Below are 110,434 nucleotides of genomic sequence, written 5' to 3' on the forward strand. Positions count from 1 at the left end.
CCTCGCCGCGTACGTCTACGCTTCGGTCACGACCGACGGCAACGAGTTCGACGAGGGGTTCGACTTCGTGCTGTTCCTGGCCGACGTGTTCACCGCGTCGGCGCTCGTCCCGGACGCGCCGTTCGTCTCGTGACCGGGTCGCGGCGCGCCGCGACCCGGTCACGGGTGCGTTCCCCGGCGAGCGCGACCGGATACCACCCTCTTAAAACGATTCGCTCCGTAGCCCCGTCCACATGAGCGGACGAAACGAGAGGGGAAGTCCGTACGCCCCCCACACCGACGCCGAGACCGAAGCGATGCTATCGGCCGTCGGCGTCGGGGGCGTCGACGACCTCTTCGACATCCCGGAGTCGGTCGCGTTCGACGGCGAGTTCGGCATCGAGTCGAGAGGCGAACGCGAGGCCGAGCGCCACGTCGGGAGCCTGCTGGCGCGCAACGACGACCACACGGAGTTCCTCGGCCGCGGCCACTACGCCCACTACGTCCCGTCGCTGGTCGACCACATCTCCCAGCGCTCGGAGTTCCTGACCTCCTACACCCAGTACCAGCCCGAGATCACGCAGGGGTTCCTGCAGGCGCTGTTCGAGTACCAGTCGATGCTCGTGGAGCTGACGGGGCTCGAAATAGTCAACGCCTCGATGTACGACCACGCGACCGCGCTCGCGGAGGCGGCCCTGCTCGCGGCGCGCGTGCGAGCGGTCGACGGCGACCGGGTGTTGGTGCCCGAGTACCTCCTCGACCGACGCCGGGACGTGCTGGAGAACTACACCGACGGCGCGGGCCTCTCGGTCGAGACCTACGGCACCGACGACGCCAACGTCGACCCCGACGCGCTCGCCGACGCCATCGACGACGAGGTCGCGATGGTGTACGCCGAGAGCCCGACCACGCGCGGCACCGTCGAGGAGCACCTCGACGCGGTCGGCGACCTCGCCGACGACCACGGCGCGCTGTTCTGCCTCGGGTCGGACCCGGTCGCGCTCTCGGTACTCCAGGAACCCGCGTCGGTCGGTGCCGACGTGGTGGTGGGCGACGCCGCCGCGCTCGGCCTGCCGACGGCGTACGGCATGGGACTCGGGCTGTTCGCCTGCCGGGAGGACTTCGTCCGACAGGTACCCGGACGATTGGTGGGGGCCAGCGAAGACGACGCCGAACGCCGCGCGTACACCCTCACCCTCCAGACCCGCGAACAGCACATCCGCCGCGAGCGCGCGACGAGCAACATCTGCACGAATCAGGCGTGGGTCGCGCTCCGGACCGCCATCCACGCGGCCTACCTCGGTCCCGGCGGCCTCGTGGACCTCGCCAACGACTGCGTGGGACTCGCGGCCGACCTCGCCGACCGCCTCGATTCCATCACGGGCGTTCGGGCTCCGGTCCACGACCGCCACCACTTCCGGGAGTTCGTGGCCCACACAGACCAGCCAGCCCGAGCGGTCGCCGAGGACCTCGAAGCCGAGGGGTTCGCGGTCCACGCGGTCGGCGAACACGAGGTGCAGGTCTGCATCACGGACGCGAACGAGCACGCCGCCGACGAGTTCGTCGCGGCGTTCGAGGAGGTGGCCTGAATGAAGTACGATCAAGCCCGCTGGACCCACGACGCCGACGGCGACCGCGACTCGACCGACGACCAATACGAACCGCTCCTCTCGGAGAAGAACACCGAGGAGGTCGCGGTCGACTCGGCCCTGCCCGAGGACCTCACGCGCGACAGCATCGAACTCCCCGACCTCTCGGAGCCCGAGCTCGCGCGCCACTACACCCGACTCAGCCAGATGAACTACGGCGTGGACTCGGGACCGTACCCCCTCGGGAGCTGTACGATGAAGTACAACCCCAAGTTCACCGAGGACGTGGCCGCGCTCCCGAGCGCGGCGGTCCACCCCGACCGCTCGGACCGGAGCGTTCAGGGCACCCTCGCGCTGATGGCTGGCCTGCAGGACTACCTCGCTCGAATCGGCGGGATGGACGCGGTGAGCCTCCAGCCCCCCGCGGGCGCGGCCGGAGAGTTCACCGGCATCCTCGTCGCGAAGGCGTTCCACGAGGCCAACGGCGAGGGCGAGACGCGCGACGAGATCATCGTCCCCGACAGCGCCCACGGCACCAACTTCGCCAGCGCCGCGCTCGCGGGCTACGAGGTGGTCGAACTCCCCTCGGGCGAGGACGGCCGCGTCGATCTGGAGGCCCTCGAAGCGGCCGCGAGCGACCGGACCGCCCTCTTCATGCTCACCAACCCCAACACGCTCGGACTGTTCGAGCGCGACATCGAGGAGGTCGCCGACATCGTCCACGACGCGGGCGGCCTGCTCTATTACGACGGCGCGAACCTCAACGCCCTGCTCGGGCAGGCCCGGCCGGGCGACATGGGCTTCGACATCATGCACTACAACGTCCACAAGACGTTCGCCACGCCCCACGGCGGCGGCGGCCCCGGGGCCGGACCGGTCGGCGTGGTCTCGGACCTCGCGGAGTTCCTGCCCGCACCGCGAGTCCGCGAAGTCGAGGCGAGCGACGGCGAGAAGGGCTACGAGCGCTTCGACCCCGAGAACAGCGTCGGGAAGGTCCACGGCTTCGAGGGCAACTGGCTCGTCCTCGTGAAGACCTACGCCTACATCGCGCGCCTCGGCGACGAGGGACTCCGTGACGCCTCCGCGAAGGCGGTGTTGAACGCCAACTACCTGGCCTCCCAGATAGGCTACGACATCCCGTTCGGCCCGTTCCACCACGAGTTCGTCGCCAGCGCGGGCGACCAGGACGCCGCCGACGTCGCCAAGCGGATGCTCGACTACGGCGTCCACCCGCCGACGACCAAGTGGCCCGAGATCGTCCCGGAGGCGCTGATGACCGAGCCGACCGAAATCGAGAGCAAGGAGACGCTCGACCAGCTCGCCGACGCCTTCGACGCGGTCGCCGACGAGGACGACGAGACGCTCGAAGCCGCGCCGAACCGGACCACCGCCCGGCGCATCGACCAGACCAGCGCCGCGCGCAACCTCCGGCTGTCGTGGCAGGCGCTCGACGCCGAGGACTGATTCGCGCCGCCGGAGCCTACGTATCGGAAAATTTATTATTCGCTCGCGCGTCGGCTACCGGTCCATGCGCGAACTTCCCCTCGACGACCTCCCGAAGCACTCGCCGTGGTCCGCCCGCCTGCTCGGACTCGACGACTGGGACGGTGAGAGCTACGGCGGCACCGGCGTCTCGTGGTACGACGGGGCCTACGGGGGCCTGCTCGAACTCGCGAGCGAGAACCCCGAGTTCGACTTCCGCGATGTGAAGCGCTCGGCTCACCACCACACGCAGGAGAGCCCGGTCGCCATCTCCGAGCGAGAGTCGCTCTACCTCGCCGACATCGACGAGAAACTGGACCGTCAGGAGGCCGCGCTCGTCGCCGCCTTCGACGGTGTGTTATCCGGTGAGGAGACGGTGGTCGCGCTCGGATGCGGGTGGGGACACGAACTCGGCGTCCTCGCCGACGCCTACCCCGACTGCGAGTTCGTCGGTGGTGAACCCTCCGAGAACGGCGTGGCGCTGGCCCGCGAACTGTTCGGCGACCGCGACCGGATTCGGGTCGAACCCTTCGACTTCCGCGAGGACTCGTGGGAGATACTCGACTGCGACGACTTCGGAGTCGCCGACTCCGAAGTCGTCGTCTTCACGCAGGGGTCGCTGACCGCGCTCCCGAGCGCCCGCGAGGTCGTCACCGAGACGCTGGTCGACCACCTCGACCGGGTTCGGGAGGGCGTCCACCTCGAACATGTGTTCGAACTCAATCCGGAGGACACCCTCCTCGGGCAACTCCGGCGGAGCTACATCCGCGAGCGGGGGTACAACGACGACCTGCTCGCGTCGCTGCGGGACGCCGACGCCATCGACGTGACCGAGACGACCTACGACGTGGTCGGCGGGAACCCGCTCCACCCGCTCTCGGAAGTGCACTGGCGACCGGCCTGAGCCACCGACGGAGAAGTTTTCGGCCATTTCAGGGCTCGAACCTCTCGACCAGCGTCTGCTCTCGATAGTCGGGCTCTGCGCCCGCGCAGGAAGAATTTAGTATATCGTTATGGGATTTATGAGTCCGGGGCGAGTCGGTCGATCCGTCTCGGTCGCGCCTCTCGCGGGGAGATCGACCGCGAAAATCGGTTGGTCGTTCCGTTCTCGGCGGTGTCGGCTTCGGTTCGTCAGAGTCCGACGACGCAGGGGCGTTCGAGCGCGAACGAGCGCCGCGACATCGCGAGACGGCGAGTTCGAATCGGCCGGAATCGAAATCGAGTCGGTCCGCGGAACGGGAATACCCGTAGTCGACTCCGCGACGGAAGTCGGTGGGTCTCCCGATTCGGGCGTTCCGGTCGCTCAGTTCGAACGACGTTCCGGTCGGTCGCCCCCGATTCGCGCCGGAAACCCCCCGGGGTAGCGTCGCCGGTTCGCCCTTCCGGAGGTCTCGCGGCCGAGCGCTCGGGGATCGGCTCGCGACGGTCGAGAATCGCCAGACGCCGGTCGCGTCGCTACCGGTTGCAGGTGTCCGTCGAGGAGAACGCGACGTCGAGGTCAGGCCTCGACCGAGGAGTCTATGTCGCCGTCGATTCGGACGAGTCGGTAGCCGCACTCGGGACAGCCCCACTTGGTCTTCTCGCCGAGGTGGAGGGTCGTGCTGGCGGTGCGGTAGAACGTCCGCTCGGTCCCGCACTCGGGACACTCGTGTTCGAGTTCCTGACTCATGTCTACGCCTCGGGTCGCGGTGAAGTTGAAGATACTGGTTTCGGGTCCCGCCGACCAGTGGGGCGGCCAGCGCGTGCATCGTCGTCGTTTGCGCGTGAGTCGAACCGCGTCGGTTCGACTCACGCGCAGTTCGACCCGGAGATTTCGTCCTCCGTTTCTCCGTCCCGCGAACCACGAACGAGGACGTTCGAGTTCGGAAGTGGGGTCGCGAGTCGTTCCGAGGGGCGTTCGGTCCGACGACGATTGGCGGTAGATACCGCGCCGACCCGACCGACGCCGGGCGGCGGCCGTGTGGGGTCTTCCCGGCCAATTCCGAACAGATAAACTCCATATCGATATACTAATTTCCCCTCGTCGGGGTGGACTCCGGGGACGCCAGTTACTTGCGACGTGGGCCCGTAGCGGGTCGTATGTCCGTCATCCTCTACTCGCTCGACGGCTGTCCGTACTGCGAGAAGGTCGAGCAAGCGCTCGACGAGAACGGCGTCGAGTACGAGACCCGGTGGGTCGAGGCGCTTCACTCCGAGCGCGACGAGGTCAAGCGCGTCAGCAACCAGCGGAGCGTCCCGGTGCTCGTCCACGAGGAGGCCGGGGTGACGATGGGAGAGAGCGACAACATCGTCGAGTACGTCGAGACCTCGCTTTCGTGAGTCCCGTCGTTCGGGGCGGGAATTAAGAGGCGTCGGCCGGTAGCCCTCGGCATGAAAATCTACACCGGCCGCGGCGACGAGGGACAGACCGACCTGCGCGACATGTCGCGGGTCTCGAAGGCCAGTCCCCGCATCGAGGCCTACGGCACCGTCGACGAACTCAACGCGCTCGTGGGTCGGATTCGGCCCTGCGGTCACGGCGACATCGACGACCACCTCCGGGAGACGCAGAACCTCCTCCATGTGGTGCAGGCCGACTTCTCGAACCCCGAGCCCGACGAGGACGACCCCGTGGTCCGCGAGGACCACATCGAGGAGGTCGAGGAGTGGATCGACTCCTACGACGACGAACTCGACCCGCTCGAATCGTTCATCCTGCCGAGCGGGAGCAAGCCCGGGGCCGACCTCCACCACGCCCGCACCGTCTGTCGGCGCGCCGAGCGCCGGGCGGTCGCGCTCGCGAGCGAGGAGGACGTGAACGAGGTCGCGGTGAAGTACTTGAATCGCCTCTCGGACGCGCTATTCGTCTTCGCGCGCGTGGTGAACCAGCGCGAGGGCGTCGTCGAGGAGTCGCCGACGTACTGAGGACCGATACGTTAATCCTCCCCCGGTGGCTTGGTACGTGTAAGCATGCGGATACGCGAGTGGCAGGACATCGTCGAGGACGTGGTGGAGACCGACACCGACCCCGACGACTGGCGCGCGGTCGGCGGCACCAGAGCGGGCGGCGTCGGCGAGGACCTCTATCTGGGTCATCCGCACGCTGGCGTGTACCTGCTCAAGACCTACGCCAAGAACCCCTACGAGGTCAAGGGGGTCGGCGCGCGGGTCGCGCGAAAACTCGACGACGAGATCGGGTCGTTCCTCCCCGAGGAGGAGACGGGCGGGCGCTTCGCGGTCCAGAGCCCGCCGGAGGACGAGGACGACGCCGAGCGGAAGGCCCGCCACGTCGAGGAGGTCGTCAAGGCTCACGCCGACGCGCCGACCACGCCCAACGACTTCTTCGACGACCTGATGGACGCCCTCGACAGTCCGGCGTTCGGTCCCATGGAGTTCGACCGGTACGACCGGCCCGACCCCGCCGACGAACTCTCCGCGCGGTTCGACGAGGCCGAGGAACTGCTGAACGCCGAACTCGACGACCTCGTCGACGAGGACGACGTGGGCCGCGGGTTCCACTGAGCCGCCGACCGGGCACGGCGTGCCCGGTCGGCGGCAGTCGAGCCCTTACTCGGTCGCCAGCCATCCGGAATCTCGTCGGTCGCCAGCCATCCGGAATCTCGTCGGTCGCCAGCCATCCGGAATCTCGTCGTCGGTACTCCGGAATCTCGTCGGTCGCCAGCGTTCCGCTGGCGACCGACGAGTAGGCTTAAGCGGGTCGGCGGTCATCGATTTTCCATGAATCCCACCGAGACCGTCGAGGACTACTACGGCGCGCTCCGGCGGGGCGACCCCCTCCCGCCCTACTTCGTCGAGCGCGAGGACGTAGTGAAGTTCGGCGTCGGCGAGCGACTCGCGGGCTACGACGCGGTCGCAGAGGGGCTTCGCGACCAGACTCGGACCACCCGCGACTGGCGGGTCGAGAGCCGCAATCTTCGAACGACCGCCCGCGAGTCGGTGGCGTGGTTCACCGACGACGTGGGGCTTGCGTGGACGCCGGACGACGGCGAGCGGCGGTCGTTCGACACCCGCTGGAGCGGCGCGCTGGAGTCCGACGGCGGCGACTGGCGCTTCGCGCAGATGCATGTGAGCGCGCCCCGTGAGGTCTGACGATGGTCGGGACTCGACGTGAGGAGGTCTGAGGATGGTCGCGCCACCGAACGACGAGGACAAGCGCGCGGCCGTCGCCCGGCTCAAACTCGGCGGTGTGCTACTGGTCGGCGTGTCGGCCGGGCTCATCGCGGTGTCCGGCGACGGGTCGCCCGTCGAGATCGGAGTCGCGGTGGTCGTGGGGCTCGCGGTCGGTGCAGCGCTTCTGCTGTACCTGAGTGCGGTTATGTGAGTCGCGGCCACGGGGGCGCGTGCGCTACGGTCGCACTCGCGCGAGCCACCGCGACGGCTCGTCGAGTTCGGCGTCTGTCGGGAGGTTCTCCGGGCGGTCCCAGACCGCGCTCGCGCCCTCGATGCCGCGCTCGGCCGCAACCGCGTCGAAGAACGCCTTGCCGCGCTCGTACTGACGGCGCTTCAGCCCGAGGCCGAGCAGTCGCCGCAGGAGTTTCGACAGGGGGTTCTGACCCCGGCGACGGGCCTCCATCTTCTCGCGGAGGTCGGCGTACTCGTCGTCGAACGCGCCGTCCATCAGGAGTTCGGCGTAGCCCTCGACCGCGGTCATGGCGGCGTCGAGGTCGCTGAACGCCTCGCGGTCGAGATGACCGTGCGCCAGCGCCTCGATGCCCTCCTCCATCCGGGATTCGAGGTGCTCGGAGAGCCACGGGGCCGCGCCGAACTCAGCAGCGTGGGTCACCTCGTGGAACGCTATCCACCGCCGGAAGCGGTCGTAGTCCACGTCGAGCTGGTCGGCGATGCGCCGGATGTTCGGCCGGACGAAGTAGAGGGCGTGGTCGTCGCCCTCCGCGAGCAGGAGCGGGTCGTACTGCCCGAGGACGTTCTTCGCGAGGACCGACAGCATCAGCGACATCGTCCCGGTGTTGATGGTGCGGGCGACCCCCGGCAGGACCGTGGGGCCGTGTTCCTCGATGGGTTCCATCACGCGCCGGAAGGTGTCGATGTTGGCGTCGATCCAGTGGTGGCGGTTCTGGACCTCGACGGTTCGGGGCACGTCGAACTCCGTCCCCGAGACCTCGCGGACCCGAGCGCGGGCGTCGCGGACGTCCGACGCGTAGCCCGCTCGTTCGGATTCGGAGAGTTCGATGGAACCGGGGTCGGTCGCCGCCTTCGCGGATTCGGCGACCGCGTTCCAGTCGATGGGACCGTCACCCGACGATTCGGCGATGGCCCGAACGCTACGATAGAGATTCACGCCTTCGAGTTGTGTCCGTTCGGACAAAATCCTTCCGCCGATTCGGGTGGGCGAGTCATCGGCGATTCGGGTCGTCTGCTGGGGGGCACACACCACCGTCGCGTTTGTAAGCGGAGATGTGGGGGTGGTGGGGTTCGTCGAGTCGCTCGCCGGGGCGAAAATGGGTCTCGTTCGGAGGACACCGGCATCGCGGATGTAAGTGTTCGCGGAACGAAGTGACGAGACTCCATTTAGATATTCATGGATAAAGCTGATATACGGCCCGATATACCGACTTTTACATTCGCGAAGGTGGTGTGTGTTCAGTATCTAGCTAGGAATATCGTTACAGTCGAGACGACACCGTGAGTGTGTGGAACTTATAACGCACCGATAACGGAAGGTAACCGAACCGACTCTGCCCTTCGGGAGACACCCGTCCTTCTCTTACAAACGCGACCCGGGTGTGTCTGTCCGTCTCACTCCACTGCACTACGTCGGATTCTGTTTCGAGACATCGAATTCCGCTCCGGGACATCGAATTCCATTCCGAAACATCGAATTCGTCGCTCCGCTTTTCAAACGCGACCCCGGTGTCTCCCTTCGCTCGAACCGACCGCGACGTGCCCTCTCACTCGGAACCCCACTGTACTCGTTACATCCGCGACCGTGGTGTCTGCGTCTTCTCGCGTCCCTCTCCTTCTCCTCTCCCCCTCCTCTCCTTCTCCTCTCCCCCTCCTCTCCTTCTCCTCTCCCCCTCCTCTCCTTCTCCTCTCCCCCTCCTCTCCTTCTCCTCTCCCCCTCCTCTCCTTCTCCTCTCCCCCTCCTCTCCTTCCCCTCTCCTTCTCCTTCTCTTCCTTTCATCCGACTCCGTCCAACACTCGAACGAACGCCACCACCGACGCTTCCGCGACGAAAACATCCGCGAGGGTACTCCACACGTATCAAAAACCCAGACGCCGCGGAACGCGGTGTTTCACCGCGTTCGACCCCGAGATACATCCGCGACGTTACCCCCTATCTTTATATGCGGCAGTGCGAAGGACGGGCCAACAGATGGCTTCCGACGAGACGGTCGAACGCGACCCCCTCTTCCGCTACGACGAGCCGATATTCGCCGACGAGGACCTGCTTCGCATCTCTCACCTCCCGGGCCCGAACCGCATCGTCGGCCGCGACGAGCACATGCAACGCGTTGCCGAGGCCCTGAACCCCGCGATATTCGGTCAGGAACCGACCCACCTCTTCATCTTCGGGAAGACCGGGACCGGCAAGTCGCTCATCTCCCGGAGCGTCTCCAAGCGCGTCGAGGACGAGGCCAGCCGCGAGGGCGTGGAGGTCAAGACCGCGTTCATCGACTGCGGCGAGCAGACCACCGAGGCGTCGGTCATCAAGACCATCGGCCGGGAACTCAACGACCCCGACGAGACGGGCATCACGGTGCCCCAGCGCGGGCTGGGCACCGGCGACTACTACGACCGCCTGTGGCGCATCATCGACACCTCCAGCGACGTGACCCTCGTCATCCTCGACGAGATCGACATGCTGGAGGACGACGAGGTCCTCCGGAAGCTCTCGCGGGCGGGCGAGAACCGCCGCATCACCGACTCGACCATCGGTATCGTCGGCATCTCGAACAAGATCGACTTCCCCGACGAACTCAACGAGCGCGTCAAGTCGAGCTTCGCCCACGACGAACTCGTCTTCCCGCCCTACGACGCCCACCAGCTGGTCGACATCCTCCAGAACCGCGCCGACGCCTTCAGGGACGGCGTGCTCAGCGACGACGCCATCCCCCTCACCGCCGCGCTCGCGGCACAGGAACACGGCGACGCCCGCAAGGCCATCGACATCCTGCGGAACGCGGGCCGCATCGCGACCAAGCAGGACGACACCGAGGTCACGGAAGAGCACGTCTACGCCGCCAAGGAGAAGACCGAGGCCGACCGCTTCGCGGAACTCATCGAGGGCGCGCCGACGCAGGCGAAGGCCATCCTGCTCGCGCTCACGTTGCTGACCGAGAACCGCCACGCCGACCAGTTCCCGACCCAGCAGATATACAAGCAGTACCAGTCCATCGCCAACGAACTCGACGTGGACCCGCTCTCGGAGCGGCGGGTACAGGAAATCCTGCAGGAGCAGGACTTCCTCAACGTCATCGACTCGGAGACGAAGGGCCGGGGTCGGGGTCGGGGGGTCCACACCATGCACCGCCTGCTGGAGGACCCCGAAATCGTGAAGAAGGTCCTGAACCGGGATTCGCGGATTGCGGATTTGGGGATTTGAATTTGTCTGGGGTGAGGAGTGTAGATGTCGAAGAACAGCAGGACGTCGCAGACGTAGAAAGCCCCTGCTCGCTCGCTACGAAACCCAACCATTAGTACCAAAATCACTTCGAAAGCCCCTGCACGCTCGCGGTCGCTGTGCGGGATATCCGCGGGCGCAGAACTGCGCCCGCGGATAGGGCCACGCACAGACGACCACGGCCTTCGGCCGCGAGCGCGCAGGCCCTTTCAGTCCGGCCAACAGCACCGCACCGCGACTGCAGGCCACGTCCTCCCCAACCGACTGCGGTCCTCGGTCAGTCGCTCCCTCCGGTCGCGCCTTCCCTGCGGTCCTCATCCCTCGCGCGTGTCGGCGCGGCGCAAACCACGCGCCGCGCCAGCACGCGCCGGGCAACTGGTGAGTACCCTCTCGGGTGTTCAGACGCGGCCTCCGAGACCGAAGGGATTTTTCTACCCGCGGCGGCTACGACTCTCCCGTGAACGTACGGGGCGAGGTCGTCGACGCGGGCGAGGTCCGGACCGTCAGCACGCGGTACGGCGAGCGCGACCTCGCCGAGGTCACGGTCCGGGAGGACACCGGGCCGAAGACGGTGACGCTGTGGGGCAAGTGGACCGAGTCGGCCGACCTCCTCGAAGCGGGCATGGAACTGCTCGTGACCGACGTAGAGGAGGGCGAGTACCGGGGCGAGACCACCTACTCGACCGGGAAGGAGTCGTACGTCGTGGTCGAACCCTCGTTCCTCGTGGACGTGACCGACGTGCGCTCGTGGGTCCAGTGTCCCCGGATGTACTACCTCAACAAGCTGTCGGGCGTCCCGCTGGCGTACCCGGTGGTCAAGGGGACCATCGTCCACGAGGTGTTCGGCGACCTGCTCCGCGGGCGCGACCTCGACGAGTCCATCGACGAGCGCGTCGAGGAGGCCGGACTCGAACTCGGCCTGCTCGGCAGAGAACGCGAGGAGGTCGCCGAGGAGGTCCGCCAGAACGCGGCCGCCATCGAGGGGTGGCTCCAGCAGGGCGTGCTCACCGACGAGGACGACTGGCGAAGCGAGCAGACCCTCATCAGCGAGACGTTCGCCATTAAGGGCCGTGCCGACGCCCTCCGGCGCGGGATGCCGGTCGAGCTGAAGACCGGAAAGAACCTCAAGCGCGACCCCAGATTTCAGGACAAGATTCAGGCCGCCTGCTACGCCCTGCTCCTCCAGGAACGCGGGGTGCCCACCGATACCGGGACCCTGCTGTACACCAAGAACTCCGCGCTCGACCGAAGTGAGGAGTCGGGCGACCTCTCGCCCGCCAAGGAGTTCTCGGTCGGCGACGGCCTGCTCGACTTCGTGGTCCGGACCAGAAACGAGATTGCGGCGATGGAGTACGATTCGAGCGTCCCCACGGGCTACGAGGCCGACGCCGTCTGTGAGTACTGTTTCGAGCAGGACACCTGCATGGTGGTCTCGGGCCGACTCGACCAAGAGTCGAAGGCCGGGCAGATCGGTGACCCGATTCCGAAAGAAGAACGCGAGTACTTCGACCGCTTCTACCGACTCGTCGAGGAGGAACGCAAGGCGACCCACGCCGAGTACGCGAAGCTCTGGGAGCAGACGGCCGCCGAGCGCGCCGACGACGACCGCGCGCTCGTCGACTTGGAACCCACAGACCGCCGCCAGCTCGACGGCGGCCGGTGGGAACTCCGCGCCGAGCGCACGGGAGGCGCGGTCTCCAAAATTCGGGAGGGCGACGTGGTGCTCGCCAGCGACGGCGACCCCGTCTCGGGCCACGCCGAACTCGCGCGAGTCGAGCGGTTGGGGGACGAAGTCGTCGTCACCGCCGACGAACCGGTCGACCTCCGGCGACTCGACGTGTATCCCTCGGAACTCTCTGCCGACCGGATGCTGACCGCGCTCCACGACTTCGTGTTGAAGGGCGACCCCCGACGCAAGGACGTGCTGTTCGGGCGCGCCGACCCCGAGTTCGACGACCGCCGCGAGACCTACATCGACAACAACGACGCCCAGAACGACGCGGTCAACCTCGCGGTCAACGCCGAGGACTTCGCGCTGGTCCACGGGCCGCCCGGCACGGGCAAGACCTACACCATCGCCCGTACCATCCGCGCCCTCGTGGAGAACGGCGACCGCGTCCTCCTGTCGGCGTTCACCAACCGCGCGGTCGACAACGCCCTCGAAGCCCTGCGAGAGCAGGGCTTCGAGGACATAGTGCGCGTGGGAACGGAAAGCGGCGTCCGCGAGGACATGCAGGACATCAGGCTGGAGCAGGCGGGCGACCCGGGCGAACGGGTCGCCGAGTTGCGGGACGCGAGCGTGGTCGCCGCGACCACCGCGACCTGCGGGTCGCGAATCATGCGCGAGCAGTCGTTCGACGTGGCGCTTATCGACGAGGCCTCACAGCTCACCGAACCCAACGCGCTGGCGGCCGTGAACCTCGCCGACCGGTTCGTGCTGGTGGGCGACCACGAGCAGTTGCCGCCCGTCGTCCGAACCGAGAACGACCTCGCCACCTCGCTGTTCGAGCGCCTCATCGAGGCCCATCCCGAGGCGGGCGTGATGCTCGACCGCCAGTACCGGATGGCCCAGCGCATCCAGGCGTTCTCCTCCCGGGAGTTCTACGACGGCGCGCTCCGGCCCGCGAGCGGCGAGGTGGCCGCCCAGCGACTCGCCGACCTGCCCGAGGTCGCAGAGACCGACCTCCCCGAGGAACTCCGGGGCGGCGTCTCCTTCATCGACCCTGACGGCCGGGCCGAGGGCAACACCAACCCCGTCGAGGCCGAGTTCGTGGCCGAGGTCGTCGGGGAGTTCCTCGCGGCGGGCCTCGACCCCGCCGAGGTCGGCGTCATCGCGCCGTTCCGCGCGCAGGTCGCCGAGATCAGTCGTCGGGTGCCCGACGGGGTCGCGGTCGACACCGTCGACCGGTTCCAGGGGTCGAGCAAGGAGGTCATCGTGGTGTCGTTCGTCGCCACGGGGGACCTCGAAAGCCCCATCTTCGAGGACTATCGGCGGGTGAACGTGGCGCTCTCGCGAGCGAAGAAGTCGCTGGTGCTGGTGGGCGACGAGGCCGCCCTCCGGAGCGACGACCTCTACGCGCGGATGGTCGAGTGGGCGACCTGACTCCTTCTCGGCCCGGTGACCTGACTCCTTCTCGGCCCGGTGACCTGACTCCTTCTCGGCCCGGTGACCTGACTCCTTCTCGGCCCGGTGACCTGACTCCTTCTCGGCCCGGTGACCCCCTTCTCCGACTCCACCGCACTCATTACCCGGGACGCCGAACGTCCGCGCATGAGAGACGAGGAGGAGATACGCGAGCAGTACGAGTTCCTCAAGGAACACCTCGACGACGAGGACATGCGCCACGAAGGAGTCCGGGAGATGTTCACCTACTACAAGCGAGCGCTGGGATGGGTGCTCGAAGAAGAGTACATCTGACAGAAGGGTACATCTGACAGAATAGTACATCAGACGACACGAATAATTCCGGCGTCTCACTCCTCGAAAAGACCGTTCAGGAAGGTACCGGTACGGCTCTCCGGCGCCGGTAGGCTTAAGTGGTTGGGGCGGTTTGTTGCAAGTGACGCTTCGCTTGGAGGGCCGAAGCGTCAGCGGGGACCAATTCAGGGCGGCAAGCGGTTCGCGGGGCTTTTTCACCCCCGCGTGTTCCGCTTTCCTTTCCATACTTCGTTCCACACTTCACGTTCCCGGAGTCTCGACGCTCGCCCGAGTCCGTCGCCTCGAAAATACGACTGCGCGACCAGAGGACTACTCGATGGACAGCGACGAGTCGGTCCCGCCGCCGTCCCCGTCTCCGCCTTCGTCCCACTCTATCTCGAACTCGACGCTGAGTTCGCCCTGCCCGCCGCTCGCGGGCGTCTCGCGCTCGGCCTTGACCTCGAAGGTCGGTTGGGCGGGCGGCGCGAGCGTCACGGACTGGTCGCCCGCCGACAGCGAGAACTCCTCGCCGGACTCCAGTTTCTCGGCCACGGTCCGGAGGTAGGCGGCGATGTCTTCGCGGGACTGGCTGCGCTCGGTCTCGAACAGCACTTCTTCTGGCATGTGCGGACAGACGCGCGCGACCGACATAAGTTCGCCGCCGCCGTCCCGGGGCAATTACGTGCCCGGAGGCGGAGACGGGGACGAGGGGCCGTTATCTTCTTTTCGGTCGCAGACCTACCTCGTACGTTACCGATGCACGACCTGACAGGATTCCAGCGTGACCTGCTGTACGTCATCGCGGGGCTGGACGAACCGCACGGGCTCGCCATCAAGGACGAGCTGGAATCGTACTACGAGAAGGAGATTCACCACGGACGGCTGTATCCCAACCTCGACACCCTCGTCGACAAGGGGCTGGTCGAGAAGGGCCAGCGCGACCGCCGGACCAACTTCTACACGCTCACCCGCCGGGGGACGCGGGAGATAGAGGCACGCCGCGAGTGGGAGGCCCAGTACGTCGACCTGAGCGTCGAAGCCTGAGACGCGCTCGCCGACCGCGACCGCGCTCGCTGGGGTCCTCGTCAGCCTCGTCGTCAGCGTCGTCAGCGTTGCGACGCGGTACTCTCGTTCGCGGTTCGCCGCTCGCGTCGTTCGAGGAGCGTACCGTCCGAGGCGCGTAGCGCCTCGCTATCCCCGACACCCTGCTGGTCTCCCAGTTCCCGGCGTCCGTTTCGCCTCGTTCGGGGAGGCTCAGGAACCGACGTCGAGCGCGATGCACGGGCCAGCGACGCCGAGTGCGACGGGCGGCCCTGCACGCGTCCGGCCCTGCGCGCGTCCGGCCCTGCACGCGTCCGGCCCTGCCCGCGGGCAGGGCCGGACCGCGACCCGGAGTTCGTCGCCTCTCGCGAGACCGATATCGACCTCGTGAGCACAGGCCCCGGCAACGACAGCTCACGGGTCGGAACTGCCGGACGCCTCGGTCTCGTCGGCCGAGTCGGGCGACGCGGTCGCGTCGCCCGACTCCTCGCCGTCGCTCGGTTCGCGTTCGAATGTACTCGACTCGCGTTCGGATGCGCTCGATGACGAGTCCGGCGCGCCTCCGTCCGTTCCCGCGGGCGAATCCGCGGGCGGGCCCGCGGATTCGCCCGCCGGTTCGGCGTGCTCGAAGAGGTAGGTCGGGTCCACCGCCCACGGCCGGATGGGTTCGCCCGCGACGAGTTCCGGCAGGACGATGCGCACGAAGTGGATGACCAGCACCAGTATCAGCGGGCCGAGGAAGATGCCGTACCACCCGAACAGCAACGGACCGAGGATGTACGCCAGCATCACCATTCCGACGTGGAGGTCCCGGCCCGAGACGTACGGCCGGAGCACGAGGTCCGGGATCGTGTCCACGACGACGAACGAGACCGCGAAGAACAGCGCCGGGAACCACAGGAGTCCGGGGTCGGCGACCCAGGTCTCCGCGAAGAGGTACGCCAGCACGGGGAAGTAGACCAGCTTCATCCCGACCACGGGAATCAGGCTGGCCGCGCCCGCGAGCAGACCGATGAGGGTGGGGTACGGGACCCCGAGCCCCGTCGGCGCGACGAGGTTCACCACGTTGTACGCCGCCGCGCCGATGGTGCCCGTGAACAGCGCGTTCAGGATGTTCCCGAAGAAGACGCTGTTGAAATCGCGGTCGACCGCCCGGACGTAGGCCGCGAACACGCCGCCCGAGTCGGCGAACTGGCGCTGGACGTACCGCGAGAGCCGGTGGTCGTCCCGGAGCAGGTAGAACGCGATGGCGATCATCACGAACAGGTGGAGCAGGCCGATACCGATGATGCCGATGTATTCGAGCGCCGCCATCCCCACGTCCTGAATGAGCTCGGTGTTCGGGTCGTCGAGCAGGTCCTCCGGGCGCTGGGCTATCGTCGACGCGCCGACGTAGGGCTCGATCTGCTCCCAGACGCCGGTGAGGTCGGCCGGGACGGCGTCCATCTCCCGCAACGCGTCGAACGCTCTCGCCAGTTCCTGCAGGCCGATGGCCGCGGTGTACATCACCAGCAGTAACACCGGAAGCGCGAGCGCGAACAGCGAGACGGCCGCCGCCACGCTGGGCGGGCCGATTCGCCTGCGGAGTCGCTGGTACACCGGCCGGGTCGCGTAGTAGAGGAAGATGCCGAACACGAAGGTGCCGACGAACGAGTAGACCACGTAGGCGACCGCGCTGGCGAGCGCCAGCCCGACGGCCCACCAAGCGATGCGCGCGCGGTCGATGTCCCAGTCGTTCATACCCGACTCAGGGGGTCGGTATCGTAAAAATGTTCGGCGCGCGGACATGCCGGGCGACCGACGCGCAAACGCGTCGGTCGCCGCCGACTCCGCCCCGTCGGGACCTATTCCGGCGGTGACTTTTTAACGGAGGGGGGTCCTACCTACGGGAAGTGCAGGGTATCGCCGAGTCCATCGCGTCGGCACCGCTGGACCACGAAGTCGTTCGTATCGCCTTGGCGGGAGCGCTGGGGCTGTTCCTCGGGCTGGAGCGCGAGTGGTCCCACAAGCCCGCCGGAATCCGGACGTTCACGCTCATCACGTTGCTCGGGGCGGTGTTCACCCTGCTCGACCGCGACGTGTTGCTCCTGCTGGGCGGCCTGCTCGTCATCGTGCAGGGCGTCCTGCTCGCGGTACAGGGCCTGACCGACGCCGACGAGGAGGGGCTGTCGCTCACCACGTCGGTGTCGATGCTGGTCGCGTTCAGCGTCGGCGCGCTCGTCATGGAGGGGTTCATCCTCGTCGGGGTCACCGTGGCGGTGCTGTCGTCGATGTTGCTCGTGCTGAAGCGCGAGCTACACAGCCTCGCGTGGGGGCTCTCCCGGGAGGAGCTCCGGTCTGCGGTCGAGTTCGCCATCCTCGCGTTCGTCATCTACCCGCTCCTGCCCGAGGGGGAGTTCGCCTTCGGGGTCGAACCGCGGGTGGTCTGGCTGATGGTGGTCACGGTCGCCGCCATCGGCATCGTCAACTACGCCGTGGTCGAGACCTACGGCGGCCGGGGCATCGCGGTCACGGGCTTCTTCGGCGGCCTCGCCTCCTCGACCGCGGTCGTCGGGACGATGCTCGACCACGTCGGCCAGCGCCCCGAGGCGGCGTCCTACGGGGTGGCCGCCATCCTGCTGGCCGACGCCGCGATGGCGGTCCGGAACCTCGCCATCGCGCTGGCGTTCACGTTCGGGAGCGGCAAGCCCGTCCTCTACGGCGCGATACTGCCCCTCGGGGTGGTCATCCTCGGGAGCGTCGCCATCGCGGCCTACACCGCCGACTGGTCCGAGACGGTCGACATCGACCTCGAAAGCCCGTTCTCGCTGCGGAACGCCCTGAGCTTCGGGGCCATCTTCCTGCTGGTCATCGTGGCGGGCGCGGTGGCCCAACAGCAGTTCGGCTCCACGGGGTTCTACGTGACCGCCCTGCTGTCGGGACTGGTCTCCAGCGCGGGCGTGACCTCCTCGGCGGTCCTGCTCTACATGGGCGGGAATCTCGACCACCAGACCGCGGTGTTCGGCATCCTGCTCGCGACCGCCTCCTCCATCACCGTGAAGGCCGCGCTGACCCTCTCGGCGCCCGACCGGGGGTTCGCCTACCGGGTCGCGGCGTGGAGCGGGGTCCTGCTCGCGGGGTCGGGAGTGGCGGCGGTCCTCGCTACGATGTGAAAGTGTTGCGGAAACCGGAAGGACGTGAGTCGGAGCGAACGAACTATAGGGTGGGTCTCCATATCCCGAGTCATGGACCGAGACACCGCAGAGCCCGCGGTCGAGCGGATGCCCGGCAAACGAGCCAAAGAGTGGTCCGACTACCACCACCAGTTCTCCGCGCCCAGCACCTACGTCTACGACTTCGTCTGGGACGTGACCGAGGACGCCGAGGGGCCGTTCTGCACCGACGTGGACGGCAACGTCCTGATGGACTTCACCAGCCACGTCGCGGCCGCGCCGCTGGGGTACAACAACCCCAAGATAATGGACAAACTCCGTGAGTTCGAGATCACCGACCCGCTCAAGATCGCGGGACAGGACTTCTACGCCGCGGGCGGCTGGCCGCCCGAGGACCCCGAGTTCCCCGGGCCGACCCAGCTGATGGACCGGCTCACCGACCTCACCAGCCACTACGACATGGACACCGTCTTCCTGTCGAACTCCGGCGCGGAGGCGGTCGAGAACGCCATCAAGGTCTGTTACGCCCAAGGCGGCCACCGCGCGTTCAACTTCGACGGCGCGTTCCACGGCCGGACCCTCGGCGCGCTCAGCCTGAATCGCTCGAAGCGCGCCCACCGGAAGGGCTACCCCGAGGTCGGCGGCGTCGTCACGCTCCCGTACCCCTCGACCGAGGAGGAGTACGAGCGCAAGTGGAAGACCGACGGCCCCGGCGGCAACGTCGTCGCCGACAAACTCGACCCCGAGCAGGGCGTCATCGACCCCGAGGAGGTCGCCTACCTCATCATGGAGCCCGTGCAGGGCGAGGGCGGCTACCGGGTCCCCCACGACGGCTTCGTCGACGACGTGGCCGAGGTCCGCGAGGAGTACGACGTGAAGGTCATCAGCGACGAGATTCAGGCCGGACTCGGCCGGACCGGCGAGATGTGGGGCGTCGACCACCTCGACCTCGAACCCGACGTCATCACCTCCGCGAAGGGTCTGCGCGTCGGCGCGACCGTCGCCAACGAGGACATGTTCCCCGACGAGAAGGGACGCCTGTCCTCGACGTGGGGCGCGGGCGACGTGATGAGCGCCCTGCAGGGCGTGCTCACCCTCGACGCCATCGAGGAGTACGACCTGCTCGACAACGCGACCGAGCGCGGCCGACAGCTCCGGGAGCTCCTCGAAGACGCCGACCTCCCGAACGTCGAGGACGTTCGGGGTCGCGGCCTGATGCTCGCGGTCGAGTTCGACACCAAGGACCGCCGCGAGGCGGTCGTCGAGGCGGCGCTCAAGCGCGGCCTGCTGGTGCTGGGCTGTGGCTACAAGACCCTGCGCCTGCTCCCGCCGCTCGACGTGACCGCCCGCGAGATAGACCTCGCGTTCGACGTGTTCGCCTCGGCGGTCGAAGACGTGGCGTAATCGGTTTTTAGACTCTCTCTCCCTGCTTTCGTCCGTGTATCCGCCGCATCGAGAGTGTTCGGTGAGACGAAGCTAGCCACTGTCATCACGCAGAGAACCGGAGGCGATGGAGACGGCCGCTTCTCTGACCGGCAGAAGCTAGCTACTCCCGTCACCTATGAGAGAAGCCCTCGGTCGGCGCTCGCAACCTTCGGTCGCTCGCTCCTTCCCTCGCCCTTCATCCGCCGAGGCTTCCCCGAACCTCCCCACTCGCGGCCTTCCGGCGGAAGGCCGCGAGTGCGTCCTGACCGCGGAGGCCCGGACGATTGTCGGGTTTCGGAGGCCCGGACGAACCACGGGATGCGCCGCGTCTGCGCTCGCGATGCGAGCGCAGACGCACGCGGGGAGGCACGGGGCGCGGTCGCGGTGCCGTGCGGTCGTGGTGCCGTGCGGTCGTGGTGCCGTGCGGTCGTGGTGCCGTGCGGTCGTGGTGCCGTGCGGTCGTGGTGCCGTGCGGTCGCGGTGCCGTGCGGTCGCGGTGCTGTGCGGTCCCAGAGGTGACGGGAGTAGCTAGCCTCCTGTTGCTCTCGTTCGGCCCGGTCGGTCCGGAGACGCTCCGCGTGATGACGGGAGTACCTAGCCTCCTGTTGCTCCGTGGATAGCACTCCAGTTCTCCGCAGTCAGCGTCCCAACCCCCCTGCAGACACCCGGCTCGATACGTCAAGAGCGACCGAAACCCGAGTCGCATGCTCCCAACGTGAGCCTTTAGTCGCCCCGCGCACTTCGAACACGGTATGAGTCAACTCGCGGCACGGGAGCCGGACGTGACGAGCTTCGAGGCCACGGTCGAAGACGCGACCGACGAGTACGTCGTCCTCGACGAGACGTACTTCTACGCCGAGAGCGGCGGCCAGCCCGCAGACCGCGGGACGCTGGGCGGAATCGCGGTCGAGGGGGTCGAGAAGCGCGAGGACGGTGAAATCGTCCACCGACTCGCCGACGACCCGGGGGACGATTCCGATTTCGCCTCAGACTTCGGGGTCGGCGAGACGGTTCGCGCCGAGATAGACGACGACTTCCGGACCTACTGCATGCGCGCTCACACCGCGAGCCACGTCCTCTACGGCGCGGGCCGGAGAGTGCTTGAGGACCTCGGCTACGGCGGATTCGACATCGGCGAGCGGAAGGTCCGGGTCGACTTCACGACCTCGACCGACATCGACGACGCGGTGCTGGCCGAACTGGAGCGGCTCACCAACCGCGCGGTCTGGGACTCCCTGCCCGTCTCGTGGGAGGAGGTTCCCGAGGAGGAAGCCCGCGAGCGCGACGAAATCGCGTTCAACACCAAGACCGAGGAGGGCGTGATGAGCGAGTCGGACACCGTCCGCGTGGTGACCGTCGAGGACTGGGACTGGGCGGCCTGTGGGGGCACCCACGTCCGGAACACCCGCGAAATCGGTCCCGTCACGGTCCTCGACCGCTCGAACCCCGGCGAGGGCCTGACCCGCGTCGAGTTCGCTGTCGGGCCGACCGCCGTCCGCCAGCGCGCTGAGGACGTGCGGGCCGCCCGCGAGGCCGCCAGGGCGCTCGACGTGGGCGTCGCCGACCTCCCCGACGCCGCCCGCCGGGTGGGCGAGGAGGTCGAGCGCCTCGAATCCGACCTCGCCGACGCCAGAGGGGAGGTCCTCGCGGCCAGAATCGCCGACCTCGAAGACGACCCCGTCGAGCGCGACGGCGGCGAGTGGCTGGTCGGGACCGTCTCGGGGTTCGGCCCGAACGAGGTCGCCGACCCCGCGAAGGAACTGGCTGGCGAGACGGCCGACGCCGAGGAGGGAACCTCGTCGAGCGGTACGCCGGAGGCGTACGACGCCGTAGTCCTCTCGGGGCGGGACGGCACGACCTTCGTCGTCGCCGCGACCGCGGGCGACCCCGAGGCGGGCGCGGTGGTCGAGGAAGTGACCGACGCCTTCGGCGGCGGAGGCGGCGGCAGTCCGACCTTCGCACAGGGCGGCGGCCTCGACGCCAGTCCCGAGGAAGTGGTGGCGTTCCTGCGGGAGTAGGAGGGGAGCGGAGGACTCTCAGTCCCCGGAACTGGCGCTCGGACCCAGCGCGATCTCCTCGCGGTACCGCGCCACGATTCCGACGGTCGCGACCGCCGCCAGTAGCGCGACCGCGCCGACGAGTCCGAACGCCTCCGAGTAGCCGGTCGACTCGATGAGCGCGCCGAACAGCGGCGGCGCGACGGTGTTGCCGACCATGATGCCGATGGTGAGCACCGCGAAGTTCCGCCCGATGTCGGTCCGCGTCGAGAGCACGTCGGCAAGCTTGTCGCGGGCGGGCCCGCCCAGACTCCCGGCGCTCCCCGCCAGCACCGCCACCGGGACGGCCAGTAGCGGCGGAACGGTCATCGAGGCCAGCAGCAGGACGGCCAGCCCGACGAGCACGTACGCGCCAGCGAGTATCGGACCGGGGCGGAAGCGGTCGGCCAGCGTCCCGCCGACGAGGATGAGGCCCGCGCCCGCGACGAACATCGCGGTCAGCGTGAGGCTCGCCAAATCCGGCGCGACGCCGTAGCCGTCCTCCAACAGGACCGCGACGTAGGAGGTGATGCCCCAGAACGCGGTCGAGGCGATGAGCGCGACCACGCCCAGCGCGAGTATGGAGGGGGCGCGAGCCAGCGCGCGAAGCTCCGCGAGCGCGCGTTCGATTCGAGAGGACGCGCTCGCCCGGTCGTCGTCCCCGGCGGCCTCGCCGAGGTTCGGCCGGGTCACCTCGTCGTCGACGTGCCGCCAGAGGACGTAGCACGCGGCGACGCCGTAGATCGCGCCGACCGCGGCGATCAGCCCGAAGGCGTGACGCCACGAGGTTCCCGAAAGCGCGGTGACCCCGAGTATCACGACCGGCGGCGCGGCGAATCCCAGGTTCCCGGCGAATCCGTGGACGCTGTAGGCCTGCCCGCGGACGTCCTCGGCGGTCGCGTCCGACAGCAGCGGGAAGTGGGCCGGGTGGTGGCCCGCGATGCCGACCCCGAGGACGACCTGTCCGACGAGGAGCCACTCGAAGGTGGGCGCGAGCGCCAGAATCGCCGCCCCGACCGCGCCGAGCCCGAGACACAGCCCCAGCGTCAGCGTCCGGTCGTAGTTGTCCGAGAGGTAGCCGTAGGGGAGCTGGAGCGCCGTGTTGACGAACGCCTGCAGGCCCATGGCGAACCCGAGCGCCGACAGCCCGACCTCGAAGTCGGCCGCGAGGGTGGTGAGGACGGGCGGAAAGAGCACGAGGTAGAGGTGGTTGATGACGTGCGAGCCGCTGACCAGCCCGACCACGAGGGCGGTCTCGCGGGACGCGTCCGGCAACCGACGGCCCAGATTCATCTACACGTCGATGACGCGGCCGACGAGAAAAGCCTGTTCCAAGCGGAGGCTATGCCCGGTTCGAGCCGGGACCGACCCGGAACAGGCAACTTTTTCCACCTCGCCGCCCGAGGGACCGAACATGAACCTCTCCGACGAGCAACGGGCCATCCGGGACGTGGTCCGGGAGTTCGCAGTCGAGGAGATACGCCCCCGAGCCGAGGAGACCGACCGCGAGGGACGCTTCCCCGAGGACGTGTGGGACGGCCTCGCCGACCTCGACCTGACGGGCATGACCGTCCCCGAGGAGTACGGCGGCCTCGACGTCGAACGGCTCACCTACAGCGTCGTCAACGAGGAGGTCGCCTACGGAATGTTGTCGGTCGCGACCGCCCTGTCGGTCCACTGTCTGGCGACCTCCTGCATCGCGGAGTTCGGCGACGACGACCAGCGCGAACGGTGGCTCCCCGACATGGTCGAGGGCAGGCCGGTCGGCGCGTTCGCGCTCTCGGAACCGCAGGCCGGGTCGAACCCCGCCGAGATGACGACCGAGGCCCGGAGGGAGGGCGACGAGTACGTCATCGACGGCAAGAAGCAGTGGATCACGAACGGCGACCGCGCTGGCGTGGTCGTCCTGTTCGCCAAGACCGACCGCGAGGACCCCCGGTCGGTCACGCAGTTCGTGGTTCCCAAGGACGCCGACGGGCTGGAGGTCGGCAAGAAGGAGGACAAGATGGGCCTCCGGGCCAGCGACACGACCAGCCTCGTCTTCGACGACGTCCGCATCCCCGCCGAAAATCGGCTGACCGAGGAGGGACAGGGTCTCTCGGCGGCGTTCCACATCCTGACAGGCGGGCGGATCGGCATCGCGAGCCAGTCGGTCGGCCTCGCCCAATCGGCGCTCGACGAAGCCGTGGCGTACGCCCACGAGCGCGAGCAGTTCGATAGGCCCATCGCCGACATCCAGACCATCCGCCACAAGGTCGCCGACATGAAGACCCAGTTGGAGGCCGCCCGACTGCTCACCCGCGACGCCGCCCGGCGGGACGACCGGGGCGAGAACGTCGAGATGGCCGCGAGCATGGCGAAGTACTTCGCCAGCGAGGCCGCGGTCGATATCGCCAACGAGGCGGTCCAGATCCACGGCGGCTACGGCTACACCACCGACTTCGACGTCGAACGGCTCTATCGCGACTCGAAGATTCTCCCCATCTACGAGGGCACCTCCGAGATACAGAAGAAGGTCATCGCGCGGAACGTGCTGGAGTGACCCGACGCTCCGGTCTGACCCCTACACTTATCGTTCTCGACTGAAACGGTGGTGAACGAGATGGTGGTCTCCGAGGAGTCGACGCTCGTGGACTTCGACGCCGACGCGGCGCTCGCGGCGGCCCGCGACGCGGGCGAGGGGTCCGTCCACCTCTGCGTCGAGTACACGGTCGAGGAGTTCCGGACGCTGTACGCCGACGAGACGACGGTGGCGCTGTACGCTGGCGACCGCGCGGAGATGGACGCCCACTTCGAGGAGGTCCACTCGTACGTCCACATCGACTTCACGGAGAAGGACCTCTTCGGCGAGATATTCCGCGCCGCGGGGGAGGTCCGGTCGTTCGTCACGTTCATGGAGAACGCCGCGCTCGTCCGGGCCATCGTCGGCCAGCAGGGGCTGTTCCTCTCGGCCGACCCCGACGCCGACGTGACCGGAATCGTCGAGGCCGTCGAGTCGGAGCTGGAGTGACCGACATTCCTTTCTCGTCGCTGACCGTATCGCGAGGCGTGACCCGAGACGACGTAGCCGCGGCCGAATCGGCCGCGGCCGTGGTGTACGACCTCGACGGGACGCTGGTGGACCTCGTGGTCGACTGGGCGGCCGTCGAGCGCAGGCTGGCCGACCTGCTGGAGCGGGAGGGAATCGACGCCGACCCCCTGAGCGCGTGGGAGTTGCTCGACGCCGCCGAGGCGGCCGGAGTCGGCGAGGCGGCCGACGACCTCATCGCGGCGGCCGAGCGCGACGGTGCCCGGGCGTCCGACCGACTCCGCCGTGCCGACGAACTCCTCGCCCGCGAGATTCCGGTGGGCGTCTGCTCGCTCAATCGCGAGGACGCGGTCCGCATCGCGCTCGACGCCCACGACCTCGCGGCCCACGTCGAGAGCGTCGTGGGCCGGGGGACCGTGCCCGAGCGCAAGCCCCATCCCCGGCCCTTGCTCGCGGCCGTCGAGGCGTTGGGCGTCGCGCCCGAGGAGGTGGTGTTCGTCGGCGACTCCGCGCGGGACGAAGAGACCGCCGAGCGCGCCGGGACCCGGTTCGAGTGGGTCTGATCACTCCTCTCGGGCGAAGTTCCCCAGCAGGCGGTCGCCGAACGCCAGCACCAGCAACGCCCCGACCAGATTGAAGACGAGGTCGAGCGCGGTGTCCCGTCTGCTGTAGGGCACGAGCAGGGGTTCGATGCCGAGTCGCCTGCACACCGCGTGGATGGCGTACTCCAGCAGTTCCCAGATGATTCCGCCCACCACGACGAGACCGAGGACGCGCGGGCGCGGGTCGCGCCCGCGCCGCCGCGCCGCGGCGTGGGCAACCCCGCCGAGGATGCTCGCCGACATGGTGTGAGTGACGTGGTCCCACCAGCCCTCGCGGTCGTAGGGGCCGAGCATCCCGACCGCGTGGGCGAGCATCGCGACGCCAGCATAGAGGCGTTGCCACGGCCGGAACTCGACGCCGTACCGGCGCTCGACGAGGCCGGGCAGGTAGGTGACCGCGAGCGTGACGACGGCGTTGACGATAGCGCCGGGGTTCCGCTGGCGAATCCCGGCGACGAACACGCCGACGATGGCGTGTCTGATACCCCGCTCGACCGTCCGCGCCGCCGACGCCCACGCGGTCTCGCGGCGCGCGGTCTCCTCCGTTCGTGTCATGTGCGTTGCTCGACAGTGAGGGGTGCCGGAGGGAAATAGGTTCGTCCCGGTCGTTCGGGGCCGGTCCCGGTCGCTCGGGGCCGGTCGCGAACGCGACCGGCCCCGAGCAGTCGGTCACTGCGCTGGGGGGCGGGCAGTTGCTCGTTCGCGGGGTCGCGCAACCGTGCGCAGTCGGTTCGCCGCGCGAACCGGTCACTCCTGCTCGCGCCGGGCGTAGAGGAACACCGAGACCGCGACCACGAACCACACCAGCGATCCCACACGAATCGCGAACGACACCCGCGACCCCCACGTCGGGAGCGAGACGCCGGTGGCCCACGCGAGCAGGGCGACGACCGGTGCGCCGACCACGATGGTGACGACGAAGGTAGTCTGCATCACCCACCCGTAATCGACGCCCTCGGGGTCGTGGGTCTCGACTGGCTGGGGCACGTCTGGAACGCCGGACGCTCGGGGCTTAAACGTTGCAGTTCGAACCGAATACGTTTAACCGAGTGCCTGTGACTCTCATGGCATGACGACCGTTCAGGACCTCGCGGCGAAGGCGGGCGACGAGCGGATAACCATGCTGACCGCGTACGACGCTCCGACCGCCGAGATCGTCGAGGAGGCGGGCGTGGACGCGATTCTGGTGGGCGATTCGATGGGCAACGCGGTGCTGGGCCACGACTCGACGCTCCCCGTCACCGTCGATGAGGTCCGGAGCCGGACCGCGGCGGTCGCGCGCGCGACCGACGACGCGCTGGTGGTCGCCGACATGCCGTTCCTGAGCTACGGCGTCGACGAGAGCGACGCCGTGGAGCACTGCGGCCGGATGCTCAAGGAGGCCGACGCCAACGCCGTGAAACTCGAAAGCGGCCCCCACACCGTCGACCTCACCGAGCGTCTCGTGGACCTCGGGATTCCCGTGATGGCCCACCTCGGGCTGACGCCCCAGCGCGTCAATCAGCTCGGGGGCTACTTCCGGCAGGGGACCGACGAGGAGAGCGCGACCGAGATGCTCGACCTCGCGCGGGCCCACGAGGAGGCCGGGGCCTTCTCGCTCGTGCTCGAACACGTCCCCTCGAACGTGGCCCGACAGATAACCGAGGCCCTCGACATCCCGACCATCGGCATCGGCGCGGGCCCCGACACCGACGGACAGGTCCTCGTGCTGAACGACGTGTTCGGGATGAGCGACCGGACGCCGCCGTTCTCCGCGCAGTTCGGCGACGTGAAATCGGAGATGGAGGACGCGGTCGAGGGGTTCCGCGAGGCCGTCGAGTCCGGGGAGTTCCCCGCCGAGGAACACAGCTACGACGAGGACGCGGTCGAGGACCTCTACTGAGTCGCGGGGTTCTCCGGGCGTCGGGCGACGCGTGTTTCGAAGACCGGGAGCGACGGCGACAGCACTCAACTGCGTGTAGACCGAAACGGAACAGAGAATGGCCGGGACTCTGATTCAGGCGCTCTCGTACACGATGTTGGCCGTGGTCGCCGCGCTCGTCGGCGGGCTGATCGCCGTCTACCGACCGCCGGGGCGGTACATGGAGAGCAACGTGCAACACTTCGCGGCGGGCGTCGTCTTCGCCGCCGTCGCCGCCGAACTCCTTCCGGACGTGCACACGCGGGCACCGCTCGTGGTCGTCGTCGGGTTCGCGGTCGGCGTCGCCGCCATGCTCGGCTTCCATCGGCTCAGCAAGTACATACAGGCCCAGGGTATCGGCGGGAAGCTGGCGAGTGCGTCCAGCCTCCTCATCACCGTGAGCATCGACATGGTCATCGACGGCGTCCTCATCGGCGTCGCGTTCTTGGCGGAAGCGGCCACCGGAGTGCTCATCGCCGTGGCGCTGGCGATAGAAGTGCTGTTTCTCGGCGTGACTGGCGTCATCGCGCTCCCGGAGAAGATGGGAACGCTCAGGAAGCTCGCGGTCCCGGCCGGGTTCGGACTCCTGTTGGTCGTCGGCGTGACGGTCGGCGTCCTCGCGCTGGAGGGCGTCACCGGGACGCCAATCGCGCTCATCCTCGCGTTCGGGTCGGCCGCGCTTCTCTATCTGGTGACCGAGGAGTTGCTCGTGAAGGCTCAGGAGGTGCCCGAAACGCCGACCTCGACGACGCTTTTCTTCGCGGGGTTCCTCCTCATCTTCCTGCTCGATATGGTACACTGAACCCGCGACCGTCTCTAGCTCCCGACCTCGTCCAGAAACTCCGAGACGGCGTCGTTGAATCTCTCGGGCTCCTCTAGCATCGCGAGGTGGGCCGCGCCCTCTATCTCCCGATACCGACCCCCCGGAATCTCGTCGGCGAGATACTCGTGGTAGTCGGGCGGCGTCAGCTTGTCGTGTTCGCCCACCACCGCCAAGGTCGGCACGTCCACCTCGTCCAGTCGGTCCCGGAGGTCGAACTCGTGGCAGGACAGGAAGTCCCGGCGGGTGACTCGCTGGCCGACCTCGTGCATGGCCTCGGTCGAGAGCTCGACGTACCGGGAGTCGGGGTCGTGAAAGAGGCGGTCCTCGCCGTGGAGGAACTCGACCGCGCGGTCGAAGTCCGAGTCGAGCCACCCCAGCAGGTCCGACAGCACGGGTAGCTTCGCGCCGGTTCCGGCCAGCACGAGCGCGTCGAGGTCGTGGTCGCGTTCGATAGCGAACTGGAGCGCGACCGCCCCGCCCAGCGAGTTACCGACCAGCACGCCCGCGTCCGTCTCCTCGGCGACCGCCGCCACGTCGTCGGCGTACGCCGAGAGCGTCTCCCAGCCGGGGTCGGCGTCGAAGTCCTCCGAGTCGCCGTGGCCGCTGAGGTCGAGCGCGGCGACCGGCCGGTGGCTCGCCAGCCGACCGAGTTGGGCCTTCCAGACCTCCTTGGTGCCGCCCGAGCCGTGGACGCAGAGGACCCCCGACCCCTCGCCGCCGCGGTCGGCGAGTCGATACGCGGTCGCCCGCCCGTGGTGCGTGACTTCCATGCCTCCGCGTTCGCGTGCGCGGGACAAAAACCTCCCGTAGCGTCGGCCCCCCGGTCTTTCTCGTAGCGTCGACTCTCCCGTAGCGTCGACTCTCCGATAGCGTCGACTCTCCGGTCGCGGTCGGACGCGTCCGACCGCGACCGGTACCGAACCGCAATTCGGCCGGTTTTCGCGTAACCCGGAGCCGTCTATCGATTACGCTGTAGAAAGGTTTAAATAGAAGAATACCTAACCTATAGTTAGGATTGAAATGTCACTCAAACACATCGCCGACCGCGACGACGTGTTCGCGCGCCGCTACGAGTACGAGGACGCGGAGGTTCTCGCCGCCGACCTCGGCGTCGGAGAGGACTCGGCCACGGTCGAGCTCCTCGACGACACCGCCATCGTGGTCGTCGAGGGCGACGACGGCCCCCGCCAGCTGGAGTTCGAACTCCCCGAGGAGGGGGCGGAAGCGTTTATCACCAACGGCGTGCTCACTATCGAGGTGAGACAATGAAGCTCACCGTCAAGCCGCTGAAACAGAAGGACGCTGGCCGCGGCCTGGCCGCCATCGACCGCCGGTCGATGCAGGAACTCGGCGTCGAGAACGGCGACTACGTCGTCATCGAGGGCAAGGGTCAGGGCCGGGCGGTCGCCCGCGTCTGGCCCGGCTACCCCGAGGACGAGGGCCGGGGCGTCGTCCGCATCGACGGCCAGCTACGACAGGAGGCTGGCGTGGGCATCGACGACAAGGTGACCATCGAGAAGGCCGACGTGAAGCCCGCCAACTCCGTCACCATCGCGCTCCCCCAGAACCTCCAGATCCGCGGGAACATCGCGCCCCACATCCGCGACAAGCTGAGCGGACAGGCCATCACGCAGGGCCAGAACGTCCCGTTCGGCTTCGGGCTGATGGGCATGGGGTCGGGCCAGTCCATCCCGCTGAAGGTCGCCAGCACCGACCCCGACGGGACGGTCGTGGTGACCGACTCCACCCAGATCGACATCAGCGAGCGCCCCGCCGAGGAGATCTCGTCCGGGAGCGGCGCTGGCGGCGAGGGCCGCCCCGAGGTGACCTACGAGGACATCGGCGGCCTCGAAGGCGAGCTAGAGCAGGTCCGGGAGATGATCGAGCTCCCGATGCGCCACCCCGAGCTGTTCAGTCGGCTCGGCATCGACCCGCCGAAGGGCGTCCTGCTCCACGGCCCGCCCGGCACGGGCAAGACCCTGATGGCGAAGGCCGTCGCCAACGAGATCGACGCCCACTTCCGGACCATCTCGGGCCCCGAGATCATGAGCAAGTACTACGGGGAGTCCGAGGAACAGCTCCGGGAGGTGTTCGAGGAGGCAGAACAGAACACCCCGGCCATCGTGTTCATCGACGAACTCGACTCCATCGCGCCCAAGCGCGAGGAGGCGGGCGGCGACGTAGAACGCCGGGTCGTGGCCCAGCTCCTGTCGCTGATGGACGGCCTCGAATCTCGGGGCGACGTGACGGTCATCGGCGCGACCAACCGCGTGGACGCCATCGACCCCGCGCTCCGGCGGCCGGGTCGGTTCGACCGCGAGATCGAGATCGGCGTCCCCGACCGCGAGGGTCGGCTCGAAATCCTGCAGGTCCACACCCGCGGGATGCCCCTCGCGGAGGGCGTCGACCTCGAAGCCTACGCCGACAACACCCACGGCTTCGTGGGCGCTGACCTCGAAAGTCTCGCCAAGGAGTCGGCGATGAACGCCCTGCGGCGCATCCGGCCCGAAATCGACCTCGAATCCGAGGAGATTCCGGCCGACGTGCTCGACTCGCTCAAGGTCACCCGGAACGACTTCAAGGACGCGCTCAAGGGCATCGAGCCCTCGGCGCTGCGCGAGGTGTTCGTCGAGGTCCCCGACGTCTCGTGGGACCAGGTCGGCGGGCTGGAAGACACCAAAGAGCGCCTCCGCGAGACCATCCAGTGGCCGCTGGAGTACCCCGAGGTGTTCGAGACGCTCGACATGCAGGCCGCCAAGGGCGTCCTGCTCTACGGCCCGCCCGGCACGGGCAAGACCCTGATGGCGAAGGCCGTCGCCAACGAGGCCGACAGCAACTTCATCTCGATCAAGGGCCCCGAACTCCTCAGCAAGTGGGTCGGCGAGTCCGAGAAGGGCGTCCGCGAGGTGTTCAGCCGCGCCCGCGAGAACGCCCCGACCGTGGTGTTCTTCGACGAGATAGACTCCATCGCGGGCGAACGCGGCCGCGGTCAGGGCGGCGGCTCGCAGGTCGGCGAGCGCGTGGTCTCCCAGCTCCTCACGGAGCTCGACGGCCTCGAAGAGCTCGAGGACGTGGTCGTCATCGCGACCTCGAACCGGCCCGACCTCATCGACTCGGCGCTCCTGCGCCCCGGGCGTCTGGACCGCCACGTCCACGTACCGGTGCCCGACGAGGAGGCCCGCCGGGCCATCCTCGAGGTCCACACCCGCGACAAACCGCTGGCCGACGACGTGGACCTGGACGACCTCGCCGAGGAGACCGAGGGCTTCGTCGGTGCCGACATCGAGGCGCTCGCACGCGAGGCCTCGCTGGCGGCCAGCCGGGAGTTCATCCACAGCGTCGACCGCGAGGAGATCGCAGAGAGCGTCGGGAACGTCCGCATCAGCCGCGAGCACTTCGAGACGGCGCTCGACGAGATAACGCCCAGCGTCGACGAGGAGACCAAGCAGCGCTACGAGGAGATAGAAGAGCGCATGGACTCCTCGGAACCCGAGGCCGAACAGGACCAACTCGGCCGGACGTTCCAGTAGAAACTTCTGTTGCGCTCAGGAATTCGCCGCAGGCGAATTCCTTCGCCGTCTTTCGAAGGAGAGAGTCGCTACTCCAGCTTCTCGGCCGCGCCGCGCTCGACCAGCGGCCCCGCGTTCTCCTCGGGGAGGGTCACCACGTCCTCGCTCGCGAGGTCGTAGGTGCGCTCGTCGACGCCGAATATCTCGCCCACGTCGCGGGTGATTCGTATCGTGGTGCGTTCGTCGAGGCCCGCGGTCGGGTCGTCGGGTTCGGATTCCTCCCCGGGTTCGCGGTCGGCCGACTGCTCGGGGTCGGGGTCGCCGTCGCCCCCGGCGACCGCGGCGGCCTCCTCGGGACCCGGGCGCGGGTCGTCCGAGTCGGCGGCGGTCGCGGGGTCGGAACCGGGCGACGCGTCCGGTCCGGAACCGGCCTCGGCGCTGGCTGTCGCGGCGGGCGCGGCGTCGCCGCGCCCGCCGCCCATCACGTCGGCGGCGCTCACGTCGTCTGCGGGCGCGCTCTCGGAGACGGGGTCGGGGGACGCGTCGGGCGTCGAGTCCGTGGTCGTCGCGGTAGAGCCGCTCACCTCGCCCGCGAGCACGTCGAGCACCTCCTCCTTGTTGGCCTCTATCTTCTCGACCAGTTCGGCGAACAGCTCCTGCTCCTCGCTGGTCAGGCCATCGTCGTCGGCGGGCATCCCGGCCGCCGCGAGGCTGGCGCGCTTGACCACCTTGCCGACCCGGCGCTCGTAGATGGCCTCGACCACGTCCTCGGCGGTGTGTATCTCGTCGGTGAGTCTGTTGACCTCGGGGTCGTCGAACTGGCTCTCGGCGCGCTCGGCGGCGCGCTCGCGCTGGTCCTTGAGGTCCTCGATGTACTCGCCGACCTCGGCGTAGAACGACTCGCGCAGGTGCTGGAGGCTGTCCTTCGAGCGCTCCTTGCTCTGTACCGTGCGGAGTTCGTCCAGATTCATTCTCGACCCTTCTCGGCCCGGCCGCGCGCCATCAGGAACACGGCCACGTATTCGGGAAGCGATACGTCACCCTCCGGGACGGTAAAGCTTTCGCCGCGGAGCTCGACCGTTCCGGGTTCCGACACTTCGACCGCCACGTCGTGGCCCACGAACGTCTCGGGGACGGGGTCCACGAGCGGGTCGAAGTCGTCCACGTCGTCGCGCGGGATGCGGGTGACCTCGAACCCAGTGCCGCCGTGGAGGCTCCCCGGAAGCCTGATGAGCCGCCGAACGTCGGTGGTGACGGGCTCGTCGATGGCGGCAGACTCGTCGGCGACGACCTCCTGAGTCATCACCTTCGCGAGCTGACGGATGCCGGGGCCGCCCCGCTCCAGATTCCCGCTCTCCAGTTTCTCGTAGTCCTCCGAGACCGCGCCCAGAATCGTCCCCGCGCGGCCGTCGCCGATGCGGTCGAACTCCTTGAGCCGTTCGAGGGCGTCGTCCTCGTCCATCGCGAGCAGGTCGTCGGCGAGCGCGAGCAGGCGTCGGTGGACCCGCCGACCCCACCCGCCGTCGGTCTTGAGGACCCGGCGGGTCGCGGTGCCGCCCATCTCGGTGCGCTGGATGGCGTCCAGCTCGATGCCCTCTCCCCGGATGTAATCGACGACCTCCCGTCGCTGGTCGCGGTCGAGCGACCGGACGCCCTCGTCGCGGACGTGAACGTGGTAGCCCCGGCCGCCCGAGAAGACGACCGTGAGGTCCTCGAAGCCGAAGTCGGCTTCGAGCAGGTCCAGTAGGTCCAACAGCTCCTCTTTCCCGGCTTCGAGCATCTCGCCGTAGGAGTCGCGCTGGGGGTCGACCCCGGGCAGGTGGTCGGCGTCGAGGTCGAAGACGAGGTCGGCCTCGCGCCATCCCTTCGCGTCCATGTCGTCGGCACCCGGGTCGTCGTAGCGCCCCGCGGAGAAGTAGACGTGGCGCGGGCGCTCGCGGGAGAGGAAGTCCTCGAGTTCCCCGAGTTCCAGAAGCGAGTTGTGCCGGACCATCGTGGTCGGCCCGGTGGTCCACGGGATGTACCCCCACTCGCGCGCGCCGGGGTCGGGCGGCGGCGAGAGGTCGGCCCGCCGGTAGTGGTCGCGGAACCGACCCCGGAGGTAGGCTCGGGTGCGCTCTTCCATGCTGTCCGGCCATGCTCGGCCCGGCGGCTTTAACGTTGCTCATCCGCGCTCGCCGGGGTGGTGACTACGCCGACCGCCCCGGTTCCGGAACCGTCCCGGCCGCGGTGTAGAGGGTCAGCGACGCGAAGAACGACCCGGCCTCGTCGGCCGCCCGGAGGCCGCCGAGCCACCGCGCCGCCTCGTCGTCTTCGAGCGCACCGGCCTCCCGCATCCGCTCGACCCGGCCGGTCAGTCCCAGCACCTCGTCACCGGCGTCGAAGTCGGTCAGCACCAGCGTCGCGGTGTCGAGGTCGAGGTCGCCGAGTCCGGCCTCGACCGCCCACCGCCGGAGCCGTCGGCCGATTCGGCCGTCCCGCGCGCACGACCACGTCGGGTCCAGAATCCGCGAGGAGAGCTCCCCGGGCACGTCCTCGGGGGCGTCGACGACCAGCGTCCCCCAGTCGGTGTCGGTCGCGACCACCCGCCCGCCGGGGCGGGTGACGCGACGCAGTTCGGCGAACGCCTCGCGCGGTCGTTCGAGGTGCTGGAGCACGCGGTCGACCCGAGCGCCGTCGAAACGCCCGTCCGCGAACGGGAGCGATTCGGCGTCTGCCACCCGGAACGAGACCGTCGCCGCCTCGGACTCGCGCCCGGCGTCGGCATCGACCGCCGCGGCGGTCGATGCCGACGCCCGCTCTCTGGCCTCCTCGACCATCGCGGCGCTGTTGTCGACCCCGACCACGCTTCCCCCGGGACCCACCTCGTCGGCGAGCGCGAGGGCGTCGTCGCCGGTCCCACAGCCCACGTCGAGGAGTCGGTCGCCCGCGGTCGGGTCGAGCAGTCGGTAGCTCCGGCGCTTCAGCGCCCGCATGCGCTCGCGGCCGGTGACGGCGTCGAGATACGACCTGAACGTTTCGGGCTCGTCGGTCGCGTCGACGGCGTCCCATCCGGGCAATGCGGTCTCCTCTCCCATGCGAACTGTTTGCACGCGTCGAGCAATAGCTCTTGCCCGGGAGACGCGAGCGTGTCGAAATCGCCGAGGCGGAGCCGCCCGTCGGGACCGGTCACCCGCGAACGAAGTCCGAGAGCTTCTTGGTGATGCCGCCGCGCTCGCCGAGTTTCAGGTAGAGGGCGTCGCCGCCGTCCTCGTAGTAGTTGTCGATGCGGCGCTCGACCTCGAATCCGAGGTGCTCGTAGAACCCCAGCGCGTTCTCGTTCGACGCGCGGGCGTGGCAGGTGACCGAGTCGCTGTTCTCGGCGACCTTCCCGACGAGGCGCTTTCCGACGCCCTCGCCGCGGAACTCGGGACTGACGGCGAGAAAGAGGATGTAGCCGTCGCGCCGAACCGCCGCGAACCCCATCAGCGTGCCGTCGTCGCTCCCGGCCTCGCCAGCGAGTAGCAGGTGGACGGTCGAGCGCCGGTAGGCGTCGACGAAAAAGCCCCTGCGCTGTTTCAGCACGCCCTCGGATTCCCGGATGCGCTCTTTGAGTTGCCACGCCTCTTCGACGTAGCTCTCGTCGCCCGGTCGGGCGATTTCGGTGTCGACGTTGACGCTCACTGCCTTCCCGTAAGCGCGTGGTCAATATAATTCCACCGCCCGCCCCGCTCGTCGCGCCGACCGACGCCCGTAGCGCTCGACCGCCCCGCTACGCGTGGGTCACGTCGAACCACTCGCTCGCCTCCTCGACGCCCGAGTGGATGACGGCGTCGACGAACCGCATCCACTCGCCCGCCGAGTCGAAGTCGTCGAGGTCGACGGTCGCGAGGTACTCGCCGTCGGGCGAGACGATCCGCCACGTCCCCGCGAGGGTGTCGTCGCGCGGTTCCTTGGCTATCGTGTGGTTCCGGTATCGCAGCTCGGTCCCGCGCGGCTGGCGGTCGGCGTAGGCCTCCCGGAGGAGTCTGCGCTCGGTCGCGAGTTCGTGGCGCTTTCCGGTCGAACTCATGGTCGGACGTACGGGCGTATCGAGGATAAACGCGAGCCATCTCCTCGGTGAAAGTGAAACTGGCGGCATTCGGCCGCAGGCGTCGGGTTTCGGACGCGAGGCCGTGCGAAAGTAACGCACGAACCCGGCGTCGGCCGACCGCGTGCCGAAACGCTTTCCCGGCGCGGGGCGTCCCCTCGGAGTATGAGCTACTCGCTGCGCGACCACACCGCCGACGTGGCCGTCGAGGCGACCGGGGCATCGCTCGCCGACGCGTTCGCCGCGGTGGCAGACGGGATGGCGGCCGCGATGTGCGAGGAGGTGCCCGCCTCCGGCGACCGGTTCGACGTAGACGTGCGGGCCGAGAGCCGCGAGGCCCTCCTGTTCGACTACCTCGACGAACTCATCTACCAGCGGGACGTGCGTGCGGTCCTCCCGGTGGACAACGAGGTCGAGGTCCGGGAGGAAGGCGGCGAGTGGGTCGCGGCCGGGAGCGCCCGGGGGGTCCCCCTCGGGGAGCTCTCGGCCCGCGAGATCAAGGCGGTGACCTACTCCGAGATGGACCTCTCGGAGACCGACGACGGGTGGCGCGCCTACGTGGTCTTCGACGTGTGAGGCGGTTTCCGGCCCGGTGACACGGCCGTCGGGAATCGCTCGATGGACCATCCGCCGGGAAAACGCCCGATGACACGTTCCTCCGGGTGGGACTGAAAGGGGCCGCCCGCTCGCGTTTACGTGGTCGCCTGCGCGACCCCTATCCGCGCCGCGCGGTGCGGGAAGGCGCGGATATGTCGCGTCAGCGACCGCGAGCGGGCGGGGGCTTTCGAGGACGAAGTCGCGGTTTTTCCTCCCCAGTGACAGAGGGAACGGGACTGCTCCGAAACTGCGCTCTTATATTTCGTCCCTCGACATCTTCCGCTATCGTCGACTCGCCCGAGACGAATGGCGAAACGTATTCCGGCATGACGACTAACCCACGAGTATGACCACCTACGAGGCAGGCGACGTGACGCTCCGGAAGGTACGGGAGTACGTCTGGGAGATTCCACAGGAGGGCGACATGCGCGCTCCGGCGCGGGTGCTGGCGAGCGAGGCCCTGCTGGAGGAGATTTCGCAGGACGACACCCTCCAGCAGCTGAAGAACTCGACCCACCTCCCGGGCGTTCGGAAGTACGCCGTCTGCATGCCCGACGGCCATCAGGGGTACGGCTTCCCGGTCGGCGGCGTGGCCGGAATCGACACCGAGGAGGGCTGTATCTCGCCGGGAGCTGTGGGCTACGATATAAATTGCGGAGTAAGAATGATGAAAACAAACCTCACCTACGACGACGTGCGCGGCCGCGAGGAGGAACTCGTGGACGCGCTGTTCGCCAACATTCCGTCGGGACTCGGCGGGGGCGGCGTCGTCGAGGGCGACATCGACGCCGTCGAGGCCATCCTCGACCGCGGGATGGAGTGGGCGCTCGACGAGGGTTACGCCGTCGAGGCGGACCTCGCCCACTGCGAGGACGAGGGCGTCCGGCCGGATTCTGACCCCTCGAAGGTCTCCCAGAAGGCCAAGGACAGGGGGAAGAACCAGATCGGAAGCCTCGGGTCGGGCAACCACTTCCTCGAAGTCCAGCGCGTGACCGACACCTACCTCGACGACGTGGCCGACGCCTACGGACTGGCCGAGGACCAGATCGTCGTCCTCATCCACTGCGGGAGTCGAGGACTGGGCCATCAGGTCTGCACCGACTACCTCCGGGAGATAGAGCAGGCCCACTCGGGACTGCTCGCTCGACTGCCCGACAAGGAGCTCGCGGCCGCGCCCGCCGGGAGCCAGCTCGCGGAGGACTACTACGGCGCGATGTGCGCGGCCATCAACTTCGCGTGGGTCAACCGCCAGCTCATCATGCACCGCACGCGCCGGGTGTTCGAGAAGGTGTTCGATTCGGACTGGGAGACGCTGGGCATGGACCTGCTGTACGACGTGGCCCACAACATCGCGAAGAAGGAGGTCCATGCGGTCGAGGACGGCGAGGAGCGAGAACTCTACGTCCATCGGAAGGGCGCGACTCGCGCCTTCCCCGCGGGTCACGAGGAGGTTCCGGGCGCGTACCTCGACGTGGGCCAGCCCATCATCATCCCCGGGAGCATGGGCGCGGGGAGCTACGTCCTCCGGGGCGGCGAGGAGTCGATGGACCTCACGTTCGGTTCGACGGCCCACGGCGCGGGCCGGACCATGAGCCGAACGCAGGCCAAGCGCGACTACTGGGGCGGCGACGTGCAGGACGAACTCGAACAGGAGCACATCTACGTCAAGGCCCAGAGCGGCGCGACGGTCGCCGAGGAGGCCCCGGGCGTCTACAAGGACGTAGACGAGGTGGTCCGGGTCTCGGACGCGCTCGGCATCGGCGACAAGGTCGCGCGGACGTTCCCGGTCTGCAACATCAAGGGGTAGGGTTTGGGCCCATGGCGCTCCTCGAAGCCGTCGTCGTCTTCGTAATCGGACTGCTCTCGGGCACCGTCACCCGGTGGTTCGCCGGACTCGCCGCCATCGCGGCGCTCGTCCTCGCGATTCTCGGTGCCACGACGCCCGACATCGCGCTGGTGGGGTTCGTCCTCGAACGCTACTACTTCGGGAACGAGCTCCTGTTCCTCTCGGGGTTCCTGTTCGGCATCGCTGGCGGGTCGAAAGCCGAGTCGTAGACGCGAGAGCCGACCGCTCTATCGCCCGTTTCGTGAGCCATCACCGACCACGGGATGCGCCGCGTCTGCGCGCTCTGCGAGCGCGCAGACGCACGCGGGGAGGCCGGGGGCGCGGTGCTGTACGGTGCTGTGCGGTTCTCATAGGTACCGGGAGTAGCTAGCTCCGATGCGAAAGCGGTCACTCTCGAATCTCGCTCACGTCCCGCGATTCGCCCCGGTTCACGGCTCGAAGTCGAACCGCGGCCCCTCGTCGGACTCCTCGGAGGGAATCGACGGCGAGGGCGGCCGGAACTCGCTCACCTGCCGGGGTTCGACCTCCTCGCCGTCGTCGTACTTCACGAAGCTCAGGTAGTACACCTCGCCACAGCCCTCGCCCTCGGTCTCCGGGCCGCCGCAGACTATCTCGACGCCGTCGGCGTCTTCGAACTCCTCGTAGGCGTCGGCGTACTCCCAGCCGTCGAGCGGGTGCGGGGTCACGCACTTGTCGGCGAGGTAGGCGTCGCGGTCGAGGGTGGCGATTGCCTCACACCGGGGACAGTAGTACCGGACCTCGGTCATCGATTCGGGATACGGCGTCGAGGTACTTAACGTCGGTCGCTCGGGGTTCTAGACGGTAGTCCTCGTTTTCGCCGAGCCCGCGCAAACAGTGTCAGATGATTCAGAGGCTAGCTACTCCCGGTACCGAGGAGAACCGCACAGCACCGCGACCGCGGGCCACACCCTCCCCAGCCGACTGCGCTTCTCGGTCGCTCACTGCGTTCGCTCCTTTCGATGCTCGTCCCTCGCGCGGTTGGCGCGACCTCGCGGCCACACTCGCTCCGCTCGCGTGACCGCGAGGTCGCGCCAGCGCGCGCCGACCGTGGAACGTCTCTCCGGGCGGAACCCCTGCGGTCACCTCGGCAGCTCGGACGTTCGAACCGTCACCCCGCCCGAGGAGCAAAGCCTTTTGCCCGCCCCCGAGACGTTCGGGGTATGATAGACGAGACGGTCGAGGAGATACGGGAGATGCAGACCCACAGCTCCTCCGTCGTCGCCGTGAAGGCCGCCCGCGCGCTCGAAGAGCTGTGTTCCCGCGAGTTCACCTCCGTCGAGGACTTCGAGCGCGACCTCGAACGCAACTCCTCGGCGCTCCGGCGCGCGAACCCCTCTCACGCCTCGCTGGTGACGACCCAGCGCGCCATCGTCTCGATGGTGGGCGACGAGGGCGCGGGAACGGTCGAAGAGGCGAAAGAGCGCCTCCGAGACGCCGTCGAAGACGTGGTCGAGCAGGTCGAGACCGCCAAGCGCCGCGCGGCGGGCAACGCCCTCGAATACATCGAAGACGGGATGACCGTCCTGACCCACGACTACTCCTCGACCGTGCTGGAGGCAATCGAGCGCGCGGTCGCCGACGGCGCGTACCTCGACGTGTACGTCACCGAGGCCCGACCCAGATATCTCGGGCGCAAGACCGCCCGCGTGCTCGCCGAGTACGACCGGGTGAACGCCCACCTCATCGTCGACGGGGCCTGCGGCCACTACCTCCCCGACTGCGACCGGGTGTTCCTCGGGATGGACTGCATCGTCGAGGACACCCTCTACAACCGCGTGGGGACGTTCCCGCTGGCCGCGACCGCCAGCGAGGTCGGGACCCCCGTGACGGTGGTCGGCTCGTCGGCCAAGCTCGTCGGCGAGGGCTTCCGGTTCGAGAACGACTTCCGGTCGCCCAGCGAGGTCCTGCTCGAACCCGCCGAGGGCTTTGCGGTCGAGAATCCGGCCTACGATGCCACGCCGACCGACCTGCTCGACAACGTCGTCACCGACGAAGGTGTGCGGGAACTGTAGCGGGTAGCGATTCCCGAGGTACCGGCCGGTGACCCAATCCACCCGGAGACGACTGGTGACACGATCCACCCGGAGACGACTGGTGACACGATCCACCCGGAGACGACTGGTGACACGATCCACCCGGAGACGACTGGTGACACGATCCACCGGGTGGGATTGAAAGGGGCCGCCCGCTCGCGTTCTACTTGGTCGCGTCTGGCGGCCCTATCTGCGCGGGCGTTGCGGAGAGCGCAGATATCCGCCAGACGCGACCGCGAGCGGGCGGGGGCTTTCTGAAACAACGAGTTCGAGAGTGACAACCGAGAGAGACGAGGAGCTAGCTACTCCCGTCACCTATGAGAACCGCACCGCGACCGCAGGCCACACGCCTCCCCAGCCTCCTGCGTTGCTCGTTTCACTGCGCTACTCGTCCCTCGCGCGCTTGACGCGGCTCAAACCACGAGCCGCGCCAGCGCGCGCCGACGGTGGACGCGACGAGATGCGAGAAACGGACCGTACAGTACCTACCGATTCACTCCACGTCGACCCACTCACCGCGCTCGTCGCTCTCCTGAATCGCGGCCAGCGCCTTCTGGACTTCGAGACCGTCCTCGAAGTCGGGGTGGTACTCGCTTCCCGAATCCACCGCCGACAGGAACTCGAAGTTCTCGTGGACGAAGGTGTGTTCCCACCCGAGGACGTGGCCCGGCGGCCACCAGTGGTCGACGTAGGGGTCGTCCTCGTCGGTGACCAGAATCGTCTCATAGCCCCGGTTTCGGTCCCGGAGGACTTCCAGTTCGTTGAGGCGTTCGAGCGAGAACTTCAGGCTCCCCTCAGAGCCGTGGACCTCGATGGCGTGGTCGTTCTTGTGGCCGTTGGCGAACCGGGAGGCCTCGAAGGTCGCCATCGCGCCGTCCTCCAGTTCGGCCTGCGCGGAGTAGGCGTCGTCCACGGTGACGGGTCGCGTTTCGCCCGCCTCACCTCCCTCGCCTTCCACCGGGCGCTGCTCGACGAACGTCCGGAGATGACCCGACACGCGTTCCACGTCGCCGACGAGGAAGCGCGCGAGGTCGACGGTGTGGGCCCCGAGGTCGCCGAGCGCGCCGCTCCCGGCCATCTCCTCGGAGTTACGCCACGACCACGGGGCCTCGGGGTCGACCAGCCAGTCCTGGAGGTAGCGCCCGCGGAAGTGGTGAATCTCGCCGAGTTCGCCGTCCTCGATCAGGTTCTTCGCGTACCGAATCGCGGGGACGAACCGGTAGTTGAACGCGGTCGCGGTCGGGACTCCGGCGTCGTCGGCGGCCGCGGCCATGCGCTCGGCGCTTTCGAGGTCCTCGGCGAGGGGCTTCTCCGAGAGGACGGGCACGCCAGCCTCCAGCGCCGCGACGGAGGGGTCGGCGTGGACGTGGTTCGGCCCGAGGTTGTAGAACACGTCGACCGCCTCGATTGCGTCCTCCCAGTCGGTCGCGGTGTGGGCGAACCCGAGGCGGTCTGCCGCGTCGCTCAGGGCGTCCTCGTCCCTGCCGACGAGCGTGTGGCGCTCGACCTCCGGGGCCTCCGGGAAGAACATCGGGAGGCGCGCCATGGCGTTCGCGTGGGCTTTGCCCATGAACCGGTAGCCGAGGACTCCGACCTTGAGACTCATGTCCCCGGACGTACTCCCGGGAGGGGCTTAGTAGTTCAGGACCGAGGGGTCCGGACCCCCCGGGCGCTCGCGGTCACTCCTCGGCGTCGGCCAGCACTTGCCGGACCGCCGAGGCGAGCTCCTTGAACAGGTCCATCTCCATCTCGTCGGTGGTCACGAACGCGCCGCGTTCGCCGACGATGACCCGGGTGAGGTAGCCCCGCTCGAACACGCGGATGTTGAAGCGATAGTCCCCGAGTTCGGTGTCCCGGTACACCGCCTGAGTCCGAAAGCCCAGTCGCTCGTTGTCGGCGAACCCCACGAGGTCGGCGTCGGATTCGAGGCCCTCGCGGAGGTAGAGCTGTTCCTGGGCGTCGTCGGTGAAGTAGGTCACGCTCCGGAGTTCGTCGCCCACGCTCGTCCGGGAGGCGCTCACGAGCTGTTCCCGAAAGTCGCCGGATTGCTCGTCTGCCATGGTCGACGTATCGCGCTCGCCGACCAAAAATCTGGTAGCCGACCGCGGGGAACCGGGACGCTTTTGAGCGAACCGGGCGTCGCCAGCGGTTGCATGACCGACCGCCACGTCCGCGTCTCGGCCCGCGGCGTCGTCCGGCGCGGCGAGGAATTGCTCGTCGAACGCGGGCGCGACCCCGCCACCGGCGACTCGTTCTACTCCCTCCTCGGCGGCGGCGTCCGATTCGGCGAACACACCGAGGACGCCCTCCGCCGGGAGTTCGACGAGGAACTGGGCGTCACGCTGGAGCGCGTCTCGTCCCTCGGCACGTACGAGGAGGTGTTCGCCGTCGACGGCGAGACCCGACACGAGGTGTGGCGGGTCTACGAGGCCGACATCGCGGAGTCGTGGCCCTACGAGGTAGACGAGTTCGAGGGCAACGAGCCCGAACGCGACGAGGTCGTCGAGTGCGTCTGGAAGCCGCCGTCGGCGTTCGCCGACGGCGGCGAGACGCTGTATCCCGAGGGACTCGTCTCGGAACTGTAGTCGGTTCGGGCGAGTTCCGAACTCACGCCCGGTTCGGGCCGCTCCCGGCTTACGCCCAGTAGGCTTCGCCGGGCCGGTCGCGGAAGACGGCGCGCTGGAGCATCGACACCGCCTTCTCCAGTCCCTCGTTCGAACTCGTCAGCGAGTCCTCGTGTTCGATGGAGAGCGCGCCGTCGTAGTCGACCATCCGGAGCGTCGAGACGATGTCCTTCCAGTGGCCCTCGCCGTGGCCGTAGCCGACCGACCGGAACAGCCACGAGCGGTCGGGTTCCTCGTCGTAGGGCGTGGTGTCGAGCACGCCCTTGTACCGGGCCTGCGCGTCGTAGACCTTGGTGTCCTTGGCGTGGAAGTGGTGGATGGCGTCGTGCTCGCCGAGGAAGCGGATGGCGTCGGTCACGTCGATGCCCTGCCAGTAGAGGTGGCTGGGGTCGAAGTTCGCGCCGACCCGGTCGTTGGTCTCCTCGCGCAGTCGGAGCATCCCCGTGGGCTCGTACACCAGCATGTTGGGGTGCATCTCGACCGCGAGGTCCACGCCGCGGTCGTCGGCGTACGCCGCGAGGTCCGACCAGTAGGGAATCGCGACCTCCTCCCACTGGTACTCGTGGGCGTCGGCGTGCTCGCCCGGCCACGGCGCGGTGACCCAGTTGGGGACCTCGTCGTTCGGGCCGCCCGCGGGCAGCCCCGAGAAGCAGGTGACGGTGTTCACGTCGAGCTGGTCGGCGAGGTCGATGGCGTCTCGGAGTTCCTCGTCGGCCTCCGCGGCGACCTCCTCGTCGGGGTGGATGGGGTTGTTGTGGGTCGCCAGCGCGGAGATGCGCATCTCGTACTCGTCGAGCACGTCGTGGAGGTCGCGCTGGGCGTCCTCGTCGTCGAGGTACTCCTCGGGCGGGAGGTGGTCGTCGCCCGGATGGCCGCCCACGCCGGGTTCGATGGCGTCGACGCCGATTCCGTGTAGGTACGCCAGCGCGTCTTCCAGCGACTCGCCGTACAGCGGCGGCGTGTGTACACCGATGTCCATACGCAAAATCACTACAGGGATAGTCAATAAGATTACGGGGAAACGGCCCCCGAAAATCCCCGTCAGGTCCCCTCGACCAGCGTCACGTCGAGGCGGTCTTCGAGCGCCCGGACGACCGACCCGCCGACGTTGGCCTGATTCGCCCGCCCCTGCTCGACCGCGAGCAGGTCGTTCTCGTCGACGTCGAGGTCCTCGGCGAGTTCGTCGCGCTGGAGGCCCTCGGCCTGTCTGGCCCGCTCGACCGTCTCGCCGTAGTCGGCCACGAGGTACGGTAGCGGGTCGTCGTCGTAGTTGGTCCCCTCCTCCTCCCAGTGGGTGGAGTCGTCGTTGTAGACGCCGCTGGCCTTCGCGGTGTTCTGGGCCGCGCGGCGCTTGCGCTCGCGCTCCTCGGCGGTCGCGTCGTCGGTCGCGGCATTGTCGTTGTGCGAGGCACACTCCGAGCACACCTGCAACTGCGCCCCGGCCACGTTGGCCTCGGTCAGCGAATCGCTCGACTTGCCACAGAGTTCGCACGCGCCGCCCCCGCTCGAACCGGACGACCCGCCCGTCGAATACTTGGCCATAACGGTTAGTACGCAGACGACGCATTTGAATACCGGGATTGCGGTCGCCCCGTCGAACGCGACCGGAACGGCACCACCCCAAACCCTCATCCCCGTTCGGCGAGTAGTTCACTCCCGTGACGCCCCGACACTCGCCCGAGTCCGACGGCCCCGAGCGCGGCAGGTCGGCGGAGGTCGACGCGACGTTCGCGGTCCTGTCTGCCGCCGAGCGCAGGCACGCGCTCTACTACCTCCGGGAACGCGAGTCGGCCACCCTCGACGAGCTGGCGACGGTCGTCGCGGGATGGCTCCGCGCCCGCGAGGACGAGGCGGGCGTGGCGACGCCGGAGGACCGCGAGCGCGTCCGGGCCGAACTCCACCACGTCCACCTGCCGAGACTCGCGGCGGCCGGAATCGTCTGCTACGACCTCGACTCGGGGGAGGTCACGCTCCGCGCGCTCCCGGCGTTCCTCGACGCGACCATCGAGCGCTCGCTCGCGACCGACCGCGAACGCGGCGGGGGCTCACGGGACGCGCCCGGCGATTGAGCGACACGCACCATGAGCCTCAGAGACTTCCTCGACGACGCGACCGCCCGCCAACGAACACTCACCGTGTTCGCACCCGAGCGGTTCGAGCGGCTCGAATCACACTTCGAGACACGCACCGTCGCGGTCGATCACGTCTCGATTCCCGACGACGGCTCGGGCGGCTTCGTCGTCGTGACCGACCGCGGGGAGTTCGTCGGGAGCGTCGGCGCGGCCGCGGTCCGGGACCTCCTCGGCGAGTCGCCGAGGAGGTCCCGGACCGGGAGCGTCCCGGGCGACCCCTCGACCGAATCCCTCGGACCCTCCGACGCTACCCGGGCGTTGCTGGGCCTGCTCGCCGACACCACCTTCGTCTCGTTCGACAGGCGGCGGATGCTCGCGGTGACCCGCGAGATAGAGGACCGGGCCTATCGACTCGGCGCGGGGACGCTACGGACCGGCTTCCAGCGCGGGTCGGCGCTCGCCGCCCAGCGCGAACTCTACGAGTCGCTCGCGGCCGAGTCGCTACTCGACGTTCACGTCTACCTCCGTCCGGACTGGACCTCCGACGCCCCCGCCTCGGAGGGGCTGGCGCTCCACGCGGTCGACAGCGACGAAATCGGGGAGTTCTGGTTCGTTGTCTTCGACGGCGGCGGCGACCCCGAGCAAGCGTGCGCGCTGGTCGCGGCCGAGCGGGGCGACTCCGGGGAGTTCGACGGCTTCTGGACCTACGACCCCGAGACGGTCGCCGAAATCGACGCCTATCTAGAGCGGACGTACGGGTAGCCCGGCGGACGCTCGGTCTCGCGTCGTGTGGGGGACTCGGCGCTCGCGCGGTTCGCGCGAGCGCCGAGTCCCGCGTGCCGACCCGCGAGCCCAGAGCGATAGACCGAACTACCCCCCGCTCGGACCTCCGGACGATGACGGACTACGCCTTCGAAGCCGACGTGGACGTTCGGTTCCGCGACCTCGACACGATGGGGCACGTCAACAACGCGGTCTACGCGACCTACTTCGAGGAGGCGCGGGTGGCCTACTTCCGCGAGGCCCTCGACACCCCGCTCCACGAGGTCGCGACCGTGCTGGCGAGCCTCGAAATCGACTTCCACCGGCCGGTCGAACTCGGCGACGACGTGACGGTCGCCATCCGAGTCCCCGAACTCGGCGACTCCTCGCTGCCGATGGAGTACGAGGTCCGGGCCGACGGCGAGGTCGCGGCGACCGGCCGGAGCGTGCAGGTCGTGGTCGACCGCGAATCGGGGTCCTCGCGGTCGATTCCCGACGAGTGGCGCGAACGGATCGCGGCGTTCGAGGGGCTGTGACCGAGGTGGCTCACCCGTTCCCTCGATACTCGTCGAACCACGACGTGACGACCTCCTGCAGGGCTCCGGTCGTACTCCCGAGGTTCAGTAGCTGGTAGCCCGACTCGGCCTTCTCGTTCACGTCGTCCATCCCGAAGCCGAGGCCGCCGACCGGAACGTCCGCGTCGACCGCGGCCGCCCGGACCGCCTCGACCGCCTCCTCCACCTCGGGGTGGTCGGGTTCCCCGGGGTGGCCCATCGAGACCGAGAGGTCGAGCGGGCCGAGGAACACGAAGCCGAGGTCGGGAACCGACAGGATCTCCTCGGCGTTCTCGACCGCGGTCGGGTTCTCCATCGTCACGCCAACGAGGGTCTCCTCGTCTTCGGTCCGGACGTACTCGTCGGCGGTCCCCCAGCGGCTCGCGCGCGGGTTCGCGAGGCCGCGCTCGCCCGGCCCGCCGTCGTACTCGAATCGGGCGGCCCGGACGACGCGTCGCACCTCCTCGGCGGTCTCGACGCGCGAGACGAACAGGTTCCGGACCCCCGCGTCGAGGGTCTTGCGCACGAGGCCCGGTTCGGGCGTCGGAACCCGGACGAGCAGTTCCGTGTCGGTCCCGTCGGCCGCCCGGAGCAGGCCGTCGAGTCGCTCGGCGTCCCACGGGCTCGGTCCCCCGTGTTCGAGGTCGAGCCACACGAAGTCGAGGCCGAGTTCGGCGTAGAACTCGACGAGCGTCGGACTGTACGCGTTGTCGAGAACCCCCAGCGCAACGTCTCCGGCGTCGAGCGTCTCGCGAAGCTGATTGCTGCGTTCGTCCCCCATGAATCGGACGACGGTGAGAACACCAATAAATGACTTGGCGACGCGACGACACCGGCCGCTGTCGAGTGTAACGTCCGGAAGGAATTGTGCGTGGGTGCAGTCCCAAGGGACTCCACCTGCATCCTGTGCGCGAGTGTATCGCGCTTGCGATGCGTGGGACCGGATTTGAACCGAAGCAAGACGTTCCGGGCATGCGGCGCTTCGCGCCGTTCCGGGCCTGCGACTTGCAGGGTTCGCAGTCAACACCGCCGACTGCTCACCGGCGGACCCCTACGGGACAGCGCCCTCAGCCGAACGAAGGGCTCACCGCTACTCGAAACGTAACGTCCGGAAGGAATTGTGCGTGGGTGCAGTCCCAAGGGACTCCACCTGCATCCTGTGCGCGAGTGTATCGCGCTTGCGATGCGTGGGACCGGATTTGAACCGGCGGACCCCTACGGGACAGCGCCCTCAACGCTGCGCCGTTGGCCTAGCTTGGCTACCCACGCTCGCTGGGTCTTTCTCCGCACTCGAACGTAGATGCTACCCGAATAAAAGGCCTTTCGTTTCAACTCGGGGACGGCACGGACACGCACGCCGTGCGGTCGCGGGAACCGCGACCGCACGGCAAGGCGTATTTGGATGGGCTCCATAGCTCCGACCATGGAACGTCTCGTGAAGCGCCACGTCCCCGCGCTGACCGGCCTGCTGACCGTCGTCTCGCTCGCGCTCGTGTTCGCGGCCGCGCTTCAGGTCGTCCCCGAGGGGGTGCTCCCGCGCGCGCCCGACTCGGTGTTGGCCGCGATTCCGCACGTCAACGCCGCCATCTGCACCGTCGCGTTCGCGGTCGTCGCGGCGTCGTGGCGCGCGATTCGTCGCGGGAACGTCGAGCGCCACCGCACGGGCATGCTCGCGGGCGTCGTCCTGTTCGCGGGCTTCCTCGCGCTGTACCTCTACCGGGTCGCGCTCCTCGGGCCGACCCCCTTCGAGGGGCCCGCGGTGGTCGAGCAGTACGTCTTCTACCCCGTCCTCGGGATTCACGTCCTGCTGGCAGTGGTCTGCATCCCACTGCTCTACTACGTCCTCCTGCTGGCGCTGACCCGGCCGACCGCGGAGCTGTCGGCGACGAACCACCCCAGGGTCGGGCGCGTCGCGGCGACGCTCTGGCTGGTCTCGTTCGGACTCGGCGTCGTGGTGTACCTCCTGCTCTATCTGTTCTGAGGCCGCTCGTCGCCCTCCCCCTCGTACGTCACCAGTAGGACCTCCCACGCGTCGTCACCCTCGCGGAAGACGCTCTCGACGACCCGGCCGTTCCGGCCGAGTTCGGCGACCCTGCGCGGGTCTCGAATCTGGACCCACCGGAGCTCCGGCCGGGGTCGCGCCTCGGCGGACGCCGAGGCGCGACCCCGGCCGGATTCGCCGGTCTCGGCCGACTCCTCGTCGGGTTCGGGGTCCTCTCGGGTCACGGTTCACCGACACGACACGTCGGGCGATAACGATTGGGGCCGAGGCTACACGACCGGCGGGCCGGACCGACCGCGGGTCGGTCCGGCCCGCCGGTGGGTTCGTGGCGGTCGGTGCTGGTGGGCGGTCAGTCGTCGGCGGGCGCGACCTCGCCGACCTCGGGGCGGGTCACCTCGCGGTCGGTCGCCTCGCCCTCGACGTCGTAGGGGTACTCGCCGGTGACACAGCCCAGACAGAGGTCGGCGCGCGACTTGCCGAGCGCGTCGGCGACCGCCTCGGTCGAGAGGTACGCGAGGCTGTCGGCGTCGATGGCGTCCCGAATCTCCTCGGTGGACTGCCCCGCCGCGATGAGCTCCTCGCGGGTCGCCATGTCGATGCCCATGTAGCAGGGCGCGACGATGGGCGGCGCGCCGATCCGCATGTGGACCGCCTCCGCGCCGCAGTCCTTGAGCAGCGCGACCAGCTGGGTCGAGGTGGTCCCGCGGACGATGGAGTCGTCGATGAGGGTGACCGTCTTGCCCTCGACCGTGGACTTGATGGGGTTGAGCTTGAGCCGGACCGCGCGCTCGCGCTCGTCCTGCGTGGGCATGATGAACGTCCGGCCGACGTACCGGTTCTTCATCAGGCCCTCGGCGAACTCGACGTTTGCGCCGTCCTCTTGGGCCGCTTCCGCGTACCCGCCCGCGAACGCCCGCCCGGAGTCGGGCACCGGCATCACCACGTCGGTGTCGATGCCCCCCTCCTCCCAGAGCTTCTCGCCGAGGTTCCGCCGGACCTCGTAGACGAGTTCGTCGTCGATGACGCTGTCGGGCCGGGCGAAGTAGACGTGCTCGAAGAAGCAGTGGGCGGTGTTCTCGCGCTCGAACAGCTGGTAGGACTCGAACCCCTCACCGCCGGGTTCGAGGACGACGAGTTCGCCGGGGCGAACGTCCCGGACGAGGTCGCCGTCGAGGGTGTCGATGGCCGCCGACTCGCTGGCGATGACGTAGCCGTCCTCCAGTTCCCCGATGCACAGCGGGCGGTTGCCCTCGGGGTCCCGAACGCCCAGAACGGTGTCGTCGTGGGTGATGGTCAGCGAGTAGGAGCCGTGGATGCGGCTCATGGTCTGCTCGACCGCCTCCACGAGGTCGGCGTCGAGGAGGTTGCGCGCGAGGTCGTGGGCGATGACCTCGGTGTCGCCGTCCGACGTGAACGCGTGGCCCTGCGCGGCGAGGCGGTCCCGGACCTCGTCGGCGTTGACGAGGTTGCCGTTGTGGCTCAGGCCGAGCGCGCCGCTCTTGAACGAGACGGTGAACGGCTGGGCGCAGGACTTGTCCACGCTCCCGGCGGTCGGGTACCGGACGTGGCCGATGCCCGCGCTCCCGCGCAGGGACTCGATGTCGTCCTCGTCGAAGGCGTCACCGACGAGGCCCATCTCGACGTGGCTGTGTTGCTGGAACCCGTCGTGGGTGACGATTCCCGCCGACTCCTGCCCGCGGTGCTGGAGGGCGTACAGCGAGTAGTAGAGGGGTCGCGCGGCGTCTCGCTCGCGGAGCGAGACGCCCACGACGCCGCACTTCTCGGTCGGCCCCGAAAGGGCGTTGTCGGTCGGACCCGAGCGGTCGTCGTCGGTCGGACCACCGCGGGCCGCGTCCCGGCCGTCTGGCATGCCAACAGGTAGGGCGCTCCTGTAGTAAAAACCCTCGCTATCGTGTCGAAATCCTCTCCTCTACCCGATAAAGTGTGCAGGTACGTGCATACACTCGCGCGCGACGATTTCGCTCGATGCCACGACCGCAGGACGCGCTCGACGAACGTGACCTCCGTCCCGGCGGGACGTTCGAGGAATAGACCGCCTCCGAGGTAGCGACACCCACGGACCGGGCGATACCGGTCGCTGGGCGCTTGGCTACTCGGCGGAGACTTCGGAGAAGATGGCTCGCCGCGTCCGACCGGCTACTCGCCAGCCTTGCTCTGCCACTCGTACTCGCGGCGCTTTTTCGACTTGCCGAAGCCGCAGGACGAGCACTCCTTCTTTTTGACGTGATACGACTTCTCGCCGCAGCGACGACACTTCGTGTGGGTCGTCGTGTTCTTCTTCCCCTGGCTCGGGGTGCCTGCGCCAGTCATGGGTTGATCGATACGAGGTTATCGCCGCGTATAATCGTTGTGTCTTCGTCCTCGGTGTCCTCCAGAACGAGGTTCATGTGCTGGTCGTAGCCGGTCAGCGTACCGACGAACTCCTCGCCGCCTTTCAAGCGCACCGTGACCTCCTCGTCGAGGGAGGCCTCCAGTACGTCGAGCGGTCGTCCACTCATATCATTAGCGGCACCCGTCGAAGGCTTAAACGTACCGAAAGCGCATCCGCGAAAGTAAGTTTCGGCTGACGGAATCGTGACGAGAGATGCACCGGGACTTACCAGGCGTAGTCCTCTCGCGGGTCCACGTCGTCACGGTCGCTGTCGTAGACGCGCTGGCCTTCCACGAACACCTGCCGGGCGTCCGAGGCGAGTTCGAACATCGGCCCGTCCCACACCACGAGGTCGGCGTCGGTGCCGGGTTCGAGCGTTCCTACGCGGTCTTCGATGCCCAGAATCTCGGCGGGGTTGCGCGTGACGGTCCGGAGCGCGACCTCCTCGGGCAGGCCCTCCCGGACCGCGAGGCCGACGCACACGTCCAGATGCTCCTGCGGTAGCACGGGGGCATCGGTCTGGATGGCGACTTTCACTCCGGCCTCGTGGAGGATACCCGGCGTCTCGAAGGTGATGTTGCGGAGTTCGTACTTGCTGGCCGACGAGATGGACGGCCCCACGACCGCGGGCACGTCGCGCTCGACGAACTCCTCGGCGACGACGTGGCCCTCGGTGGCGTGCTCGATGGAGAGGTCCTCGATGCCGAACTCGTCGGCGATGCGGAACACGGTCGCGATGTCGTCGGCGCGGTGGGCGTGGACCCGGAGGGGGAGGTCGCCCTCCACGACGCGCGCGAGGTTCTCCATCCCCAGGTCGCGCTCGAAGGGGTCGCCCTCCTCGCGGGCGTGCTCGCGGCGCTCGACGTAGTCCTCGGCGTCCATCAGCGCCTGTCGGAGGGTCGCGGCGACGCCGGGCCGGGTCGAGGGCTGGCGGTCCTTCTCGTCGCCGTGGAACCGCTTGGGGTTCTCGCCGAACGCGGCCTTCATCCCGTCCTCCCGAATCAGCATCTCGTCGGCGACCGTGCCGTAGGTCTTCATCGAGCAGATGATGCCTCCGACGACGTTCGCGCTCCCCATCCGGGCGCTGACCGTCGTCACCCCGCCGCGGAACGCCTTCCGGAGTTCCTCGTCGCGCGGGTGGAAGCCGTCGAGCGCGTTGACGTGCGGCGTCACGGGGTCCGAGACCTCGTTGAAGTCGCCGTCCTCGGGTTCGCCCCACTCGGCCATCCCGGCGTGGCTGTGGGCCTCGACCAGTCCGGGCGTGACGTGGGACCCCTCGGCGTCGAACACCTCGGCGTCGTCGGGGACCTCGACCTCGTCGGCCGGGCCGACCGCGATTATCTCGCCCCCGGCGTCGTCGCCTCGGCGAGGCGACGACGCCCCGCCCGCCTCGAAGACGACCGTTCCGCGCTCGACGGTCCCCCGTTCGGTTACCGTGTGAACCGTTCCGTTGACAATCGCTTGCATGACTCGGACCAGCGACGGCGACGGCATCAGTATTACGATTCGAAAGACCGCTCGACTGCTCCCGAGCCTCTGCGACCGAGACGCGGGCTCGGCGGGGCGCTCAGAGCGCCCCGCCGAGCAGGTTCCAGTGGTACAGCTGCCAGCAGAAGACGACCAGCGCGACCGCGAGCAGGGCGTAGTGGACTCGCCCGAGCAGACCCCAGTAGCGCTCGCGCCACGCGAGGAGCGCGAGCGCGACCGCGCCGAGCGCCGCGACCGCGACGAACGCCGGGAGGACGAGCAGGGCGTCGAGCAGCGCCGACCCGTAGAGGATGACCGACTGGTCGGTCGCGATTACCCCGGCGAATCCCGCGACGAAGCCGAGGCCGAGCAGTCCGGCGAACCCCGCCAGCATCCGGGCGGTTCGGGGTCCCTCCGGCGCGGGCGGCCCGCGCTTCCACGCGCGCCGGAGGGTCAGGACCGGCCACGCGACGACCGCGGTGGCGAACAGCGCGAGCGCGGCCCCGAGCAGGCCGAGCTGGACCGGAGTCGCCTGCCACCACGCGAGCCGCTCGAAGCTCTGGACCGGCGCGCGGTCGAAGAAGAGGTAGGTGACCTCGCCGTCCTCGACCCGGAACCCCAGCTCGCCGTCGCCGTCGACCTCCTCGAACGTCGTCGGACCGGTCCGGACCCACCGGGCGGGCTCCTGCCCGGGGAGACTCACCGCGAGGGCGTCCCCGTCGGCCCGCACCCGGAAGTCGGCCCCGAGCGCGCCGACCTTCTCGTAGCTGGTGTAGGGCATCCGCGTCTGTCGGTAGACGCCCTCGAACGCCGACAGCGCCGGGGGCTCGCCGCTCGCGTCGGCGACGGGCGGGTCGGTCGCCTCCGAGCCCTCTGCGGGGTAAAATTCGTCGACGAACGAGTCGAAAAAGTCCTCGCGAGCGGCGGCACCGCCGGGGCTGTTGTAGGAGACGAACACCCCGAGGTCGCGCTCGGGGAACAGCCACAGCCCCGAGTGGAACAGCTCGGTGTCGCCGCCGTGGCCGATTATGCGCTCGCCGTTGCGACTCTGCTCGTAGAAGCCGAACGCCACCCCGTTCAGGTCGGGGTGGTTGGCGAACTGCTGGCGGTGCATCTCGCGGGTCGAGGTCGCCGAGAGGACCCGCGAGTCGCCGTACTGGCCCTCGTTCAGGTGGGCGCGCATGAACTTCGACATGTCGGTCGCCGTGGCGCTCGCCGACCCCGCGGGCGGGATGCCGACGGTCTCGAACTCGCCGCGCCGGAACTCGCCGTCCTCGTACCGGTAGCCCGCCGAGAGGTTCGCCCGGAGGTCGGCGGGTACGGGCTGGGCGAAGGTGCTGTCGTCCATCTCCAGCGGGCCGAAGATCCGCCGGTCGACGTGCGCGCCGAAGGTCGGGGCGTCCGACTGCCGGGCGGCGACGTGTCCGGCCAGCGCCGCGCCGTAGTTCGAGTAGCTCGTGACCTCCCCGGGCGGGCGGACGCGGGCCGGACCGTCCCGCAGGGCCTCCCCGAGCGGTCGCACGTCCTCGGGCGACTCGACGAACGTGCCCCGGTACTGCTCCTCGAAGCCCGCGGTGTGGGTCGCGAGGTGGTCGAGCGTGACCGGCCGGTCGTAGGCGTCTGGCACCTCGACCTCGTCGAGGTACCGGTTCACGTCGGCGTCCCGGTCGAGCCGCCCGTCCTCGACCCCCTGCATGACGGCGGTCCAGGCGAACAGCTTCGAGACCGACCCGACCCGGAACAGGGTGTGGTTCGGGTCGACCGGCGTCCGGTTCCGCCGGTCTGCGTAGCCGTACCCCTCGGCGAACAGGAGTTCGTCGTCCTTCACGACCGCCACGGTCGCGCCCGAGACGTCGTGGTCCCGGAGGTCCTCGGCCATTCGGTCGTCCACGAACTCCTCGACCTCCTCGCGGGAGTCGACGCCCCGGTCGTCCTGTGGGCCGGGCGCGAATCCGGCCCCGGCCTGCGCGCCGACGAGAACGAGGACGGTACAGACCGTCAGGAGCAGTCTGACTCGGTCCATAGCGCCCCCACGACGCGCGTTCACTTATACGTCCTCGGGGCATGCGTTCAGCCCGTTCGTCTCGGACGTGTTCGTCCTCGGACGAACGCGGAACGACCGCGGTCGGTCGAATCCGCGAGCGCGACCGATAATCCAGTCGGACCGTATCACGGAATCGGAAGGTCAAGCATTTAATACCCGGCGGGGAAGCGTAGTCGTATGAAGCGAGTCGACGTCGCCATCGTCGGCGGCGGGCCCGCAGGGACCGCCGCCGCGCGGGAGGCGGCCCTAGCGGGTGCCGACGCCCTCCTCGTCGAGAAGGGAGTTCCCCGAAACGACCGCGAGGAGCTGGGACCGGACTCGACCGACGCCGCCGGGATGCTCGACTACTGGGTGGACATCCTCGACATCCCCTTCGAGGAGATTCCCGACGACGTGGTCCTCCGGACGCTCGACCGGACCGAGTTCTACGGTCCCAACGAGTCGTGCGTGATGGAGAACACCGGCATCGAGTCCTCCTACGACGAGGGGTTCGGGTTCACCTTCCACCGCGCCCGGATGGACGACTGGTTCCGCGAGCGCGCCGAGACCGCGGGCGCGGAGTACCGCGTCGGCGTCTCGGTCACCGACGTGGAGTCGGACCTGACCGGCGGGCACACCCACCGGCTCGTCCTCTCGGACGGCGAGGAGGTCGAGGCCGAGTACCTGGTGCTGGCCGACGGCCCACAGCGACAGGTCACGATGCGAGTCCTCGACCGGCTCACGCCCGACGACCGGCCCATCTCGGCGGTGCTGAGCCCCGACCGCGCGAACCACATCGCCTATCAGGAGTACCGGGAGTTCCCCGAGGAACTGTTCGACCCCGAGGCGCTGAAGTTCTGGTGGGGCGTGATGCCCGGCGAGACCGCCTATCCGTGGATATTCCCGAACGACGGCACGGTCGCGCGGGTCGGGCTGACGATGCCCATCGGGATGGACATCGACGCGGTCGCCGACCGCGAGAAGTACGACCTCCTCCGGCCCGAGGACGACCGAATCCCGCGGGGCGGCGAGTACATCGAGCGCCTGCTCGAACGCGAGTACGGCGACGAGTACGACCTCGCCGACTTCCCCCTCGTCGAGGACCGCGGCAAGAGCGGCGGGACCGAGACCTACCCCATCTCCTCGACCCGTCCCATCGACTCGCCGACGAAGGCGGGCATCGCGGTGGTCGGCGGCGCGATGGGCACGACCTCGGCGTTCCACGAGGGCGGCTACCACGTCGCGGCCCGGACCGGCAAGATCGCGGGCGAACTCGCCGCCACGGGGCGACTGGAGGCGTACAACGACCGCTGGAAGGACGCCATCGGGGAGGAGATACTCCGGAACGTCACCTTCGCCGACCTCGTCTCCGACTACCGCCCCGACGACTGGGACCGGACGTTCTCGATGGCAAGCGACATCCTCGCCGACGAGGGCGAGGGCCGACTGCTCAAGTACCGGCTCTCGTCGGGCATCCGGGGCGCGAAGCTGGTCACGAAGTACAAGATGACCAAGCGCAAGTACCGGAACGGCAAGTACGTCCAGTTCCGGGAAGACGACTACGAGGTCTGAGGTTGCTCGTTCCCGAACTTTGACGGTCCCTCGGGCACCTCCTCTGCTATCCGATGACGACCTCCGGAACCCCCGTCTTCGACGGCCACAACGACACACTGCTCGACCTCCTTCGCGCCGACCGCGGCGGCGGTCGCTCCTTCTTCGAGCGCGGCGACGCGGGCCACGTCGACCTGCCCCGCGCCCGCGAGGGGGACTTTGCGGGCGGTCTGTTCGCCGTCTTCGTCCCGAACGAGGACCTCGATTACGAGTGGGAGGAGACCGACGAGGGCAGACGGATGCCCCTCGCGCCCGCAGTCGCCCACGACCGCGCGAAGGAATTTACCTACGACGCGCTCGCGCTCCTCTACCGGCTCGAAGCCCAGTCCGACGGCGCGCTCCGGGTCGTCGGCAACGCCGACGACCTCGAAGCCGCGGTCGCCGAGGAGGGGACCGTCGCCGCGGTCCCGCACCTCGAAGGGGCCGAGGCGGTCGCCCCGGACCGCTCGAACCTCGATTTCCTCTACGCCGCCGGGGTCCGGTCGGTCGGCCTCGTCTGGAGCCGCCCGAACGAGTTCGGCCACGGCGTCCCCTTCGAGTACCCCGGCACGCCCGACACGGGCCCGGGCCTCACCGACGCGGGCCGGGACCTCGTTCGGGCCTGTAACGACCGGGGCATCCTCGTGGATCTCGCGCACCTCAACGCCGCGGGCTTCCGTGACGTGGCCGAGATTTCGAGCGCACCCCTCGTGGTGAGCCACGCCGGGGTCCACGAACTCTGTCCCACCAGTCGGAACCTCACCGACGACCAGCTCGACGCGGTGGCCGACTCGGGCGGCGTGGTCGGCATCACCTTCGCCGTCACGTCGCTGCGCGAGGACGGCCGGAAGGAGACCGACACGCCGATTTCGACCCTCGTCGACCACGTCGAGTACGTCGCCGACCGGGTCGGGGTCGACCACGTCGCGCTCGGGTCCGACTTCGACGGTGCGACCATCCTCGACTCGGTGGGCGACGTGACTGGGCTTCCCGATGTGGTCGCAGAACTTCGAAACAGGGGGTTCGACGCGCACGAGATTCGAAAGATAGCGCGCGGGAACTGGCTGCGCGTGATTCGGGAGACGTGGGAGTAGCCCGGCGGTCGCCGCGAGCGCGGGCGCAGAGCGCCCGCGCGGGCAAGCAAACTAGCAGTTGTACCGCGAGCGAGACGATTTCGGGCCGCTCAGCGGCCCGAAATCGTCGAGCGAGCAGGCTTTTTGGTCTCTTCGTGAGCGAAGCGAACAAAGGCTCGTGGGAGCTTCGCTCCCACGGTCCAGATTTTTTCGAGTAGCGAGGGACGGAGTCCCTCGTATCATGCGAGCGGCGAGGCCGCGAGCAGAGAGCGGTGGGCACGCACGAGCGACCGCGAACGCGGTCGCTCGTGCGCGCACCCGACGAAGAAAAAAGGTGGAAGCGTGGTCTTAGAAGCCCTTGCCGAGCAGTTCGCGGGCGATGATGTTCTTCTGAATCTCGGTCGTCCCCTCGTAAATCTGGGTGATCTTGGCGTCGCGGTAGAACCGCTCGACCGGGAAGTCGTTGACGTAGCCCGCGCCGCCGTGGATTTGGACCGCCTCGTCGGCCACGTCGACCGCCACGCGGGAGGCGTACTCCTTGGCCATGCTCGCGAGCTTCGTGATGTCCTCGCCTTGGTCGACGTTCCACGCCGCCTTGTAGGTCAGATTTCGGGCGGCCTCGGTCGTGGTGTGCATGTCGGCGAGCTTGTGCTGGATGGCCTGGAACTCCGAGATGGGGCGGTCGAACTGCTCGCGCTCCTGAGCGTACTTCAGGGCGGCCTCGCTCGCGCCCTTCGCGATGCCGACGCCCTGGGCGGCGACCGCCGTCCGGGTCTCGTCGAAGAACTGCATCTGCTGGAGGAAGCCCATCCCGCGGGTGCCGACGAGGTTCTCCTCGGGGACGCGGACGTCGTCGAGGATGAGCTCGGCGGTGTCACTCGCCCGGATGCCGAGTTTGCCCGTGATCTTCTCGGCCTCGAAGCCGTCGCGGTCGGACTCGACCACGATCTGGGAGAAGCCGTTGTATCGGCCCTCGGCGTCGGGGTCGGTCTGGCACAGGACGACGAAGTAGTCGCCGACCGAGCCGTTGGTGATCCACATCTTGTTGCCGTTTATCACCCACTCGTCGCCGTCCTTCTCGGCGCGGGTCGACACCGAGGAGACGTCCGACCCGGTGTCGGGTTCGGAGATGGCCGCGCCCATGATGGCCTCGCCCTCCGCGACCGGCGTCAGGAACCGCTCTTTCTGGTCGTCGGTCCCGAACTCCATGATGGCGTCTGCGCCGAACGCCGCGGAGGTGATACAGAGGCCGATGCCGGGGTCGGCGGCGAACAGCTCCTCGGTGATGATGGCGGATTCGAGGTTGCTGTAGCCAGCGCCGCCGTACTCCAGCGGGATGTGGGCCCCCAGAAGCCCCATCTCGGCGGCCTGGTCCATGACGTCCCACGGGTACTTCTCCTCTACGTCGTACTCCTTGGCCACCGGGACGATCTCGTTCTCGGCGAACTTCCGCACCTCGTCGCGAATCGCTTGCTGCTCGTCTGATAGTCCGAAGTCCATGGTCCGAGTTTACACACCCACCCCTAAATCCCTTTGTAACCGTAAATGAACTCGAAGAGAGTTTCTAATCGCCGATAGGGAAACCTTGAAACGCCCGGCAGGTGAGCGTACGCGTATGGAAGTCGAAGATATCAACACCATCGCGGTTCTCGGCGCGGGCAACATGGGCCACGGCATCGCGGAGGTCGCGGCCCTCTCGGGGTTCGACGTGAACCTCCGGGACATAAAGGAGGAGTTCGTCCAGAACGGCTACGACCAGATCGAGTGGAGCCTCGGCAAGCTCGCCGAGAAGGACCAGATAAGCGACGAGGAGGCCGACGACGCCTTAGCGCGCGTGACCCCCCTCGTGGACTTCGAGGACGCCGTCTCCGAGGCCGACTTCGTTATCGAGGCGGTACCCGAGAAGATGGACATCAAGAAGGACGTGTACACCGAACTGGAGGAGTACGCGCCCGACCGGGCGGTCTTCGCCACCAACACCTCCAGCCTCTCGGTGACCGAGCTCTCGGAAGTCACCGAGCGTCCCGAGCGGTTCTGCGGGATGCACTTCTTCAATCCCCCGGTCCGGATGCAACTCGTCGAGGTCATCTCCGGGGCCCACACCGACGGCGAGGTGCTCGACCTCACCGAGGACCTCGCGGAGGCGATGGGCAAGACGCCGGTCCGCGTCCGGAAGGACAGCCCCGGCTTCATCGTGAACCGCGTGCTCGTTCCCCTGATGAACGAGGCGGCGTGGATGGTCGAGTCGGGCGAGTACACCGTCGCCGAGGTCGATAGCGCGACCAAGTTCGACATGGGCCTCCCGATGGGGAGCTTCGAACTCGCCGACCAGGTCGGCATCGACGTGGGATATCACGTCCTCGATTACATGCACGACGTGCTGGGCGAGGCCTACGAACCCTGCCCGCTCCTCGTGGAGAAGGTCGAAGACGAGACGCTCGGCAAGAAGACCGGCGAGGGCTTCTACGACTACGAAGACGGCGGCGTCGACATCCCCACGGACGCCGGGAGCGAGGACGCGGTGCTCCGGCTTCAGGCCGTGATGGCCAACGAGGTCGCCAAACTCATCGAGAACGACGTGGCCGACGCCGACGCCATCGACGAGGCGGTCATGCTCGGCGCTGGCTTCCCCGACGGCCCCGCGAGGCTCGCAGACGACGCGGGCCTCGATTCGCTGGTCGAGACCCTCGACGACCTCCGCGAGGAGACCGATGCCAACCGATACGAGGTCGCCGACTACCTCCGGGAGGCCGCCGAGGAGGGCGGCTTCTACGGCGACGCGAGCGGTGCGAGCGGAGCCGACGGCGAGGGCACTTACGACTACGACACCATCCGCGTCGAGAAGCCCGGCGAGATGGTCGGCGAGGTCGTCCTCGACCGCCCCCACCGGATGAACACCGTCAGCGAGCAACTGTTAGACGAACTCGCCGACGCCGTCGACGCCCTCACGGAGGACGACGACGTGCGCGCGCTCCTGCTCGTCGGCGAGGGCGACCGGGCCTTCTCGGCGGGTGCCGACGTCCAGAGCATGGCCGCTGGCGGGGGCGACCCCCTCACCGCGGTCGAACTCTCGAAGAAGGGCCAAGACACCTTCGGCAAGCTCGAAGCCTGCCCGATGCCGGTCGTCGCGGCCGTCGACGGCTACTGTCTGGGCGGCGGGATGGAGATGGCGACCTGCGCCGACATGCGAATCGCCACCGACCGCTCGGAGTTCGGCCAGCCCGAGCACGACCTCGGGCTCCTGCCCGGCTGGGGCGGCACCCAGCGCCTGAAGCACGTCGTCGGCGAGGGCCGCGCCAAGGAGATCATCTTCACCGCCGACCGCTTCGAGGCCGAGACGATGGCAGAGTACGGCTTCGTCAACGAGGTCGTCTCTCCCGACGAGTTCGACGACCGGGCGTTCGAACTCGCGGCCGACCTCGCTGGCGGACCGCCCATCGCCCAGAAGTACACCAAGCGCGCGATGCTCGCGGGCCGCGACGACACCGACGCGGGGCTTGCGGTCGAATCCCAGGCGTTCGGCCACCTCATGAACACCGACGACCTGATGGAGGGCATCACGGCGTTCATGGGCGACGGTGAGCCCGAGTTCGAGGGGAAGTGAGGCGAACGTCGTCAGAGCTTGTCTCTGACGGAAGTGAGCCCGAGTTCGAGGGGAAGTGAGGCGAACGTCGTCAGAGCTTGTCTCTGACGGAAGTGAGCCCGAGTTCGAGGGGAAGTAGGCCGAGTCGGTCGAGAACCGCGCTTCGGGTCTATTTTTGGCGTTGGGTTCGTTTCCTACCGGCCAGCACATCCAGAAATTTTATGGTCTCGTTAGACTAAATAGTGTTTATAGTCGATATATGAAACGGTACCGCAACGGCCACTGGCTCGAAACCAAGTACTGGGACGAGGGACTGACGCAGAGGGAGATCGCCGAGGAATGCGGAATCTCGACAACGACCGTACGGGAATACATGAAACGGTTCGGTATATCGACGCGAGAGATGCGTGGTGAGAACCATCCGATGTACGGTCGGGAACGGACCGAGGAGGAGAAGCGAAAGATTTCGGAGTCTCTGAAGGACCGGTCGTTCTCGGCAGAGACACGCCAGAGAATGTCCGAATCCCACGAAGGAAAGGAGATACCAGAGGACGTTCGAAAGCGAATCGCTGACTCGCTCGAAGGGACGACCCGGTCGAAGGCGACCCGACGAAAGATGAGCGAATCGACCGCTGGTGAGTCGAATCCCAACTGGCGGGGCGGGTACAGCCACAACTATGGGGCCGGGTGGTCCGTTGCACGAGAGAACGTCAGAGAGCGTGACGAGGTCTGTCAACACTGTCGCCACGACGGCTCTGAGCGTCGTCTCGAAGTTCATCACATCGTACCGGTTCGCGTGTTCCGGCAAGCCGAGGACCTCTCGGTCGAGGACGCTCACGACGAAGAGAACTTGGTTCTTCTGTGCAAGCGATGCCACGGCAGAGCCGACCACGGTCAAATCGAGTTCGACGCGCCGATAGAACTGCTCTTCGAAGCGAGCGGATAGGCGACACCAATCGCGTGTGTCGATTCCCACCACGCCGAGAGCGATTTAGTGGAGTTTATAAGCATGCGGGCCATCCGTCAGAATGCGTCCGGGAAACCGCCCGGATGGAAGCGAACGCTCCGTTGGTGTAGCCGGGCCAATCATTCGGGCCTTTCGAGCCTGTGACCTGGGTTCAAATCCCAGACGGAGCATTCTCAGGCCGTCTCAGTTTTCGAGAGACGGAGGTCTCTCTGCGCGAGTCCCGACCCTCACACGCTCTTGGGGTCGAGCACGTCCCGCATCGCGTCGCCGAAGACGCTGACCGCGGTCACGGTCGCGACCAGCAGGACGACCGCGAACGTCGAGGCCCACCATGTGTCGGGGAACGAGCGCTGGGTGTCGCGGGCGATGGTCTCGCCCCACGACATCAGCGTGAGGTTGTTGAGTTCGAGGTACGCGATGGCGACCTCGGTCAGGATGAAGATGGGGATCTGTCTGCTCATGGCGGTCGCGACGGTGTTCGAGACGTTCGGCAGGAGGTGCTTGCGAACGACGTGCCACCAGCCAGCGCCCGCGTTCTCGGCCGCGGCGATGTATCCCTCGCCCCGCCGCTGGAGTACCTCGCTCCGGATCATCCGGGCCGACCCGCCCCAACTGGTGAGCCCGAACACGAGCACGACGAGCAGGAGGCTCTTTCCGAAGACGAACATGAGGATGATGTAGAGGACGAACGCCGGAATCGTCTGCTGGATGTCGACGTAGCCCATCAACAGCGTGTCGGTCCACCCGCCGACGTACCCGGCCACGACGCCGATGGTCATGCCGATGGGGACGAACACCATCGCGGTGACGAGTGCGACGAGGAGGCTCACGCGCATGCCCGACACCAGCACCGCGAGGACGCCCTGCCCGCTACTGTTCGTCCCGAGGGGGTACTGGAGCGTTCCCTGACACCGGTCGTCCACGATCGGGCCGACGCAGTCGGTCACGTATCCCGAGTCGACGCTGGCGAAGACGGGCGGTTGGTTCGAGTGCGCGAAGTTCACGTCGGGCTGGATGACCCACGGCCCGACCGTTCCGACGACGAGGAAGACGGCGAGATAACAGAGGCTGGCCACCGCCCACGGGTTGGTCTTCAGGCGCTTCCAGTAGATGGCGGTCATGCCCGGTCGGGACGCGAGCGGTGCGAGAACGAACGTCACGAGCGCGAGCCACGACAGCGCGAACAGGTAGTCGAGACCGCTCGGGTACACCCCGAAGGCCAGCGGTCTGCCCTCGCCCCGGACGAATCGGTCGAAGCCGAACGCGAGCGCCAACGCGGTCGCACCGACCGCGAACGCGACCGCCCGCCGACGCGGCGTCATTACTCGCTCACCGGGTTCGTCGCCCGGTGATGTCGTTTCGGCGCGTCCCATTCCGTACTGCGACGGTCCAATCAGCGAACCATAAGTGTTAATAATCTATTTTCAATCGTACTCCATGATGGGTCTGCTATGGCACCTCTCCCGGCGTGCCCTCGTCGCGGTCGTCGCGGTGTATCTCGTGGTGTCGCTGGCGTTTCTGTTCGTCGCCCTCACGCCCGACCCGAACGAGGGAGCCATCGCCTACGACGTCGTTCGAAGCGGAGGCGACCAAGAAGACGCTCGACGGGCTATCAACGCCTATCGTGAAGCGAGGAACCTGAACGACCCGGTTCACGAGCGGTACGCTCGATGGCTGATAGACATCTCGACGCTCGACTGGGGAATGTCGTTCAGCCACGGACGGACGGTCACCTCACTCGTCGCCGACCGAACCCCGTACACCGCGCTGTACGTCGTTCCGGCGCTCGTCGTGTCCCTGCTCGGCGGCGTCTCGGTCGGCCTGTACACCGCGTTCAACCGGCGGGGACTCGTCGACCGCGCGGCGAGCGTCCTCACCTACTCCGGGTTCGGGGTGCCGAACTTCTGGCTCGCGGAGATCGCCCTTCTGCTGGTCGTCGGAGAGCTCGGGGTGCTGTCGCGGGTGTCCCAGCCACCGCCCGCCGAGCTCTGGTCGCTCGCGCACCTCGAACAGTACGTCCTGCCGTCGCTGGTGCTGGCTTCGGGGCTGTTTGCCGGACAGCTCCGGTACGCGCGGGCCGAGACGCTCGAATACGTCAACGACGAGTTCGTCGCCGCGCTTCGCGCGAAGGGCGTGGGCCGCCTCGCGATCGCACGCCATGTCCTGCGAAACGCCGCGGTCCCCATCCTGTCGGTGTTCTTCACCGACATGGTCGCGGTCCTCGTGGTCAACATCTACGTCATCGAGGAGGTGTTCGGCATCGAGGGGCTCAGCGCTCTGAGCCTCGCGGCGGTCCACCAGCGCGACATGCCGCTGGTCCTCGGCACGACGATGGTCATCGCGTTCGTGGGCATCGCCGCGAACTTCCTGCAGGACGTGACCTACGCGGTTCTCGACCCGCGCATCGAGGCGGGCGAGCGGTAGGCCGGGCCCCGCGCGCCCGGTTCCGCCCGCTCGGTTCTCGGAGTCACACCGCGTCGGCGACCGCGACCTCGACCCTCCGGGTCCGCGGACCGTCGCAGTCCACGAACAGCACCGACTGCCACGTTCCCAGCGCGAGGTCGCCGCCCTCGACCGGCACGCTCACCGACTCCCCCAGCGCGACCGCCCGGAGGTGGGCGGCGGCGTTGTCGTCGATCCGGTCGTGTCGGTAGTCGCGGTCGCTGGGCGCGACTCGCTCCAGATGGGCTTCGAGGTCGGTGAGCAAGCCCGACTCGGCCTCGTTGACCACCACGCCCGCGGTGGTGTGGGGCACGAAGACGGTGCAGACCCCCGACGCGTCGGCGGGGACCTCGTCGGCGACGCGGTCGGTCACGTCGACGACCGCGACGCGGTCGTCTGTCTCGACTTCGAACATGGGTCGGGATTCGGGACCCGCGGGGGTAAATCCCACCCCGGACGAGACCGCGCCGGACGCCCCGCTCGCGGGGCGTCCGGCGCGCCCGCGACCTCGCTATGGGGCCTGTCGGGACCTCGCCGTGGGGTCTGTCGGGACCTCGCCGTGGGGCCTGCCGCATCAGGTGGGAATTTAGGCCCCCGCGCCGAACCCACGCCCATGTCAGACGACGACGCTCCCGACGTGCTCGTCCTGCGGAAGGGAACCCACGGCATGCCGGTCGGCGACTACGCCGACGATATCCGCGAGCGCCTGCCCGACGCCGACGTTCGCGTGGCCCGGACCCCGAAGCAGGAGCGCGACCTCATCGCACGCGCGCCGGTCGTCACGGGGATGGAGATTTCGGAGGACCTGCTGGCTCACGCGGAAGACCTGAAACTGTTCGCCTGCGCGTACGCGGGCACCGGCCACCTCCCGCTCGACGCGCTCGACGAGCGCGGCGTGGCGGTCACGAACGCCTCGGGCGTCCACGGGCCGAACATCGGCGAGCACGTCGTGGGCAACGTGCTGGTGTTCGCGCGCCGCCTCCACGAGGGGTGGCGACGCCAGCAGAACCGCGAGTGGCGACACTTCAAGGCGGGCGAACTGCAGGGGAGCACCGTCACCGTGGTCGGTCTCGGAGCCATCGGCCACGCCGTCGTCGAGCGCCTGCAGGGGTTCGGCGTCGACACAGTCGGCGTGCGCTACACCCCCGAGAAGGGCGGGCCGACCGACGAGGTGGTGGGGTTCGACGACGAGGCGTTCCACGGTGCGCTCGCCCGGACCGACTACCTCGTGCTGGCGTGTCCGCTGACCGAGACCACCCGGGGACTCGTCGGTCGCGAGGAACTCACGACCCTGCCGCCCGAGGCCGTCCTCGTCAACGTCGCCCGCGGGCCGGTGGTCGAGACCGACGCCCTCCTGAGCGCGCTCCGAAAGGAGCATATCCGGGGCGCGGCGCTCGACGTGACCGACCCCGAACCGCTCCCGGAGGACCACCCGCTCTGGAATCTGGAGAACTGCTTGGTTACTCCGCACTGCTCGGGCCACACCCCCGAGTACTACGCCCGGACGGCCGACATCGTCGCCGAGAACGTCCGGCGGTTGGAGGACGGCGAGGAACTGGAGAACCGGGTGGTGTGAACCTCCGAGCGGGCGGTAGCGACTATCTCGGCGACCACCTTTATCCCGTCCCCTGACGACGGTCGAAACATGCGAGCCCGAATCGAACGCGCGATGACTCGCGCCAAGTACGCCGCCATCGGCGGGTCCATCGGCGGCGCTGTCGGGGGACTAATCGGCCGGAACGCCGCGAGCACCGCGGCTGGCGTCGGTGCGCTCGTCGGTGCGACCATCGGCGAGAAACGCGGGTCGGTCGATGCGGTCCTCACGCGGGTCACGGACGAGGACGCCCGAGAACGCTTGCGTCCCGGGAAGTGAGGCGTTCGGGAGTCGCGAGGCTGACCGCGAGCTAAATCCAGCCTTCGCTCCGCAACAGCTCGCCGTTCAGCACCGCCGCGCCCGCCGCGCCGCGAATCGTGTTGTGCGCGAGGCAGTTGTACTGGACGCCGCTCGCAGTCTCCTGCACGCCGCCCGCCGCGATGGCCATCCCGCCGCCCACGTTGCGGTCGAGTCGCGGCTGGGGCCGGTCGGGCTCGTCGAACACCTCGATGAGCGGGTCGGGCGAGCTCGGCAGGTCGAGGCCCTCGACGCCGCGGAAGGCCTCCTCCACGTCGCTCGCGGTCGGGTCGTCTTCGGTCTCGGCCCAGACGTTCTCGAGGTGGCCGTCGATGGTCGGCACCCGGTTGCACGACGCCGACACCTCGGCGTCGTGGTGGGACAGCTCCGCGCCGTCGAAACTACCGAGGAGTTTCCTCGACTCGGTCTCCATCTTCGCCTCCTCGCCGCCGATGTGCGGGATGACGTTGTCGAGTATCTCCATCGAGGTCACGCCCGAGTAGCCCGCGCCCGAGACGGCCTGCAGGGTCGAGACGTGGACGCGCTCCAGTCCGAACTCGTCGAGCGCCGCGAGGGTGGGGACCATCGTGATGGTCGAGCAGTTGGGGTTCTTGACGACCGCGCCCGACCACCCGCGCTCGTCGCGCTGGACTTCGAGCAGGTCGAGGTGGCCCGGGTTTATCTCGGGGATGACGAGGGGCACGTCGTCGGCCATCCTGTCGTTCGAGGAGTTCGACGAGAGGACGTAGCCCGCCTCGGCGAAGCCGGGTTCGACCTCGGCCGCGACGCCCGACGGTAGCGACGAGAACAGCAGGTCCACGTCGTCGGGGACCTCGTCGGGGTCGGTCGCCCGGACGGTGAGGTCGGCGACCGATTCCGGAATCGGGGCGTCGATGCGCCACTTCGCGGCCTCTCGGTAGGAGAGGCCCGCACTGGACTCGCTCGCGGTTACCGTTGCCAGTTCGAACTCGGGGTGGCCGTCCAGCAACTGGATGCATCGCTGGCCGACCGCGCCCGTCGCGCCGAGAACGCCGACTCGTACGGTCATTGTCGGGGTTGCGGGCTACGGTAGCAAAACGGTTTGGATACCCCCTGTTCTTGCACGTCCGGCGGATGCGCTTTACTCGGCGACGCGCTCCACGGAGTCACATCGCAATCCACCGCGAGCGAATGCAGAGCGAGCGGACCAAGGAACCTTCGACCGACCGAGAGCAAGGCGGCGGAGCCGCCTTGCTCGAAGCGAGGGAGGAGGTGACGCCGTGTCGTCGTGAACGACGGCTCGTCAGAGCTTCACTCTGACGGTGGTTTTGATCGAGATGTTGCAAGAGCGCAAGTCCGGAAGCCGGAGGCTTCCGGACTTGCGAATGCTGGAAACGGCCGTCTTATTTCTTTCGCGTGACGTAGCCCGCGATGCGGTTGCGGACGCCCTTCGACTCGATGTTGGTCAGCTTCGTGACGCTCTCTTTGTTCTGGTCGAAGTCGGTCGTGAACGCTTCCGGGTACCGCTCCAGCAGGATGTTCCCGGTCTTCTTGACGTAGTCGGGTTTGATTGGCATACATTGATTTCTACGGCCGGAAAGTAAGTGCGTTGCGGTCTCCGGCGACGTGGCCGGTCCCCAAAGCTTACGCCTCGCCCGCGAGACCCCCGACCCATGCAACTGGGCGTGATATCGGACGTTCACGGCAATCTGGTCGCGCTGGAGGCGGTCCTCGACGACATGCCCGAGGTGGACGCGCTGGTCTGTCTGGGCGACGTCATCGGCTACAATCCGTGGCCCGGCGAGTGCGTCGACCGGGTCCGCGAGGCGGCCGACGTCGTCGTGAAGGGCAACCACGAGCGGATGGTCGAGACCCCCGAGCGGTACCGCCACCACGAGACCGCCTACGCGGGGCTCGCTCGCGCCGACGAGGACCTCACTGACGGGCAGTTCGAGTGGGTCCGCTCGCTCCCCAAGCGCCGGACCGTCGCCGACGACCGGTTCCGCGTCGTCCACAGCCACCCCGACCCGGAGTACGAGGACGCGTACGTCCGGCCGCCCCAGTTCCCGGAGATGCGGCCCTATCTGGACGACTACGACGGCCTGTTCCTCGGGCACACCCACATCCAGCACGAGGCCACGATAGACGGCCGTCTCGTCCTGAACCCCGGAAGCGTGGGCCAGCCCCGGGACTCGAACCCGGCCGCGGCGTACGCCGTGGTCGATACCGACGAGGCGACCGCCGACCTCCGGCGGGTCGAGTACGACATCGACGCGGTCCGCGAGCGGGTCGAGGAACTCGGGATGCCCCGCGAGACGTGGGCGCGACTGGTCGAAGGGCGGTAGCGTCCCGAGAATCCGCTCGTTCCCGGCCGTCTCAGTCGGTCTCGACGTGCTCGTCGAGGCGGTCGAGCGCCTCCCGGACCCGGTCGCCCCCGCAGTTGCGTCCGACCTCCTCGAAGTACGACAGCCGTCGCCGGAGCGCCGTCTGGTCGTAGGCGTCGACGCCCAGCCGCGAGGCCGCGACGGTGGCCTCGACGACCGCGCCGAATCCCCGGTTGGTCGTGGGGACGACCCGCCGCTCGACGCCGGTCTCGCGCGGCCGGAGTTCCCACTCCTCCCAGCGCGTCCCGCCCGACTCGCCCGACTCGACCGGTTCGGCGTCGACCGCGGCCCACGCGTCGGCCGACGGTAGCACCGGCGACTCGACCTCGAATATCGACAGGGCGGCGTCCACGAACGTCACGGGGTCGCGGGTGAACTGGACGCGACCGCCGCCCCGCCGGTGGAAGTTCCGGCGAGTCCGGGTGTCGCCCCACGTCCGGGCGGTCACGGGGTCCCCAGACCCCTCGGGCGGGTGGAGGCCGAGCGCGGCGGCGTTCCAGCGGCCGTTCGGCCCGAGCGTGGTCACGACCGACTCGGTGACCCCCCGGAACTCGACGGGCCACTCGGCTCCCGGTTCGCTCGCGTCCCTGCCCTCGCCGTCCGCGTCGCTCACACCGACACCTCCCCGCGTTCGAGCGCCACGAACAGCCCGCCAGCGATGAGGTCGGCCGTGGTACCGGGGTTGACGCCGTCCTCGACCAGCGATTCGGCGAACGCCTCGACCACCTCGGGACCGCCTTCGAGCGCCTGCTGGGCGCGGACCCGGACGCTCTCTGCGACCTTCTCGCCGTGCTTCGTCGCGACGAGGGTGTCGGGTTCGCGCCCGAGCAGTTCGAGGTAGACCCGCGCGGCCCGCGCCGACGCCGGACCCTCCAACTCGGCGAGTCGGTCTGCCGCCCGGAAGGTGCGCTCGAAGCCGCCGGTCCACTCGGCGGCGATATCGTCGTCCTCGTCGCCCAGTGCCAGCACGTCGTACAGCGCGATGTCGCGCTCCTTGACCGCCGGAATCGCGTCGCTCCCGCGGCGGACGTCGAGGTCGGCGGCGTCCTCGGGCGGGTCGCCGACGAACACGTCGGCGTGGTCGAACGCCCGGAAGAAGCCCGCGGCGTCGGCGACGGTGGTGTCCTCGACGACTCGGGTCACGGCCCCGGGCGAGAGCGGCCGGTCGCCCTCGGCGGCGGCTTTGACGAGGGGGACCAGCAACAGGAGCGCGCCGAACTGGGTGTTGTCGCCCTCCTGCTGGCTCATCCCGGCGACCGCGCGCTCGAACGCCTCGCCGACGGGCGCGCCCCCCTCGGCCGCGCGCAGGCCCGGCCCCGCGCCGACCGCGCCCGCGAGGAAGTGCTCGAATCGCAGGCCCGGGAGGTCGCGCTCGCGGTCGACGTTGCCGGGCTTGGGGGTCCCGGAGACCTCCAGCAGGAGCGCGAGCTGGGCGTTCTGCGCGGGAGTCATGCGCGCACCTCCGATTCGGCTTCGGGCTCGGATTCGGACCCGGCGAACCACTCGTCGGTCGCCCGCCCGACCCGCCGGAGGACCGCGGGGTCGTCGCTCGGCCTGCCGACGCTCACCGCGTCGGCACCGTGGGCGAGGTACTCCCGGACCGACTCGCGGTCGCGCACCTCGTTGTTGGCGATGACGAACAGGTCGGCCGATTCGGCGACGTCCGCGATTACGCCCTCCGAGTCCATCGCGTCGACGTGGACCGCGTCGCCGCCCGCGTCCTCGATTGTGCGGGAGATTTCGGTGAGGTCGACGCCGGGCACCTCCGCGCGGACCTTCACGCTCACGGTCGCGCCCGCGTCGGCCGCGACCCCGACCGCCTCCGCGAGGCGGTCGGGGTCGCGGAGGAGGGCCTCTCCTGCTCCGGCCCGGCACATCTCGTCCTGTCGGCAGTGGGCGTTCACTTCGAGGACGGCGTCACGGTCGGCACAGATTCGGGCGGCCTCCCGAACCGGCTCGGAACCGGCAGCCCGGACGTTGAACCCCGCCCGGAGGTCGGCGTCTTCGAGTGCGGCGAGCTGGCGGTCGACGAACCCGAGGGAGTCGTCGGGCAGGAACTCCTCGCGGTCGCGGCCGACCAGTTCGCGGGCGGCCTCGCGGGTCTGGTCGTCGAGCGCGATGCCCCCGAGGAACGCGGCTCCGGCGAACTGCTCTCCCCGGACGGCCCAGTCGGCGTCGGACCGGCCGCTGAGGCTCGCGAGCGCGACTCTGGGTTCGAACATCACGCCACCCCCCGCGCATCCAGCGCGTCGACGACGGCCTCCGCCACGCGCTCGGCGTCGGCCTCGTCGTCCATCCGGGTGTCGGTCCGCACGACCGGCCGGTCGAGGTCCGTGCCGTCGGCGTCGTCCAGCACGAAGGCGTCGGCGAAGTCGTAGGCCGTCGCGACGCCCCGCGTCGAGGGCTCGTAGCCGACCGCCTCCATCAGCTTCGCGGCGGGCCCGGAGAACACCTCGTCCTCGACGAAGGGAGAGACCGCGACCACGGTGGCCGATTCGAGCGCCTCGCGGAGCCCGTCGATGGCCGCGATGGGCCCGATGCTCGTCACCGGATTCGAGGGACCGACGACGACCGGCCCCTCCTCGATGGCCCCGAGCGCGGCGGGACTCGGCTCCGCCGAGTCCGCGCCGCGGAACTCGACTCGCTCGACCGCGGGGTCGGCGCGGTGGGCGACCCAGAACTCTTGGAAGTGCATCTCGTCGGGGTAGTCGGCCCCGGTCTCGTCCTCGTTCTCGTCTTCGTCCTCGTCTTCTTTCTTGCTCGCGGCCGTGTGGACGATGCTCGCCACGGGGTCGTCGCTCATCGGCACCACGTCCACCGGCACGTCGAGGGCGGCCGCGAGCAGGCGGGTGACCTCGGTGAGAGACCGCCCCTCGTCGAGCAGACTCGTCCGGGTGAGATGTATCGCCCGGTCGCGGTCGCCGATCTCCATGAACTCAGCGATGCCAGAGAACCGCCGCCATCGGGCGATGTCGCGGCCCTCGGTCTGGGCCGCCTCGGGGAGGTATCTCGGCCCGGGTTCGAGGCCCACCGATTCGGCGAGGTCTCGGAGTTCCCCGTGGGTCTCGGTCGTGTCGTCGGCGATGCCCCACCACCGCTCGCGGTCGAGCACGTCGCCCTGTTCGAAGAGGACGGTGTCGATGTCGGGGCAGACGAGCAGTCCCCCGAGTTCCACGTCGTCGCCGGTGTTGCCGACGACGGTGGTCTCGGCGGGGTCGAACACCGATTGCGCGCCCGCCAGGAGCTTGGGGGTTCCGGTGCCCCCGGAGAGAAACGTCACCATGTGGCGACGTGCGGGTTCCGGGAGGTAAACCCTTGTGCTGTCTGCGAGGGTTGCGTTCGGAACGACTGATACGGACGTGGTACTCGTGCGTGGACGGTTTTCGACTCCTCTGCGTTGGGTTTGATTCGGTCGTCTCGACTACTCGCACGTCACCTATGAAACCGCAACCACACCCTCCCCAACCGACTGCGTTTCTCGGACGTTCGCTTCGCTCACGCCCTGCGATACTCGTCCCTCGCGCGGTTGGCGCGGGCCAAACCGCGGCCCGCGCCAGCGCGCGCCGAGTTGACTGTCCCACCGGCTGACTCTCCGCGGGACAGTCCACCGGGCGACGACCGGCAAGACAATCCACCGGGTGGGACTGAAAGGGGCCGCCCGCTCGCGTTCTACGTGGTCGTCTCAGCGACCCCTATCCGAGTGAGCGAAGCGAGCGAGGATATGTCGCTGAGCGACCGCGAGCGGGCGGGGGCTTTCGAAGCGTTCTCGTTCACGGACTCTGTTTTTCGTAGCGAGCGGGCGGGGGCTTTCGAAGCGGTCTCGTTCACGGACTCTGTTTTTCGTAGCGAGCGGGCGGGGGCTTTCTGGCTGTTCGTCGTCTCGTCTTCTCCAGTCGTTCGAATCGAACGTTTTCCCACGGCTAAACCCCGAAAGCGGTCCGGCGGTTTTTATACCAAGCCGCCGAACTCCGGAATATGAAGACCATCAAGGACAGCGTCCACGACCACATCGAGGTCGAGGGCGTCGCGCGAGCGTTGCTGGACACGCCCGCGGTCCAGCGGCTCCGCCGCATCAAGCAACTGGGACCCGCCCACCTCGTCTACCCCTCGGCGAATCACACCCGGTTCGAGCACAGCCTCGGGGTCTACTATCTGGCGTGCGAGGCGCTCGACCACCTCGGAATCCACGGCAAGCGCGCCGAGCGCGTCCGGGCGGCCGCCATCCTCCACGACGTGGGCCACGGCCCGTACAGCCACACCATCGAGGCGGTCATCCACCGTCACACCGGCAAGTACCACGACGACGTTCACGAACTGCTCGCCGAGCGGTCGGTCGGCGACGTGCTCCGAAACCACGGCCACGACCCCGCCGCGGTCGCCGACCTCATCGCGGGGGAGGGAAAGCTGGGCCAGCTCGTCTCGGGCGAACTCGACGTGGATCGGATGGACTACTTGGTGCGCGACGCCCACCACACCGGCGTGCCCTACGGAACCATCGACCACTCGCGGCTGGTCCGGGAGCTGACGCTCATCGACGGCGAGCTCGTCCTCGGGGAGGGCAACGTCCCGACCGCCGAGAGCCTGTTGCTCGCGCGAGCCCTGATGAACCCCACGGTCTACAACCACCACGTCACCCGCATCTGTCGGGGAATCCTCAAGCGCGCGAGCGAGCGCCTGCTGACCGAGACCGACGTGAGCGCCGAGGAACTGCGCCGGATGGACGACCACGACCTGTTCGCGACGCTCCGGAGCGAGCCAGAGACCGCGGAGTTCGCCCGGCGGCTCGGCGCTCGGGACCTCTACAAGCGCGCGGTCTGGGCCGAGATGGGAGACGTTCCGGACGCGGTCATCGACGCCGACCACGACGCCATCCTCGACTACGAGGCCGAGATAGCCGACGAGGCAGACGTGGATCGCGGCGAGGTCATCATCGACGTGCTGGGTCGCCCGAGCATGACAGAGTCGTCCTCGCGGGTCATCGTCAACGGCGACATCAGGCGGCTGGGCGAGCAGTCGGCGCTGGTATCCGCACTCCGGCACGTCCAGCGCGAGCAGTGGCGACTCGGGGTCTACGCGCCGAGCGACGCGACCGACGCCGTGGGCCACGCCGCCGAGCGCGTGTTGGGGCTGGAGACCGACGGCGCGCTCGTCAACGAGGTTCGGACCCCCGGCCAGCGCACGACGCTCGACGAGTTCGGGTCGCGGGACTGAACGGGTTCGAGCCCCGGCGCTGAAGGGGTTGCGACTCGGCCTCCCCGTCTCCGCGACGCGGGGTGGCGACGACGCGGAACGCTCCCCACTTATATATTTTACCTTACGTGAATAAATATAAGTCGCTGGAGGTTGTTACTTCCTATCATGGGGACGAAACCCAGACGAGGTTACGACGCCGCCGATCGACGCGCCGACTCGCTCGACGCGCTCGAACTCGCGCCCGTCACCGGGTGGAACGCCCACTACGTCGACGGCGAGTGGCGACCGCGTGAGAACCGCGACACGCTCGACGTGATGAACCCCGCGACCCGGGAGCCGGTCGGCGCGGTCCCCGCGGGGACCGACGCCGACGTGGAGGAGGCCTACGCGGCCGCCGACGCGGCCCGGCGCGCGTGGGCCGAGCGCACCCCCGACGAGCGGGCGTCGGTCGTGGCCGACGCCCGCGAACTCGTCGATGCCTACCGGGAGGAGTTCGTACACCTGTTCGCGGTCGAGTGCGGCGGCGCGCGCCTGAAGGCCGACATCGAACTCGACCTCACCGGGGGAACGATGTCGGTCGCCGAGGACCTCGCCGACTCGTTCGGGACCGACGAGCGCGAGTCGGTCGTCGAGGGCAAGCGCAACCTCCTCACCCGGGAGCCCGCGGGCGTGGTCGGGGTCATCTCGCCGTGGAACTTCCCGCTGTACCTCTCGATGCGGGCGGTCGCGCCCGCGCTCGCGCTGGGCAACGCCGTGGTCCTCAAGCCCTCGACCCACACCGCCGTGGTCGGCGGGCTCGCGGTCGCGCGCATCTTCGAGGAGGCCGGGCTCCCCGACGGCGTGCTGAACGTCGTCACCGGAACGGGGTCGGAGATCGGCGAGGCCGTCGCGAGTCACTCGACGCCGTCGGTCGTCTCGTTCACCGGCTCCACCGAGGTGGGCCGAGAGGTCGGCGCGGCGGCGGCCGAGCAACTCTCGACCCCGGCGCTCGAACTCGGGGGCAACAACGCCCACATCGTGACCGACGACGCCGACCTCGACCGCGCTGTCGACGGCGGCGTCTTCGGGTCGTTCACCCATCAGGGTCAGGAGTGCATCTCCATCAACCGCCACCTCGTCCACGAGTCGGTGTACGACGAGTACGTCGAGCGACTCGCCGCCCGCGCCGAGCGACTCCCGATGGGCGACCCCCGCGAGGAAGGGGTGGTGGTCGGCCCGGTCCAGAACGCCTCCCAGTACGAGACCATCGTGGACCTCCTCGAACGGTCGGTCGAGCGAGGGGCGGAGATCGAGGCCGGAGGCGACCACTACGAGTGGTTCGTCGAACCCACCGTCCTCTCGAACGTCGCGAACGACATGCCCATCGCGGCCGAGGAACACTTCGGTCCGGTCGCGCCGGTCGTCCCCTTCGAGACCGACGAGCAGGCCATCGAACTCGCCAACGACACCGAGTACGGTCTCTCGGGGTCGGTTCACTGCGAGGACCGAGAGCGCGCGATGGACATCGCGCGCCGACTCGACACCGGGATGGTCCACATCAACGACCAGCCCCTGAACGACGAGCCTCACGTCCCCTTTGGCGGGGTCGGCGCGTCGGGAATCGGCCGGTACAACGGCGAGGCCATCGTCGAGGCGTTCACCGAGACCAAGTGGATTTCGGTGCAGGACGAACCCCGGGAGTACCCGTACTGAGGTCGTCGGGGCGGGGGTCCCGCGGGACCCCCGCCCCGACGACCGCCCCTGCCGTGACCCCGGTCTCGCGCTGGTCTCGCGTCGGCCCCTCGCCGGTCTCGCGCCGGTAGCCACTGCGACCGTCGGCCCCCGATTCGTCCGAAAGGGGGAGGTTCAAGGGGGTTGCGGCCCGTGACGAACACATGATAATCGAGGGGACCGTCCTCCGGGGTCCGGAGTTCGACCCCGTGGAGGGCCGGGTCGTGGTCGAGGACGGAGCGATAACCGCAATCGAGGAGGAGTCGGTCGATTCGTCGGACATCGTGGTTCCGGCGTTCGTCAACGCCCACACCCACATCGGCGACTCCATCGCGAAGGAGGCGGGCGCGGGCCTGAGCCTCGACGAACTCGTCGCGCCGCCCGACGGCCTCAAGCACCGACTGCTCCGGGCGGCCTCCCGCGAGGAGAAGGTCGAGGCGATGCGCCGGTCGATCCGGATGATGGAGCGGACCGGCACCGCCTCGTTCCTCGAATTCCGAGAGGGCGGCGTCGAGGGGGTCTACGCCCTCCGGGAGGCCGCCGAGGGCCTCGACGTCGACCCCGTGATTCTGGGCCGCGAGACCGTCGAGGCGATGGAGGCCGCCGACGGCTTCGGCGCGAGCGGTGCGCGCGACGGGGAGTTCTCCCGCGAGCGCAACGCGACCGCCCGCGAGGGAAAGATATTCGGCATCCACGCTGGCGAGCGCGACCCGACCGACATCAACCCCGCGCTCGATCTGGACCCCGACTTCCTCGTCCACGTAGTCCACCCCGAACCGCTCCACCTCGACCGAATCGAGGACAGCGAGATACCCGTGGCGGTCTGCCCGCGCTCGAACCTCGTCACGGGGGTCGGGGTCCCGCCCATTCGGGACCTCCACGAGCGGACCACGGTGGCGCTGGGCACCGACAACGTGATGCTCAACAGCCCCTCGATGTTCCGCGAGATGGAGTTCGCCGCCAAGCTCGCCGACGTGAGCGCCCGCGACGTGCTCGCGATGGCGACCCGGAACGGCGCGCAGATCGCGGGCCTCGACTGCGGCGTCCTCGCGGAGGGCCGACCCGGGAAGCTCCTCGTGCTCGACGGCGACTCGGACAACCTCGCCGGAGCCCAGGACGTGGTCCGCGCGGTGGTCCGCCGGGCCGGAGCGGGCGACGTGTCCGACGTGGTGCTGTGAACGCGTCCGACGTGGTGCTGTGAACGCGTCCGAAGTCGTGCTGTGAGCCGGGGAGGGTCGAACGGACGGGCCGTTGCAGGCGAGCGGCGACCGCGCGGTCGCCGCTCGCCTGCAAACAGTTAAGGTACGTCGTGTGCTATCATCCGACGAACGGATGTACGACCGGATACTCGTGCCGACCGACGGTTCGACCGACACCGAGCGCGCGGTCGGACACGCCGCCGAACTCGCGGCCGCCCACGGCGCGGAGCTACACGCGGTCTACGTCGTCAACTCCGCGACGTTCACCGGCCTCCCGATGGAGACCTCGTGGGAGGGCATCGACGACGTGCTCCACGAGGAGGGCGAGGCCGCGCTGGAGCGCGTCGAGACCATCGCGGACGAGTACGACGTGCCGGTCGCCTCGCGCCTGCTCGAAGGCACGCCGAGCAGGCGCATCGTCGAGTACGCCGAGGGCGAGGACTGCGACCTCGTGGTGATGGGCACCCACGGACGGGGCGGCATCGACCGCCTGCTTCTGGGGAGCGTCGCCGAGGGCGTGGTCCGGGCCTGCACGGTCCCCGTCCTCACCGTCCGGGTGGGCGACGAGGGCGAGAACGGGGAGGACTCGCCCGCCGCCACCGAGTCCGAGTCGGACGCCGAGACGGGTCACGTCCCGGTCGAGTAGCCTATACTGGCCGGAGGTGTTCGCAGTCGCCCGCGTGGACCCGGACCCGGCCCTCGTCGGTCTCGACCACGAGCGACCCGGGGAACGCCACGTCGACGGCCTCGCCGACGACCTCGCCGTCGGCGCGCTCGACCCGCACGCGCTGGCCCAGCGTGGCCGACCGCTCGCGCCACGCCTCGACCGCGGATTCGGGGTCCCCGCGGAGGTCGTCGAACCGCTCCAGCAGTCGCTGGACGAAGACCCGCCGGTCGACCTCGCCGACCTCCTCGCGGAGGCTGGTCGCTCCCTCGGGGAGGTCGTCGACCGGAATATTCGCGTTCACGCCGATACCGACCACGACCCACGAGACGCGGTCTGCCTCGCCTTCCATCTCGGTCAGGATTCCGGCGAGCTTTCGGCCGCCGCGGTCGCCCTCGGTGCCGACTAAGACATCGTTCGGCCACTTGATTTCGGCCGGAACGCCCGCCTCCCGGGCCGCGTCCGTGGTGGCGACCGCGGCCGCCAGCGTCAGCGCCGGGACGTGGGCGGGCGGGAGGTCGGGCCGGAGGACGAGGCTCGCCCAGACCCCGCCGCTCGGGGCCGACCACGCGCGGTCGAGCCGTCCCCGACTGCCGGTCTGCTCGTCGGCCAGCACGACCACGTCCTCGGCCCCCTCGGCGGCGAGTTCGCGGGCGCGGTCGTTGGTGCTTCCGACGGCGTCGTGGTACTCCACCGAGAACGGCGCGTCGAGCCCGAACTCGACCGCGGGGCCGCCGTACTCCGGTATCCCTTCGAGGGCGTAGCCGTCGTCGCTGCTCTCGATGTCGAACCCCGAACCGCGGAGTCCCTCGACGTGCTTCCAGACCGCGTTGCGCGAGACGCCGAGGTCGTCGGCGACGTCGGGTCCGGGGACGGGACCCTCCGCGAGTCGTTCGAGGACCGCCCGGCGCGTGTCGTTCATGGCCGGGGGTAAGGCCCCTCGGGACAAGAATCGCCTGCTTCCCCGCTCACGCGAAACACTCGACCGGTTCGCCCGTCTCCCACGGGTCGGGGTCGAGCGCGTCCTCGTCGTCTCGGGGGCCGGTGTCTTCGGCGCGAACGACGACCGACTCGTCAACGTAGTAGGACGCGAACACGGTCGGCGAGTCCCCGTGCATCTCGGTTCCCTCCGGCTGCTCTACGGTTTCGGAGTAGGTGTACCGGACTCGGACGACCGCGGCCCCCTCGGGCGCGTCGTCGGTCCGAACGTCCCTGACCGACGTCGTCTGGCGGGTGAGGTCGTCGCCCCACTCTTCCACCAGCGCGTTGCGCCGGTACGCTCGCTCGTACGCCTCGACGTACTCGGCGACCTCGTCTTCGTCGGCCAGCGAGTCCGGGCGAGTCGGATACGCCGTCGGCTCGACCGCGTCCTCGGCGTCCTCGTCCGGAGGGTCGGGGTCCGGCCGGTCGGCCATCGAGCAGTCGTACTCGGGCGGGGTCGTTCGCGACTCGTCGGTCGACTCCGTTTTCGAGGTCCGTTCCCGCGGGCCGCTCGCCGAGACACCCGGCGAGCGACAACACCGCGGTTCCGGTCAGGGCGAGCGCGCGGCGGCGGGAGGGCGACGTCATCGAGGCCGGATACTGGCCGCTCCCGCAAGTATCTTGTGTGGAACTCCGTCAAAAAACGTTGCTCGGCGCCGCTACTCGATGACGACCAGCACGTCGCCCATGTCGACGCTGTCGCCCTCGCCGACGGCGATTTGCGTCACGGTGCCGCCCCGCGAGGCGACCACGTCGTTCTCCATCTTCATGGCTTCGAGGACGCAGACCACGTCGCCCGACGCGACTTCGTCGCCCTCCTCGACCGTCACGTCGAGGATGGTGCCCTGCATCTCGGCGGTGACGCTCTCGCCCTCGCCGTCGACGCTCACGTCGTCGCCCCCGCCCGAGTCGCCGCCCGCGGGCTCGGGCTTCTGTCCGGTCGCGCCGCCTCCGCCGTTACTCGCGGGAATCGCGGCCGCGCCGCGCTCTTCGAGGTCGACCTCGAATCGCTTGCCGTTGACCTCGACCGTGAACTCGCGCTCGACGACCTCCTCGTCGTCGGTCGTCGATTCGGTCTCGCTGCCCCACTTCTCCTGAGCCTCGTCGATGCGCTCGGGGTCGAGCGTGTTGTCGAGGTACTTGGTGGTGTGGGTTCCCGCCACGAACGGCTCGTCGTCGAGCATCAGCCGGTGGAACGGGATGATCGTCGGGATGCCCTCGATGTCGTACTCGGCGAGCGCGCGCTTCGACCGGGCGATGCACTCCTCGCGGTCGCTCCCGTGGATGATGAGCTTCGCGACCATCGAGTCGTAGTCGGTCACGAGGTCGTCGCCCTGCCGCAGCGCGTCGTCGAGGCGCACGCCGATGCCGCCCGGCGGGTCGTAGGTCGTGAGTTTGCCGCCAGTGGCGGGCGCGAACTCCTCGGCGGCGTTCTCGGCGTTGATTCGGAACTCCATCGCGTGGCCCTCTAGCTCCACGTCGTCCTGCTCGAAGCCGAGTTCCTCGTCGGCCGCGACCCGGAGCTGCCACTTCACGATGTCGATGCCCGTCAGCTCCTCGGTGACGGTGTGTTCGACCTGAATCCGGGTGTTGACTTCGAGGAAGTAGAAGTCGGCGTCGGGCCCGAGGAGTTCGCCGTCCTCGCGGTCGGGGTCCTCCTCGACGAGGAACTCGAAGGTGCCCGCGTTGTAGTAGCCCGCGGCGTCGGCACCGCGGCGCGCGGCCTCGGCGATCTCCTCGCGGAGTTCGTCGGTGAGCGCCGGGGACGGCCCTTCCTCGATGACCTTCTGGTGGCGGCGCTGGAGCGAGCAGTCCCGTTCCCCGAGGTGGCGGACGTTGCCGTGGTGGTCGGCGATGATCTGGACCTCGATGTGGCGCGGGTTCTCCAGATAGCGTTCGAGGTAGACGTTGTCGTTGTCGAAGTACGCCTCCCCCTCGCGCTTGGCGGATTCGAGCTGGTCGTCGGCCTCCTCGGGGCCGCGGACGACCTTCATCCCGCGGCCGCCGCCGCCGCCCTCGGCCTTGATGGCGATGGGGTAGCCGTGCTCGTCGCCGAACTCGGTGACCTCCTCGGGGTCCTCGACGGGGTCGGTCGTGCCGGGCACGATGGGCACGTCGGCGTCCCGCATCGTCTTGCGGGCGTGGGTCTTCTCGCCCAGCTGCTCCATCGAATCCGCCGAGGGGCCGACCCACGTCACGCCCTCGGTGTCCTCGACCTTGCCCCCGAACTCGGCGTTCTCCGCGAGGAAGCCGTAGCCGGGGTGGATGGCGTCGGCGTCGGCCTTCTTCGCGGCGTCGATGACCGCCTCGTGGTCGAGGTACGAGTCGGCCGCGCGTGCGGGACCCACGTTGTACGCCTCGTCGGCGTACCGGACGTGTCCGGAGTCCTTGTCGGCCTCGCTGTAGACGGCCACGGTGTCGATACCCAGCTCCTCGCACGCCCGCATCACGCGGACCGCGATTTCGCCTCGGTTGGCGACGAGAACCTTGTCGAACATCCTTGGCGGCAAATATTCGGGTGGGTTACCTCATTCTGTCGGTTCTCGGTGACGGATCGGGACGTTCGTCCACTTCGACCCGTCGGTCGGTCGACGACCGCGAGAAGACTCGCCTCACCCGTTCACGACCGCCGAGACGAGCTTCGACTCGGCCTTCCGGAGCAGGTCGGACGCCGTGCTCTCGGCGCAGTCGAGTTCGTCGGCGACCTCGGCCAGCGACCCCTCGCGGGGCACCTCGTAGTACCCGAGCGACGACGCGACCGACACCGCCTCGAACTGGCGGTCGGTCAACGCGCCCGCGACGGTGGCGTGTCTGCGGTCGTACTCGCCGACCTCCGCTATCTCGGCGTCGATGCGCTCGGGCAGGTCGTCGAGGAGCGCCCGCAGGTCGGCCGACTCGCCGACGACCGTGAACCGCATGTGTCCCTCGCCGGTGTACTCGACGGGCGGGACGACCAGCAGGTGGCGGCGAGCGAACGCCTCGCGGAACTGGCGGTCGGCCTCGCGGGTCTCCTGTCTGACGTAGGCGTAGAACGACTCCGAATCGATGGGGGCCAGCGTGTACTCGGCGACCGACCCCACGTCCGAAATCGCCTCCCGGTAGGGGTCTATCTCGCCCTCGACGTAGAACAGCACGTACTCGACTGCCTCGCCGGGCAGGAGGTTCCACGCCAGTAGCTCCTCCCGAGCGACCGCCTCCGAGTCGGCGATGAAGTTCTGCATGGGGTGGCGAGTCGCCCGCGGTTGGCGCAGCGCGAGCGTGAGGTACTTCACGACCGACCCGTCGGACCGGCAGAACTTAAACGACCTAGATGCTTCGACGGAGGACCTATCGAGCGCTCGGCACAACCTCCGTCCATGAGCGAGACCCAACCGGGCCCGGCCGACGCCGAGGGCCCGGAGCGAACGGAGCGGGACCCGCGAGCGCTCGCCGAGGCTCCCGAACCCCCGCAGCTCCCCGGCACGCCCGTTCTCGGCAACACGCTCGGGTTCGTGCGCGACCCGTTCGGGTTCTACGACCGCCTCGAATCCGTGGGCGACGCAGTGGGCTACAGCGTCGCGGGCCGGGAGTTCTGCACGGTGTTCGAACCCGACTACGTCGAGCAGATTCTGGTCGAGGACAACGAGCGGTTCGTCAAGAGCGAGGCGTTCCGCGACGCGGCCGCGGGGTTCGCCGAGCGCGGACTCCTCCTGACCGAGGGCGAGGAGTGGCGCGACCAGCGCGTCCGCATCCAGCCCGCGTTCACGCCCGACCGCATCCGGAGCTACGCCGACGCGATGGTGACGTACGCCGAGCGAACGCTCGACCACCTCGCCGACGGCGAGGTGGTCGACGTGCAGGACGCGATGTCGGAGCTGACTCTCCGGATTCTGGCGAAGTCGCTGTTCGACATCGACGTCGAGGGGCGACGCGAAGTCGTCCGGGAGGCCGCGGCCGCGCTCAACGAGCGCGGGGACGCGGGCGGCGCGTCGGCGTTCCTCCCCGACTGGGTACCCACGCCGAAGAACCGCCGGTTCGAGCGCGCGATGACCGACTTCGAGGCGATGGTGGACGACCTCGTCGCGGAGCGCCGCGCAGACGACGCAGAGTACGACGACCTGCTCTCGCTGTTGCTCCGCGCCGAGGGACCCGACGGCGAGACGATGGCCGAGGAGGTGGTCGGCGACCAGCTGGTCACGTTCCTGTTCGCGGGCCACGAGACCACCGCGCTCGCGCTGACCTACGCGTGGCACCTGCTCGGGCGCAACCCCGACGAAGCGGAGAAACTCCGCGCGGAACTCGACGCGACCCTCGGCGACGACCCCGCCACGATTGCCGACCTCCCCGACCTCGGCTACACCGAGCGGGTCGTCAGGGAGGCGCTCCGGCTCTACCCGCCCGCCTACGTCCTCTTCCGGGAGCCGACCGAGGACGTTCGAATCGGCCCCTACCGCATCGAGGCCGGGACGAACCTCACGCTCCCCGCCTTCAAACTCCACCGCGACGGGCGGTTCTACGACGCCCCCGACGAGTTCCGGCCCGAGCGTTGGACCGCCGACTTCGAGGACGACCTCCCCGACTACGCCTACTTCCCCTTCGGCGGCGGGCCGCGCCACTGCATCGGGATGCGGTTCGCGATGACCGAACTCCGGCTCGTGCTGGCGACGATGGCCCGGGAGGTCGCGTTCGAACCGGTCTACGAGGGCGACCCCGACCTCGCGATGAGCGCGACCCTCAAGCCGACGACCGAGATGCGAATGCGCGTCCGGAAGCGCTGAGCCCCGCTTCGGCCCTCCCGTGGTGGAGTACCACACCACGACAACGCTTATTCTCCGACGCTGACGAATCGAGGACGATGACCGACATGGACCCCGGGACCTACTACGACGAGTTCGCCGAGGGCGAGTGGGAGCGACTCGACCGCGACCCCGTCACTCGGATGGAGTTCGAGAACACGACCGACTACCTCGCGGAGTTCCTCCCCGACTCGGGGCGGGTCCTCGACGCCGGGGGCGGTCCCGGCCGGTACACCTGCTGGCTGGCCGAGCGCGGGTACGAGGTCGAACACTGCGACCTGAGCGCCGAACAGGTCGCCATCGCCCGCGAGAAGGTCGCCGAGCGCGGTCTCGGCGACCGCGCGACCTGCCAGCGGGGCGACCTCCGGGACCTCCCCTTCGCGGACGACGCGTTCGACGCGGTCTGCTGTCTCGGCGGCCCCCTGAGCCACGTCGTGGACGACGCCGAACGCGCCGACGCGATGGCGGAACTCCGGCGGGTCGCGCGAGGCGGCCACGCGAGCGAAGCGAGCGAGGCCGCCTCGCGCGAGTCCGCCGGTGCCCCCGCCTTCGTCTCGGTCATCGGCCGGTTCGCCATGCTCCGGGACGTCGTCCAGTTCTCGCTGGAGGACGCCCACGGCCTGCTCGCGCCCATCGCCGAGGACGGCGACTACACCGCAGAGCGCGTCGAGAAACTCGGCTCGGGCGAGGGCTGGGCCGAGTGCCACGGCTTCCGGGCCGACGAGTTCGAGGCCGAACTCGAAGACGCTGGCTTCGACGTGGACCGACTCGTCGGTCTGGAGAACGTCGCCACCCGGACGAAACGCGAGTTGGCCGACGCCGACGAGGCGGCCCTCGACGACGTGCGCGAGGTCGTCCGAACCCTCCGCGAGGACCGGACCGCGGTGGACTTCTCCGAGCACATGCTCGCGGTCTGTCGGGCGTGAGGAGCGAGATACCGATGTCCCTCGACTGCTATATATCTCTCATATAAAATACTTAACCCGAGGGTCGCCCAGTCCGACGTGCGGCCGGAGGACCATGACCCACGACCCGATAACCGAACCACCCGACTCGACCCGCGGTGACGCCACCGACTCGACCGCTCGCTCGCCCGACGCCGAACCGACCGCTCGCTCGCCCGACGAACTCCGCTCGGTCGTGGTCGCGTACGATGACCGCCCGGACCGTCGAACCGTGTTCCCGCCCGACCGCTCGGGAGTCGAACGCATGTCGGCGTGGCTCACCGCCGACGACCGCGTGTTCGTCGACCTCGGAGACGCCCGCTGACGCCGAGACCCGCGCCGTTCTTTTCCGGAATACAGTTCAATTTGAACCGTTATAATTAAGAACTCTCGCTCTGCGCCACACGCACATGGACCTCGCCTATCGCCTGCTGATATACTTCGTGGCCATGATAGGCCCGACGGTGCTGTTCCTCGGGCTGATGCGCGGTCTGGAGTGGCTCCGCGACGACGCGCTCCTCCTGAGCATCGCCGAGAGCGAAACCGCCGACCCCGAGGTGTCCGAGGCCGCGGCCCGCGCCGTGGGGCGGGCCCCGGTTCTGGCCGACGGCGGCGACCCGAGCGACGGGGACCGCGCCGAGACCGACGCCAGCGAACCCGAGTCGGTCGTCTGCTCGTCGTGCGGCGAGTCGAACCGAGCCGAATCGACGTACTGTCGGGCGTGCGTCGGGGAACTGAGTTAGAGACGAGAGCCGACGGAAAGAGCGCGAGCGAACGCTCGCGCTCTTTCCGTCCAAACGAGAAAAACGGGAAGACGGACGGTTTACAGGAAGTCCTCGATGTGGTCGGCGACCTCGTTGGGGGTGTCGCCGACCGGGACGCCCGCGTCGTTGAGGGCGTTTATCTTGCTCTCGGCGGTGCCGGTGCCGCTACCCGAGACGATGGCTCCGGCGTGGCCCATGCGCTTGCCCGGCGGGGCGGTCCGGCCCGCGATGAAGCCCGCGACCGGGGTGTCCATGTTCTGGGCGATGTACTGGGCGGCCTCCTCCTCGTCCTCGCCGCCGATCTCGCCGCACATCACGACCGCCTTCGTGTCGGGGTCGTTCTCGAACAGTTCGAGGGCGTCGATGAAGTCGGTGCCGATGATGGGGTCGCCGCCGATGCCGATGGCGGTGGTCTGACCGATACCGCGCGAGGTGAGGTTATCGACGACCTGATAGGTCAGGGTGCCCGACCGCGAGACCAGCCCCACGTCGCCCGACTCGAAGATGTTGCCCGGCAGGATGCCGAGCTTGCTCTCGCCGGGGGTGATGATGCCCGGGCAGTTCGGACCGATGAGCCGGGTGTCGACCTCCGAGAGGCGCTTGTACACCTTCGACATGTCCTGCGTGGGGATGCCCTCGGTGATGGCGACCACGAGGTCGAGCGGCGCGTCGAGCGCCTCGAAGACGGCGTCGCCCGCGAACGCGGGCGGGACGAACACGACCGACGCGTCGGCGTCCTCCTCGCGAGCGGCCTGCTCGACGGTGTCGTAGACGGGGACGCCCTCGACCTCTTGGCCGCCCTTGCCCGGCACCGCGCCAGCGACGACGTTGGTGCCGTACTCCATCATCTGCTGGGTGTGGAACTTCCCTTCGCCACCCGTGATGCCCTGTACGACGACTCTGGTGTCTTCGTCGACTAGAACGCTCATGCTTCCACCTCCGCGTACTCGACCGCACGCTGTACCGCGTCTTCGAGGGTCTCCTCGACCGTCACGAGTTCGTCGTTCAGAATCTCGCGGCCCTCCTCGGCGTTGGTGCCCGCGAGTCGGACGACCACGCGCTTGGGAATCTCGTCGAACTGCTCCAGCGCGTCGTTGATGCCCTTGGCGACCTCGTCGCCGCGAGTGATACCGCCGAAGATGTTGAACACGACCGCGTCGACGTTCTCGTCGGAGAACACCATGTCGAGCGCGTTCGCGACGCGCTCGGCTTTCGCGCCACCCCCGATGTCGAGGAAGTTGGCGGGCGACCCGCCGTAGTAGTCCACGAGGTCGAGCGTCGTCATCACGAGGCCCGCGCCGTTGCCGATGATGCCGGTGTTGCCGTCGAGTCGGACGTAGTCGAAGCCGTACTCTCCGGCCTTGCGTTCGAGGTCGTCCTCGAAGGTCTCTTCCTCCATCTCCGCGAGGTCGGGCTGGCGGAACAGCGCGTCGTCGTCGATGTTCATCACGGCGTCGGCCGCGACGACCTCGTCGTCCTCCGTGACCATCACGGGGTTGATCTCGATGTCGCTGGCGTCGCTGTCGTCCCAGAGTTCGAACAGCGTGGTGAGGATGGACGCCACGTCGGAGGCCACCTCGCGGGGGACTCCGGCGTCGTAGACGACCTTCCGGGCCTGGTAGGGGTGCATCCCGAACGCCGGGTCGACGTGCTCGCGGGCGATGGCGTCGGGGTCCTCCTCGGCGACCTCCTCGATGTTGACCCCGCCCTTGGTCGAGACCATGGCGACGGGCTTGCCCTCGCCGCGGTCCATCGTCACGCCGACGTAGAGTTCGTTCTTGAAGTTCACGGCCTCCTCGACGAGGACCTCCTCGACGGTGTAGCCCTTGAGGTCCATCCCGAGGATGTCCTCGGCGGCCCGTTCGACCTCCTCGCGGTCGTCGGCGAGCTTGATTCCCCCGGCCTTGCCGCGGCCCCCGACGTGGACCTGCGCCTTGACGGCCACGGGGTAGCCGATGTCTTCGGCGGCCTCGACGACTTCGTCTACCGACGACGCCAGCGTCGACGCTGGCGTCGGGATTCCCGCATCGGCGAAGACGCGCTTCGCCTGATACTCGTGGAGTTTCATCTTGGACTCGGACGGTACTTTCGGGGAAAGCGAGTTAGTAGTTCCGAAACGCCGGGACCGCACGCCCGTGGTCGGCGCGGCGCGCGCGCCGCGCCGACCCAAGTGCTAAGGAAATCCGCCGCGTGCATTGAAAGACGAGCCGCGGCGCTCACCAACCATGACCGAGGAACGCTTCGAGACGGAGACGATACTTCGCGAAACGACCGTGGACATCGAACGACCGGTCGAACTCGGCACCGACGGGACCCCCGCCGAGACCGAGACGCTCGGTCTCCCGGCCACAGAGCGAGTCGAGGTGGTGACGTGCGAGCGCTACCCGTCGTACTGCCCGCGGCGCGACGGCTACGTCCCCGTCGGGGAGGCGGTCGTGGTCGGGGTCGACACGGTCGACCGGGCGACCGGCACCGAGTCGGCGGTCGCGCTGGCGTACTGCCCGGAATGCGCCGCCAGCGAGTTCGACTACGTCCGGGAACGCGACGACCCTTCCCCCGACGGCCGGACCCTCCACGAGCGGTACGGCTACGTCTTCGGGACGCGCGGGCGGTCGGGCGTCGGTCGAATCCTCTCGGAGGACGCGAAATCGGAGGCGGTGAAGGCGTCGGTCGCGCTCGCGGCGCTGGCGCTGCTCGGTGCGCTCCTGACTACCGTCGGGGCCCCGGGACTGGTGGTGTGGGGAATCCTCGCGACCGCCACTGCGGCGGGAGCGATACGAATCGCGTCGGCGTAGCCGACCGCGTTCGACCGGGGACCGATTCGCGGTCGGCGAGACGGCGGGCCGTCCGGCCCGCCGTCTCACTCCTCGGCGTAGAACCGCACTAGACCGCAGTCCGGGCACCGCCGAGGGGTCACGTCCAGCGCCTTCGTCACGCCGACCGCGGCGAGCACGCCGTCGCTCTCGGTCTCGGTCCGGACCTTCAGGTCGCCCTGCCCGGTGAACAGGTCGGCTTGCTCCAGCGCAACGCCGCAGTCGGGACAGCGCGCGTCGTCGGCCATACGAGTGGTTCCTCGTCCCGGCGCGAAAAACATGTCGGTCGAACGGGAATGTCGTCGGCCGGGTTCACTCCTCGGCGTACAGTCGCACGAGCCCACACTCCGGACACGCGCGCGGCGTTACCTTCCGCGACTCCTTCATCCCGAGCGACCCGAGCAGGCCGCTTCGCTTCTCGTCGGTCTTTACGTGGAGACCGAGGCCGTCGCCAGTGTGGATTTTGACGCGCTCCATCGTCACGCCGCAGTCGGGACAGCGGGGGTCGGCGTCCATGTCCGACCGGAGGCGGTCCCGGCTCTTAAACTTCAGTTCGTCGAGACGATGTCGATGACGTCACGGTCGTCGAGTTCGGTGTTCGCACCGACCTGCCGGTTGCTCCGGCAGTCGATGCCGTGGAGGAAGCCCTCCCCCAAATCGGAGTGGACGTGGTAGGCGAAGTCCTCGGCGGTCGCGCCCTCGGGCAGGAGGAAGCAGTCGGGCAGGACCTCGCCGCGCTCGTTGCCCAGTCCGTTCGCGCCGCCGGGGAAGACGGGGACGACGCCCAGCTCCTCGAACAGCGCGGTTTCGAGCGCGCGCTGGACCCCCGTGCCGTCGTACGCCGCGACGAACTCCTCGATGGCTTCGAGTCCCGCGCGTTGGTCGCCCGAGACGTCGCCCACGATGTCGAAGTCCGAATCGCCGGGCCGGTACTCGACTGCGCCCTGCTCGTCGGCCTTCTTGAGCGCCTTCTCGGCGTGGGCGCTCGCGGGCACCACGGTGAGGTGGTCGTAGTCGGAGTCGCTCGTTATCTCCTCGAAGTTGGCCTTCGCCTCGGGGGTGTCCATCTTGTTCGCGGCGACCACCATCGGCTTGGTCACCTTGCGGATCTCGCGGGCGAGTTCCTCGCGGTCGGCCTCGTCCCACGTCTCGGGGTCGAGTTCGAGGCCGAGCGACAGTATCTCGCGCTTTATCTCGTCCTTGTTGGTGCGGAACGCGCTCATCTGCTCGGCGAGTTCGACCTCGATGTCGTCCTCGTCGCCGTCGTAGCCCGACTCGTAGCGCGAGATGCCCTTCTCCAGCACTTCGAGGTACCACATGTCGAGTTCGTCTTCGAGGAAGTCGATGTCCTCGCGGGGGTCGTGGTCCTCGGTGGGTTCGCCCTCGATGTCGGTCGTGCCCGAGAAGTCGACGACGTGGACCAGCACGTCGGCCTCGTTGAGGTCCGTCAGGAACTGATTCCCCAGCCCTCTGCCCTCGTGAGCGCCGGGGACGAGTCCCGCAACGTCCACCAGTTTCGTCGGGACGAATCGAACCCCGTCCTCGCAGAATCCGACGTTCGGGGTACACTCCTCGCCGAACTCCGGGGCGGCGCACTCGACCCGGACGTAGGCCTCGCCCACCGCGGGGTCGATGGTGGTGAAGGGGTACGCGCCCTCGGGCACGTCGTTCATCGTCGCGGCGTTGAAGAACGTCGACTTGCCCACCGAGGGCTTGCCGACGAGACCGATCTTGTAGCTCATTGGGTCGTCGGTGGGGGCGGCGGCCTAAAACCCCTGCTAAAGCCGCGAACGGCCGGGAGGACGACTCATGGACGGTGCTACCTATTCGCACGGGAGGCGAGGTCGGAGGAGGGGTCGGTCCCGCGGCGGGGATTTTTGGCGGTCCCCGACGTAGGTCGGCGAGATGGGTCTCGACTCGCGGGCGATTCCGGGGGAGCGACGGGCGGGAGATTCGTGATGGTGGGGGCGGGCAATTCGTGATGGAGGGGATTCGAAACGGCGTGCGCAGGGCGGTCGGCGAGCGAGCGCGCTCGCTCGCCGACGCGCTATCGTTCCTCGCGCAGTGGGTCCTCTACCGCGCGGTGAAGGCACTCTCGTTCTGCTGGACCCGCGACGACTCGCTGTGGGCGTTCGGCGCGCGCGCGGGCGGGGCGTTCGCAGACAACGCCAAGTACCTCTACCTCCACGTCGCGACCGAGCGACCCGACGTGCGGCCTGTCTGGCTCTCGAAGGACCGCGAGGTGGTCGCCGAACTCCAGTCGGCGGGCTACGAGGCCTACCACTGCTACTCGTTGCGGGGGCTGGCGCTGAACCTCCGGGCTGGCGTCGTCTTCCTCACGCACGGCCACCGAGACCTCGCGATGCCCTGCTGTGCGGGCGCGCTGAACGTGATGCTCTGGCACGGCCTCCCGCTCAAGCGCGTCTCGTGGGACGCCGGGTTCGCCGACGAACCCGCGGCCGTCCGGGCGGCCCACGCCCACATGGCCGGGGAGTTCGACCTGCTCACGGTTCCCGGCCCGCAGACGGGGCCGTTCGAGTCGGGGCTCCGAATCGACCGCGACCGGATGGTCGAGACGGGCTACCCCCGAAACGACGCGCTGTTCGACGCCGTGCCGGGCGAGCAGCTCGGCACAGACGCCGACGCGCTCGCCCGAGTTCGGGACCTCGCTGGCGACCGCCCGGTCGTCTGCTACCTCCCGACCTTCCGGGAGTGGGACCCCGGGGTAGTCGCCGAGAACGTGGACTTCGCGGCGCTGGAGGACTTCCTCGCCGACCGGGACGCCTACCTCGCGGTCAAGACCCACCCGAACGAGCGCCTCGACCTCTCGGCGCTCGACCTCGACCGCGTCGTCGAACTCCCCGAGGCGACCGACGCCTACCCCCTCCTGCGCCGGGCCGACGCGCTCGTCACCGACTACTCGTCGGTGTACTTCGACTACCTCCTGCTCGACCGACCGGTCGCGTTCTACGCGTTCGACCTCGACCGGTACCGGGCCGAACGCGGGTTCTACTTCGAGTACGACGACGTGACCCCGGGGCCGGTCGCCCGCGACTTCGAGGGGTTGCTCGACGCGCTCGACCGCACCCTCGACGCGGTCGTCTCGGACGAGGACCCGGACGCCGACCGACGCCGGGCGGTCCGGGAGTCGATGCTGGGCGAGTCGACGGCGAACGCCGTCGACTCGTCGGCGAGGGTCTACGAGGCCGTCCGGCGGCGGCTCGGGGAGGGGGCGGTTCCCGACCGCGAATCGAGCGCGAGGGGGAGCGCCGAATAGCGGTCCGGAGCGCTCCGTTACGCTCGATAGTCTATTTATATTCGGAAAGAAACCTTGAAGTCCCGCTTGTGCCAACCCCCGGTCGTGGTGGCAGGACGCCGGGCGGCCCGCCGCCCGGCGTCACACCGAACACAACATGTCTGGCACGACCGGTACGACCGAACGGCAGGCGACGAACCAAGACGCTCCAACGCTCATCGCGCACCGCGGCTTCGCGGGCGTCCACCCCGAGAACACGGTCGCGGCCTTCGAGCAGGCCGCGACCGGACTCGACGTTCGACCCGAGATGGTCGAGGTCGACGTGATGCCGACCGCCGACGGCGAGGTGGTCGCGTTCCACGACTTCGAACTCGGCCGGGTGACCGACGCGCCCGCCGACCTCGCCGACCGGTTCGTCTGGGAGACGCCCTACGAGAAACTCACGCAACTGGAGGTGCTCGGGACCGGCGAGTCGATTCCCCGACTCGCCGACGTTCTCGACGCGCTCCCGCCCGAGGTCGGCGTGAACGTCGAGTTCAAGAACCCCGGTTCGACCGGGGTGCGCCCCCGCGAGAACCTCCCGCGCGATGACCGCCCAGCCCAGCGCGACCTCTGGCTCGACTTCGCCGAGCGCGTCGTCTCGACGCTCGCCGACTGCGAAAACGACGTGCTCGTCTCGTCGTTCGCGGAGGGCGCGCTCGCGGCGGTCCGGGCGGTCGACCCCTCGATTCCGGTCGCGGCGGTGTTCGCCGAGTCGGTCGCCGACGGGATGGAGGTCGCCCGCCGGTACGACTGCGAGGCGGTCCACGCGCCGTGGAACATGATCTCGGGCACGCCGCTGTTCAACGCCGAGTACGGCTCGCTCGGCCCGTACGAGGACGTGGACCTCGTCGAGACGGCCCACCGAGAGGGCCGGACGGTCAACGTCTGGACCGTCCAGAGCTGGTATCAGGCCGCCCAGCTCCGGCGGGCGGGGGTCGACGGCGTCATCGCCGACTACCCCGGGGTGTTGCAGTTCGGTGACGACGCCGGACTCGCCGACGACTGAGGTCGTCCCGCGGCGGCCCGGGTCGGCCGCCCCGATGCCGGAGGGTTCTTCTACGGATTCTGAACTGTCTGTTCAGTTTGATTCCGAAGTGAAGCGAGGCCAGTAGGATTATCAACAGATACGTTGCGCTATTGAGCACTATATCCATGAAGGGGGTAGTATTAGCGGCGGGAATCGGTTCTCGATTGCGCCCGCTCACGCTTCACGAGCCGAAGAGTTGCATCTCGGTCGACGGTCGGCCGGTGCTCGAACACCAACTGCACGCCTACGCCGACGCGGGGGTGACCGACGTGACGGTCGTCGCGGGGTATCTCGCCGACCGGACGCGGGCGCTGTGCGAGTCGGTGACGGCCGAGCGTCCCGACCTCGACGTGACGGTCGTCGAGAGCGACGTGTACGCCAACACCGACAACATGTACTCGCTGTACCTCGCCCGCGAGGCGGTCTCCGGCGAGCAGTTCGTCCTCAGCAACGGCGACGTGGTGTTCGAGCCGGAACTGCTCGCCGACCTCCTCGATTCGGACGCGGACAGCGCCGTCGCGTGCGACCGCGGGAACTACTCCGAGGAGTCGATGAAGGTCACGGCCGACGACCGGGGACTGGTGAGCCACATCTCCAAGGACGTTCCCGAGAACGTGGCTCACGGCGTCTCGACCGACGTGTATCGCTTCTCCGCCGAGTTTTCGGAGATGCTGTTCGACGAGATTACCCGGACCGTAGAGCGCGAGGGCGACTACGGCGACTGGACCGAGGCCGCCATCGACCGCCTCGTCCGGTCGCGCGAACACGACGTGGAACCGGCCGACGTGTCGGGCCGCGAGTGGGTCGAGATAGACGACTTCGACGACCTCCGGGCGGCCGACGTCCGGTTCTCGTCGCTGTCGGACCTCGGCTCGAAGGAGGCGGCCTTCTTCGACCTCGACGGCACGATGTACCTCGACGACGACCTCGTCGACGGCGCGAGCGAACTGGTCGAGCGCCTCAGCGAGCGCGGGGTGGACGTCTACTTCCTGTCGAACAACTCCTCGGGGTGGAAAGACGACTACGCCGAGAAACTCGACTCGCTCGGCGTGCCCGTCGAGCAGGAACGCGTCCTGCTCTCGACCGACGGGGTCATCGACCACCTCCGGCGGTCGGACGCGGGCCGGGTGTACGTCCTCGGCACCGAGGCCATGCGGGAGGCGCTGGCCGGACACGGAGTCGAGGTGGTCGACCCCGGGGACTCGGGCGATTCGGGCGATTCGAGCGACTCCGGGGATTCGGGCGATGCAGACGCCGTGGTGGTCGGCTTCGACACCGAACTCACCTACGAGAAGGCCCGCGAGGCGACCCTCGCCATCCGGGACGGCGCGACCTTCCTCCTCGCCCATCCGGACGACGTCTGTCCCACCGCCGAGGGGTTCGTCCCCGACTGTGGCTCCATCGGCGCGATGATAGAGCGCGCGACCGACCGCCACCCCTCGCGGGTGTTCGGCAAGCCGAACCCCGAGATGGTCTCTCACGTCCTCGACGCCGAGGGGTACGACCCGGCCGACGTGGTCGTGGTCGGCGACCGGCTCGAAACCGACGTGCGGCTCGCCGACAACGTCGGATGCGAGTCGGTCTGCGTGCTGACCGGCGACGCCGACCGGCTCGACGCCGAGCGAAGCGACCTCGCTCCGACGCTGGTCGCCCCGAGCGTGGGGACGCTGACCCGGTTTATCGCTGGCGACCCGGTCGCCGACGAACGCGCACAGACCGCCGAGTCGGGGACGCGCGAGGCGACCTCGGAGCCGAGCGACGGCGAACTGGCGACCGAGACCGACGGCGGGAGCGCGACGCTCCCGCCGCGGGCGGAGGACGACGAGTCGTGAGCGTCCGGACGGGGTACGTGACCCAGACCCACACCGGAGCCGTCTCGTGGCGCGAGGCGGTCGAACAGGGCGAGCGCATCGGCTTCGACTTCGTGGAACTGTACATGGACGGCTCGACCGAGCGGACCGCCCTCGACGCCGAATCGGTCGCCGAGGCGACCGATTCGGCGGGACTGGACCTGCTGGTCCACCTGCCGTTCGCCGACCTCGACCTCGGGACGCCCCGCGACCGGGTCCGGGAGGCCGCCCTCGACGAGCACCGCGCCTGCATCGACGCCGCGGCGTCGATGGGCGCGGAGAAGGCGGTCCTCCACGCGAGCTCCCACGCGTCGCCGCCTGAATGGACGTTTAACGACGTTCGACCCCACCTGCTGGACTCGGTCCGCGAACTCGACGGGTACGCGGCCGACCGCGACGTGGCGGTCTGCGTCGAGAACCTCCCGAGCGTCCGATTCACGGTCCACGACTTCGAGACGGTGTTCGCCGAGACCGACGCCGCGATGACGTTCGACACCGGCCACGCCCGGGTCGACGGGATGGACGCCGAGGAGATGGCGGCGTTCCTCGACGACCGCGGCGACCGGGTGAGCCACGTCCACGTCAACGACGCCCGCGAGGACCGCGACGAACACGTCCCGACCGGGTCGGGGACGACCGACTTCGAGACCGCGCTCGCGCCCCTCCGCGAGGGCTGGGACGGAACGGTCTCCGCGGAGGTGTACACCTTCGACTTCGACTACTTGGCGCTGAGCGCCCGGAAACTCTCGGAGTTCCTCTGAGCCGAGGGCTGGCCCGCCGAGTCGCACCCGACCTTTATCGCCGCGGCCGTCGTCGGTTCGCCCATGAACGTCAGTTTCGACTTCGACGGGAGCGTGGCGCTCGTGACCGGCGCAAGCGGCGCACTCGGAAGTGCGGTCTGCGAGGCGTTCGCCGACGCGGGCGCGACCGTTGCCGCGGCCGACGTGGTCGAACCCGACGACGAGGACGCACTGCTCGACGCGGGCGAGGGGATTCAGTTCTACCAAGGCGACTTCACCGACGAGGAGTCGGTCGAGCGCGTCGTCTCCGAGGTCGTCGAGGACCACGGCGGCCTCGACTACCTCGCCAACGTCGCGGGGACGTGGCGGGGAGGAACGCCCATCGAGGAGACCGACGCCGACACCTTCGACTTCCTGTTCGACGTGAACCTCAAGACGACGTTCCTCGCGAGCAAGCACGCCCTGCCCCACCTCCGGGAGGGCGGTGAAGGGGACGACCGCGGGGGCGCTATCGTCTCGGTCTCTGCCCGGTCGTCGCTCGAAGGCGGCGAGGGCGACGGTCTCTACCGGGCGTCGAAGGCGGGGGTGCGCCTGCTGACCGAGACGCTCGCCGAGGAGAACTCCGGCGAGGTCCGGGCAAACGCGGTGATGCCCAGCGTCATCGACACGCCCGCGAACCGCGAGATGATGCCCGACGCCGACCACGAGACGTGGGTCGCCCCCGCCGACATCGCGACGACCGTCCTCGCGCTCTGCTCGGACGCGACTTCGGTCACCAGCGGCGCGGCAGTCCCCGTCTACGGCGAGGCGTGACCGTTCGTCGGGTTTCGACCCCCGAATCGCTTTCCTGCCCGGAGATTCCCGGAGAAATTTGCCTGCTATCTTGCGAATCGTATAACTTTTAATACCCGCTTGGGAAAGACAAGCGTACACATGGCACAACGTGAGACGTGGACGAGCAGAATCGGATTCATCTTCGCCGCCGTCGGGAGCGCGGTCGGCCTCGGGAACATCTGGTCGTTTCCGTTCCAGACGGCGTCGAACGGCGGTGCGGCGTTCCTCGTCGTCTACCTGGCGGCCGTGTTCCTCATCGGCTTCCCGACCATGATGATCGAGTTCGTCATCGGTCGGCGCGGCGAGCGCAACCCCGTGGAGGCGTTCAAGCAGATCGGACACGGCCAGTGGTCGTTCACCGGCGGATTCGGGCTGTTCTGTTCGCTGGTGACGTTGGCGTTCTACAGCGTCGTCGGCGGCTGGGTCCTCAGCTATATCCTCGGGAGCGCCACCGGCGCGTACTTCGGCGACCCGACGACGTTCTTCGGCTCGGTGGCCGAAGGCCCGACCGCCATCGGCACCCACGCCGTCTTCATGGCGCTGACCATCGGTATCGTCGCGCTCGGCGTCACAGACGGTATCGAGCGGGCGACCAAGTTCATGATTCCCGCCATCATCGCCCTCCTCGTCGGACTCGGCGTCTGGGCGGCGACGCTCGACGGGGCGAGCGCGGGCTACAGCTACTACCTCTCGCCCGACTTCGGCGTCATCGTCGAGAACTTCTGGTCCATCGTGCCGCCAGCGATGGGGCAGGCGTTCTTCACCCTCTCGCTCGGGTTCAGCGTCATGATCGCGTACGCGTCGTATCTCGGGCGCGACGACAGCCTCCCCGCAGACGGCGGGGCCATCGTCGTCGTCAACACCCTCATCGCGTTGCTGGCTGGCTTCGTCGTCTTCCCGCTCCTGTCCTCGACCATCGGGCTGGCGGAAGCGGGGAGCGGCGGTGCGGGCACGGCGTTCATCGCCATCGCGAGCGGGTTCGGTAGCCTCCCCGCGGGCGAGATCCTCGGGATCAGCTTCTTCGTGGTCCTGCTGTTCGCCGCGCTCTCCAGTTCCATCAGCCTCCTCGAAGTCCCGGTGTCGTACGTCAGCGAGAACTACGGCTACGGGCGCTCGACGACCGCCGTGGTGCTGGGTCTGGGCATCTTCCTCGTCGGGGTGCCCGCGACCTTCGGCACGACGTGGCTCGACTTCTACAACGACCTCGTGTTCGAACTCCTGCTTCCGGTCGCGGTGCTGATGCTCGCGATCTTCGCGGGATGGATCGCCGACACCGACCTCGTCGACGAACTCGGCCGCGGCTCGTCGCTGGGCTCGTCGTTCGCCACCGGCTGGCTGTGGTGGGTTCGGGTCGTCATCCCCATCGTGCTCCTGATGACCCTCTACCTCGGCATCCAGTCGCTCTCGGAGGGTCTCAGCTCGGGAGCGTACTTCTAGCCAACTCGCGACCACGGACGTTTTTTCGGACTCGACGGCCGCCCAGCGGTAGCGTCGCCGCTCGGTTCGGTGCGGTTCGGTTCCGAGCGGCCGACGCCGCGTCGGCCGCTCGCCCGACGACTCCCCGAAGCATCGTCTATGAATCGTCGCTTCGGACCCGGGATACCGGCTAGAAATCTACGGAACCTAATCGATATCTATTTTTATGGGTCGGACTCCGGTCGGAAAATCCTGAATTTGGCCTGAAAGAGCATTATATCTCCGAATCAACGATTCTAAACTCAAAAGCCTCTTGAACCCCGGGGCGCGAGTGCGTAGCAATGACACGCGAATCGTGGCACACGCGCCTCGGCTTCATCCTCGCGGCGGTCGGGAGCGCGGTCGGACTTGGCAACATCTGGCGCTTCCCGTGGATGACCGCCGACAACGGCGGGAGCGCGTTTCTGGTCGTCTACCTCGCCATCATCCTGCTTGTCGGGGTGCCGGGACTGCTCGCGGAGTTCGTCATCGGGCGGCGCTCCCAGCGGAACCCCGCGGGCGCGCTCTACCGGCTCTCCTCGGGGTCGAAATCGTGGGGGGCGGTCGGGCTGTTCGGCGTCGTGACCGGCGTCGTCCTGCTCTCGTTCTACAGCGTCGTCGGCGGCTGGATTCTCCGGTACTTCCTCGCGAGCGCCACCGGGTCGTACTTCGGCGAACCCGGCGCGTACTTCGACGCCATCGCGTTCGGTCCGGAGGCGGTCGGGTTCCACGTCGGCTTCCTCGCGCTGACCGCGCTCATCGTGGTCGGCGGGGTCCGGGACGGCATCGAGAAGGCGACCAAGGTGATGATGCCCGCCATCGTCGTCCTGCTGGTCGCGCTGGCGGGGTGGGCCATCTCCCAACCCGGCGCGGGCGCGGGCCTGTCGTTCTACCTCGACTTCGACGCTGGCTACCTGCAGGAGAACTTCTTTGCCGTGCTGGGGTCGGCGGCCGGGCAGGCGCTTTTCACCCTCTCGCTGGGCGTCGGCACGATGATCACCTACGCGTCGTATCTGGGCGACGACCACAACCTCGCGTTCGACGGGAGCGCCATCGCGGTGCTGAACACCGGCGTGGGCGTCCTCGCGGGCCTCGTCGTCTTTCCCCTACTGTTCGCGACGTTCGGCGAACTGACCGGCCCGGCCGCTGGCGGCGGGGAGGGCGCGCTGTTCGTGGGACTCGCTGGCGCGTTCTCGCAGGTCCCGTTCGGACGCGCGCTCGCGATGGCGTTCTTCGGCGTCGTCGTGCTCGCGGCCCTCTCGTCGTCCATCAGCATGCTCGAGATTCCGGTCGCGTACCTCGTGGACGAACACGACGTCGAGCGCCGGACCGCCACGCTCGCGCTCGCGGGCGTGGTCCTGTTCACCGGAGGTGCGAACGCGCTGAATCCCGGACTGTTCGGGTTCGTCGCGGGCACGCTGGTCGACCTGATGCTGACCGCCGGACTCGCTGGCTTCCTCGTGTTCGTCGGGTGGGTTCTCGGGAAGGACGCCGTCGAGGAGTTCTCGACCGGCGCGAGCCCCGGCGTTCGGGCGCTCGGTCCCGCGTGGCTCTGGAGCGTCCGGACCATCCTCCCGCTGTTCCTGCTCGGGACGCTCGCGGTGAATCTGCTCGCGCTGGCCGGTATCGGACTCTGAGGCGGTGGTCGGGGCGTTCGGTCGCGCGATAGTCGGCCGACCGAACCGGGGGACGGTATTGCCGACCGAACCATCGGGGTGGGACTGAAAGGGGCCGGGGGCTTTCGAGGACCTCGCTACCCCTGAAATTCCAAATCCACTCACTTCCCTTCACCCCGAATCGCACTTTAGCAACGCTTTTCCGCGCCGTGGTCCTGCAATCGCTCAATGAGTAGCCATCGGAGGGAGCGACGACCATGACGATGGAGGACAAGCTAGACGAACTCCGCGAGAAGCGCGAGGAGGCGCTGAAGGGCGGCGGCGAGGACCGTATCGAGTCTCAGCACGAGAAGGGCAAGATGACCGCGCGCGAGCGCATCGACTACTTCCTCGACGACGGCACCTTCAACGAGTTCGACCAGCTCCGGACCCACCAGAGCCACAACTTCGGGATGGAGGAAAAGCAGGTGTACGGCGACGGCGTGGTGACGGGCTACGGGGAGGTCAACGGCCGGAAGACGTTCGTGTTCGCCCACGACTTCACCGTCTTCGGCGGGTCGCTCGGCGAGGTGTTCGCCGAGAAGGTCTGCAAGGTGATGGACAAGGCGATGGAGGTCGGCGCGCCCGTCGTCGGTCTCAACGACTCGGCGGGGGCGCGCATCCAGGAGGGCGTCGCCTCGCTCGCGGGCTACGCCGAAATCTTCCGGCGCAACACCGAGGCGTCGGGCGTCATCCCCCAGATATCGGCCATCATGGGACCCTGCGCTGGCGGCGCGGTCTACTCCCCGGCCATCACCGACTTCATCTTCATGGTCGAGGACACCAGCCACATGTTCATCACCGGCCCGGACGTCATCGAGACGGTCACGGGCGAGCAGGTGACCTTCGAGGAACTGGGCGGCGCGAAGACCCACGAGTCGACCTCCGGGGTCGCGCACTTCTCGGAGGCCGACGAGAAGGAGGCCCTCGACGACATCCGCCGCCTGCTATCCTACGTCCCCCAGAACAACGTCGAGGACCCCCCGCGGGTCGAACCGTGGGACGACCCCGACCGGCGCGACGAGGAGCTGACGAACGTGGTGCCTGACCAGCCCAAGAAGCCCTACGACATGACCCGGGTCATCGACGGGGTGGTCGACGAGGACTCGTTCTTCGAGGTTCAGGAGGGCTACGCCAAGAACATCGTCGTCGGGTTCGCGCGACTCGACGGCCGGTCGGTCGGCGTGGTGGCGAACCAGCCCCGGGTGAACGCGGGCACCCTCGACATCGAGTCCAGCGAGAAGGCCGCGCGGTTCGTCCGGTTCTGCGACTCCTTCAACGTCCCCATCCTGACGTTCGTGGACGTGCCCGGCTTCATGCCCGGCACCGACCAGGAGCACGGCGGCATCATCCGCCACGGCGCGAAGCTCCTGTACGCCTACTCGGAGGCCACGGTCCCCCTGCTCACGGTCATCACCCGCAAGGCCTACGGCGGCGCGTACGACGTGATGGCGAGCAAGCACATCGGTGCCGACGTCAACTACGCGTGGCCCACCGCGGAAATCGCGGTGATGGGCCCGAAGGGCGCGGTCAACATCCTCTACGACGACGAACTCGACGAGGCCGAGGACACCGAGGCCCGCCGCGAGGAGCTCATCGAGGAGTACCGCGAGGAGTTCGCCAACCCCTACACCGCGGCCGACCGCGGGTTCGTCGACGACGTGCTCGAACCCCAGGACACCCGCCCGCGACTCATCGACGACCTCGAGATGCTCGCGAGCAAGCGCGACGAGCAGCCCGACAAGAAGCACGGCAACATCCCGCTGTGACCATGGCGAGGAGCCATCCAGACGAGCGCGAGGAGTCGGCGTCGGACGCCGACTCCGACGCCGACTCCGACGACGCGGCCCGAAAATCGCCCGCGTCTGCCAGCGGGCCAGCGGCCGCTGGCCCGCTGGCAGACGCCGACCTCGCGATTCCCGACGACGCCACCGACGAGGAGGCCGCTGCCATCGCGGCGGCCATCGGCGCGCACCTCCGCGCCCAAGAGGCCGCGGCGGCCGCCGCCGAGTCGGACGACGAGGAGACGTGGGACGGCGAACGCTGGTCGTTCGCGGGTCGATTGCGGGGGCTGAGCGGGCGCGCCGGTCGGGTCCCGACCGGCGCGCCCACCGACGCGTGGGCGGCGGCCGGACGCGCCGACCGGTTCTGAGGCCTCTCCTCTCGTTCGACCGATTCTGAGGCCTCTCGTTCGACCGGCCTCACCTGCGGAAAGTATAGGAACTCAGAGCCGCAACTGCGTACCAGTATGTCCGATTCGACGCCCAGTCGTCGGCGGTTTCTCGAACTCGGGGGAGCCGCGCTCGCCGCCAGCCTCGCGGGGTGTAGCGCGTCTGCTCCCGGACAGGACGCGACCACCACCGAGTCCGACACCGGGACGACGACCGCGACAGACCCCGAATCCGGGTCCGACAGCGTGTACACCGAGGTGTACAGGAACGCGGTCGACTCGGTCGTGATGGTCCGAGCCGACCAGGGGCAGGGAACCGGGTTCGCGTTCGACGACTCGCACGTCGTCACCAACGCCCACGTCGTCGGCGACGCCGAGTCGGTGAACGTCCGGTTCGCGCAGGGCGAGTGGAGCGAGGGCGAGGTCGTCGGCACCGACGCCCACAGCGACCTCGCGGCGGTCGAGGTCGGAACGACGCCGTCGTCTGCAAGCGCGCTCCCGTTCGCCGAGGCCGACCCGGCCATCGGTCAGGAGGTCGTCGCCATCGGCAACCCCTACGACCTGAACGGCTCGCTCACGACCGGGGTCGTGAGCGGCACCGACCGGTCGATTCCGGCCCCGACGGGCTACCGAATCCCCGACGCGGTCCAGACCGACGCCGCGGTCAACCCCGGCAACAGCGGCGGCCCGCTGATGTCGGTCGACGGCCGGGTCGTCGCGGTCATCAACTCCGGCGGCGGCGACAACATCGGGTTCGGCATCTCGTCGGCGCTCACCCGGCGGGTCGTCCCACGGCTCATCGAGACGGGCGAGTACGAACACTCCTTCGTGGGCGTCTCCTTCACCAACGTCACGCCGACCATCGCGGAGGCAAACGACCTCGACGAGCCGCGGGGACTCATCGTGACCCGCGTCGTGGAGGGCGGCCCCAGCGAGGGAGTGCTCCGGGCGGGCGAGACCGAGACGGTCGACGGAAGGCGCGTCCCCGTCGGCGGCGACGTGTTGCTCGCCATCGGCGACGCGGAACTCGAAACGTCGGAGGACCTCGGGAGCTACCTCGCGCTCCGGACGCGACCGGGCGAGACGGTCGAACTCACCGTCCTCCGGGACGCGAGCGAGCGGACCGTGGAACTCGAACTCGGCTCGCGGCCCGAGAATCCGGGCGCGTGAGGGCGGGACGTGACCGCGGAGCCGGACCTCCGCTCGTGACGACGCGCCGGGTGCCCGGAAGGACGCAGTGACCGTGGCGGCGCGCGAGCGTCCCGGCCTATCTCAGAGCCACTCGTCGGCCCACTCAGCTATCTCGTCGAAGACGGGACACAGCGACGCGCCCTTCTCCGTGAGGCTGTAGTAGGTCGCGACCGGCGCGTCCTCCTCCAGTCGCCGGGTCACGAACTCCATCTCCTGGAGGTCGTCGAGTACGCGCGAGAGGGTCCGGGAACTCGCGCCGGTCGAGCGCTTGAGTTCGTTGAACCGCTTTTCACCCTCTTGAAGGTCGTGGAGTACGATGAGCCGCCACTGGGAGCCGATCTGTTCGAGGGAATCGACCACCGAGCACGCCCCCTCGTTGTGTTCTTTCACCGTCTGCTGGTCGCTCGTCGCCATCGTCGGCGGTAGTCGCCGCGGCCGGATATAGGTTCCTCTTCGAATCAGGTAACGATGTGAAACCGCAGTCGGCCCCCGGTGGGGGTCGACCCTCGCGGGTCCCGGCCGGTACGGGCCAGTACATTCCAGTACAAAACAGTACGAACCAGTACGCCCCGCCCTCTGGCGATTCCGGGCGGTCGACCCGTCCGTCCGACCGACCCGGGTCACCACCGGTCGGTCCTCGGCGCGACCGATGACGCGAGCGTCACCCGGTGGCGCTCGCGTCGGCGAGCGCCTAAGGGGGTCGGGAGCGTAGCGGATGGCGGGACGCAATCGGCTCGCCGGGGCGGCCGCGTCCAGCGGACGCGGCCGCCCCGGCGAGGCCGTCTCACTCACCGACCATGACACCACACGCACGACGGGTCCACCGCGCGACCGCCGCGTCCGGGACCCCGCCCCGACTCGAAGACGACCGCGAGCGCATCGAGTCCCGACCGACCCCTCCCGAATCCCTCGACTCCGCGAGGACCGCCCCCGAATCGCTCGACCCCGCGGAGGTGAACTGAGATGGCCGGACCCCACCAGGACCAACCGCTCGCGACGGCCGGTACCGACCCGGCCGACGCCGACGCCGGGGCCGTGATGGTCCACGGTCGCGGCGCGAGCGCGCGGGGAATCCTCGGGATGGCCGGGGAGTTCGGCGTCGAGGGCGTCGCCTACGTCGCCCCGCAGGCCCGCAGGGGGACGTGGTACCCCAACTCGTTCACGGCCCCGATGGACTCGAACGAACCCGGACTGTCGTCGGGCCTGCGGGCGGTCGCCGACGCGGTCGAGACGCTGAACGACGCGGGAATCCCGACCGACCGGGTCCTCCTGCTCGGGTTCTCGCAGGGGGCCTGCCTCGCCAGCGAGTTCGTCGCGCGCAACGCCCGGCGGTACGGCGGTCTCGCGGCGTACAGCGGCGGCGTCATCGGCCCCGAGGGGACGCCCCGCGACTACGAGGGGTCGCTGGACGGGACGCCGGTCTTCCTTGGGTGTAGCGACCGCGACCCTCACATCCCCCTCGAACGAGTCCACGAGACCGCCGCGGTGTTCGAGGAACTGGGCGGCAACGTGACCGAGCGCATCTACGAGGGGATGGGCCACACCGTCAACGAAGACGAGATCGAGTTCGTGGCCGACATGCTCGCCGACCTCGTCGACTGACCCGGAACCCGGCGACGCCGTCGCCCGCAGAAACGCTTATTCCGGTACGCGTCATAGCCTGCATGGCAGAAATCGGACTTCTACATGAGTGGGGATACAAATCCAGCGTCGGCCGCGAGGGGGGTCGTCGTCCCGATAATCGACGCGGCGAGTAGCGTCGCCTGCCTCCGGTCGCTCGGGCGACGCGGTGTTCCGACCGTCGCGATCTCCGAGGACCCGGCGATGCCGGGCCTCGGTTCGAAGTACTGCACCGAGCGGGTCACGACGCCCGACCCGGCCGTCGATCTGGACGCCTACGCCGAAGCGTTGCTCTCGCTGGCCGACCGCGACGACGTTCGGACCGTCGTCCCGGTCCGCGAGGAGGACGTGTACGTGCTGGCCAGACACCGCGAGGCGTTCGCCGAGCGCGTGGGAACGCCGTGGCCCGACCTCGACACCCTGCGTTCGGTCCAGGACCGCGTCGAACTCTTCGACGCCGCCCGGACTGCGGGCGTGGCCGCGCCCGAGACCGCGACCGTCGACGAGTGGACCGACTGGGACCGCGAGGTCATCGTCAAGCCCCGGTACACGGTCCACGCCGAGGAGTACCTCGACGTGGCCGAGAGCCACGGCCAGTCGCACTCGACCACCTTCGTCGCGCCCGGCGAGACGCCCGACCGCGACGAACTGGTCGCCGAGATGGGCCACGTCCCACTCGTTCAGGAGTACGTCCCGGACTCCGACGAGTACGGCTTCTTCGCGCTCTACGACGAGGGCGAGGCGGTCGCGACCTTCCAGCACCGCCAGCGCCGGGGCTACAAGTACTCGGGGGGACCGAGCGCGTACCGCGAGTCGGTCGACATCCCCGAACTCGACGCGGCGGGACGGGCGCTACTCGACGAACTCGACTGGCACGGCCTCGCGATGGTCGAGTTCCTCCGGAATCCCGAGACCGGCCAGTTCGAACTCATGGAGGTCAATCCCCGGTTCTGGACTTCGTTGCCGTTCACCGTCCGGGCGGGCGTCGATTTCCCCTACTACTACTGGCGACAGGCGGCCGGACACACTCTGGACGCCGAACCGGAGTACGCGGTCGGCATCGCGGGACACCTCCTCCGGGGCGAACTCCTCTACCTCCACAGCATCCTGTTCGAGGACTATCCGCTGGTCGAACGACCCTCGTTTCTCCGGGGACTGGCCGACGTGGTGACGTCCACCGCGCGCCACCCGCGGTTCGACTATCTGGACGCCGACGACCCGAAGCCGTTCGTCAGGGACCTCCGGAACGTGGTCGTCGGGGCGTCGAAGGAGTGGCGGATGGAGTGGCCCGCGTGGAAACTGGTGGGGGAGTGACAGAGGAGACACTCGATTAGCAGGGGTTTTCCTGCTGGATACGAACGCTACCCATTCCGTCGATATCGAGACGCGTCAAGTCCCCGGAGTACGGAAACTCTACTGAGGGGCGTAGACTTCCGCCCGGGTCAAGTGTTCCACGGGTACGAGATACTCGTTGTCCGTTTTCCAACTCCAACTGGCCTGATACCGCGATGTCGTACGTAATCGGCTTCGATCCGGTCTCTGTCGCATAAATCGTGATTTGGTTATCAAGGGGACACCAGCCGTCCGATTGACCTTCTGATTCCCGTGGGTCGCTATCTGTACTATCGGTGGTTCCTGACTCGCTACCACAGGCTACTGTACTTGGGTCTTGGGTAGTCTGTAGCCTGCTGGCGGCCTGTTCACTACCATCCACATAAATCGTGTACTGATTTGCCCATTGTTCGGGAACACTGAATGCGATGATGTCACCAGAGAAAGCGTAGCAATCCCATCCGCCTTGTGTCGCTCCGTGAACGCGACATCCCGATCCATCAATGTCGTCTTCGGGGTCGCGTATATCAGACCGGTCTGGATTTATAGGGGCCTGCCGAGGTTGAGCACTCTTTTCGAGTGTTCCTGAAACTGCGAATTGATACGGATAACCTCGGTCGCTTGGCGCACCTATACAGATTTCGTGTGTCTGTTGCCGTTTGTCTGCAGCTACCGACTTTGTGATCGTCCCAAGTGCACTCGCACCGCCAACGGCTTGCAGGAGTTTCCGTCGGTTCATGCCCCATCACTCCAACGAACCGCACCACATGATCTGCCCGTCCGTTGTACTATGTGTCTCATTAATATCCCCTCTCAGTGAATATTCTCCGTGCTCCTCTTGGGAGTTCGATTTCGGCCGTCATCCCTGTACTACGAAACCCCCATCCCCTGCTACAATGGCATAGTTGATAAATTGGCATTTCTGTTGTTCTTTCGGGGTTCCATTTCGGATAGGGGAACGAACAAGCCGATTGAGATATGATTCGCAGGAGAATCATGGGCCGAAGCGGATTCGAACCTCGCCGAGACGGTCCGGGCGTGCGGCGCAAGCGCCGTTCCGGGCGTGCGACTCGTCTGGTTCGAATCCTTCCGAAGCCCATTCGACGGCGCAGGCTCCTCGCTCCGCTCGTCGCGTTGCGCCGTCAGAAGTGGGTCGGGGCGGGTTCTCACCAAAGCAAGACGTTCCGGGATGCTCGCTTCGCTGCGCTTCCGGGCGTGCGACTTGCAGGGTTCGAATCCGCCGCGCCGAACGGATTTCCTGCTCACGGCGAAGCGAGCGCCTCGTGCGAGGCGCTCGCGGCGTAGTTCGCAGGAAAATCATGGGTCGGGGCGGATTCGAACCGCCGACCTGCTCCGTGTGAAGGAGCTGTCATAACCGGACTAGACTACCGACCCGCGCACTCCGACCTTCCTCCTTCCCGGACTTAAGACTTACTTTACGGTCGAAAAGGACGGGGCGGCCTCACACCCGGTCGCGGGCCTGCCGTAGCGCGCGTCGGGCGCGTCGCTCGACCTCGTGTTCGCGGGCCTTCAGTTGCGCGCGCCACTTCTCGGCGCGGGTCGATTCCTTCCTCTCGCGGCCAGTCGCGGCCCGGACGCGGCGTTCGACTGGGTCGAGTTCCTCGCGGAGACCGCGCGAGAGGTGCTCACCGGCGCGCCGTGCGTAGTACCACGCGTCTCGGAAGTGCTTGTTCATCTCGTTCTCACCTCATCGTGTTCTTATGCAAAGGTCAGATATAGGCTTTGTCCCCGCGGCGGCGGCGGAACGCTCCCCGAGCGGGCGGCCAAACGCCTTCGCTCCCCGCTCGCGCCGCGTGTCAAAAGCGGTTTATCGGCAGGCGGTCACAGTTCGGGTATGTTCACGCGGCTCTCGATACCGACGCCGTTCCAGATCGGCCCGGTCAACGCCTACCTCTCCGGGGCGACGCTGGTCGACCCCGGACCGGGAAGCGAGGAGGCGTGGGCCGCCCTGCTCGATGGCCTCGAAGCCCGCGGGCTGGGACCGGCCGACGTCGAGCAGGTGCTGGTGACCCACCCCCACCCCGACCACTTCGGACTCGCGCGCCGTCTGCGCGAAGAGGGCGCGCGGGTGGTCGCCAGCCCGACGACCGCCGCGATAATCGCCGACTTCGAGGCCCGACTCGACCACGAGCAGTCGTTCTTCGTCGACTTCTTCGAGCGCCACGGGATGGCCCGCTCGACCGCCGAGACGGTCACGGACCTCCCCGAGTCGTTCCTCTCGGTCGCGCCGAGCGTCGAGACCGACGCGGAACTCGACGACGGCGAGACCGTCGAGGTGGACGGCCTCGACCTCACAGCGGAGTCCGTCGCTGGCCACGCCCCCGGCGAGACCATCTTCACCTTCGAGACCGACGGCGGCGAGCGCGCCCTCGTCGGCGATCAGGTGCTGGCCGACATCACGCCCAACCCCCTGCTCCAGCCGCCCGCAGAGGGCGAGGGCGGCGAGGAGCGACCGCGGGTCCTCCCGGCGTTCAATCGCTCGCTCGAACGCCTCCGAGCCCGGGAGTTCGACCGCCTCCTGCCGGGCCACCGCGAGGAGATAGAGGACCCGAGCGCGCGCATCGCCGAGATTCTGGCGGCCCACGACGAGCGCACCGAGAACGTGAAGACGCTGGTCGACGGTCCCACGACCGCGTTCGAGGTGATGGAGGGGCTGTTCGACGACCTGCCAGCCACCGAGTACTTCTCGGCGATGAGCGAGGCGGTCGGCCACCTCGACGTGCTCGAAGCCCGCGGCGAGGTCGAACCCCGCGAGCGCGGCGGTCTCGTCGTCTACGAGGAGGTGACGGCGTGAACGACCTCCAGCCCGCGGCGCTCGGCGAGACCGAGGCCGACCTCGTTATCTCTGGCGGCCGGGTCTTCCTGCCGGAACTCCGGGAGTTCCAGGCCCGCGACGTGGTCGTCGTCGACGACCGCGTCGCCGCGCTCCCCGAAAGCGCCGACCCCGTCATCGGCGACGACACGCGGGTCATCACCGCCAGCGACCGCGTGGTCGCGCCGGGCTTCGTCGACGCCCACACCCACCTCGACCTCCACCAGACGTTCGAGAGCGCGTACCACTACGCGGTCGAGCACGGCACCACCTCCGTGGTCTCGGAGGTTACGGGCTACGGCCCGGCGTTCGGCGCGGAGGGCGTCGAGCAACTGCTCGCCGCCACGTCATACCTCCCCGTCAGGGTCCGGGTGACCGTCCCGCCCCAGCCCCTGCTCGACACCTTCGAACCCCGGCGGGCCGACGACGAGGAGGCGCAGGCCCTCGCCGACCTGCTGGCCGACGACCGGGTGGTCGGCGTGGGCGAGACCGACTGGATTCACGCGGTCGGCCGGGATACGCCCGCCGAACTGCTCTACGAGCGCGCCCGCGAGGAGGGCAAGACCGTCTCGGGCCACGCCGCGGGGTGTTCGGGCGAGAAGCTCGCGGCCTTCGCCACGATAATCGACGACGACCACGAGGCCATCTCGGGCGAGGGGATAATCGAGCGCGTCGAGAACGGCATCCACGCCATCGGCCGGTACGGCTCCATCCGCGACGACATGGAGGCCGTCGGCGACGCCTACCCCGAAGTCGACGCCGCCGAACTCTCGCTCTCGTCCGACGGCATGTGGCCCGGCGACCTCATCGACGTGGGCTACATGGACGCGGTGGTCAGGCGCGCCATCGAGGAGGGCGTCGAACCCGTCGACGCCCTCCGGATGGCGACGCTCAACCCCGCTCGCCACTTCGGGCTCGACCGCGAGGGCGTCGGCTCGCTCTCGCCGGGGAGCGTCGCCGACGTGGTCCTCATCGACGACCTCGAAGAGGTCACCGTCTCGACCGTCGTCAGCGGCGGCGAGGTCGTCTACAACAAGGGCGAGTCGACGGTCGCCCCCCGGACCCACGAGTACCCCGACCGGTTCTACGACTCGGTGAACGTCTCAACCGACCCCGCGGAGTTCCGGGTGCCCGCCGACGCCGCGAGCGACGGCGAGGTCCGGGCAATCGAGTATCAGGGCGGCCTGCTCTCTGGCGAGACGACCGTCTCCCCCGCGGTCGAGGGTGACGAACTCCTCGCCGACCCGGACCGCGATGTCCTGAAGGTGACTCTGCTCGACCGCCACCCGGAGGGGGACGTCTCCGCGAGCGAAGCGAGCGGAGGCTCGTCGGACGAGTCCGACGGTGGAACCGGGTTCACCGGCTTCTTCACGGGCTACGGCCTCGACCGCGGTGCGGTCGCCACCAGCGTCACTTGGGAGACCACCGGCGTGGTCGCGGTCGGCGCGTCCGACGAGACGATGCGCGCCGCGGTCGCGCGCGTCGAGGAGATGGGCGGCGGCTGGGCCGTCGTGGACGAGGTCTCCGCGAGCGAAGCGAGCGGCGGCCCCTCGGGCGAGCGAAGCGGGTCCGACGGCGGCGAGGTCGTCGCGGAGCTCCCGACCCGGGTCGGGGGCATCTGCTCGGACCTCGAAGTCGAGGAGACCGCGAAGCTCTACAGCGCGGTCGGGAACGCCCTCGGGCGACTCGGGGCGGACGTCGAGCGACCGATGCTGGCGGTCCAGACGCTCACGTTCCCGGGGGTCCCGACGCTCAAACTCTCGTTTTCGGGCTACGCCGACATCCCGAACCGCGAGATCGTGGGGCTGGAACCCTAGTCCTCTCGCTCGCTCTCGGCACCGCCTTCGGATTCGCGCTCGCCCTCGTCGCGCCGACCCTCCGGGTGCTCGCGGATGGTCCGAATCTGCTCGTAGGGGAAGAAGTTCCGTCCCGTCTCGCGGGTCAGCCACACGCCCGACTCGTAGAAGTCGAGTTCGGTGCCCTCGACCGGCGAGGTCACCTGACGCTCGCCGCCACGGACCCGGTTGCCCTGCTCGGCGGTCCGGACGAGGTACACGGAGTAGACGTTCTCGGACATGACACCGGCGGTTCGACGCGGCCGACGAAAAGCGTAGTGGGCGCGCCGGTCACTTCGACCGAGACAGCGAGAGCCGACCTCGCGTCGGCTCTCGCTCGGTTTCGGCGGTCGCCTTCGCCCGGCGGTCCCGCAGGCGGCCGACGGCGAGACCGAGGCCGATCAGCACGACGAGCGCGACGACCATTCGCGTCTTCTCCTGGGTCGGTGTCACCTCGGACTCAGTATTGGTCGACGACTCGCCGGACGACCCGCCGGACCCGAGCGACAGCGACGACCCCGCCGACTCGCGGGGGTTGACGGTCCAACTGAAGTCCGAATCGTGGAAGTGTATCTCGAGGATTCCCATATGATGGACTTCGCCGAGCGCGAACTTAGCGGTTGGGGCGGAACCGAAAGCGACAGACGCTCCCGCTCCGAGTCGTGACGTTCATTACCACGGGATGGCGTTGTGGTGGTATGGACGGCACACAGCGGGCGTTTCTCGACAATCTGCTAACCACACCGAGCCCGTCCGGGTTCGAGGCCGAGGTCCAGCGCGTCTGGGTCGACTACGTCTCGGCGTTCGCCGACGAGGTACGAACCGACGAGTACGGCAACGCTGTCGCCGTAATCGAGGGCGGCGACCCCGCGGTCGCGTTCGCGGGCCACGCCGACGAGATCGGCCTGATGGTCAACGGCATCGACGAGGACGGCTTCGTCCGGCTCTCGCGCGTCGGCGGCTCGGACCCCACCGTCTCGAAGGGCCAGCACGTCGAAATCCACGCCGAGGGCGGTGCGGTCCCGGGCGTGGTCGGGCAGACCGCCATCCACCTCCGGGACACCGACGCCGACGAGGTCGAAGATGTCGCCGAACAGCACGTCGACATCGGAGTCGAGACCGAGGCCGAGGCCCGCGAGCTCGTGGACGTGGGCGACCCCATCACCTTCGACACCCCCGTCAGGGAGTTGCAGGGGAGCCGGATGGCGGCCCGCGGCATGGACAACCGCGTGGGTATCTGGGTCGCCGCCGAGGCGGCCCGCCGCGCGGCCGAGTCCGACGTCGACGCCACGGTGTACGCGGTCAGCACGGTCCAGGAGGAACTCGGCAAGCAGGGCGCGAAGATGGTCGGATTCGACCTCGACGCCGACGCCGCGGTGGCGGTCGACGTGACCCACGCGGTCGACAGCCCCGACCTGAGCAAGGAGCGCGACCAGCACGGCGAGATCGAACTCGGCGGCGGCCCGGTGGTCGCTCGCGGGTCGTCGAACCATCCCGAGGTCGTCGCCCTCGTCCGCGAGGCCGCCGACGAGGTCGATCTCCCGGTCCAGTTGCAGGCCGCAGGCCGGGCGACCGGCACGGACGCCGATGCCTTCTACACCTCTCAGGGCGGCA

114 protein-coding genes and 3 tRNA genes (2 of these 117 running past the window's edge) are annotated in these 110,434 nt (G+C 68.5%); 67 read left to right on the forward strand and 50 right to left on the reverse strand.

What is annotated here, in order from left to right; genetic code table 11:
- The 4 genes from NGM10_RS13425 to NGM10_RS13440 form a co-directional block, all read left to right on the forward strand.
- On the forward strand, positions 1-133 hold the 3' portion of the coding sequence (locus NGM10_RS13425; RefSeq protein ID WP_253479566.1) for a hypothetical protein. The gene continues 11 nt to the left of window position 1, outside the view; only the last 133 of its 144 coding nucleotides appear in the window; the start codon falls outside the window, past its left edge; its stop codon occupies positions 131-133.
- Between the two features lie 100 nt (positions 134-233).
- On the forward strand, positions 234-1,568 hold the full coding sequence (gene gcvPA / locus NGM10_RS13430; protein WP_253479567.1) for an aminomethyl-transferring glycine dehydrogenase subunit GcvPA: 1,335 nt from the start codon (positions 234-236) through the stop codon (positions 1,566-1,568).
- Positions 1,569-3,032 (forward strand): aminomethyl-transferring glycine dehydrogenase subunit GcvPB, encoded by a 1,464-nt coding sequence (gene gcvPB / locus NGM10_RS13435; RefSeq protein ID WP_253479568.1) that lies wholly within the window; start codon positions 1,569-1,571, stop codon positions 3,030-3,032.
- Positions 3,033-3,096: 64 nt separating this feature from the next.
- Positions 3,097-3,954, forward strand: coding sequence for a class I SAM-dependent methyltransferase (locus NGM10_RS13440; RefSeq protein ID WP_253479569.1), 858 nt, complete (start codon positions 3,097-3,099; stop codon positions 3,952-3,954).
- A gap of 594 nt (positions 3,955-4,548) precedes the next feature.
- Here the strand turns inward: NGM10_RS13440 and NGM10_RS13445 are convergent.
- Positions 4,549-4,719 carry a DUF7838 family putative zinc beta-ribbon protein gene (locus NGM10_RS13445; RefSeq protein WP_253479570.1) on the reverse strand — a complete coding sequence of 57 codons (171 nt, stop codon included), beginning with the start codon at positions 4,717-4,719 and terminating at the stop codon, positions 4,549-4,551.
- A 410-nt stretch (positions 4,720-5,129) separates the two neighbouring features.
- Between NGM10_RS13445 and NGM10_RS13450 the strand changes: the two genes are divergently transcribed.
- The 5 genes from NGM10_RS13450 to NGM10_RS13470 all read left to right on the forward strand — a co-directional run bounded on the left by NGM10_RS13450 (position 5,130) and on the right by NGM10_RS13470 (position 7,371).
- The gene (locus NGM10_RS13450; RefSeq protein ID WP_253479572.1) at positions 5,130-5,369 is read left to right on the forward strand and encodes a glutaredoxin family protein; all 240 of its coding nucleotides are present in this window, start codon (positions 5,130-5,132) and stop codon (positions 5,367-5,369) included.
- 51 nt (positions 5,370-5,420) lie between these two features.
- Positions 5,421-5,954, forward strand: coding sequence for a cob(I)yrinic acid a,c-diamide adenosyltransferase (locus tag NGM10_RS13455; protein WP_253479573.1), 534 nt, complete (start codon positions 5,421-5,423; stop codon positions 5,952-5,954).
- Between the two features lie 45 nt (positions 5,955-5,999).
- Positions 6,000-6,551 carry a hypothetical protein gene (locus NGM10_RS13460; protein WP_253479575.1) on the forward strand — a complete coding sequence of 184 codons (552 nt, stop codon included), beginning with the start codon at positions 6,000-6,002 and terminating at the stop codon, positions 6,549-6,551.
- Between the two features lie 216 nt (positions 6,552-6,767).
- The gene (locus NGM10_RS13465; RefSeq protein WP_253479577.1) at positions 6,768-7,139 is read left to right on the forward strand and encodes a nuclear transport factor 2 family protein; all 372 of its coding nucleotides are present in this window, start codon (positions 6,768-6,770) and stop codon (positions 7,137-7,139) included.
- A gap of 34 nt (positions 7,140-7,173) precedes the next feature.
- Complete coding sequence (locus NGM10_RS13470) at positions 7,174-7,371, forward strand: DUF8527 family protein (protein ID WP_253479578.1); 198 nt, start codon at positions 7,174-7,176, stop codon at positions 7,369-7,371.
- Positions 7,372-7,395: 24 nt separating this feature from the next.
- Here NGM10_RS13470 and NGM10_RS13475 read toward each other — a convergent pair whose 3' ends face one another.
- Both NGM10_RS13475 and NGM10_RS13480 read right to left on the reverse strand, forming a co-directional pair.
- A complete protein-coding gene (locus NGM10_RS13475) occupies positions 7,396-8,349 on the reverse strand; it encodes a zinc-dependent metalloprotease (RefSeq protein WP_253479579.1) in 954 nt (317 codons plus the stop codon).
- Between the two features lie 471 nt (positions 8,350-8,820).
- Positions 8,821-9,192, reverse strand: a complete 372-nt coding sequence (locus NGM10_RS13480) for a hypothetical protein (RefSeq protein WP_253479580.1) — start codon at positions 9,190-9,192, stop codon at positions 8,821-8,823.
- Between the two features lie 192 nt (positions 9,193-9,384).
- On the opposite strand from NGM10_RS13480, the gene NGM10_RS13485 reads away from it, so the two are divergent.
- From NGM10_RS13485 to NGM10_RS13495, 3 genes are all read left to right on the forward strand, one after another.
- Complete coding sequence (locus tag NGM10_RS13485) at positions 9,385-10,614, forward strand: Cdc6/Cdc18 family protein (RefSeq protein WP_253479581.1); 1,230 nt, start codon at positions 9,385-9,387, stop codon at positions 10,612-10,614.
- 475 nt (positions 10,615-11,089) lie between these two features.
- Positions 11,090-13,735, forward strand: a complete 2,646-nt coding sequence (locus NGM10_RS13490; protein ID WP_253479582.1) for an AAA domain-containing protein — start codon at positions 11,090-11,092, stop codon at positions 13,733-13,735.
- Between the two features lie 168 nt (positions 13,736-13,903).
- Complete coding sequence (locus NGM10_RS13495) at positions 13,904-14,050, forward strand: DUF8555 family protein (RefSeq protein ID WP_253479583.1); 147 nt, start codon at positions 13,904-13,906, stop codon at positions 14,048-14,050.
- A gap of 330 nt (positions 14,051-14,380) precedes the next feature.
- Here NGM10_RS13495 and NGM10_RS13500 read toward each other — a convergent pair whose 3' ends face one another.
- Positions 14,381-14,674, reverse strand: a complete 294-nt coding sequence (locus NGM10_RS13500; RefSeq protein WP_253479584.1) for an amphi-Trp domain-containing protein — start codon at positions 14,672-14,674, stop codon at positions 14,381-14,383.
- Between the two features lie 132 nt (positions 14,675-14,806).
- Here NGM10_RS13500 and NGM10_RS13505 point away from each other — a divergent pair, with 132 nt between their 5' ends.
- The gene (locus NGM10_RS13505; protein WP_253479585.1) at positions 14,807-15,094 is read left to right on the forward strand and encodes a helix-turn-helix transcriptional regulator; all 288 of its coding nucleotides are present in this window, start codon (positions 14,807-14,809) and stop codon (positions 15,092-15,094) included.
- Positions 15,095-15,505: 411 nt separating this feature from the next.
- Here the strand turns inward: NGM10_RS13505 and NGM10_RS13510 are convergent, their stop codons facing one another.
- The gene (locus tag NGM10_RS13510; RefSeq protein ID WP_253479586.1) at positions 15,506-16,831 is read right to left on the reverse strand and encodes an AI-2E family transporter; all 1,326 of its coding nucleotides are present in this window, start codon (positions 16,829-16,831) and stop codon (positions 15,506-15,508) included.
- A gap of 152 nt (positions 16,832-16,983) precedes the next feature.
- Between NGM10_RS13510 and NGM10_RS13515 the strand changes: the two genes are divergently transcribed.
- The 3 genes from NGM10_RS13515 (at position 16,984) to NGM10_RS13525 (ending at position 21,686) form a co-directional block, all read left to right on the forward strand.
- On the forward strand, positions 16,984-18,243 hold the full coding sequence (locus tag NGM10_RS13515) for an MgtC/SapB family protein (protein ID WP_253479588.1): 1,260 nt from the start codon (positions 16,984-16,986) through the stop codon (positions 18,241-18,243).
- A gap of 72 nt (positions 18,244-18,315) precedes the next feature.
- Entirely contained in the window at positions 18,316-19,647 is a 1,332-nt protein-coding gene (locus NGM10_RS13520) for a class-III pyridoxal-phosphate-dependent aminotransferase (protein WP_253479590.1), read from the forward strand.
- A 773-nt stretch (positions 19,648-20,420) separates the two neighbouring features.
- Positions 20,421-21,686, forward strand: coding sequence for an alanyl-tRNA editing protein (locus tag NGM10_RS13525; protein WP_253479592.1), 1,266 nt, complete (start codon positions 20,421-20,423; stop codon positions 21,684-21,686).
- An 18-nt stretch (positions 21,687-21,704) separates the two neighbouring features.
- Here the strand turns inward: NGM10_RS13525 and NGM10_RS13530 are convergent, their stop codons facing one another.
- Positions 21,705-22,997, reverse strand: coding sequence for an MFS transporter (locus NGM10_RS13530; protein ID WP_253479593.1), 1,293 nt, complete (start codon positions 22,995-22,997; stop codon positions 21,705-21,707).
- Between the two features lie 121 nt (positions 22,998-23,118).
- Between NGM10_RS13530 and NGM10_RS13535 the strand changes: the two genes are divergently transcribed.
- The 3 genes from NGM10_RS13535 to NGM10_RS13545 are packed head-to-tail and all read left to right on the forward strand — an operon-like array spanning position 23,119 to position 25,295.
- Complete coding sequence (locus tag NGM10_RS13535; RefSeq protein ID WP_253479595.1) at positions 23,119-24,246, forward strand: acyl-CoA dehydrogenase family protein; 1,128 nt, start codon at positions 23,119-23,121, stop codon at positions 24,244-24,246.
- A gap of 60 nt (positions 24,247-24,306) precedes the next feature.
- The gene (locus tag NGM10_RS13540) at positions 24,307-24,714 is read left to right on the forward strand and encodes a DUF7522 family protein (protein WP_253479597.1); all 408 of its coding nucleotides are present in this window, start codon (positions 24,307-24,309) and stop codon (positions 24,712-24,714) included.
- A 38-nt stretch (positions 24,715-24,752) separates the two neighbouring features.
- Complete coding sequence (locus tag NGM10_RS13545) at positions 24,753-25,295, forward strand: HAD family hydrolase (protein WP_253479599.1); 543 nt, start codon at positions 24,753-24,755, stop codon at positions 25,293-25,295.
- On the opposite strand, the gene NGM10_RS13550 is transcribed toward NGM10_RS13545, so the two are convergent.
- Both NGM10_RS13550 and NGM10_RS13555 read right to left on the reverse strand, forming a co-directional pair.
- The gene (locus tag NGM10_RS13550; RefSeq protein WP_253479601.1) at positions 25,296-25,889 is read right to left on the reverse strand and encodes a DUF2238 domain-containing protein; all 594 of its coding nucleotides are present in this window, start codon (positions 25,887-25,889) and stop codon (positions 25,296-25,298) included.
- 192 nt (positions 25,890-26,081) lie between these two features.
- Complete coding sequence (locus tag NGM10_RS13555; protein WP_253479603.1) at positions 26,082-26,321, reverse strand: DUF5822 domain-containing protein; 240 nt, start codon at positions 26,319-26,321, stop codon at positions 26,082-26,084.
- An 82-nt stretch (positions 26,322-26,403) separates the two neighbouring features.
- Between NGM10_RS13555 and panB the strand changes: the two genes are divergently transcribed.
- Together panB and NGM10_RS13565 are read left to right on the forward strand one after the other, a co-directional pair.
- Positions 26,404-27,216 carry a 3-methyl-2-oxobutanoate hydroxymethyltransferase gene (gene panB, locus NGM10_RS13560; protein ID WP_253479605.1) on the forward strand — a complete coding sequence of 271 codons (813 nt, stop codon included), beginning with the start codon at positions 26,404-26,406 and terminating at the stop codon, positions 27,214-27,216.
- A 97-nt stretch (positions 27,217-27,313) separates the two neighbouring features.
- Positions 27,314-28,036 carry a ZIP family metal transporter gene (locus NGM10_RS13565; RefSeq protein ID WP_253479606.1) on the forward strand — a complete coding sequence of 241 codons (723 nt, stop codon included), beginning with the start codon at positions 27,314-27,316 and terminating at the stop codon, positions 28,034-28,036.
- A gap of 14 nt (positions 28,037-28,050) precedes the next feature.
- On the opposite strand, the gene NGM10_RS13570 is transcribed toward NGM10_RS13565, so the two are convergent.
- Complete coding sequence (locus NGM10_RS13570; protein ID WP_253479607.1) at positions 28,051-28,827, reverse strand: alpha/beta fold hydrolase; 777 nt, start codon at positions 28,825-28,827, stop codon at positions 28,051-28,053.
- A gap of 250 nt (positions 28,828-29,077) precedes the next feature.
- Between NGM10_RS13570 and NGM10_RS13575 the strand changes: the two genes are divergently transcribed.
- Positions 29,078-29,326 carry a DUF7127 family protein gene (locus NGM10_RS13575; RefSeq protein ID WP_253479608.1) on the forward strand — a complete coding sequence of 83 codons (249 nt, stop codon included), beginning with the start codon at positions 29,078-29,080 and terminating at the stop codon, positions 29,324-29,326.
- Positions 29,323-31,587 (forward strand): CDC48 family AAA ATPase, encoded by a 2,265-nt coding sequence (locus tag NGM10_RS13580; RefSeq protein WP_253479609.1) that lies wholly within the window; start codon positions 29,323-29,325, stop codon positions 31,585-31,587. The genes NGM10_RS13575 and NGM10_RS13580 overlap by 4 nt, the downstream gene beginning before the upstream one ends.
- Positions 31,588-31,655: 68 nt before the next feature.
- Here the strand turns inward: NGM10_RS13580 and NGM10_RS13585 are convergent, their stop codons facing one another.
- From NGM10_RS13585 to NGM10_RS13605, 5 genes are all read right to left on the reverse strand, one after another.
- Positions 31,656-32,537 carry a DNA replication complex subunit Gins51 gene (locus NGM10_RS13585; RefSeq protein WP_253479610.1) on the reverse strand — a complete coding sequence of 294 codons (882 nt, stop codon included), beginning with the start codon at positions 32,535-32,537 and terminating at the stop codon, positions 31,656-31,658.
- Positions 32,534-33,691 (reverse strand): DNA primase small subunit PriS, encoded by a 1,158-nt coding sequence (gene priS / locus NGM10_RS13590; protein ID WP_253479611.1) that lies wholly within the window; start codon positions 33,689-33,691, stop codon positions 32,534-32,536. Before priS ends, NGM10_RS13585 begins: the two co-directional genes overlap by 4 nt.
- Before the next feature lie 64 nt (positions 33,692-33,755).
- A complete protein-coding gene (locus tag NGM10_RS13595) occupies positions 33,756-34,643 on the reverse strand; it encodes a methyltransferase domain-containing protein (protein ID WP_253479612.1) in 888 nt (295 codons plus the stop codon).
- Positions 34,644-34,734: 91 nt separating this feature from the next.
- Positions 34,735-35,229 carry a GNAT family N-acetyltransferase gene (locus NGM10_RS13600; protein WP_253479613.1) on the reverse strand — a complete coding sequence of 165 codons (495 nt, stop codon included), beginning with the start codon at positions 35,227-35,229 and terminating at the stop codon, positions 34,735-34,737.
- A gap of 88 nt (positions 35,230-35,317) precedes the next feature.
- Entirely contained in the window at positions 35,318-35,617 is a 300-nt protein-coding gene (locus NGM10_RS13605; protein ID WP_253479615.1) for a hypothetical protein, read from the reverse strand.
- A gap of 183 nt (positions 35,618-35,800) precedes the next feature.
- On the opposite strand from NGM10_RS13605, the gene NGM10_RS13610 reads away from it, so the two are divergent.
- The 3 genes from NGM10_RS13610 to NGM10_RS13620 all read left to right on the forward strand — a co-directional run bounded on the left by NGM10_RS13610 (position 35,801) and on the right by NGM10_RS13620 (position 38,287).
- Positions 35,801-36,211: an archease gene (locus tag NGM10_RS13610; protein ID WP_253479617.1), complete on the forward strand. Its 411-nt coding sequence runs from the start codon at positions 35,801-35,803 to the stop codon at positions 36,209-36,211.
- Between the two features lie 367 nt (positions 36,212-36,578).
- Positions 36,579-38,039 (forward strand): RtcB family protein, encoded by a 1,461-nt coding sequence (locus NGM10_RS13615; protein WP_253479619.1) that lies wholly within the window; start codon positions 36,579-36,581, stop codon positions 38,037-38,039.
- An 11-nt stretch (positions 38,040-38,050) separates the two neighbouring features.
- The gene (locus NGM10_RS13620) at positions 38,051-38,287 is read left to right on the forward strand and encodes a hypothetical protein (protein ID WP_253479621.1); all 237 of its coding nucleotides are present in this window, start codon (positions 38,051-38,053) and stop codon (positions 38,285-38,287) included.
- A gap of 219 nt (positions 38,288-38,506) precedes the next feature.
- Here the strand turns inward: NGM10_RS13620 and NGM10_RS13625 are convergent, their stop codons facing one another.
- The gene (locus NGM10_RS13625) at positions 38,507-38,845 is read right to left on the reverse strand and encodes a DUF7969 family protein (RefSeq protein ID WP_253479623.1); all 339 of its coding nucleotides are present in this window, start codon (positions 38,843-38,845) and stop codon (positions 38,507-38,509) included.
- A 414-nt stretch (positions 38,846-39,259) separates the two neighbouring features.
- Between NGM10_RS13625 and NGM10_RS13630 the strand changes: the two genes are divergently transcribed.
- Complete coding sequence (locus NGM10_RS13630; protein WP_253479625.1) at positions 39,260-40,111, forward strand: eIF2B alpha/beta/delta subunit family protein; 852 nt, start codon at positions 39,260-39,262, stop codon at positions 40,109-40,111.
- Between the two features lie 514 nt (positions 40,112-40,625).
- On the opposite strand, the gene NGM10_RS13635 is transcribed toward NGM10_RS13630, so the two are convergent.
- The gene (locus tag NGM10_RS13635; RefSeq protein ID WP_253479627.1) at positions 40,626-41,738 is read right to left on the reverse strand and encodes a Gfo/Idh/MocA family protein; all 1,113 of its coding nucleotides are present in this window, start codon (positions 41,736-41,738) and stop codon (positions 40,626-40,628) included.
- Positions 41,739-41,811: 73 nt separating this feature from the next.
- Entirely contained in the window at positions 41,812-42,192 is a 381-nt protein-coding gene (locus NGM10_RS13640; RefSeq protein ID WP_253479629.1) for a DUF7522 family protein, read from the reverse strand.
- A gap of 93 nt (positions 42,193-42,285) precedes the next feature.
- Here NGM10_RS13640 and NGM10_RS13645 point away from each other — a divergent pair, with 93 nt between their 5' ends.
- Positions 42,286-42,717, forward strand: a complete 432-nt coding sequence (locus tag NGM10_RS13645; RefSeq protein ID WP_253479631.1) for an NUDIX hydrolase — start codon at positions 42,286-42,288, stop codon at positions 42,715-42,717.
- Between the two features lie 49 nt (positions 42,718-42,766).
- Here NGM10_RS13645 and NGM10_RS13650 read toward each other — a convergent pair whose 3' ends face one another.
- Complete coding sequence (locus tag NGM10_RS13650) at positions 42,767-43,735, reverse strand: sugar phosphate isomerase/epimerase family protein (protein ID WP_253479633.1); 969 nt, start codon at positions 43,733-43,735, stop codon at positions 42,767-42,769.
- A 62-nt stretch (positions 43,736-43,797) separates the two neighbouring features.
- Positions 43,798-44,298: a helix-turn-helix domain-containing protein gene (locus tag NGM10_RS13655; protein WP_253479635.1), complete on the reverse strand. Its 501-nt coding sequence runs from the start codon at positions 44,296-44,298 to the stop codon at positions 43,798-43,800.
- A gap of 116 nt (positions 44,299-44,414) precedes the next feature.
- Between NGM10_RS13655 and NGM10_RS13660 the strand changes: the two genes are divergently transcribed.
- The 3 genes from NGM10_RS13660 (at position 44,415) to NGM10_RS13670 (ending at position 46,126) form a co-directional block, all read left to right on the forward strand.
- Positions 44,415-44,825: a DUF7344 domain-containing protein gene (locus NGM10_RS13660; RefSeq protein WP_253479637.1), complete on the forward strand. Its 411-nt coding sequence runs from the start codon at positions 44,415-44,417 to the stop codon at positions 44,823-44,825.
- 12 nt (positions 44,826-44,837) lie between these two features.
- Positions 44,838-45,590 (forward strand): DICT sensory domain-containing protein, encoded by a 753-nt coding sequence (locus NGM10_RS13665; protein ID WP_253479639.1) that lies wholly within the window; start codon positions 44,838-44,840, stop codon positions 45,588-45,590.
- A gap of 134 nt (positions 45,591-45,724) precedes the next feature.
- On the forward strand, positions 45,725-46,126 hold the full coding sequence (locus NGM10_RS13670; RefSeq protein ID WP_253479641.1) for an acyl-CoA thioesterase: 402 nt from the start codon (positions 45,725-45,727) through the stop codon (positions 46,124-46,126).
- A 10-nt stretch (positions 46,127-46,136) separates the two neighbouring features.
- Here the strand turns inward: NGM10_RS13670 and NGM10_RS13675 are convergent, their stop codons facing one another.
- Positions 46,137-46,925 carry an HpcH/HpaI aldolase family protein gene (locus NGM10_RS13675; protein WP_253479643.1) on the reverse strand — a complete coding sequence of 263 codons (789 nt, stop codon included), beginning with the start codon at positions 46,923-46,925 and terminating at the stop codon, positions 46,137-46,139.
- A gap of 403 nt (positions 46,926-47,328) precedes the next feature.
- Positions 47,329-47,413: transfer RNA gene (locus NGM10_RS13680), tRNA-Leu, on the reverse strand.
- Positions 47,414-47,567: 154 nt separating this feature from the next.
- Here NGM10_RS13680 and NGM10_RS13685 point away from each other — a divergent pair.
- Positions 47,568-48,125, forward strand: coding sequence for a DUF420 domain-containing protein (locus NGM10_RS13685; RefSeq protein WP_253479645.1), 558 nt, complete (start codon positions 47,568-47,570; stop codon positions 48,123-48,125).
- Here the strand turns inward: NGM10_RS13685 and NGM10_RS13690 are convergent.
- The 6 genes from NGM10_RS13690 to NGM10_RS13715 all read right to left on the reverse strand — a co-directional run bounded on the left by NGM10_RS13690 (position 48,113) and on the right by NGM10_RS13715 (position 54,028).
- Entirely contained in the window at positions 48,113-48,370 is a 258-nt protein-coding gene (locus tag NGM10_RS13690) for a hypothetical protein (protein ID WP_253479647.1), read from the reverse strand. The genes NGM10_RS13685 and NGM10_RS13690 overlap by 13 nt on opposite strands.
- Positions 48,371-48,495: 125 nt before the next feature.
- Positions 48,496-50,016: an amidophosphoribosyltransferase gene (purF, locus tag NGM10_RS13695; protein ID WP_253479649.1), complete on the reverse strand. Its 1,521-nt coding sequence runs from the start codon at positions 50,014-50,016 to the stop codon at positions 48,496-48,498.
- A gap of 287 nt (positions 50,017-50,303) precedes the next feature.
- A complete protein-coding gene (locus NGM10_RS13700; RefSeq protein WP_253479651.1) occupies positions 50,304-50,477 on the reverse strand; it encodes a 50S ribosomal protein L37e in 174 nt (57 codons plus the stop codon).
- On the reverse strand, positions 50,474-50,665 hold the full coding sequence (locus NGM10_RS13705) for an LSM domain-containing protein (protein WP_253479653.1): 192 nt from the start codon (positions 50,663-50,665) through the stop codon (positions 50,474-50,476). The genes NGM10_RS13700 and NGM10_RS13705 overlap by 4 nt, the downstream gene beginning before the upstream one ends.
- Before the next feature lie 98 nt (positions 50,666-50,763).
- A complete protein-coding gene (locus tag NGM10_RS13710; protein WP_253479655.1) occupies positions 50,764-52,005 on the reverse strand; it encodes an amidohydrolase in 1,242 nt (413 codons plus the stop codon).
- 100 nt (positions 52,006-52,105) lie between these two features.
- Positions 52,106-54,028: a serine hydrolase domain-containing protein gene (locus tag NGM10_RS13715; RefSeq protein ID WP_253479657.1), complete on the reverse strand. Its 1,923-nt coding sequence runs from the start codon at positions 54,026-54,028 to the stop codon at positions 52,106-52,108.
- A 198-nt stretch (positions 54,029-54,226) separates the two neighbouring features.
- Here NGM10_RS13715 and NGM10_RS13720 point away from each other — a divergent pair, with 198 nt between their 5' ends.
- Together NGM10_RS13720 and NGM10_RS13725 are read left to right on the forward strand one after the other, a co-directional pair.
- A complete protein-coding gene (locus NGM10_RS13720) occupies positions 54,227-55,600 on the forward strand; it encodes an NAD(P)/FAD-dependent oxidoreductase (RefSeq protein WP_253479659.1) in 1,374 nt (457 codons plus the stop codon).
- A 53-nt stretch (positions 55,601-55,653) separates the two neighbouring features.
- Positions 55,654-56,712: a dipeptidase gene (locus NGM10_RS13725; protein ID WP_253479661.1), complete on the forward strand. Its 1,059-nt coding sequence runs from the start codon at positions 55,654-55,656 to the stop codon at positions 56,710-56,712.
- 327 nt (positions 56,713-57,039) lie between these two features.
- Here the strand turns inward: NGM10_RS13725 and NGM10_RS13730 are convergent, their stop codons facing one another.
- Entirely contained in the window at positions 57,040-58,191 is a 1,152-nt protein-coding gene (locus tag NGM10_RS13730) for an acyl-CoA dehydrogenase family protein (RefSeq protein WP_253479662.1), read from the reverse strand.
- Positions 58,192-58,306: 115 nt separating this feature from the next.
- On the opposite strand from NGM10_RS13730, the gene NGM10_RS13735 reads away from it, so the two are divergent.
- The 3 genes from NGM10_RS13735 to NGM10_RS13745 all read left to right on the forward strand — a co-directional run bounded on the left by NGM10_RS13735 (position 58,307) and on the right by NGM10_RS13745 (position 61,411).
- Positions 58,307-60,295 carry a 3-hydroxyacyl-CoA dehydrogenase/enoyl-CoA hydratase family protein gene (locus NGM10_RS13735; protein ID WP_253479663.1) on the forward strand — a complete coding sequence of 663 codons (1,989 nt, stop codon included), beginning with the start codon at positions 58,307-58,309 and terminating at the stop codon, positions 60,293-60,295.
- 238 nt (positions 60,296-60,533) lie between these two features.
- Positions 60,534-61,220, forward strand: coding sequence for an NUMOD3 domain-containing DNA-binding protein (locus NGM10_RS13740; RefSeq protein WP_253479664.1), 687 nt, complete (start codon positions 60,534-60,536; stop codon positions 61,218-61,220).
- A 116-nt stretch (positions 61,221-61,336) separates the two neighbouring features.
- A tRNA-Glu gene (locus NGM10_RS13745) sits at positions 61,337-61,411 on the forward strand.
- 57 nt (positions 61,412-61,468) lie between these two features.
- Here the strand turns inward: NGM10_RS13745 and NGM10_RS13750 are convergent.
- Positions 61,469-62,614: an ABC transporter permease gene (locus tag NGM10_RS13750; RefSeq protein WP_253479665.1), complete on the reverse strand. Its 1,146-nt coding sequence runs from the start codon at positions 62,612-62,614 to the stop codon at positions 61,469-61,471.
- Between the two features lie 64 nt (positions 62,615-62,678).
- Between NGM10_RS13750 and NGM10_RS13755 the strand changes: the two genes are divergently transcribed.
- A complete protein-coding gene (locus NGM10_RS13755; protein WP_253479666.1) occupies positions 62,679-63,665 on the forward strand; it encodes an ABC transporter permease in 987 nt (328 codons plus the stop codon).
- Positions 63,666-63,708: 43 nt separating this feature from the next.
- Here NGM10_RS13755 and NGM10_RS13760 read toward each other — a convergent pair whose 3' ends face one another.
- Entirely contained in the window at positions 63,709-64,098 is a 390-nt protein-coding gene (locus NGM10_RS13760; RefSeq protein WP_253479667.1) for a secondary thiamine-phosphate synthase enzyme YjbQ, read from the reverse strand.
- Between the two features lie 198 nt (positions 64,099-64,296).
- Between NGM10_RS13760 and NGM10_RS13765 the strand changes: the two genes are divergently transcribed.
- Together NGM10_RS13765 and NGM10_RS13770 are read left to right on the forward strand one after the other, a co-directional pair.
- Positions 64,297-65,259: a D-2-hydroxyacid dehydrogenase gene (locus NGM10_RS13765; protein WP_253479669.1), complete on the forward strand. Its 963-nt coding sequence runs from the start codon at positions 64,297-64,299 to the stop codon at positions 65,257-65,259.
- Between the two features lie 69 nt (positions 65,260-65,328).
- Entirely contained in the window at positions 65,329-65,556 is a 228-nt protein-coding gene (locus tag NGM10_RS13770; RefSeq protein WP_253479671.1) for a hypothetical protein, read from the forward strand.
- Positions 65,557-65,587: 31 nt separating this feature from the next.
- On the opposite strand, the gene asd is transcribed toward NGM10_RS13770, so the two are convergent.
- Complete coding sequence (asd, locus tag NGM10_RS13775) at positions 65,588-66,622, reverse strand: aspartate-semialdehyde dehydrogenase (RefSeq protein ID WP_253479673.1); 1,035 nt, start codon at positions 66,620-66,622, stop codon at positions 65,588-65,590.
- A gap of 334 nt (positions 66,623-66,956) precedes the next feature.
- A complete protein-coding gene (locus tag NGM10_RS13780) occupies positions 66,957-67,130 on the reverse strand; it encodes a 30S ribosomal protein S17e (RefSeq protein ID WP_253479676.1) in 174 nt (57 codons plus the stop codon).
- A gap of 96 nt (positions 67,131-67,226) precedes the next feature.
- Here NGM10_RS13780 and NGM10_RS13785 point away from each other — a divergent pair, with 96 nt between their 5' ends.
- Positions 67,227-67,898, forward strand: a complete 672-nt coding sequence (locus NGM10_RS13785; RefSeq protein ID WP_253479678.1) for a metallophosphoesterase family protein — start codon at positions 67,227-67,229, stop codon at positions 67,896-67,898.
- A 31-nt stretch (positions 67,899-67,929) separates the two neighbouring features.
- On the opposite strand, the gene NGM10_RS13790 is transcribed toward NGM10_RS13785, so the two are convergent.
- From NGM10_RS13790 to cofD, 4 genes are read right to left on the reverse strand one after another with little or no spacing between them, the layout of a single operon-like run.
- The gene (locus tag NGM10_RS13790; RefSeq protein WP_253479680.1) at positions 67,930-68,550 is read right to left on the reverse strand and encodes a DUF447 domain-containing protein; all 621 of its coding nucleotides are present in this window, start codon (positions 68,548-68,550) and stop codon (positions 67,930-67,932) included.
- Positions 68,547-69,389 carry a triphosphoribosyl-dephospho-CoA synthase gene (locus NGM10_RS13795; protein ID WP_253479682.1) on the reverse strand — a complete coding sequence of 281 codons (843 nt, stop codon included), beginning with the start codon at positions 69,387-69,389 and terminating at the stop codon, positions 68,547-68,549. The genes NGM10_RS13790 and NGM10_RS13795 overlap by 4 nt, the downstream gene beginning before the upstream one ends.
- Positions 69,386-70,159, reverse strand: coding sequence for a tRNA-dihydrouridine synthase (locus NGM10_RS13800; protein ID WP_253479683.1), 774 nt, complete (start codon positions 70,157-70,159; stop codon positions 69,386-69,388). The genes NGM10_RS13795 and NGM10_RS13800 overlap by 4 nt, the downstream gene beginning before the upstream one ends.
- Positions 70,159-71,220 carry a 2-phospho-L-lactate transferase gene (gene cofD / locus NGM10_RS13805; RefSeq protein ID WP_253479685.1) on the reverse strand — a complete coding sequence of 354 codons (1,062 nt, stop codon included), beginning with the start codon at positions 71,218-71,220 and terminating at the stop codon, positions 70,159-70,161. Before cofD ends, NGM10_RS13800 begins: the two co-directional genes overlap by 1 nt.
- 438 nt (positions 71,221-71,658) lie before the next feature.
- Between cofD and NGM10_RS13810 the strand changes: the two genes are divergently transcribed.
- From NGM10_RS13810 to NGM10_RS13830, 5 genes are all read left to right on the forward strand, one after another.
- Positions 71,659-71,916, forward strand: a complete 258-nt coding sequence (locus NGM10_RS13810; RefSeq protein WP_253479687.1) for a hypothetical protein — start codon at positions 71,659-71,661, stop codon at positions 71,914-71,916.
- Positions 71,913-73,148 (forward strand): HD domain-containing protein, encoded by a 1,236-nt coding sequence (locus NGM10_RS13815; RefSeq protein WP_253479689.1) that lies wholly within the window; start codon positions 71,913-71,915, stop codon positions 73,146-73,148. The genes NGM10_RS13810 and NGM10_RS13815 overlap by 4 nt, the downstream gene beginning before the upstream one ends.
- A 147-nt stretch (positions 73,149-73,295) precedes the next feature.
- Positions 73,296-74,822 (forward strand): aldehyde dehydrogenase family protein, encoded by a 1,527-nt coding sequence (locus NGM10_RS13820; RefSeq protein ID WP_253479691.1) that lies wholly within the window; start codon positions 73,296-73,298, stop codon positions 74,820-74,822.
- A gap of 182 nt (positions 74,823-75,004) precedes the next feature.
- Complete coding sequence (locus tag NGM10_RS13825) at positions 75,005-76,018, forward strand: amidohydrolase family protein (protein WP_253479693.1); 1,014 nt, start codon at positions 75,005-75,007, stop codon at positions 76,016-76,018.
- Between the two features lie 154 nt (positions 76,019-76,172).
- Positions 76,173-76,685 carry a universal stress protein gene (locus tag NGM10_RS13830; protein ID WP_253479694.1) on the forward strand — a complete coding sequence of 171 codons (513 nt, stop codon included), beginning with the start codon at positions 76,173-76,175 and terminating at the stop codon, positions 76,683-76,685.
- A gap of 1 nt (position 76,686) precedes the next feature.
- On the opposite strand, the gene NGM10_RS13835 is transcribed toward NGM10_RS13830, so the two are convergent.
- From NGM10_RS13835 to NGM10_RS13850, 4 genes are all read right to left on the reverse strand, one after another.
- Positions 76,687-77,625 carry a biotin--[acetyl-CoA-carboxylase] ligase gene (locus NGM10_RS13835; RefSeq protein ID WP_253479695.1) on the reverse strand — a complete coding sequence of 313 codons (939 nt, stop codon included), beginning with the start codon at positions 77,623-77,625 and terminating at the stop codon, positions 76,687-76,689.
- A 46-nt stretch (positions 77,626-77,671) separates the two neighbouring features.
- Positions 77,672-78,118 (reverse strand): hypothetical protein, encoded by a 447-nt coding sequence (locus NGM10_RS13840; RefSeq protein WP_253479696.1) that lies wholly within the window; start codon positions 78,116-78,118, stop codon positions 77,672-77,674.
- 225 nt (positions 78,119-78,343) lie between these two features.
- The gene (locus NGM10_RS13845) at positions 78,344-80,182 is read right to left on the reverse strand and encodes an acetyl-CoA carboxylase biotin carboxylase subunit (protein WP_253479697.1); all 1,839 of its coding nucleotides are present in this window, start codon (positions 80,180-80,182) and stop codon (positions 78,344-78,346) included.
- A 114-nt stretch (positions 80,183-80,296) separates the two neighbouring features.
- Positions 80,297-80,956: a helix-turn-helix domain-containing protein gene (locus tag NGM10_RS13850; RefSeq protein ID WP_253479698.1), complete on the reverse strand. Its 660-nt coding sequence runs from the start codon at positions 80,954-80,956 to the stop codon at positions 80,297-80,299.
- 84 nt (positions 80,957-81,040) lie between these two features.
- On the opposite strand from NGM10_RS13850, the gene NGM10_RS13855 reads away from it, so the two are divergent.
- The 4 genes from NGM10_RS13855 to NGM10_RS13870 all read left to right on the forward strand — a co-directional run bounded on the left by NGM10_RS13855 (position 81,041) and on the right by NGM10_RS13870 (position 84,146).
- The gene (locus NGM10_RS13855) at positions 81,041-82,441 is read left to right on the forward strand and encodes a cytochrome P450 (RefSeq protein ID WP_253479699.1); all 1,401 of its coding nucleotides are present in this window, start codon (positions 81,041-81,043) and stop codon (positions 82,439-82,441) included.
- Positions 82,442-82,518: 77 nt separating this feature from the next.
- On the forward strand, positions 82,519-83,385 hold the full coding sequence (locus NGM10_RS13860; protein WP_253479700.1) for a class I SAM-dependent methyltransferase: 867 nt from the start codon (positions 82,519-82,521) through the stop codon (positions 83,383-83,385).
- A gap of 94 nt (positions 83,386-83,479) precedes the next feature.
- A complete protein-coding gene (locus NGM10_RS13865; RefSeq protein WP_253479701.1) occupies positions 83,480-83,728 on the forward strand; it encodes a DUF7511 domain-containing protein in 249 nt (82 codons plus the stop codon).
- 85 nt (positions 83,729-83,813) lie between these two features.
- Entirely contained in the window at positions 83,814-84,146 is a 333-nt protein-coding gene (locus NGM10_RS13870; protein ID WP_253479703.1) for a DUF7577 domain-containing protein, read from the forward strand.
- 80 nt (positions 84,147-84,226) lie between these two features.
- On the opposite strand, the gene sucD is transcribed toward NGM10_RS13870, so the two are convergent.
- On the reverse strand, positions 84,227-85,096 hold the full coding sequence (gene sucD, locus NGM10_RS13875; protein WP_253479705.1) for a succinate--CoA ligase subunit alpha: 870 nt from the start codon (positions 85,094-85,096) through the stop codon (positions 84,227-84,229).
- Positions 85,093-86,298, reverse strand: a complete 1,206-nt coding sequence (gene sucC, locus NGM10_RS13880; RefSeq protein ID WP_303656621.1) for an ADP-forming succinate--CoA ligase subunit beta — start codon at positions 86,296-86,298, stop codon at positions 85,093-85,095. Before sucC ends, sucD begins: the two co-directional genes overlap by 4 nt.
- 94 nt (positions 86,299-86,392) lie before the next feature.
- On the opposite strand from sucC, the gene NGM10_RS13885 reads away from it, so the two are divergent.
- Positions 86,393-86,962, forward strand: a complete 570-nt coding sequence (locus tag NGM10_RS13885; RefSeq protein ID WP_253479709.1) for a hypothetical protein — start codon at positions 86,393-86,395, stop codon at positions 86,960-86,962.
- A 65-nt stretch (positions 86,963-87,027) separates the two neighbouring features.
- Here the strand turns inward: NGM10_RS13885 and NGM10_RS13890 are convergent, their stop codons facing one another.
- From NGM10_RS13890 to NGM10_RS13900, 3 genes are all read right to left on the reverse strand, one after another.
- Positions 87,028-87,228, reverse strand: a complete 201-nt coding sequence (locus NGM10_RS13890; protein WP_253479711.1) for a hypothetical protein — start codon at positions 87,226-87,228, stop codon at positions 87,028-87,030.
- A gap of 64 nt (positions 87,229-87,292) precedes the next feature.
- Complete coding sequence (locus NGM10_RS13895) at positions 87,293-87,496, reverse strand: hypothetical protein (RefSeq protein ID WP_253479712.1); 204 nt, start codon at positions 87,494-87,496, stop codon at positions 87,293-87,295.
- 32 nt (positions 87,497-87,528) lie between these two features.
- The gene (locus tag NGM10_RS13900) at positions 87,529-88,722 is read right to left on the reverse strand and encodes a redox-regulated ATPase YchF (protein WP_253479713.1); all 1,194 of its coding nucleotides are present in this window, start codon (positions 88,720-88,722) and stop codon (positions 87,529-87,531) included.
- Positions 88,723-88,961: 239 nt separating this feature from the next.
- On the opposite strand from NGM10_RS13900, the gene NGM10_RS13905 reads away from it, so the two are divergent.
- From NGM10_RS13905 to NGM10_RS13950, 10 genes are all read left to right on the forward strand, one after another.
- Entirely contained in the window at positions 88,962-90,257 is a 1,296-nt protein-coding gene (locus tag NGM10_RS13905; protein ID WP_253479714.1) for a CDP-glycerol glycerophosphotransferase family protein, read from the forward strand.
- 136 nt (positions 90,258-90,393) lie between these two features.
- The gene (locus NGM10_RS13910) at positions 90,394-91,284 is read left to right on the forward strand and encodes a glycerophosphodiester phosphodiesterase (RefSeq protein ID WP_253479715.1); all 891 of its coding nucleotides are present in this window, start codon (positions 90,394-90,396) and stop codon (positions 91,282-91,284) included.
- A gap of 146 nt (positions 91,285-91,430) precedes the next feature.
- On the forward strand, positions 91,431-93,137 hold the full coding sequence (locus NGM10_RS13915) for an HAD-IIA family hydrolase (protein ID WP_253479716.1): 1,707 nt from the start codon (positions 91,431-91,433) through the stop codon (positions 93,135-93,137).
- Entirely contained in the window at positions 93,134-93,916 is a 783-nt protein-coding gene (locus NGM10_RS13920) for a sugar phosphate isomerase/epimerase family protein (protein ID WP_253479717.1), read from the forward strand. The genes NGM10_RS13915 and NGM10_RS13920 overlap by 4 nt, the downstream gene beginning before the upstream one ends.
- Positions 93,917-93,979: 63 nt before the next feature.
- A complete protein-coding gene (locus tag NGM10_RS13925; RefSeq protein WP_253479718.1) occupies positions 93,980-94,708 on the forward strand; it encodes an SDR family NAD(P)-dependent oxidoreductase in 729 nt (242 codons plus the stop codon).
- Positions 94,709-94,828: 120 nt separating this feature from the next.
- Positions 94,829-96,166, forward strand: a complete 1,338-nt coding sequence (locus NGM10_RS13930) for a sodium-dependent transporter (protein WP_253479720.1) — start codon at positions 94,829-94,831, stop codon at positions 96,164-96,166.
- A gap of 320 nt (positions 96,167-96,486) precedes the next feature.
- A complete protein-coding gene (locus tag NGM10_RS13935) occupies positions 96,487-97,821 on the forward strand; it encodes a sodium-dependent transporter (RefSeq protein WP_253479723.1) in 1,335 nt (444 codons plus the stop codon).
- Positions 97,822-98,063: 242 nt separating this feature from the next.
- Positions 98,064-99,608: an acyl-CoA carboxylase subunit beta gene (locus tag NGM10_RS13940; RefSeq protein WP_368408630.1), complete on the forward strand. Its 1,545-nt coding sequence runs from the start codon at positions 98,064-98,066 to the stop codon at positions 99,606-99,608.
- 2 nt (positions 99,609-99,610) lie between these two features.
- On the forward strand, positions 99,611-99,991 hold the full coding sequence (locus NGM10_RS13945; protein ID WP_368408631.1) for a DUF8022 family protein: 381 nt from the start codon (positions 99,611-99,613) through the stop codon (positions 99,989-99,991).
- Positions 99,992-100,087: 96 nt separating this feature from the next.
- On the forward strand, positions 100,088-101,179 hold the full coding sequence (locus tag NGM10_RS13950; protein ID WP_253479729.1) for a S1C family serine protease: 1,092 nt from the start codon (positions 100,088-100,090) through the stop codon (positions 101,177-101,179).
- 102 nt (positions 101,180-101,281) lie between these two features.
- Here NGM10_RS13950 and NGM10_RS13955 read toward each other — a convergent pair whose 3' ends face one another.
- On the reverse strand, positions 101,282-101,614 hold the full coding sequence (locus tag NGM10_RS13955) for a winged helix-turn-helix transcriptional regulator (RefSeq protein ID WP_253479732.1): 333 nt from the start codon (positions 101,612-101,614) through the stop codon (positions 101,282-101,284).
- 383 nt (positions 101,615-101,997) lie between these two features.
- Between NGM10_RS13955 and NGM10_RS13960 the strand changes: the two genes are divergently transcribed.
- From NGM10_RS13960 to NGM10_RS13970, 3 genes are all read left to right on the forward strand, one after another.
- Positions 101,998-102,162: a hypothetical protein gene (locus NGM10_RS13960; RefSeq protein WP_253479733.1), complete on the forward strand. Its 165-nt coding sequence runs from the start codon at positions 101,998-102,000 to the stop codon at positions 102,160-102,162.
- Position 102,163: 1 nt separating this feature from the next.
- Positions 102,164-102,802 (forward strand): alpha/beta hydrolase, encoded by a 639-nt coding sequence (locus NGM10_RS13965; protein ID WP_253479734.1) that lies wholly within the window; start codon positions 102,164-102,166, stop codon positions 102,800-102,802.
- A gap of 84 nt (positions 102,803-102,886) precedes the next feature.
- Complete coding sequence (locus tag NGM10_RS13970) at positions 102,887-104,134, forward strand: carboxylate--amine ligase (protein WP_253479735.1); 1,248 nt, start codon at positions 102,887-102,889, stop codon at positions 104,132-104,134.
- Between the two features lie 1,338 nt (positions 104,135-105,472).
- Here NGM10_RS13970 and NGM10_RS13975 read toward each other — a convergent pair.
- Positions 105,473-105,547: transfer RNA gene (locus NGM10_RS13975), tRNA-Val, on the reverse strand.
- A gap of 67 nt (positions 105,548-105,614) precedes the next feature.
- Positions 105,615-105,848 carry a DUF7553 family protein gene (locus NGM10_RS13980; RefSeq protein WP_253479736.1) on the reverse strand — a complete coding sequence of 78 codons (234 nt, stop codon included), beginning with the start codon at positions 105,846-105,848 and terminating at the stop codon, positions 105,615-105,617.
- 159 nt (positions 105,849-106,007) lie between these two features.
- Between NGM10_RS13980 and NGM10_RS13985 the strand changes: the two genes are divergently transcribed.
- Both NGM10_RS13985 and NGM10_RS13990 read left to right on the forward strand, forming a co-directional pair.
- A complete protein-coding gene (locus NGM10_RS13985; protein ID WP_253479737.1) occupies positions 106,008-106,967 on the forward strand; it encodes an MBL fold metallo-hydrolase in 960 nt (319 codons plus the stop codon).
- On the forward strand, positions 106,964-108,802 hold the full coding sequence (locus tag NGM10_RS13990; RefSeq protein WP_253479738.1) for an adenine deaminase C-terminal domain-containing protein: 1,839 nt from the start codon (positions 106,964-106,966) through the stop codon (positions 108,800-108,802). The genes NGM10_RS13985 and NGM10_RS13990 overlap by 4 nt, the downstream gene beginning before the upstream one ends.
- On the opposite strand, the gene NGM10_RS13995 is transcribed toward NGM10_RS13990, so the two are convergent.
- Entirely contained in the window at positions 108,799-109,062 is a 264-nt protein-coding gene (locus NGM10_RS13995) for a hypothetical protein (protein WP_253479739.1), read from the reverse strand. The two genes, NGM10_RS13990 and NGM10_RS13995, sit on opposite strands and share 4 nt — an antisense overlap.
- 49 nt (positions 109,063-109,111) lie before the next feature.
- A complete protein-coding gene (locus NGM10_RS14000) occupies positions 109,112-109,408 on the reverse strand; it encodes a hypothetical protein (protein WP_253479740.1) in 297 nt (98 codons plus the stop codon).
- A gap of 110 nt (positions 109,409-109,518) precedes the next feature.
- Between NGM10_RS14000 and NGM10_RS14005 the strand changes: the two genes are divergently transcribed.
- On the forward strand, positions 109,519-110,434 hold the 5' portion of the coding sequence (locus tag NGM10_RS14005) for a M20/M25/M40 family metallo-hydrolase (RefSeq protein ID WP_253479743.1). Its footprint extends 149 nt past the window's final position; 916 of the gene's 1,065 nt are visible here — the first part of the coding sequence; its start codon is at positions 109,519-109,521; its stop codon lies beyond the right edge, outside the window.

The organism is Halorussus salilacus, assembly GCF_024138125.1.
Classification (GTDB): Archaea; Halobacteriota; Halobacteria; order Halobacteriales; family Haladaptataceae; genus Halorussus; species Halorussus salilacus.

Bases quoted from the DNA above. Each gene is read 5' to 3' on its own strand.
- gcvPA (WP_253479567.1), top strand. From the start codon at position 234: ATGAGCGGACGAAACGAGAGGGGAAGTCCGTACGCCCCCCACACCGAC.
- gcvPB (WP_253479568.1), top strand. From the start codon at position 1,569: ATGAAGTACGATCAAGCCCGCTGGACCCACGACGCCGACGGCGACCGC.
- NGM10_RS13440 (WP_253479569.1), top strand. From the start codon at position 3,097: ATGCGCGAACTTCCCCTCGACGACCTCCCGAAGCACTCGCCGTGGTCC.
- NGM10_RS13445 (WP_253479570.1), bottom strand. From the start codon at position 4,719: ATGAGTCAGGAACTCGAACACGAGTGTCCCGAGTGCGGGACCGAGCGG.
- NGM10_RS13450 (WP_253479572.1), top strand. From the start codon at position 5,130: ATGTCCGTCATCCTCTACTCGCTCGACGGCTGTCCGTACTGCGAGAAG.
- NGM10_RS13455 (WP_253479573.1), top strand. From the start codon at position 5,421: ATGAAAATCTACACCGGCCGCGGCGACGAGGGACAGACCGACCTGCGC.
- NGM10_RS13460 (WP_253479575.1), top strand. From the start codon at position 6,000: ATGCGGATACGCGAGTGGCAGGACATCGTCGAGGACGTGGTGGAGACC.
- NGM10_RS13465 (WP_253479577.1), top strand. From the start codon at position 6,768: ATGAATCCCACCGAGACCGTCGAGGACTACTACGGCGCGCTCCGGCGG.
- NGM10_RS13470 (WP_253479578.1), top strand. From the start codon at position 7,174: ATGGTCGCGCCACCGAACGACGAGGACAAGCGCGCGGCCGTCGCCCGG.
- NGM10_RS13480 (WP_253479580.1), bottom strand. From the start codon at position 9,192: ATGAAAGGAAGAGAAGGAGAAGGAGAGGGGAAGGAGAGGAGGGGGAGA.
- NGM10_RS13485 (WP_253479581.1), top strand. From the start codon at position 9,385: ATGGCTTCCGACGAGACGGTCGAACGCGACCCCCTCTTCCGCTACGAC.
- NGM10_RS13495 (WP_253479583.1), top strand. From the start codon at position 13,904: ATGAGAGACGAGGAGGAGATACGCGAGCAGTACGAGTTCCTCAAGGAA.
- NGM10_RS13500 (WP_253479584.1), bottom strand. From the start codon at position 14,674: ATGCCAGAAGAAGTGCTGTTCGAGACCGAGCGCAGCCAGTCCCGCGAA.
- NGM10_RS13505 (WP_253479585.1), top strand. From the start codon at position 14,807: ATGCACGACCTGACAGGATTCCAGCGTGACCTGCTGTACGTCATCGCG.
- NGM10_RS13510 (WP_253479586.1), bottom strand. From the start codon at position 16,831: ATGAACGACTGGGACATCGACCGCGCGCGCATCGCTTGGTGGGCCGTC.
- NGM10_RS13520 (WP_253479590.1), top strand. From the start codon at position 18,316: ATGGACCGAGACACCGCAGAGCCCGCGGTCGAGCGGATGCCCGGCAAA.
- NGM10_RS13525 (WP_253479592.1), top strand. From the start codon at position 20,421: ATGAGTCAACTCGCGGCACGGGAGCCGGACGTGACGAGCTTCGAGGCC.
- NGM10_RS13530 (WP_253479593.1), bottom strand. From the start codon at position 22,997: ATGAATCTGGGCCGTCGGTTGCCGGACGCGTCCCGCGAGACCGCCCTC.
- NGM10_RS13535 (WP_253479595.1), top strand. From the start codon at position 23,119: ATGAACCTCTCCGACGAGCAACGGGCCATCCGGGACGTGGTCCGGGAG.
- NGM10_RS13540 (WP_253479597.1), top strand. From the start codon at position 24,307: ATGGTGGTCTCCGAGGAGTCGACGCTCGTGGACTTCGACGCCGACGCG.
- NGM10_RS13550 (WP_253479601.1), bottom strand. From the start codon at position 25,889: ATGACACGAACGGAGGAGACCGCGCGCCGCGAGACCGCGTGGGCGTCG.
- panB (WP_253479605.1), top strand. From the start codon at position 26,404: ATGACGACCGTTCAGGACCTCGCGGCGAAGGCGGGCGACGAGCGGATA.
- NGM10_RS13565 (WP_253479606.1), top strand. From the start codon at position 27,314: ATGGCCGGGACTCTGATTCAGGCGCTCTCGTACACGATGTTGGCCGTG.
- NGM10_RS13570 (WP_253479607.1), bottom strand. From the start codon at position 28,827: ATGGAAGTCACGCACCACGGGCGGGCGACCGCGTATCGACTCGCCGAC.
- NGM10_RS13575 (WP_253479608.1), top strand. From the start codon at position 29,078: ATGTCACTCAAACACATCGCCGACCGCGACGACGTGTTCGCGCGCCGC.
- NGM10_RS13580 (WP_253479609.1), top strand. From the start codon at position 29,323: ATGAAGCTCACCGTCAAGCCGCTGAAACAGAAGGACGCTGGCCGCGGC.
- NGM10_RS13585 (WP_253479610.1), bottom strand. From the start codon at position 32,537: ATGAATCTGGACGAACTCCGCACGGTACAGAGCAAGGAGCGCTCGAAG.
- priS (WP_253479611.1), bottom strand. From the start codon at position 33,691: ATGGAAGAGCGCACCCGAGCCTACCTCCGGGGTCGGTTCCGCGACCAC.
- NGM10_RS13595 (WP_253479612.1), bottom strand. From the start codon at position 34,643: ATGGGAGAGGAGACCGCATTGCCCGGATGGGACGCCGTCGACGCGACC.
- NGM10_RS13605 (WP_253479615.1), bottom strand. From the start codon at position 35,617: ATGAGTTCGACCGGAAAGCGCCACGAACTCGCGACCGAGCGCAGACTC.
- NGM10_RS13610 (WP_253479617.1), top strand. From the start codon at position 35,801: ATGAGCTACTCGCTGCGCGACCACACCGCCGACGTGGCCGTCGAGGCG.
- NGM10_RS13615 (WP_253479619.1), top strand. From the start codon at position 36,579: ATGACCACCTACGAGGCAGGCGACGTGACGCTCCGGAAGGTACGGGAG.
- NGM10_RS13620 (WP_253479621.1), top strand. From the start codon at position 38,051: ATGGCGCTCCTCGAAGCCGTCGTCGTCTTCGTAATCGGACTGCTCTCG.
- NGM10_RS13625 (WP_253479623.1), bottom strand. From the start codon at position 38,845: ATGACCGAGGTCCGGTACTACTGTCCCCGGTGTGAGGCAATCGCCACC.
- NGM10_RS13630 (WP_253479625.1), top strand. From the start codon at position 39,260: ATGATAGACGAGACGGTCGAGGAGATACGGGAGATGCAGACCCACAGC.
- NGM10_RS13635 (WP_253479627.1), bottom strand. From the start codon at position 41,738: ATGAGTCTCAAGGTCGGAGTCCTCGGCTACCGGTTCATGGGCAAAGCC.
- NGM10_RS13640 (WP_253479629.1), bottom strand. From the start codon at position 42,192: ATGGCAGACGAGCAATCCGGCGACTTTCGGGAACAGCTCGTGAGCGCC.
- NGM10_RS13645 (WP_253479631.1), top strand. From the start codon at position 42,286: ATGACCGACCGCCACGTCCGCGTCTCGGCCCGCGGCGTCGTCCGGCGC.
- NGM10_RS13650 (WP_253479633.1), bottom strand. From the start codon at position 43,735: ATGGACATCGGTGTACACACGCCGCCGCTGTACGGCGAGTCGCTGGAA.
- NGM10_RS13655 (WP_253479635.1), bottom strand. From the start codon at position 44,298: ATGGCCAAGTATTCGACGGGCGGGTCGTCCGGTTCGAGCGGGGGCGGC.
- NGM10_RS13665 (WP_253479639.1), top strand. From the start codon at position 44,838: ATGAGCCTCAGAGACTTCCTCGACGACGCGACCGCCCGCCAACGAACA.
- NGM10_RS13670 (WP_253479641.1), top strand. From the start codon at position 45,725: ATGACGGACTACGCCTTCGAAGCCGACGTGGACGTTCGGTTCCGCGAC.
- NGM10_RS13675 (WP_253479643.1), bottom strand. From the start codon at position 46,925: ATGGGGGACGAACGCAGCAATCAGCTTCGCGAGACGCTCGACGCCGGA.
- NGM10_RS13685 (WP_253479645.1), top strand. From the start codon at position 47,568: ATGGAACGTCTCGTGAAGCGCCACGTCCCCGCGCTGACCGGCCTGCTG.
- purF (WP_253479649.1), bottom strand. From the start codon at position 50,016: ATGCCAGACGGCCGGGACGCGGCCCGCGGTGGTCCGACCGACGACGAC.
- NGM10_RS13700 (WP_253479651.1), bottom strand. From the start codon at position 50,477: ATGACTGGCGCAGGCACCCCGAGCCAGGGGAAGAAGAACACGACGACC.
- NGM10_RS13705 (WP_253479653.1), bottom strand. From the start codon at position 50,665: ATGAGTGGACGACCGCTCGACGTACTGGAGGCCTCCCTCGACGAGGAG.
- NGM10_RS13710 (WP_253479655.1), bottom strand. From the start codon at position 52,005: ATGCAAGCGATTGTCAACGGAACGGTTCACACGGTAACCGAACGGGGG.
- NGM10_RS13715 (WP_253479657.1), bottom strand. From the start codon at position 54,028: ATGGACCGAGTCAGACTGCTCCTGACGGTCTGTACCGTCCTCGTTCTC.
- NGM10_RS13720 (WP_253479659.1), top strand. From the start codon at position 54,227: ATGAAGCGAGTCGACGTCGCCATCGTCGGCGGCGGGCCCGCAGGGACC.
- NGM10_RS13725 (WP_253479661.1), top strand. From the start codon at position 55,654: ATGACGACCTCCGGAACCCCCGTCTTCGACGGCCACAACGACACACTG.
- NGM10_RS13730 (WP_253479662.1), bottom strand. From the start codon at position 58,191: ATGGACTTCGGACTATCAGACGAGCAGCAAGCGATTCGCGACGAGGTG.
- NGM10_RS13735 (WP_253479663.1), top strand. From the start codon at position 58,307: ATGGAAGTCGAAGATATCAACACCATCGCGGTTCTCGGCGCGGGCAAC.
- NGM10_RS13740 (WP_253479664.1), top strand. From the start codon at position 60,534: ATGAAACGGTACCGCAACGGCCACTGGCTCGAAACCAAGTACTGGGAC.
- NGM10_RS13750 (WP_253479665.1), bottom strand. From the start codon at position 62,614: ATGGGACGCGCCGAAACGACATCACCGGGCGACGAACCCGGTGAGCGA.
- NGM10_RS13755 (WP_253479666.1), top strand. From the start codon at position 62,679: ATGATGGGTCTGCTATGGCACCTCTCCCGGCGTGCCCTCGTCGCGGTC.
- NGM10_RS13760 (WP_253479667.1), bottom strand. From the start codon at position 64,098: ATGTTCGAAGTCGAGACAGACGACCGCGTCGCGGTCGTCGACGTGACC.
- NGM10_RS13765 (WP_253479669.1), top strand. From the start codon at position 64,297: ATGTCAGACGACGACGCTCCCGACGTGCTCGTCCTGCGGAAGGGAACC.
- NGM10_RS13770 (WP_253479671.1), top strand. From the start codon at position 65,329: ATGCGAGCCCGAATCGAACGCGCGATGACTCGCGCCAAGTACGCCGCC.
- asd (WP_253479673.1), bottom strand. From the start codon at position 66,622: ATGACCGTACGAGTCGGCGTTCTCGGCGCGACGGGCGCGGTCGGCCAG.
- NGM10_RS13780 (WP_253479676.1), bottom strand. From the start codon at position 67,130: ATGCCAATCAAACCCGACTACGTCAAGAAGACCGGGAACATCCTGCTG.
- NGM10_RS13785 (WP_253479678.1), top strand. From the start codon at position 67,227: ATGCAACTGGGCGTGATATCGGACGTTCACGGCAATCTGGTCGCGCTG.
- NGM10_RS13795 (WP_253479682.1), bottom strand. From the start codon at position 69,389: ATGACTCCCGCGCAGAACGCCCAGCTCGCGCTCCTGCTGGAGGTCTCC.
- NGM10_RS13800 (WP_253479683.1), bottom strand. From the start codon at position 70,159: ATGTTCGAACCCAGAGTCGCGCTCGCGAGCCTCAGCGGCCGGTCCGAC.
- cofD (WP_253479685.1), bottom strand. From the start codon at position 71,220: ATGGTGACGTTTCTCTCCGGGGGCACCGGAACCCCCAAGCTCCTGGCG.
- NGM10_RS13810 (WP_253479687.1), top strand. From the start codon at position 71,659: ATGTCGCTGAGCGACCGCGAGCGGGCGGGGGCTTTCGAAGCGTTCTCG.
- NGM10_RS13815 (WP_253479689.1), top strand. From the start codon at position 71,913: ATGAAGACCATCAAGGACAGCGTCCACGACCACATCGAGGTCGAGGGC.
- NGM10_RS13820 (WP_253479691.1), top strand. From the start codon at position 73,296: ATGGGGACGAAACCCAGACGAGGTTACGACGCCGCCGATCGACGCGCC.
- NGM10_RS13825 (WP_253479693.1), top strand. From the start codon at position 75,005: ATGATAATCGAGGGGACCGTCCTCCGGGGTCCGGAGTTCGACCCCGTG.
- NGM10_RS13830 (WP_253479694.1), top strand. From the start codon at position 76,173: ATGTACGACCGGATACTCGTGCCGACCGACGGTTCGACCGACACCGAG.
- NGM10_RS13835 (WP_253479695.1), bottom strand. From the start codon at position 77,625: ATGAACGACACGCGCCGGGCGGTCCTCGAACGACTCGCGGAGGGTCCC.
- NGM10_RS13840 (WP_253479696.1), bottom strand. From the start codon at position 78,118: ATGGCCGACCGGCCGGACCCCGACCCTCCGGACGAGGACGCCGAGGAC.
- NGM10_RS13845 (WP_253479697.1), bottom strand. From the start codon at position 80,182: ATGTTCGACAAGGTTCTCGTCGCCAACCGAGGCGAAATCGCGGTCCGC.
- NGM10_RS13855 (WP_253479699.1), top strand. From the start codon at position 81,041: ATGAGCGAGACCCAACCGGGCCCGGCCGACGCCGAGGGCCCGGAGCGA.
- NGM10_RS13860 (WP_253479700.1), top strand. From the start codon at position 82,519: ATGACCGACATGGACCCCGGGACCTACTACGACGAGTTCGCCGAGGGC.
- NGM10_RS13865 (WP_253479701.1), top strand. From the start codon at position 83,480: ATGACCCACGACCCGATAACCGAACCACCCGACTCGACCCGCGGTGAC.
- NGM10_RS13870 (WP_253479703.1), top strand. From the start codon at position 83,814: ATGGACCTCGCCTATCGCCTGCTGATATACTTCGTGGCCATGATAGGC.
- sucD (WP_253479705.1), bottom strand. From the start codon at position 85,096: ATGAGCGTTCTAGTCGACGAAGACACCAGAGTCGTCGTACAGGGCATC.
- NGM10_RS13885 (WP_253479709.1), top strand. From the start codon at position 86,393: ATGACCGAGGAACGCTTCGAGACGGAGACGATACTTCGCGAAACGACC.
- NGM10_RS13890 (WP_253479711.1), bottom strand. From the start codon at position 87,228: ATGGCCGACGACGCGCGCTGTCCCGACTGCGGCGTTGCGCTGGAGCAA.
- NGM10_RS13895 (WP_253479712.1), bottom strand. From the start codon at position 87,496: ATGGACGCCGACCCCCGCTGTCCCGACTGCGGCGTGACGATGGAGCGC.
- NGM10_RS13900 (WP_253479713.1), bottom strand. From the start codon at position 88,722: ATGAGCTACAAGATCGGTCTCGTCGGCAAGCCCTCGGTGGGCAAGTCG.
- NGM10_RS13905 (WP_253479714.1), top strand. From the start codon at position 88,962: ATGGAGGGGATTCGAAACGGCGTGCGCAGGGCGGTCGGCGAGCGAGCG.
- NGM10_RS13910 (WP_253479715.1), top strand. From the start codon at position 90,394: ATGTCTGGCACGACCGGTACGACCGAACGGCAGGCGACGAACCAAGAC.
- NGM10_RS13915 (WP_253479716.1), top strand. From the start codon at position 91,431: ATGAAGGGGGTAGTATTAGCGGCGGGAATCGGTTCTCGATTGCGCCCG.
- NGM10_RS13925 (WP_253479718.1), top strand. From the start codon at position 93,980: ATGAACGTCAGTTTCGACTTCGACGGGAGCGTGGCGCTCGTGACCGGC.
- NGM10_RS13930 (WP_253479720.1), top strand. From the start codon at position 94,829: ATGGCACAACGTGAGACGTGGACGAGCAGAATCGGATTCATCTTCGCC.
- NGM10_RS13935 (WP_253479723.1), top strand. From the start codon at position 96,487: ATGACACGCGAATCGTGGCACACGCGCCTCGGCTTCATCCTCGCGGCG.
- NGM10_RS13940 (WP_368408630.1), top strand. From the start codon at position 98,064: ATGGAGGACAAGCTAGACGAACTCCGCGAGAAGCGCGAGGAGGCGCTG.
- NGM10_RS13945 (WP_368408631.1), top strand. From the start codon at position 99,611: ATGGCGAGGAGCCATCCAGACGAGCGCGAGGAGTCGGCGTCGGACGCC.
- NGM10_RS13950 (WP_253479729.1), top strand. From the start codon at position 100,088: ATGTCCGATTCGACGCCCAGTCGTCGGCGGTTTCTCGAACTCGGGGGA.
- NGM10_RS13955 (WP_253479732.1), bottom strand. From the start codon at position 101,614: ATGGCGACGAGCGACCAGCAGACGGTGAAAGAACACAACGAGGGGGCG.
- NGM10_RS13960 (WP_253479733.1), top strand. From the start codon at position 101,998: ATGACACCACACGCACGACGGGTCCACCGCGCGACCGCCGCGTCCGGG.
- NGM10_RS13965 (WP_253479734.1), top strand. From the start codon at position 102,164: ATGGCCGGACCCCACCAGGACCAACCGCTCGCGACGGCCGGTACCGAC.
- NGM10_RS13970 (WP_253479735.1), top strand. From the start codon at position 102,887: ATGAGTGGGGATACAAATCCAGCGTCGGCCGCGAGGGGGGTCGTCGTC.
- NGM10_RS13980 (WP_253479736.1), bottom strand. From the start codon at position 105,848: ATGAACAAGCACTTCCGAGACGCGTGGTACTACGCACGGCGCGCCGGT.
- NGM10_RS13985 (WP_253479737.1), top strand. From the start codon at position 106,008: ATGTTCACGCGGCTCTCGATACCGACGCCGTTCCAGATCGGCCCGGTC.
- NGM10_RS13995 (WP_253479739.1), bottom strand. From the start codon at position 109,062: ATGTCCGAGAACGTCTACTCCGTGTACCTCGTCCGGACCGCCGAGCAG.
- NGM10_RS14000 (WP_253479740.1), bottom strand. From the start codon at position 109,408: ATGGGAATCCTCGAGATACACTTCCACGATTCGGACTTCAGTTGGACC.